Source organism: Candidatus Njordibacter sp. Uisw_056 (assembly GCF_047730085.1).
In the GTDB taxonomy this organism is placed as follows: domain Bacteria; phylum Pseudomonadota; class Gammaproteobacteria; order Pseudomonadales; family Balneatricaceae; genus Njordibacter.
The window spans coordinates 772,429-887,771 of record NZ_CP159830.1 but is presented as its reverse complement, the minus strand read 5'-3'; the positions used below and the strand labels follow the sequence as shown (position 1 = coordinate 887,771).

Annotated in this window: 119 protein-coding genes and 1 other RNA gene (2 of these 120 only partly in view); 34 read left to right on the top strand and 86 right to left on the bottom strand. The window is 45.3% G+C overall.

Translation table 11 applies throughout. The features are described 5' to 3' along the window. From ABXT60_RS04410 to grxD, 11 genes are all read right to left on the bottom strand, one after another. Positions 1–1,047, bottom strand: the 5' portion of a protein-coding gene (locus tag ABXT60_RS04410) for a DNA polymerase II (protein ID WP_443631541.1). The gene continues 1,365 nt to the left of window position 1, outside the view; 1,047 of the gene's 2,412 nt are visible here — the first part of the coding sequence; its start codon is at positions 1,045–1,047; the stop codon falls past the left edge of the window. A 298-nt stretch (positions 1,048–1,345) separates the two neighbouring features. After that, positions 1,346–2,488, bottom strand: a complete 1,143-nt coding sequence (locus tag ABXT60_RS04405; protein WP_443631540.1) for a glycine cleavage T C-terminal barrel domain-containing protein — start codon at positions 2,486–2,488, stop codon at positions 1,346–1,348. A 141-nt stretch (positions 2,489–2,629) separates the two neighbouring features. Beyond that, on the bottom strand, positions 2,630–3,112 hold the full coding sequence (locus ABXT60_RS04400) for an Lrp/AsnC family transcriptional regulator (RefSeq protein WP_443631539.1): 483 nt from the start codon (positions 3,110–3,112) through the stop codon (positions 2,630–2,632). A gap of 107 nt (positions 3,113–3,219) precedes the next feature. Further along, complete coding sequence (gene mvaD, locus ABXT60_RS04395; RefSeq protein ID WP_443631538.1) at positions 3,220–4,236, bottom strand: diphosphomevalonate decarboxylase; 1,017 nt, start codon at positions 4,234–4,236, stop codon at positions 3,220–3,222. Further along, a complete protein-coding gene (locus tag ABXT60_RS04390) occupies positions 4,233–5,231 on the bottom strand; it encodes a mevalonate kinase family protein (RefSeq protein ID WP_443631537.1) in 999 nt (332 codons plus the stop codon). The genes mvaD and ABXT60_RS04390 overlap by 4 nt, the downstream gene beginning before the upstream one ends. Beyond that, positions 5,224–6,300 (bottom strand): mevalonate kinase family protein, encoded by a 1,077-nt coding sequence (locus ABXT60_RS04385; protein ID WP_443631536.1) that lies wholly within the window; start codon positions 6,298–6,300, stop codon positions 5,224–5,226. Before ABXT60_RS04385 ends, ABXT60_RS04390 begins: the two co-directional genes overlap by 8 nt. After that, positions 6,297–7,478, bottom strand: coding sequence for a hydroxymethylglutaryl-CoA synthase (locus ABXT60_RS04380; RefSeq protein ID WP_443631535.1), 1,182 nt, complete (start codon positions 7,476–7,478; stop codon positions 6,297–6,299). Before ABXT60_RS04380 ends, ABXT60_RS04385 begins: the two co-directional genes overlap by 4 nt. A gap of 53 nt (positions 7,479–7,531) precedes the next feature. Next, entirely contained in the window at positions 7,532–8,560 is a 1,029-nt protein-coding gene (gene fni / locus ABXT60_RS04375; protein WP_443631534.1) for a type 2 isopentenyl-diphosphate Delta-isomerase, read from the bottom strand. Beyond that, a complete protein-coding gene (locus ABXT60_RS04370; RefSeq protein WP_443631533.1) occupies positions 8,561–9,631 on the bottom strand; it encodes a hydroxymethylglutaryl-CoA reductase in 1,071 nt (356 codons plus the stop codon). A gap of 203 nt (positions 9,632–9,834) precedes the next feature. Further along, entirely contained in the window at positions 9,835–10,440 is a 606-nt protein-coding gene (locus ABXT60_RS04365) for a peroxiredoxin (RefSeq protein WP_443631532.1), read from the bottom strand. Positions 10,441–10,478: 38 nt separating this feature from the next. Next, complete coding sequence (gene grxD, locus ABXT60_RS04360; RefSeq protein WP_443631531.1) at positions 10,479–10,811, bottom strand: Grx4 family monothiol glutaredoxin; 333 nt, start codon at positions 10,809–10,811, stop codon at positions 10,479–10,481. A gap of 191 nt (positions 10,812–11,002) precedes the next feature. Between grxD and argF the strand changes: the two genes are divergently transcribed. From argF to ABXT60_RS04345, 3 genes are all read left to right on the top strand, one after another. Beyond that, positions 11,003–11,926 carry an ornithine carbamoyltransferase gene (argF, locus tag ABXT60_RS04355; RefSeq protein ID WP_443631530.1) on the top strand — a complete coding sequence of 308 codons (924 nt, stop codon included), beginning with the start codon at positions 11,003–11,005 and terminating at the stop codon, positions 11,924–11,926. A 9-nt stretch (positions 11,927–11,935) separates the two neighbouring features. Further along, the gene (locus ABXT60_RS04350) at positions 11,936–12,892 is read left to right on the top strand and encodes a LysR family transcriptional regulator (protein WP_443631529.1); all 957 of its coding nucleotides are present in this window, start codon (positions 11,936–11,938) and stop codon (positions 12,890–12,892) included. Positions 12,893–13,041: 149 nt separating this feature from the next. Further along, positions 13,042–14,397, top strand: coding sequence for a class II 3-deoxy-7-phosphoheptulonate synthase (locus ABXT60_RS04345; protein ID WP_443631528.1), 1,356 nt, complete (start codon positions 13,042–13,044; stop codon positions 14,395–14,397). Between the two features lie 15 nt (positions 14,398–14,412). Here ABXT60_RS04345 and yfaE read toward each other — a convergent pair whose 3' ends face one another. The 3 genes from yfaE to nrdA are packed head-to-tail and all read right to left on the bottom strand — an operon-like array spanning position 14,413 to position 18,142. Next, a complete protein-coding gene (yfaE, locus tag ABXT60_RS04340; protein ID WP_443631527.1) occupies positions 14,413–14,664 on the bottom strand; it encodes a class I ribonucleotide reductase maintenance protein YfaE in 252 nt (83 codons plus the stop codon). A 35-nt stretch (positions 14,665–14,699) separates the two neighbouring features. Further along, the gene (nrdB, locus tag ABXT60_RS04335; protein ID WP_443631526.1) at positions 14,700–15,830 is read right to left on the bottom strand and encodes a class Ia ribonucleoside-diphosphate reductase subunit beta; all 1,131 of its coding nucleotides are present in this window, start codon (positions 15,828–15,830) and stop codon (positions 14,700–14,702) included. Between the two features lie 53 nt (positions 15,831–15,883). Continuing rightward, positions 15,884–18,142 (bottom strand): class 1a ribonucleoside-diphosphate reductase subunit alpha, encoded by a 2,259-nt coding sequence (gene nrdA / locus ABXT60_RS04330; RefSeq protein WP_443631525.1) that lies wholly within the window; start codon positions 18,140–18,142, stop codon positions 15,884–15,886. A gap of 375 nt (positions 18,143–18,517) precedes the next feature. Here nrdA and kdsA point away from each other — a divergent pair, with 375 nt between their 5' ends. Continuing rightward, entirely contained in the window at positions 18,518–19,366 is an 849-nt protein-coding gene (gene kdsA / locus ABXT60_RS04325; protein ID WP_443631524.1) for a 3-deoxy-8-phosphooctulonate synthase, read from the top strand. Between the two features lie 4 nt (positions 19,367–19,370). Here the strand turns inward: kdsA and ABXT60_RS04320 are convergent, their stop codons facing one another. After that, complete coding sequence (locus ABXT60_RS04320) at positions 19,371–19,967, bottom strand: uridine kinase family protein (protein ID WP_443631523.1); 597 nt, start codon at positions 19,965–19,967, stop codon at positions 19,371–19,373. 206 nt (positions 19,968–20,173) lie between these two features. On the opposite strand from ABXT60_RS04320, the gene yaaA reads away from it, so the two are divergent. Further along, positions 20,174–20,947, top strand: coding sequence for a peroxide stress protein YaaA (gene yaaA / locus ABXT60_RS04315; RefSeq protein ID WP_443631522.1), 774 nt, complete (start codon positions 20,174–20,176; stop codon positions 20,945–20,947). A 6-nt stretch (positions 20,948–20,953) separates the two neighbouring features. On the opposite strand, the gene ABXT60_RS04310 is transcribed toward yaaA, so the two are convergent. From ABXT60_RS04310 to ABXT60_RS04295, 4 genes are all read right to left on the bottom strand, one after another. Then, the gene (locus ABXT60_RS04310; RefSeq protein WP_443631521.1) at positions 20,954–21,400 is read right to left on the bottom strand and encodes a YqaA family protein; all 447 of its coding nucleotides are present in this window, start codon (positions 21,398–21,400) and stop codon (positions 20,954–20,956) included. A 4-nt stretch (positions 21,401–21,404) separates the two neighbouring features. Next, the gene (gene sbcB, locus ABXT60_RS04305; protein ID WP_443631520.1) at positions 21,405–22,859 is read right to left on the bottom strand and encodes an exodeoxyribonuclease I; all 1,455 of its coding nucleotides are present in this window, start codon (positions 22,857–22,859) and stop codon (positions 21,405–21,407) included. 30 nt (positions 22,860–22,889) lie between these two features. Then, positions 22,890–24,011, bottom strand: coding sequence for a glycine cleavage system aminomethyltransferase GcvT (gene gcvT / locus ABXT60_RS04300; RefSeq protein WP_443631519.1), 1,122 nt, complete (start codon positions 24,009–24,011; stop codon positions 22,890–22,892). Between the two features lie 103 nt (positions 24,012–24,114). Continuing rightward, entirely contained in the window at positions 24,115–24,738 is a 624-nt protein-coding gene (locus ABXT60_RS04295; protein ID WP_046482176.1) for a helix-turn-helix domain-containing protein, read from the bottom strand. A gap of 231 nt (positions 24,739–24,969) precedes the next feature. Here ABXT60_RS04295 and gcvH point away from each other — a divergent pair, with 231 nt between their 5' ends. From gcvH to ABXT60_RS04280, 3 genes are all read left to right on the top strand, one after another. Then, positions 24,970–25,362 (top strand): glycine cleavage system protein GcvH, encoded by a 393-nt coding sequence (gcvH, locus tag ABXT60_RS04290; RefSeq protein ID WP_443631518.1) that lies wholly within the window; start codon positions 24,970–24,972, stop codon positions 25,360–25,362. A gap of 76 nt (positions 25,363–25,438) precedes the next feature. Continuing rightward, positions 25,439–28,345: an aminomethyl-transferring glycine dehydrogenase gene (gene gcvP, locus ABXT60_RS04285; RefSeq protein WP_443631517.1), complete on the top strand. Its 2,907-nt coding sequence runs from the start codon at positions 25,439–25,441 to the stop codon at positions 28,343–28,345. A 217-nt stretch (positions 28,346–28,562) separates the two neighbouring features. Beyond that, on the top strand, positions 28,563–30,701 hold the full coding sequence (locus ABXT60_RS04280) for an MFS transporter (protein WP_443631516.1): 2,139 nt from the start codon (positions 28,563–28,565) through the stop codon (positions 30,699–30,701). Here ABXT60_RS04280 and mutT read toward each other — a convergent pair. From mutT to ABXT60_RS04170, 22 genes are all read right to left on the bottom strand, one after another. Next, a complete protein-coding gene (gene mutT / locus ABXT60_RS04275) occupies positions 30,694–31,107 on the bottom strand; it encodes an 8-oxo-dGTP diphosphatase MutT (RefSeq protein ID WP_443631515.1) in 414 nt (137 codons plus the stop codon). The two genes, ABXT60_RS04280 and mutT, sit on opposite strands and share 8 nt — an antisense overlap. A gap of 8 nt (positions 31,108–31,115) precedes the next feature. Further along, positions 31,116–32,330, bottom strand: coding sequence for a bifunctional glutamate N-acetyltransferase/amino-acid acetyltransferase ArgJ (gene argJ / locus ABXT60_RS04270; protein ID WP_443631514.1), 1,215 nt, complete (start codon positions 32,328–32,330; stop codon positions 31,116–31,118). Between the two features lie 27 nt (positions 32,331–32,357). Next, positions 32,358–35,078, bottom strand: coding sequence for a preprotein translocase subunit SecA (secA, locus tag ABXT60_RS04265; protein WP_443632068.1), 2,721 nt, complete (start codon positions 35,076–35,078; stop codon positions 32,358–32,360). Positions 35,079–35,232: 154 nt separating this feature from the next. Further along, positions 35,233–36,147, bottom strand: a complete 915-nt coding sequence (gene lpxC / locus ABXT60_RS04260; RefSeq protein WP_046482184.1) for a UDP-3-O-acyl-N-acetylglucosamine deacetylase — start codon at positions 36,145–36,147, stop codon at positions 35,233–35,235. Between the two features lie 117 nt (positions 36,148–36,264). After that, positions 36,265–37,431 carry a cell division protein FtsZ gene (gene ftsZ / locus ABXT60_RS04255; RefSeq protein WP_046482186.1) on the bottom strand — a complete coding sequence of 389 codons (1,167 nt, stop codon included), beginning with the start codon at positions 37,429–37,431 and terminating at the stop codon, positions 36,265–36,267. A 93-nt stretch (positions 37,432–37,524) separates the two neighbouring features. Next, positions 37,525–38,748, bottom strand: coding sequence for a cell division protein FtsA (gene ftsA / locus ABXT60_RS04250; RefSeq protein ID WP_443632067.1), 1,224 nt, complete (start codon positions 38,746–38,748; stop codon positions 37,525–37,527). 164 nt (positions 38,749–38,912) lie between these two features. Continuing rightward, the gene (locus tag ABXT60_RS04245) at positions 38,913–39,635 is read right to left on the bottom strand and encodes a cell division protein FtsQ/DivIB (RefSeq protein WP_443631513.1); all 723 of its coding nucleotides are present in this window, start codon (positions 39,633–39,635) and stop codon (positions 38,913–38,915) included. A 5-nt stretch (positions 39,636–39,640) separates the two neighbouring features. Further along, positions 39,641–40,615 carry a D-alanine--D-alanine ligase gene (locus ABXT60_RS04240; RefSeq protein WP_443631512.1) on the bottom strand — a complete coding sequence of 325 codons (975 nt, stop codon included), beginning with the start codon at positions 40,613–40,615 and terminating at the stop codon, positions 39,641–39,643. Beyond that, positions 40,616–42,010 carry a UDP-N-acetylmuramate--L-alanine ligase gene (murC, locus tag ABXT60_RS04235; protein ID WP_443632066.1) on the bottom strand — a complete coding sequence of 465 codons (1,395 nt, stop codon included), beginning with the start codon at positions 42,008–42,010 and terminating at the stop codon, positions 40,616–40,618. A 34-nt stretch (positions 42,011–42,044) separates the two neighbouring features. Further along, the gene (gene murG / locus ABXT60_RS04230) at positions 42,045–43,124 is read right to left on the bottom strand and encodes an undecaprenyldiphospho-muramoylpentapeptide beta-N-acetylglucosaminyltransferase (RefSeq protein WP_443631511.1); all 1,080 of its coding nucleotides are present in this window, start codon (positions 43,122–43,124) and stop codon (positions 42,045–42,047) included. Then, positions 43,117–44,409: a putative lipid II flippase FtsW gene (ftsW, locus tag ABXT60_RS04225; RefSeq protein WP_443631510.1), complete on the bottom strand. Its 1,293-nt coding sequence runs from the start codon at positions 44,407–44,409 to the stop codon at positions 43,117–43,119. The genes murG and ftsW overlap by 8 nt, the downstream gene beginning before the upstream one ends. After that, positions 44,406–45,761 (bottom strand): UDP-N-acetylmuramoyl-L-alanine--D-glutamate ligase, encoded by a 1,356-nt coding sequence (murD, locus tag ABXT60_RS04220; RefSeq protein ID WP_443631509.1) that lies wholly within the window; start codon positions 45,759–45,761, stop codon positions 44,406–44,408. The genes ftsW and murD overlap by 4 nt, the downstream gene beginning before the upstream one ends. 33 nt (positions 45,762–45,794) lie before the next feature. Beyond that, positions 45,795–46,877 (bottom strand): phospho-N-acetylmuramoyl-pentapeptide-transferase, encoded by a 1,083-nt coding sequence (gene mraY, locus ABXT60_RS04215; RefSeq protein ID WP_443631508.1) that lies wholly within the window; start codon positions 46,875–46,877, stop codon positions 45,795–45,797. 3 nt (positions 46,878–46,880) lie between these two features. Beyond that, on the bottom strand, positions 46,881–48,245 hold the full coding sequence (locus ABXT60_RS04210) for a UDP-N-acetylmuramoyl-tripeptide--D-alanyl-D-alanine ligase (protein WP_443631507.1): 1,365 nt from the start codon (positions 48,243–48,245) through the stop codon (positions 46,881–46,883). Continuing rightward, positions 48,245–49,750, bottom strand: coding sequence for a UDP-N-acetylmuramoyl-L-alanyl-D-glutamate--2,6-diaminopimelate ligase (locus ABXT60_RS04205; protein ID WP_443631506.1), 1,506 nt, complete (start codon positions 49,748–49,750; stop codon positions 48,245–48,247). Before ABXT60_RS04205 ends, ABXT60_RS04210 begins: the two co-directional genes overlap by 1 nt. Positions 49,751–49,764: 14 nt before the next feature. Beyond that, on the bottom strand, positions 49,765–51,432 hold the full coding sequence (locus ABXT60_RS04200) for a peptidoglycan D,D-transpeptidase FtsI family protein (protein ID WP_443632065.1): 1,668 nt from the start codon (positions 51,430–51,432) through the stop codon (positions 49,765–49,767). Between the two features lie 5 nt (positions 51,433–51,437). Beyond that, positions 51,438–51,758, bottom strand: coding sequence for a cell division protein FtsL (ftsL, locus tag ABXT60_RS04195; protein ID WP_443631505.1), 321 nt, complete (start codon positions 51,756–51,758; stop codon positions 51,438–51,440). A 5-nt stretch (positions 51,759–51,763) separates the two neighbouring features. Beyond that, the gene (gene rsmH, locus ABXT60_RS04190; protein ID WP_443631504.1) at positions 51,764–52,702 is read right to left on the bottom strand and encodes a 16S rRNA (cytosine(1402)-N(4))-methyltransferase RsmH; all 939 of its coding nucleotides are present in this window, start codon (positions 52,700–52,702) and stop codon (positions 51,764–51,766) included. Positions 52,703–52,736: 34 nt separating this feature from the next. Then, positions 52,737–53,204, bottom strand: coding sequence for a division/cell wall cluster transcriptional repressor MraZ (gene mraZ, locus ABXT60_RS04185; protein WP_046482197.1), 468 nt, complete (start codon positions 53,202–53,204; stop codon positions 52,737–52,739). A gap of 149 nt (positions 53,205–53,353) precedes the next feature. Continuing rightward, positions 53,354–54,010, bottom strand: a complete 657-nt coding sequence (csiR, locus tag ABXT60_RS04180) for a DNA-binding transcriptional regulator CsiR (RefSeq protein ID WP_443631503.1) — start codon at positions 54,008–54,010, stop codon at positions 53,354–53,356. Positions 54,011–54,069: 59 nt separating this feature from the next. Beyond that, on the bottom strand, positions 54,070–54,750 hold the full coding sequence (locus tag ABXT60_RS04175; protein ID WP_443631502.1) for a M48 family metallopeptidase: 681 nt from the start codon (positions 54,748–54,750) through the stop codon (positions 54,070–54,072). 36 nt (positions 54,751–54,786) lie between these two features. Next, positions 54,787–55,242, bottom strand: a complete 456-nt coding sequence (locus tag ABXT60_RS04170; RefSeq protein ID WP_443631501.1) for an NUDIX domain-containing protein — start codon at positions 55,240–55,242, stop codon at positions 54,787–54,789. A 331-nt stretch (positions 55,243–55,573) separates the two neighbouring features. Between ABXT60_RS04170 and ABXT60_RS04165 the strand changes: the two genes are divergently transcribed. After that, the gene (locus tag ABXT60_RS04165; RefSeq protein WP_443631500.1) at positions 55,574–55,954 is read left to right on the top strand and encodes a DCC1-like thiol-disulfide oxidoreductase family protein; all 381 of its coding nucleotides are present in this window, start codon (positions 55,574–55,576) and stop codon (positions 55,952–55,954) included. Here the strand turns inward: ABXT60_RS04165 and ABXT60_RS04160 are convergent. Next, complete coding sequence (locus tag ABXT60_RS04160) at positions 55,947–56,354, bottom strand: GNAT family acetyltransferase (RefSeq protein ID WP_443631499.1); 408 nt, start codon at positions 56,352–56,354, stop codon at positions 55,947–55,949. The genes ABXT60_RS04165 and ABXT60_RS04160 overlap by 8 nt on opposite strands. 294 nt (positions 56,355–56,648) lie before the next feature. Here ABXT60_RS04160 and ABXT60_RS04155 point away from each other — a divergent pair, with 294 nt between their 5' ends. Next, positions 56,649–56,945, top strand: a complete 297-nt coding sequence (locus ABXT60_RS04155; protein WP_443631498.1) for a hypothetical protein — start codon at positions 56,649–56,651, stop codon at positions 56,943–56,945. 228 nt (positions 56,946–57,173) lie between these two features. Here the strand turns inward: ABXT60_RS04155 and ABXT60_RS04150 are convergent, their stop codons facing one another. Next, positions 57,174–57,872: a tetratricopeptide repeat protein gene (locus ABXT60_RS04150; RefSeq protein WP_443631497.1), complete on the bottom strand. Its 699-nt coding sequence runs from the start codon at positions 57,870–57,872 to the stop codon at positions 57,174–57,176. Positions 57,873–58,042: 170 nt separating this feature from the next. Between ABXT60_RS04150 and ABXT60_RS04145 the strand changes: the two genes are divergently transcribed. Then, positions 58,043–58,381, top strand: a complete 339-nt coding sequence (locus tag ABXT60_RS04145; RefSeq protein ID WP_443631496.1) for a hypothetical protein — start codon at positions 58,043–58,045, stop codon at positions 58,379–58,381. Positions 58,382–58,795: 414 nt separating this feature from the next. Here ABXT60_RS04145 and rnpB read toward each other — a convergent pair. Together rnpB and rsmI are read right to left on the bottom strand one after the other, a co-directional pair. After that, an RNA gene (rnpB, locus tag ABXT60_RS04140) (RNase P RNA component class A) lies at positions 58,796–59,161 on the bottom strand. A 62-nt stretch (positions 59,162–59,223) separates the two neighbouring features. Then, the gene (rsmI, locus tag ABXT60_RS04135) at positions 59,224–60,066 is read right to left on the bottom strand and encodes a 16S rRNA (cytidine(1402)-2'-O)-methyltransferase (protein WP_443631495.1); all 843 of its coding nucleotides are present in this window, start codon (positions 60,064–60,066) and stop codon (positions 59,224–59,226) included. Between the two features lie 130 nt (positions 60,067–60,196). On the opposite strand from rsmI, the gene ABXT60_RS04130 reads away from it, so the two are divergent. The 4 genes from ABXT60_RS04130 to ABXT60_RS04115 are packed head-to-tail and all read left to right on the top strand — an operon-like array spanning position 60,197 to position 63,477. Beyond that, positions 60,197–61,918, top strand: coding sequence for a penicillin-binding protein activator (locus ABXT60_RS04130; protein WP_443631494.1), 1,722 nt, complete (start codon positions 60,197–60,199; stop codon positions 61,916–61,918). Further along, entirely contained in the window at positions 61,918–62,298 is a 381-nt protein-coding gene (locus tag ABXT60_RS04125; protein WP_443631493.1) for a YraN family protein, read from the top strand. Before ABXT60_RS04130 ends, ABXT60_RS04125 begins: the two co-directional genes overlap by 1 nt. Before the next feature lie 15 nt (positions 62,299–62,313). Then, positions 62,314–62,907 carry an SIS domain-containing protein gene (locus ABXT60_RS04120; protein WP_046482210.1) on the top strand — a complete coding sequence of 198 codons (594 nt, stop codon included), beginning with the start codon at positions 62,314–62,316 and terminating at the stop codon, positions 62,905–62,907. Beyond that, positions 62,908–63,477: a BON domain-containing protein gene (locus ABXT60_RS04115; RefSeq protein WP_443631492.1), complete on the top strand. Its 570-nt coding sequence runs from the start codon at positions 62,908–62,910 to the stop codon at positions 63,475–63,477. Positions 63,478–63,542: 65 nt separating this feature from the next. Here ABXT60_RS04115 and ABXT60_RS04110 read toward each other — a convergent pair whose 3' ends face one another. The 8 genes from ABXT60_RS04110 to zapE form a co-directional block, all read right to left on the bottom strand. Further along, complete coding sequence (locus ABXT60_RS04110) at positions 63,543–63,980, bottom strand: ClpXP protease specificity-enhancing factor (RefSeq protein ID WP_443631491.1); 438 nt, start codon at positions 63,978–63,980, stop codon at positions 63,543–63,545. A gap of 14 nt (positions 63,981–63,994) precedes the next feature. Continuing rightward, positions 63,995–64,624: a glutathione S-transferase N-terminal domain-containing protein gene (locus ABXT60_RS04105; protein ID WP_046482214.1), complete on the bottom strand. Its 630-nt coding sequence runs from the start codon at positions 64,622–64,624 to the stop codon at positions 63,995–63,997. Between the two features lie 136 nt (positions 64,625–64,760). Further along, positions 64,761–65,552 carry a cytochrome c1 gene (locus tag ABXT60_RS04100; protein ID WP_443631490.1) on the bottom strand — a complete coding sequence of 264 codons (792 nt, stop codon included), beginning with the start codon at positions 65,550–65,552 and terminating at the stop codon, positions 64,761–64,763. After that, a complete protein-coding gene (locus ABXT60_RS04095; RefSeq protein ID WP_443631489.1) occupies positions 65,549–66,811 on the bottom strand; it encodes a cytochrome b in 1,263 nt (420 codons plus the stop codon). Before ABXT60_RS04095 ends, ABXT60_RS04100 begins: the two co-directional genes overlap by 4 nt. Next, complete coding sequence (gene petA / locus ABXT60_RS04090) at positions 66,811–67,407, bottom strand: ubiquinol-cytochrome c reductase iron-sulfur subunit (RefSeq protein WP_443631488.1); 597 nt, start codon at positions 67,405–67,407, stop codon at positions 66,811–66,813. The genes ABXT60_RS04095 and petA overlap by 1 nt, the downstream gene beginning before the upstream one ends. 202 nt (positions 67,408–67,609) lie before the next feature. Further along, positions 67,610–68,002 (bottom strand): 30S ribosomal protein S9, encoded by a 393-nt coding sequence (rpsI, locus tag ABXT60_RS04085; RefSeq protein WP_046486229.1) that lies wholly within the window; start codon positions 68,000–68,002, stop codon positions 67,610–67,612. Between the two features lie 10 nt (positions 68,003–68,012). Beyond that, on the bottom strand, positions 68,013–68,441 hold the full coding sequence (rplM, locus tag ABXT60_RS04080) for a 50S ribosomal protein L13 (protein WP_046486228.1): 429 nt from the start codon (positions 68,439–68,441) through the stop codon (positions 68,013–68,015). Positions 68,442–68,711: 270 nt separating this feature from the next. Further along, entirely contained in the window at positions 68,712–69,866 is a 1,155-nt protein-coding gene (zapE, locus tag ABXT60_RS04075; protein ID WP_443631487.1) for a cell division protein ZapE, read from the bottom strand. Positions 69,867–69,990: 124 nt separating this feature from the next. Here zapE and ABXT60_RS04070 point away from each other — a divergent pair, with 124 nt between their 5' ends. Further along, positions 69,991–70,491: a YhcB family protein gene (locus ABXT60_RS04070; RefSeq protein ID WP_443631486.1), complete on the top strand. Its 501-nt coding sequence runs from the start codon at positions 69,991–69,993 to the stop codon at positions 70,489–70,491. 15 nt (positions 70,492–70,506) lie between these two features. Here the strand turns inward: ABXT60_RS04070 and ABXT60_RS04065 are convergent, their stop codons facing one another. After that, positions 70,507–71,268, bottom strand: a complete 762-nt coding sequence (locus ABXT60_RS04065; protein WP_443631485.1) for a Nif3-like dinuclear metal center hexameric protein — start codon at positions 71,266–71,268, stop codon at positions 70,507–70,509. Positions 71,269–71,382: 114 nt separating this feature from the next. Here ABXT60_RS04065 and ABXT60_RS04060 point away from each other — a divergent pair, with 114 nt between their 5' ends. Genes ABXT60_RS04060 through cmoB form a run of 3 tightly spaced genes read left to right on the top strand, consistent with a single transcriptional unit; the run spans position 71,383 to position 74,294 of the window. Further along, a complete protein-coding gene (locus ABXT60_RS04060; RefSeq protein WP_443631484.1) occupies positions 71,383–72,528 on the top strand; it encodes a S1C family serine protease in 1,146 nt (381 codons plus the stop codon). A 10-nt stretch (positions 72,529–72,538) separates the two neighbouring features. Then, positions 72,539–73,279: a carboxy-S-adenosyl-L-methionine synthase CmoA gene (gene cmoA / locus ABXT60_RS04055; RefSeq protein ID WP_443631483.1), complete on the top strand. Its 741-nt coding sequence runs from the start codon at positions 72,539–72,541 to the stop codon at positions 73,277–73,279. 43 nt (positions 73,280–73,322) lie between these two features. Then, on the top strand, positions 73,323–74,294 hold the full coding sequence (gene cmoB, locus ABXT60_RS04050) for a tRNA 5-methoxyuridine(34)/uridine 5-oxyacetic acid(34) synthase CmoB (protein WP_443631482.1): 972 nt from the start codon (positions 73,323–73,325) through the stop codon (positions 74,292–74,294). Positions 74,295–74,309: 15 nt separating this feature from the next. Here cmoB and hisD read toward each other — a convergent pair whose 3' ends face one another. From hisD to ABXT60_RS04010, 8 genes are all read right to left on the bottom strand, one after another. Then, on the bottom strand, positions 74,310–75,617 hold the full coding sequence (hisD, locus tag ABXT60_RS04045; RefSeq protein WP_443631481.1) for a histidinol dehydrogenase: 1,308 nt from the start codon (positions 75,615–75,617) through the stop codon (positions 74,310–74,312). A 1-nt stretch (position 75,618) separates the two neighbouring features. Further along, entirely contained in the window at positions 75,619–76,263 is a 645-nt protein-coding gene (gene hisG / locus ABXT60_RS04040; RefSeq protein WP_443631480.1) for an ATP phosphoribosyltransferase, read from the bottom strand. A 15-nt stretch (positions 76,264–76,278) separates the two neighbouring features. Beyond that, positions 76,279–77,535 carry a UDP-N-acetylglucosamine 1-carboxyvinyltransferase gene (murA, locus tag ABXT60_RS04035; RefSeq protein ID WP_443631479.1) on the bottom strand — a complete coding sequence of 419 codons (1,257 nt, stop codon included), beginning with the start codon at positions 77,533–77,535 and terminating at the stop codon, positions 76,279–76,281. Positions 77,536–77,596: 61 nt separating this feature from the next. Continuing rightward, positions 77,597–77,839: a BolA family protein gene (locus ABXT60_RS04030; protein ID WP_443631478.1), complete on the bottom strand. Its 243-nt coding sequence runs from the start codon at positions 77,837–77,839 to the stop codon at positions 77,597–77,599. A gap of 129 nt (positions 77,840–77,968) precedes the next feature. After that, positions 77,969–78,619, bottom strand: a complete 651-nt coding sequence (locus ABXT60_RS04025; RefSeq protein WP_443631477.1) for an MlaC/ttg2D family ABC transporter substrate-binding protein — start codon at positions 78,617–78,619, stop codon at positions 77,969–77,971. 12 nt (positions 78,620–78,631) lie between these two features. Further along, a complete protein-coding gene (gene mlaD, locus ABXT60_RS04020; RefSeq protein ID WP_443631476.1) occupies positions 78,632–79,093 on the bottom strand; it encodes an outer membrane lipid asymmetry maintenance protein MlaD in 462 nt (153 codons plus the stop codon). Continuing rightward, entirely contained in the window at positions 79,090–79,872 is a 783-nt protein-coding gene (gene mlaE, locus ABXT60_RS04015; protein WP_443631475.1) for a lipid asymmetry maintenance ABC transporter permease subunit MlaE, read from the bottom strand. The genes mlaD and mlaE overlap by 4 nt, the downstream gene beginning before the upstream one ends. Next, positions 79,869–80,675, bottom strand: a complete 807-nt coding sequence (locus ABXT60_RS04010; protein ID WP_443631474.1) for an ABC transporter ATP-binding protein — start codon at positions 80,673–80,675, stop codon at positions 79,869–79,871. The genes mlaE and ABXT60_RS04010 overlap by 4 nt, the downstream gene beginning before the upstream one ends. A 177-nt stretch (positions 80,676–80,852) precedes the next feature. Between ABXT60_RS04010 and ABXT60_RS04005 the strand changes: the two genes are divergently transcribed. From ABXT60_RS04005 to yjgA, 11 genes are all read left to right on the top strand, one after another. Continuing rightward, positions 80,853–81,797, top strand: coding sequence for a calcium/sodium antiporter (locus ABXT60_RS04005; RefSeq protein ID WP_443631473.1), 945 nt, complete (start codon positions 80,853–80,855; stop codon positions 81,795–81,797). Between the two features lie 26 nt (positions 81,798–81,823). After that, the gene (locus ABXT60_RS04000) at positions 81,824–82,828 is read left to right on the top strand and encodes a KpsF/GutQ family sugar-phosphate isomerase (protein WP_443631472.1); all 1,005 of its coding nucleotides are present in this window, start codon (positions 81,824–81,826) and stop codon (positions 82,826–82,828) included. A 1-nt stretch (position 82,829) separates the two neighbouring features. After that, positions 82,830–83,396, top strand: a complete 567-nt coding sequence (locus ABXT60_RS03995) for a KdsC family phosphatase (RefSeq protein WP_443631471.1) — start codon at positions 82,830–82,832, stop codon at positions 83,394–83,396. Beyond that, entirely contained in the window at positions 83,396–83,971 is a 576-nt protein-coding gene (lptC, locus tag ABXT60_RS03990) for an LPS export ABC transporter periplasmic protein LptC (RefSeq protein WP_443631470.1), read from the top strand. The genes ABXT60_RS03995 and lptC overlap by 1 nt, the downstream gene beginning before the upstream one ends. Before the next feature lie 2 nt (positions 83,972–83,973). Then, positions 83,974–84,537 (top strand): lipopolysaccharide transport periplasmic protein LptA, encoded by a 564-nt coding sequence (gene lptA, locus ABXT60_RS03985; protein WP_443631469.1) that lies wholly within the window; start codon positions 83,974–83,976, stop codon positions 84,535–84,537. A gap of 27 nt (positions 84,538–84,564) precedes the next feature. Further along, complete coding sequence (gene lptB / locus ABXT60_RS03980) at positions 84,565–85,311, top strand: LPS export ABC transporter ATP-binding protein (RefSeq protein WP_443631468.1); 747 nt, start codon at positions 84,565–84,567, stop codon at positions 85,309–85,311. A 64-nt stretch (positions 85,312–85,375) separates the two neighbouring features. Next, positions 85,376–86,863 carry an RNA polymerase factor sigma-54 gene (locus tag ABXT60_RS03975; protein WP_443631467.1) on the top strand — a complete coding sequence of 496 codons (1,488 nt, stop codon included), beginning with the start codon at positions 85,376–85,378 and terminating at the stop codon, positions 86,861–86,863. A gap of 32 nt (positions 86,864–86,895) precedes the next feature. Next, the gene (gene ptsN / locus ABXT60_RS03970) at positions 86,896–87,342 is read left to right on the top strand and encodes a PTS IIA-like nitrogen regulatory protein PtsN (protein ID WP_443631466.1); all 447 of its coding nucleotides are present in this window, start codon (positions 86,896–86,898) and stop codon (positions 87,340–87,342) included. Between the two features lie 106 nt (positions 87,343–87,448). After that, positions 87,449–87,718, top strand: coding sequence for an HPr family phosphocarrier protein (locus ABXT60_RS03965; protein ID WP_443631465.1), 270 nt, complete (start codon positions 87,449–87,451; stop codon positions 87,716–87,718). 13 nt (positions 87,719–87,731) lie between these two features. Further along, a complete protein-coding gene (mgtE, locus tag ABXT60_RS03960; RefSeq protein WP_443631464.1) occupies positions 87,732–89,066 on the top strand; it encodes a magnesium transporter in 1,335 nt (444 codons plus the stop codon). A gap of 10 nt (positions 89,067–89,076) precedes the next feature. Next, entirely contained in the window at positions 89,077–89,622 is a 546-nt protein-coding gene (gene yjgA / locus ABXT60_RS03955; RefSeq protein WP_443631463.1) for a ribosome biogenesis factor YjgA, read from the top strand. A gap of 5 nt (positions 89,623–89,627) precedes the next feature. Here the strand turns inward: yjgA and ABXT60_RS03950 are convergent, their stop codons facing one another. From ABXT60_RS03950 to flhA, 4 genes are read right to left on the bottom strand one after another with little or no spacing between them, the layout of a single operon-like run. Next, positions 89,628–90,335: an RNA polymerase sigma factor FliA gene (locus tag ABXT60_RS03950; RefSeq protein WP_443631462.1), complete on the bottom strand. Its 708-nt coding sequence runs from the start codon at positions 90,333–90,335 to the stop codon at positions 89,628–89,630. A gap of 17 nt (positions 90,336–90,352) precedes the next feature. Beyond that, complete coding sequence (locus ABXT60_RS03945; RefSeq protein WP_443631461.1) at positions 90,353–91,168, bottom strand: MinD/ParA family protein; 816 nt, start codon at positions 91,166–91,168, stop codon at positions 90,353–90,355. Between the two features lies 1 nt (position 91,169). Beyond that, a complete protein-coding gene (flhF, locus tag ABXT60_RS03940) occupies positions 91,170–92,591 on the bottom strand; it encodes a flagellar biosynthesis protein FlhF (RefSeq protein ID WP_443631460.1) in 1,422 nt (473 codons plus the stop codon). Positions 92,592–92,633: 42 nt separating this feature from the next. Further along, positions 92,634–94,739, bottom strand: coding sequence for a flagellar biosynthesis protein FlhA (flhA, locus tag ABXT60_RS03935; protein WP_443631459.1), 2,106 nt, complete (start codon positions 94,737–94,739; stop codon positions 92,634–92,636). A 232-nt stretch (positions 94,740–94,971) separates the two neighbouring features. On the opposite strand from flhA, the gene ABXT60_RS03930 reads away from it, so the two are divergent. From ABXT60_RS03930 to ABXT60_RS03920, 3 genes are read left to right on the top strand one after another with little or no spacing between them, the layout of a single operon-like run. Continuing rightward, complete coding sequence (locus tag ABXT60_RS03930) at positions 94,972–95,436, top strand: LPP20 family lipoprotein (protein WP_443631458.1); 465 nt, start codon at positions 94,972–94,974, stop codon at positions 95,434–95,436. Positions 95,437–95,454: 18 nt separating this feature from the next. Continuing rightward, positions 95,455–96,612 (top strand): hypothetical protein, encoded by a 1,158-nt coding sequence (locus tag ABXT60_RS03925; RefSeq protein WP_443631457.1) that lies wholly within the window; start codon positions 95,455–95,457, stop codon positions 96,610–96,612. Between the two features lie 33 nt (positions 96,613–96,645). After that, positions 96,646–97,086, top strand: coding sequence for a type IV pilus assembly protein FimV (locus tag ABXT60_RS03920; RefSeq protein ID WP_443631456.1), 441 nt, complete (start codon positions 96,646–96,648; stop codon positions 97,084–97,086). 58 nt (positions 97,087–97,144) lie between these two features. Here the strand turns inward: ABXT60_RS03920 and ABXT60_RS03915 are convergent, their stop codons facing one another. Next, positions 97,145–97,951 carry a replication protein P gene (locus ABXT60_RS03915; protein ID WP_443631455.1) on the bottom strand — a complete coding sequence of 269 codons (807 nt, stop codon included), beginning with the start codon at positions 97,949–97,951 and terminating at the stop codon, positions 97,145–97,147. After that, positions 97,869–98,651, bottom strand: coding sequence for a DnaT-like ssDNA-binding domain-containing protein (locus ABXT60_RS03910; RefSeq protein WP_443631454.1), 783 nt, complete (start codon positions 98,649–98,651; stop codon positions 97,869–97,871). Before ABXT60_RS03910 ends, ABXT60_RS03915 begins: the two co-directional genes overlap by 83 nt. A 96-nt stretch (positions 98,652–98,747) precedes the next feature. On the opposite strand from ABXT60_RS03910, the gene nfsA reads away from it, so the two are divergent. After that, a complete protein-coding gene (nfsA, locus tag ABXT60_RS03905) occupies positions 98,748–99,488 on the top strand; it encodes an oxygen-insensitive NADPH nitroreductase (protein ID WP_443631453.1) in 741 nt (246 codons plus the stop codon). Positions 99,489–99,497: 9 nt separating this feature from the next. Here nfsA and ABXT60_RS03900 read toward each other — a convergent pair whose 3' ends face one another. The 18 genes from ABXT60_RS03900 to ABXT60_RS03815 form a co-directional block, all read right to left on the bottom strand. Further along, positions 99,498–101,009, bottom strand: a complete 1,512-nt coding sequence (locus ABXT60_RS03900) for a fumarate hydratase (protein ID WP_443631452.1) — start codon at positions 101,007–101,009, stop codon at positions 99,498–99,500. 116 nt (positions 101,010–101,125) lie between these two features. After that, on the bottom strand, positions 101,126–101,992 hold the full coding sequence (locus tag ABXT60_RS03895) for a hypothetical protein (RefSeq protein ID WP_443631451.1): 867 nt from the start codon (positions 101,990–101,992) through the stop codon (positions 101,126–101,128). A gap of 186 nt (positions 101,993–102,178) precedes the next feature. Continuing rightward, positions 102,179–103,321, bottom strand: a complete 1,143-nt coding sequence (gene flhB, locus ABXT60_RS03890) for a flagellar biosynthesis protein FlhB (RefSeq protein ID WP_443631450.1) — start codon at positions 103,319–103,321, stop codon at positions 102,179–102,181. Positions 103,322–103,323: 2 nt separating this feature from the next. Next, positions 103,324–104,097 (bottom strand): flagellar biosynthetic protein FliR, encoded by a 774-nt coding sequence (gene fliR, locus ABXT60_RS03885; RefSeq protein ID WP_443631449.1) that lies wholly within the window; start codon positions 104,095–104,097, stop codon positions 103,324–103,326. Between the two features lie 2 nt (positions 104,098–104,099). Then, positions 104,100–104,372 (bottom strand): flagellar biosynthesis protein FliQ, encoded by a 273-nt coding sequence (gene fliQ / locus ABXT60_RS03880; protein WP_443631448.1) that lies wholly within the window; start codon positions 104,370–104,372, stop codon positions 104,100–104,102. An 11-nt stretch (positions 104,373–104,383) separates the two neighbouring features. Then, complete coding sequence (fliP, locus tag ABXT60_RS03875) at positions 104,384–105,142, bottom strand: flagellar type III secretion system pore protein FliP (protein ID WP_443631447.1); 759 nt, start codon at positions 105,140–105,142, stop codon at positions 104,384–104,386. Between the two features lie 2 nt (positions 105,143–105,144). Next, positions 105,145–105,528, bottom strand: coding sequence for a flagellar biosynthetic protein FliO (gene fliO, locus ABXT60_RS03870; protein WP_443631446.1), 384 nt, complete (start codon positions 105,526–105,528; stop codon positions 105,145–105,147). 7 nt (positions 105,529–105,535) lie between these two features. Next, positions 105,536–105,841 carry a flagellar motor switch protein FliN gene (gene fliN, locus ABXT60_RS03865; protein WP_443631445.1) on the bottom strand — a complete coding sequence of 102 codons (306 nt, stop codon included), beginning with the start codon at positions 105,839–105,841 and terminating at the stop codon, positions 105,536–105,538. 42 nt (positions 105,842–105,883) lie between these two features. Then, positions 105,884–106,873 carry a flagellar motor switch protein FliM gene (fliM, locus tag ABXT60_RS03860; protein WP_443631444.1) on the bottom strand — a complete coding sequence of 330 codons (990 nt, stop codon included), beginning with the start codon at positions 106,871–106,873 and terminating at the stop codon, positions 105,884–105,886. A gap of 18 nt (positions 106,874–106,891) precedes the next feature. Further along, on the bottom strand, positions 106,892–107,431 hold the full coding sequence (locus ABXT60_RS03855; protein ID WP_443631443.1) for a flagellar basal body-associated FliL family protein: 540 nt from the start codon (positions 107,429–107,431) through the stop codon (positions 106,892–106,894). 61 nt (positions 107,432–107,492) lie between these two features. Then, entirely contained in the window at positions 107,493–108,833 is a 1,341-nt protein-coding gene (locus ABXT60_RS03850) for a flagellar hook-length control protein FliK (RefSeq protein WP_443631442.1), read from the bottom strand. A 106-nt stretch (positions 108,834–108,939) separates the two neighbouring features. Further along, positions 108,940–109,383, bottom strand: coding sequence for a hypothetical protein (locus tag ABXT60_RS03845; protein WP_443631441.1), 444 nt, complete (start codon positions 109,381–109,383; stop codon positions 108,940–108,942). A 44-nt stretch (positions 109,384–109,427) separates the two neighbouring features. Beyond that, positions 109,428–110,798, bottom strand: a complete 1,371-nt coding sequence (locus ABXT60_RS03840) for a FliI/YscN family ATPase (protein ID WP_443631440.1) — start codon at positions 110,796–110,798, stop codon at positions 109,428–109,430. Beyond that, positions 110,791–111,852 (bottom strand): FliH/SctL family protein, encoded by a 1,062-nt coding sequence (locus tag ABXT60_RS03835; RefSeq protein WP_443631439.1) that lies wholly within the window; start codon positions 111,850–111,852, stop codon positions 110,791–110,793. Before ABXT60_RS03835 ends, ABXT60_RS03840 begins: the two co-directional genes overlap by 8 nt. After that, entirely contained in the window at positions 111,845–112,906 is a 1,062-nt protein-coding gene (gene fliG / locus ABXT60_RS03830; RefSeq protein WP_443631438.1) for a flagellar motor switch protein FliG, read from the bottom strand. Before fliG ends, ABXT60_RS03835 begins: the two co-directional genes overlap by 8 nt. 48 nt (positions 112,907–112,954) lie before the next feature. Then, positions 112,955–114,721, bottom strand: coding sequence for a flagellar basal-body MS-ring/collar protein FliF (fliF, locus tag ABXT60_RS03825; protein ID WP_443631437.1), 1,767 nt, complete (start codon positions 114,719–114,721; stop codon positions 112,955–112,957). Between the two features lie 49 nt (positions 114,722–114,770). Further along, positions 114,771–115,106 carry a flagellar hook-basal body complex protein FliE gene (fliE, locus tag ABXT60_RS03820; protein ID WP_443631436.1) on the bottom strand — a complete coding sequence of 112 codons (336 nt, stop codon included), beginning with the start codon at positions 115,104–115,106 and terminating at the stop codon, positions 114,771–114,773. 12 nt (positions 115,107–115,118) lie between these two features. Continuing rightward, positions 115,119–115,343, bottom strand: the end of a protein-coding gene (locus tag ABXT60_RS03815; protein WP_443631435.1) for a sigma 54-interacting transcriptional regulator. It continues 1,233 nt past the right edge of the window; the window shows 225 of its 1,458 coding nt (coding positions 1,234–1,458); its start codon lies beyond the right edge, outside the window — the gene reads right to left on this strand; its stop codon occupies positions 115,119–115,121.

Here is a 115,343-nt window from a genome sequence, read left to right as displayed (position 1 = left end):
GCAATCCTCTAAGTTATAGCTCACCAATGAGCTTGGATCTTCACGATACATACGTTGAATTTCTTCGCCACGGTCTTGCGGCTTGGTTATGTCCTTACCACGTCCCAGTAATTGCCTTGCTACATTTTCTAACGAAAACGATTCAAACTGCCATGTTGCAGAACGCATTACTTCAATGCCATCTAAAGCCACACGGCCCGGCATATAGAGCTTTGCTGGGCGATTACCCTGCCCTGCACGCCAGCGTATTTCCTCACCACCTCGGCCCAACCGCAAACGCACACCTAACTCTCGCGCCCGAGCACACAGTATTTGAAAATCAAACTGCACTAGGGCCCAACCAATAATTGCATCTGGGTTATAGTCCAGTAACCACTGACTAAATTGCTTTAACAATTGCCTTTCGTTGGCACACACTTGGGTATACTGGGGTAGGTCTTTAATGTTTTCCTTAGGCATACTAGCAGGCCAATGCAACCAAACCACCTGCACAGGCGACTGATTCTCTATGCCTTGGTTTTCAGTGCTATAGACGGCAATGCTATGGATTGTTTTACCATCCATAGTGGTTTCAATGTCTAGCGACACTGTCTTAATAGCGGGAGTGTATTCACAGCTTTTAACTCTAGCATCCGCTAAAACACCGTTAATAGGTGGTGCGTCAGACACTAGGCTGGCACTAATAAAGCGCTCCATAAGATAACGTTCTTGGGGCTGAATGTCTTGTTCCATAAGGCTAATATTCGCCTCACTTAGCAAGCCACACACCTGCTGAAAAAATTTATGGTTAGACATATAAAGAGCCACGGCAGGCTCGTGCTGAAAGGTCTTAAGCCCTAAGGATTGAAACCGCCACATGGTGTCTGGTAATGCCATAGACTGCATTAATTTTTGCGCCTGGCCTTGCTGAGACAAAGGCAAGAAACAAACTGCCTCTTGCTGGGTTTGCCGCAGGCACACTGGGCCATTTTCAGTAGCTAGCCAATAGTTAAGGTTGATCCCTTTATCGGTATCTTGGCTATGGCGGGAAAGCACAAACCCTTTCATTTTTGCTTTGGCCTATTTAGTTTATTGGGTGGGTGCAGTAAACGCTCACTTTGCTAGCAAACAATTAGTGCATTGAGGTTGAGCTACTGTGCAATGCGGCTAAGCAAGTGGCCTTTGATGCTGGTGACGTTTTCTTATTTCTATGATACCAGAAATGATTTGACCCGTTAAAAAAAATCGCTTTAAGCTACCAGCATGACAAGGGTCACATCATTGCTGTATCAAGGGTTATCACCACGAGGTTTTCTACTATTTATTAACCCCTCTTTGGCTAAAGTATCACTTTATTTGGCACATATTAGGTAGCAGCTAATTTCTTTTTAGGGTCAAAAAACGGTTTCTCCACTACTGTTGCAGTGGCATTACCGAAAGGCTTTATGACTACAAACTCTGTGCTCAATGCTGCACATTGCACATCAACCATCGCCAATGCTATGTTTTTCTGCAGCCTAGGGGAATATACCGCAGACGTTACCTTACCGACTAGCTGGCCGTCTTTTTCCAAGCTCCAAAAGCTAGTATTAGAGCCTTCAATTGCAGGGCCACTAATAACCAAACCCACATGCTTGCGTGATACACCTTGATGGCGAATCTTTTGCAACGCCGCTTTACCAATAAAATCAAAATCGGCATCAATATCGATCAAACGATCCAAACCTAGTTCATAGGGGTTGGTATTGATGTCCATGTCTGCATGGTAGGACAGCATACCACCCTCTATGCGCCTAATAGTGGACGTGTGGCCAGGCTTAATGCCAAAAGGCTTTCCTGCTGCCATTATTTTTTCCCAGAGCAAGTCCCCTTTAGACCCATCGCATAGGTATAGCTCATAACCCAACTCACTTGACCAACCAGTGCGGGAAATAATTAATGGAATACCATCTAGCTCATATTCGCGCAGCCAATAATATTTGAGATCAAGAATGCTCTCTCCAAACAAAGCCTGCATCACCTCACCAGACTTTGGGCCCTGCAGCTGAAGGGGAGACGCATCTGGTTCACAAATAGTTACATTCAGCCCAGAGTTTACCGCTACTCCCTGTGCCCAAAGTAAAATATCACTATCCGCCAAAGAGATCCAAAAGTGATTTTCAGCTAAACGAAGCATGATTGGATCATTCAAAATACCACCCGCTGCGTTAGTCACCAGCACATATTTACACTGGCCTACAGCACATCTTGAAAGGTCACGACAGATAAGGCTCTGCACCAACTTTGCAGCATCTGGGCCAGTAATTTCTACCTGACGTTCAACGGCAACATCGCACAGGATGACGCTATTGACCAAGTTCCAAAAATTCTTTTGTGGGTCACCAAAGTCTCTAGGGATGTACATATGGTTATAGACGGAAAAGTCTTTGGCACCCCAGCGTATGGTTGCATCAAAGTAGGGAGATTTACGAATCTGTGTACCAAAACCAAAGTCTTTAGGCGTTGCCAAGGGGTCGTCCTCACATAGTCATTCAGTCGTATTAGCAGGGTCTTTTAAAAGCTAAACGTTAAACAAAACTATAGGTGAAATTGGCGCCTAAAATGGACTAAATAAATATAGCTGCCAGCCTGTTTAGGCTTATTATTGAAGCTACTCAGACAGAAGTGTTACTAAATTTAAAGGCGTTTTTTTAACCTGCTTAGTGACAATATAAATGACATAACGGTCAATACCAATTTCTTCTTTGAGCAACTGCTCAACTAAACACTGAAAATCGCTAAGATTTCTAGAAACGATGGTCATGACATAATCAGTGCCACCGCCTGTGGCATAGCATTCAACGATTTCATCGATGTCACCGATATAAGATTCAAAACGCTCAAAGTCAGATTTTTTATGGGTTTTCAGTGACACTGTGACGATTACCTTGGTTAAATCAATCAGTCGATCAATGTCGATGTCAGCTTGGTAACCCAAAATTATGCCTGATTTTTTAAGTTTATCTAGCCTCACTCGACACGGTGTTGGTGATAGATTAACCAGCTCTGCGAGTTTAAATTTACTAATTTTTCCATGGTGTTGAACCGCACACAAAATACGTATATCGATTGCATCTAAGGCAAGTTTTTTCATGTTTGCGCTCTCTTTTATGGAACCCTTAGTAAGGCTATTTATCAGGTAGCTCGCCCCTAACCAAAGAGCACAAGGATACAAGACCTTAGGGTATATTTAAAGATCACTTACCCAAACGGGATAATGACTTGAACTTCGGGGAAAGCCGCTTCTACATCAGACTGATGCTTAGCTTCAAAAAGGAGCTTAAGGTTAGGACCAGCATCCATGGTGAGGTAAAGGGGCAAACCTTGTTCGCGTAACTGCCAAACTTTGTGCATTTGAGTCAAAGAGTCAGGTTGCCAATAGACCAGTGGTGGCCAGGCTGCAGCCATAGTAGCGTGCATGCTCATCGCATTATTTTCGGCTGTCACGGCCATGGTTTTAAAATCACCTGCTTCAATAGCAGTTTCAATGGTAGTTAAATCAGAATTAGCTTGCTGTGGCCACTGTTTGTATAATGCTGAGGTGGCCATGGTTCTTGCCATGCCCTCTCGTGAAGACACTGCTTTTTTTTGGCTTGAAACCGTTAATAGGCCCACCCTAAGTTGTGGCCACTGGTGCTTCAGTAAAAAAGCTACACTATCACTGCCATTAGGCTGCTCTCCAGCCTGCCATTTAACAAAGCCGTGCCATAAAGAACGGCTGGCACTGCCACTACCTAGGCGTGCTAATGCCGAAAGCTGCTGTTCAGGCAGTTGCCAGCCCATAAGGCAATTTGTGGCTAAGGTTAGCGCTGCAAAACCACTGGCAGATGAGGCCAATCCTGCTGCCGTAGGCACGGTATTGTAGGTGTCTACCCGCAGCTTTAGATTGTTAGGCAACACTCGGTCTAACCACTGGCTAAGCTTGATGGCAAAACTCTGGGAGGCATCAACCTCTTCACTATTGAGTGTAATGTGGTGTTGTGGGGCATCTATAACTGAGAGACCCGTTTTAGTGCCATGTTCAGCCAAAGAGATAGACACAGAACCTGTTACTGGCAAGTTAAAATTGACCTCACGCTTACCCCAGTATTTGCTTAAGGCAATGTTACTGGGGGCATAGGCACTTGCGTGTGCTGCTGGGGAGTTAAATTTAGCGTTACCTAAAACGTCATCCACCCACTGACCAACAGAAAGGATACTTGTCGGCGTTTGGCTCATAGCAATTTCTCTTTATGTGTTTCACTGGGAAGACGTGCTTCTTGGCGCACACCTTGGGGATCTATTTGCACTGATATCTGAGTATGGGGCCAATCCAGCCGATCACTGCCAAGTAACAACACACAATCTCCTAGCCCAGAGCCAGAAATTTTAGCGCCAAAAAGCTCACCATTTTTTACCTGTTTTTTAGCCAATTGAATGATTATTTCAATGGTCTCGTCGCTCACTCCTAAGTACCGCATTAGGCGTTGGTATTGATCCATAGATTGCGCAAAAGTGAACCAATTTGCAGCACTTAAGGCATCTACACCGGTTTCAACACAAGCACCCATTTGCTCATAAAGTTGTTTAAAGCGCTGGGGGTTATGAATCGCAGCTTGTCGCACTTGCTCAATGACGATAGGGGTAGACGTTTTGTAACCACAATAAATTAAGCGCAATTTAGGCATACCCCGCCATGCTTCATGAGGAATATTAACCTTATTAGCACTCAATGGTTTAGCTTGAAACTTAACAATTCCGCCTAGTGCACTCGCAGCAACATCGGCACCAGAGCCCCTACCCTGAACTTTACGGATGGACTCTATGCCTAAGCACAGTATCGCCTGAGCATCTAATTGGCCCTTAGTGAGTAAGTCAATGGCTCCAAGGGTTGCCACAGTGACTGCGGCTGATGACCCTAGCCCCAAAGTATGCTCAAAGTCTGACTCAATCGTTATATCTACTCCACCTGTCAAATTACAAAGGGCCAGTGCCTGCAACACAAAACTGAGGCCTTGGCTTTGACCTAAATGTGATTCTAAGTCGGCTTGTTGGCATTTAAACTGGCCTAAACCAGATGCAATCACTATTTGTCCATCTACACGATTACTGGCCCTCACATAGATGCGTTGAGTTAAGGCACAAACAACCGCACTGTGGCCATATAATACAGCGTGTTCACCCATGAGCATGGTATTAGCTGGCGCAGACGCTATGGCGCTTAACCTACTCAAAGTAAACCACTCCCTGTAAGTCTGGACACATAGCCTGAACACCGTAACCATAGCTTAAACAGAGTTGCTCAATAAGCGCTTGGTTTAACCCAACTACAAAAACCAAACCTCCAAGGTCACCCACCACACTACCTGCACCACATATTTTTGCTGCGCCGCCCTGAGCTTCTATGTTATCGATAAATTCACACACTAGGGTGGGAACAACGCCTATTTTTTTCAAGAGTTGGTGATTAGCCTTAACTGCATTGCACATTTTCATGCTTTGGTTAAGCTGCAGCGCTGTTCGCATGTTCTCTTGAACAATGCTGAACTCTTGCCAAAGGGTGTTTGGGAAACCTTGCTGTTTAACTGCGTCAACACACTCCCCTGTAGAACTTTTCGGCTTCCCTGTGGTGACCAAAAAGTAGTGCGCGAGCTGTTTTATAACGTGCCGCTCACCATAACCCTTATGATATTGCTGTAAACCACCCATCACACATACGTACGGGTCTACGCCGCTAGACCTACCATGCTGCCAATGCTCACTTTGAGTGGTTTTTAACACTAATTCAGCAGAGGTTAAAGGCTCACCCACGTGTTGAAATGACGCAGCCAACATAGCGGCCACTAAAGCCGCTGATGACCCCATGCCGCCACCAGCAATCAAATCCAAAGAGAGTTCAATTACTAAGCCATGTTGATCAGATAAGAGAGTCACTAAACCACTAGCACCTAGGGCAGCTGCAAAAAATTCTGTGGGATTTAACACAACACTGGAAAGAAGGCCTGAGGCAGTGAGGTATTGCCTATGTCGGGACTGAGTCTGCTGGGCTAACTGAAAAAGTTGCAACAAACTAAAGGATTGGTCAATACCAAATTCGGGTACTTTAAGACGAACACCTAAGGCACTGCTAGTGGTAACTGCTGCAAAGGCATATATTTGAATAGCACAGGCTAGTGCTGGCGCACCATAAATAACAGCATGTTCACCACTGAGAATGACTTTACCCGGCACTCTCACGCGCGTAGAGTGTCTATTAGAGCTAGTTGGCCCAGCTGCAGGGGCCACTATGTCAGATGCGGTCATCGCACCTGATAAAGGCGTTTGTGTTGGCTGATACCTGTTAAGCGAAATTTACCATTAGTTTGCTGCTCAAACTCATGATCACCGCCGTCTGTAGGTACTTCAAAAGCGTACATTTTTTGATAGTCCGCATAATTTAGTGGCTGACGTGACTCCAACATCGTCTGATGACTCTGCTTATGCAGCATGTCTTGGTAACCTTCTACAAGAGTTCCCGTAAAGAATTCCCCTACACTGCCAGAGCCATAGCTAAAGAAGCCAATGCGTTTGCCTGCCAAATTTGTAGCTGTATTGTCTAGCAAAGAGATAAAACCAATATACATTGCAGCCGTGTAGCTATTACCAGTAATGCGGTTATAAATAAGGCTAGCAGAAATTTGGTTTTCTAAAGTTTCGGCGCTAAGCTCGTGAGCATTACCATTGGCTAGGTGGTTGTGAGCTTTTTGAGCCATACGGCTAAACGGGAGGTGATAGCAGAAGTAATCAAAGTCTGAAAAGTTCAGCTCACTTTGTTGCCGGAAATCTTGCCATGCCGAACGCACACAACGCAAATAAACCTTGGTAGAGTATTTACCGTCAACTATTGCTGTAGAGCGATAGTTAGGGCGCCAAAAATCCATTACATCTTCTGTATGAATCCCTGTCTCTGGGTCTAGCTCAACGAGCCTTGGGTTCGTACTAACTATCATGGCTACGGCACCACAACCTTGGGTAGCTTCACCTGGTGATTGGCGGTCGTAACGAGCGATATCAGATGCAATTACCAATACTTTTTCTTTAGGCTTACGGGCAACCCAAGCAGTGGCTAGCTGCAATGCCGCAGTGGCGCTGTAACAGGCTTGCTTGAGTTCGACCACACGACATCTAGGGCTGAGCTTTAACAGCGTGTGCAAATACACACCCGCAGCTTTGGATTGGTCGATGCCCGTTTCTGTTGCAAACAAAATAGTGGTAATAGCGTTTGGGTCTTCGTCCCGCTGCGCCATACCTTCTAACAAGGGTAAGCAGGCATTAGCCGCCATGGTCACTACGTCTTCGTCAGCACCGGGCACACTCATGCGCTCTTGGCCTATACCAACAGTATATTTGGCGGCATTGGAGCCGTTGTTGTCCGCTAACTCTTGCAGGTCTAAGCTAAAGTTAGTGGTGTAAAAACTTATATCATCAATACCAACGGGCATATAACTTCTCAATCTTCCCTACTACAAACTTAATAAAGTATAAATGTCTCAAATTAACCTTCACTAAGCACTAGTGCATCGTTTAAATGCAAATCATCTACAGTACTTGCAGATAATAAGAACATGGCGGTGACAAACTCTTTTTTCAAGGCCTCTATGACATCAACCACAGCAGAAGTTGATTCCATAGCAGGAACCAAAAGAGGTTTTGCGATACCACCCAAACAGCCGCCCATTATAACACTCTTTACCAAGTCTAGCCCATCTCGAAGGCCTCCACTGGCAATGAAATTTGCTTGCTGCATATATGGGCGAGCGTTTTTCATGGCTAAAGGCGTAGGTATACCCCAATCTTGCAACGTGAACCCTAGAGTATGCGAGTCTTCACGGCGCTGTTGTTCAATACGCGCCCATGAAGTACCGCCGCGTCCTGCAACGTCAAACCATCTAATACCGTGTCGTAAGCCTAATTCAATATCTGCCACACTAAGACCCGCGCCAACTTCCTTGAGTACCACCGGCACATTAAGCTGCGATTGCGCATGGCCAATGGCCTGCGCTAAATTAGCAAAGTTGGTATCACCCTCTGGTTGCACAGCCTCTTGTAGTGGGTTTAGGTGAAGAAAAATAGCATCTGCAGATAACACATCAATGGCTTGCTGTAATTGGGCTGACCCCATACCGTTGTTAAGTTGAATGGCTCCCATATTGGCAAATAAGAGGGCATCTGGTGCGTAGCGACGCAAATCAAAACTAGCCTGAGCGCCTGTATCTTCTAACATGACCCGCTGTGAACCTACCCCCATTGCCACGCCAGTAATTTGCGCGGCTTCAGCCAAATGTTGATTAACCTTAGCCACCAAAACATCATCACCACCGGTCATGGATGAAATTAATAAGGGAAAGCTCAAGCGCTTGCCCATAACCTCTATGCTGGGATCGACGTCATTCAAATTGATTTCTGGCATAGCCCGATGTTGTAACTGTATCGCATCGAAAAAACGGCCGTTGCGTTCTACGCCTTCATCGCGACCAATAACTTCGATGTGTTGCCGTTTACGGCGATTAGTTTGATCGTTCATTTATCGCTCTAACTTTAAGTGGGCTTGCATGAGTTCACCCGGATTAGTTTGCGCCGCAAGCAAAGACAACTCACCACATAAAACTGTGGCCGCACAAATTTGTGCTAAACGCCTAGCATTGGCTCCTGCTTCAACATCTTCAGAACAGCCCAGTTTAGCCAAATTTTCTGTGACAAAATCTAACCCCTTACCGTTGCCAACAGTGCCCACAATAATGTTCGGTAAGGTGCAAGAAAAGTATAAATCTCCTTCTCTTACTTCCGCGTGCACCATCCCTTGTGACCCTTCAATAATATTAGCGGCATCTTGGCCAGTGGCCAAATAAAACCCTAGCAACATATTGGCAAAATGAGCGTTAGCACTGCGCAAGCCACCCGCCATTAACGTACCTAGTAGATTTTTCTTAATGTTAAGATCAACCACTTTTTCAGGTGTTGTAAGCAGCTTGCGTTCACATAAATCCCGTGGCACCGTTAGCTCGGCTACAACGTATTTACCACGGCCTAAAATGCCATTCACAGCGGTGGCTTTTTTATCACTACAATAATTACCAGAGATAGAACTGTAGTTGAGTTGGGGGTATTCATCTAATACCCACCGCATAAGACTATCAGCAGCTTGGGTGACCATATTATGGCCAGAGGCATCTCCTGTTTTAAACTCTAACCGTAGATACAACAAATTGGCCACAATTTGCATGTTCATATCAATTAACTTAGCAAAGCGGCTCGTTTTACTAACAATAGCCTGCATTTCTTCTTGTCGGGTTTGAATAGATCGCCATGCCTGTAAAACCTGGCTTGCATCATTGGCTTCTAGCAAAATAGAACGTGTCATGCGCTCATCCACTAAGGTGGTTTTAATACCTTCTTTACATAAACTAGACACCCTTGCACCTCGGCCTACTGAATGCCACAAGGGCGTTTCGTAGGTGGCTAGTGGCACAGAAACCTTATCTTGCCATGCTGCGTCTAAACTAGCTTGAGCACTTATTTTTATGGGTCCAACAAAACGCATAGGAACCGGTGCTTGAGTCACTTTTGGGCTCATTTTAGCTGCAATAGGGGCCATTCAAGATGCCTTATAAATAATAGATACAACAGTCACAATTAGGGTCTAATTTTAACTAGCCCAATACGGTTATGCAATGACGATCAGCACAGTTATTGACGCTACTGCCATTAAACTTTGATGTCGCAATACAATACTGGGTATCGTGTACACAAAAAAGCCCCGATAACTCAAGGTTAACGGGGCTTTTTATAAGACAATACTTATAACTTGTCTGCGTTCTCAGCAAGGTAGGAAGCTACACCTGCAGGTGAGCCATTCATGCCCGAGTCGCCTTTAGTCCAGCCAGCTGGGCAAACATCACCATGCTCTTCATGGAACTGCAGAGCATCAACCAAACGGAGCAATTCATCCATGTTGCGGCCTAGAGGCAAATCGTTAACCATTTGTGAACGGACCTGGCCTTCACGGTCAATGATGAATGCGCCACGGTAGGCCTTACTGCCATCAGCTAATTCAACATCATAAGCACGACAAATATCATGCGCCATGTCTGCAGCTAAAGTGTATTTAACTGGGCCAATACCACCATCGTTTATAGCTGTGTTGCGCCATGCGTTGTGAGTAAAGTGTGAATCAATAGAAACACCAATAACCTCTACACCACGGGCCTTAAAATCATCCATACGGTGGTCTAAGGCAATGAGCTCAGAAGGACACACAAAGGTGAAGTCTAATGGATAGAAAAACACCAAACCGTACTTGCCCTTAATGGCCTCAAAAAGATTAAAATCATCAACGATAGTGCCATCGCCTAATACCGCTGGTACTGTAAAATCTGGGGCTTGCTTGCCGACTAATACGCTCATAGCTGTTCCTTTATACTCGTTAGTTTGTGTTATTTAAATTACTCGGGGTCTGTTTCTGCAGGTGCCGCAGCGCTAATCATTTCAGCTAGTTCACCCGAGTCTGCTAAATCTGTGATGATATCGCAACCACCAACAAGTTCACCTTTAATCCACAACTGTGGAAACGTTGGCCAGTTGGCATACTTAGGCAATTCGGCACGAATGTCTGGATGTTCTAAAATATTAACGAATGCAAAGCGCTCGCCACAGTTCATTAGGTTTTGCACAGTTTTTGAAGAAAACCCACACTGAGGGAATTTAGGCGTGCCTTTCATGTAAAGTAAAATGGCATTGCTTTCGATTTGTTCTTTAATAGTGGTTATCGTGTCCATAATTATCAGCTCTCTCATTTATGGTTGCATAATTCAATTGCTGCAATTATAAACATATCCTACCAATTTAGTCAGTTATTATTTGGTCAAAAAAATACCATAATCTACATTATTTATGGCCCTTATTAGCTTAGTTATTTGCAAGCAAGAGCTATTACCCCTATCATTCTCGTTTTACGCGGCCATTTTCCATGACCAACTCTTCTCCACGTCACTTTTTAACCTTGCTTGATCTATCCCCTAATGAGCTAAACTGGGTCATTCAGCGCGCCATAGAACTCAAAAAAATTCGCAATTCAAACACCCCTTACGAGCCTTTTCGCAGCAAGGTGTTAGGCATGATTTTTGAAAAATCATCAACGCGCACACGCGTTTCATTTGAAGCGGGTATGGCACAGCAGGGAGGGCATGCTATTTTCCTTTCTTCAAGGGATACCCAACTAGGCCGCGGAGAGCCTATTGAAGATAGTGCCAAAGTTATCTCAAGCATGGTAGACATGGTGATGATTCGCACGTTTTCCCACGACGAAGTTGTAGAGTTTGCAGCGCATTCCAAAGTTCCTGTTATTAATGCCCTTACTGACGACTACCACCCATGCCAGTTATTAGCTGATATACAAACCTTTGTTGAACACCGCGGCAGTATCAAAGGCAAAACAGTCACTTGGGTTGGGGATGGCAATAACATGTGCCATTCATTTATTAATGCCGCTAAACAGTTTGACTTTAAACTTAACATAGCATGCCCTGACGGCTATCTACCAAATGCACAGATGATGGCCAACAATGCTGAACGCGTACACCTGATACAAGACCCCAAAAGAGCTGTTATTGGTAGCCATTTAGTAGTGACAGATACATGGGCTTCTATGGGCCAAGAAGACGAAAAGAAAGCCCGGGAAGCTGCTTTTGAAAACTATCAAGTTAATCCTGCGCTTATGGACTTGGCAGAGCCAAACGCTCTTTTCATGCATTGTTTGCCAGCCTACCGTGGTTTAGAAATCAGCCACAACATGTTTAGTGATCCACGCAGCGTGGTTTTTGATGAGGCTGAGAACCGGTTACATGCTCAAAAAGCATTGATGGAATTTTTATTATTACAACCACAGACTTAAGCAGGCCCTATGATTGAGTTAAGACACCTGCGCACGCTATCTGCCCTTAGAGAAACGGGAAGTCTGGTGGAAGCAGCAGAGAAAGTATTTCTTACCCAGTCGGCCTTGTCCCATCAAATTAAAGACCTTGAACACAAACTGGGCTTAGACCTATTTATAAGAAAGACTAAGCCAGTAGAATTTACTACCGCTGGACAGCGGTTATTGCTTCTTGCAGATGACCTGCTGCCACAGATTCGAAATACAGAGCGCGAAATTATCCGTTTAGCAGCAGGTGCTGTAGGCCGCCTTAACATTGCCATCGAGTGCCACAGCTGTTTTCAGTGGCTAATGCCAAGCTTAGATCGTTACCGTGCTGACTGGCCAGAAGTAGAACTTGATTTAGCCAGTGGCTTCAACTTTGCACCGCTGCCTGCGCTGCGAAGTGGCGAGCTTGACCTTGTGATAACGGCGAACCCAAAGGATTTACCTGGCATAAGCTATGTTCCCCTGTTTAGCTACGAATCTGTGCTTGCAGTTAGTAACCATCACTCTTTAGCCAAGAAAAAATTTATAGACGCAGAAGATATCGCCGACCAGACACTGATTTGTTATCCTGTTGAGCGTGATATGTTAGATGTATTTGTGCAATTTTTAGATCCAGCGGGTGTTGAACCTGAAGCTATACGGCACGCTGAGCTTACCGTGATGATGATGCAACTGGTGGCGAGTGGCCGGGGGGTGTGCGCTTTACCAAACTGGGCATTAGACGAATACAGTAGCCGCGGTTATGTGACCGCTGTGCCTATGTCTGAAACTGGCATCTGGTGCACGCTTTATGCTGCAGTGCGCAGCGATCAAGCTGATAGCAAATACATGATGGATTTTCTTGTTACCGCACGCGAAACATCTGCCGCTACTTTGGTGGGTGTTAAACAGAAAAACCAGCAAGGCCAGCCCTTGAGACCGCCTGAAGACTCCCTTTAGATTACCACAAAGCCACTGTTCCTATCGCTCTAATGGCAACAAATACCGCACAGGCAGATTGTACCTAACGGGTAGGCATGATATAAAATAGAGCTAATTTCGTGCATTGCCAGCGGCATTGCTCAACCTACCTTTTTTTGGCCCTCCTAATGAAACCATGGTCTCCAACCAGTTGGCGTGAATTCCCGATATTACAACAACCTAACTACCCTAATTCAGATGCAGTTACTCGCGTTGAGCAACAACTTGCACAAGTGCCTCCACTAGTGTTTGCCGGCGAAGCTCGAGCATTAAAAAAACAGTTAGCCCAAGTGACTGAGGGTAAGGCCTTTTTATTGCAAGGTGGTGATTGTGCAGAAAGCTTTGCTGAATTTGGCGCGTCAAATATTCGCGACACGTTTAAGGTTATGTTACAAATGGCGGTGGTACTAACCTTTGCAGGTAGTTGCCCTGTTGTTAAAGTAGGCCGCATGGCAGGACAGTTTGCTAAACCACGATCTTCTGATAATGAAACTTTTGATGGTATTGAGCTTCCCAGTTATCGGGGAGATATTATCAACAGTACAGAGTTTACCTCTGCTGCTCGCGTACCTGACCCAGAACGGCTAGTGCAAGCCTACAATCAATCGGCTGCTACTTTAAACTTACTGCGAGCCTTCGCCGAAGGTGGTTTTGCAGATTTAAATAAAGTTCATCAATGGAACCAAGACTTCGTGCGCACCAGCCCTCTTGGCACTCGGTATGAGGATCTGGCAGACCAGATTGACCGCTCTTTAAGCTTCATGAATGCCTGTGGTCTGAACGCTGAAAATGCACCACAACTGCACAAAACTAGCCTTTACACCTCTCACGAGGCTTTGCTGCTAAACTATGAACAAGCGTTAACCCGCGAAGATAGCTTAACTAATGACTGGTACGATTGCTCTGCTCATATGCTTTGGATTGGTGACCGCACCCGTCAAGTGGACGGTGCTCATGTGGAATTCTTACGCGGTGTCAAAAACCCATTAGGCTTTAAAGCTGGGCCTACGATGAAGGCTGATGACATGCTGCGCCTACTGGATACGTTAAACCCAGATAACGAAGCCGGTCGCATTAATATTATAGCTAGAATGGGTGCGGACAAAGTAGAGACCTACTTGCCAGACCTAATTAGAGCTGTTGAAAAGGAAGGCCACAAGGTGCTGTGGAGTAGTGATCCCATGCACGGCAATACCATCAAAACCCACACTGGCTACAAGACTCGCCAAGTAAAAGATGTATTACGAGAAGTGAAGAGCTTTTTTGATGTGCATGCTGCAGAAGGCACTTACGCGGGTGGTGTTCACTTTGAAATGACTGGGCAGAATGTGACTGAGTGCATGGGTGGTGCTCATGATATCACTGCCGAAGGATTAGCTGACCGCTACCACACAGCATGTGATCCAAGGCTGAATGCAGACCAAGCACTAGAATTGGCATTCTTAATTGCAGACACCCTTAAGCATGCGCGAAGCAACAGATAGTGCAAACCCTTGTGGCTAGATGGTCAAACTAATTGAACCATCTGGCACACAACAACAGACTAGAATTTCGCCGGGTTCCAACGAGACTAAACTGTCCTGCACCCAGTTAACCTTACCCGAGGTCAACTTCACTTTGCAGCTTCCGCAATAACCCCCACGGCAGTTATAACTCACCGAAATTTGGTGTTCTTCCATACTATCCAGCAAAGAAAATTCTTCGCCGTAACAGAAGGTCTGCATGTCATTAACAGTGACTGTAGAACTCATAGATTGTAGCACCAGCGTTTACAGGGTCTGGACCGTTAGAGGTCAAAATCGTCAAAGTCTGCGTCGTCCATGTTACTGTCGATGGCACCTACAAGGTATGAACTAATCTCAGCCTCTTGAGGAGCAACCTGCACGTTATCACTCACTAACCACGCATTCATCCAAGGCAACGGATTGCTGCGGATGTCAAATATTTCATCAAAACCTAAACCACGCAAACGCACGTTCGTTATATAATCAACATAATCGCTGAGAATTTCAGCATTTAATCCAATCATTGAGCCATCTTTAAACAGATATTTAGCCCATTCACGCTCTTGCTCCGCCGCTTCGCGGAAGATCTCTACCACCTCATCTTTACATGATTCAGCAATGGCGACCATATCTGGGTCGTCTTGACCATTACCCATTAAGTTGAGCATGTGTTGAGTTCCAGCTAAATGCAGGGCTTCATCACGGGCAATCAGCTTAATAACCTTGGCATTACCCTCCATAATTGCTCGTTCAGCAAAGGCAAAGCTACAGGCAAAGCTAACATAAAAGCGCACTGCTTCCAGTACATTTACAGAAGCAACTGTGAGGTACAGTTGACGCTTTAGGGCACTTAAGCTAACCACAATCTCTTTACCATCAACTTGGTGAGCGCCCTCTCCAAGCAAACTATATTGGCCACACATCTCTATAAATAAATCATAGTAGCGGGTCACTGATTCCGCACGTTTTACAATCTCTGGGTTATCAACAATATCATCAAATATAATGCTTGGGTCATCCACTACATTACGAATTATATGGGTGTAACTGCGGCTATGAACAGTTTCGCTAAACGACCAGGTTTCGAGCCATGTTTCAAGTTCTGGTAGAGACACTACAGGCAAGAATGCAATATTAGGAGACCGACCCTGAACACTATCAAGCAGCGTTTGGTATTTTAGGTTACTCAAAAATATATGCCGTTCGTGCTCTGCCATGGCCATAAAATCTTTACGGTCAGTAGATAAATCAACTTCTTCTGGGCGCCAAAAGAAGGACAATTGTTTTTCAATCAACTTTTCAAAAATAGGGTGGCGCTGCTGGTCGTAACGGGCAACATTGACATTTTGACCAAAGAACATAGGCTCTTTTAGCGCGTCATTTTTAACCTTATTAAAGGTGGAATAGGCCATGAGTATCTCGTAGGTGTACAGTTATGTCTAAAGGTTTTCTAGGGCGCTGCTCACTAAAGTTTGCAAGCACCACTTTCACAGTCATCATCTTGATCATCATTAGCACCATCGCGGGTGTTATGGTAATACAAGGTCTTAACACCATACTTATAAGCGGTAAGTAGGTCTTTTAGTAAGAGTTTCATGGGCACTTTTTCATTATCAAAGCGAGCGGGGTCATAATTGGTATTAGCAGAAATAGACTGATCAACAAATTTTTGCATAATACCAACAAGCTGCAAGTAACCTTCGTTACTTGGGATGCTCCAAAGTAACTCATAAGAATTACGTAAGCGTTTAAATTCAGGCACTACTTGCTTAAGAATTCCGTCCTTACTGGCTTTCACACTCACATAGCCCCTAGGAGGTTCAATGCCATTAGTGCTGTTGGTAATTTGGCTAGAAGTCTCGCAGGGCATCAGCGCTGTTAGAGTACTATTACGCAAGCCATGGTCTTTGATCTGCTGGCGTAAAGCGTCCCAATCTAGCAACAATTCCTGAGCACAAAACTTGTTAATATCTTTCTTGTAGCTGTCAATTGGCATAATGCCTTGGGCGTAGAACGTGTCACCATAGGCAGGACATGCGCCCTGCTCTTGTGCTAAACGGCTAGAGGCTTGTAACAGGTAATACTGTACTGCTTCGAATGTACGATGGGTGAGCGCATTGCCTGAACCGTCAGAATACTTAGCACCATTTTTAGCCAAATAATAAGCAAAGTTAGTTACACCAACACCTAATGTGCGGCGCTTCATACTGGCTTCATAGGCCGCTGGTACCGGGTATTCTTGATAATCGAGTAGGTTATCTAAGGCACGAACAATCAGGTCGGACAAATTTTCTAATTCACTCAGATTATCCAATGCACCTAGGTTAAAGGCTGATAGAGTGCACAAAGCGATTTCACCGCTTGCGTCACCAATACTATCTAACGGCGCCGTTGGCAAAGTAATCTCTAGACACAGGTTACTCATACGTACCGGTGCTTTTTTAGGGTCAAAAGCACTACGGGTATTACAGTGATCTACGTTTTGCAGGTAAATACGGCCTGTTTGAGCGCGTTCTTGGGCAAACTTACTAAATAGGTCAACCGCTTTAACTGTGCGCTTACGGATCGTATCGTCGGCCTCATAAATATCGTACAGTCGTTCAAATTCATCTTGATCAGCAAAGAAGGCATCGTATAAGCCAGGCACATCAGAGGGACTGAATAAGGTAATATTGCCACTCTTAATCAAGCGTGTGTACATTAACCGATTAAATTGAACTCCGTAATCCATATGGCGGGCACGGTTTTCTTCTACGCCGCGATTGTTTTTTAACACCAACAAAGACTCTACTTCTAAGTGCCAAATAGGGTAAAAAAGAGTGGCTGCACCGCCGCGAACACCGCCTTGTGAACAGCTCTTAACCGCTGTTTGAAAGTGCTTAATGAATGGGATCATCCCTGTATGGAAGGCTTCTCCTCCTCGAATAGGGCTGCCTAGGGCACGCAAACGACCCGCATTAATACCAATGCCTGCACGCTGGCTAACATACTTAATAATAGCGGAAGATGTCGCGTTGATAGAGTCTAATGAATCGCCACACTCAATCAGTACGCACGAGCTAAACTGGCGCGTAGGGGTGCGAACACCTGCCATGATCGGCGTAGGCAAAGAAATTTTAAACAAAGACACCGCATTATAAAATCGCTGCACATAATCTAAGCGTGTTGCTTTGGGGTAATTAGAAAATAAACAGGCCCCCACCAACATATACAAAATCTGGGGGCTTTCGTGAATTTGCCCAGTTACTCGGTTTTGTACCAAGTACTTGCCTTCCATTTGTTTAACTGCAGCGTAGCTGAAGTTCATATCACGAGAGTGGTCTAAACACTCATTCAAATGGTCAAACTCAGCCTCTGTATAATCTTTCAACAGGGCGTTGTCATAACGCTCCAGGGCCACCATTTTTTTCACGTGCTCACCCAAATGAGGTGGTTCAAAATTACCGAAGGCACGTTTACGTAGGTGGAATATGGCTAATCGGGCCGCCATGTATTGATAATCTGGGGTTTCTTCGGAGATTAAATCGGCAGCAGACTTAATGATAGTTTCGTGAATGTCTGCAGTGCGTATCCCATTAAAAAATTGAATCTGTGCTTTCAGCTCCACTTGAGATACCGACACATTTTCTAAACCTTCAGCGGCCCAATCTATGACACGGTGAATCTTTTCGAGGTCGATTTTTTCTTCTCGCCCGTTACGCTTTGTGACCATCAAATCTTGCATTGATTTGCCTATGTATTATGTTGACTTTTGTTCTTTTTCAGCCTTAAAACTGAACACCTTAAATGTATTTAGTGGTTTCGGAAGAAAGTGACAGAAAAACCCTCAATCACTAGATATTGTGCCTCGAAACAGAATACAGCACCAAATATAGACATTTGCCTAGATAAAATCAAGCTCAAAAACCCCAAAAAAGTAAACTATCTCTATTGACAAAGTGCCAGGCCAGACAAGCCGCGCGTCTCCAACCAGGCAGGCTTTTATTATTTTTTTGTAACCAATAAATACTCGCCTTGATTGATAAAATATGGGATTGCAGCTGGCCGGCTGATACAATAGAATCTTTTCAACAAATGGCAGTTAAAGGACCTTTGGCTCATGTCTCAAGTAACAGTAGCAGTTGGCGAACTCTCCGTAAGCAACACTCTACCATTCACTCTATTTGGTGGGATGAATGTACTAGAGTCAAAGGATCTTGCTTTAGAAATTGCTGATCATTATGTCAGCACTGCACGAAAGCTCAATATTCCCTACGTATTTAAAGCATCTTTTGATAAAGCCAACAGGTCATCAGTAAATTCGTTTCGAGGCCCAGGCCTAGCTAAAGGGTTAGAAATACTAGCGGCCGTAAAAGCAGCTTATAATGTTCCTATTATTACCGACGTACATGAGCCACACCAAGCTGCAGCGGCTGCCGAAGTAGCTGACGTTATTCAGCTACCCGCATTTCTATCGCGCCAAACGGATCTTGTGGTTGCCATGGCAAAAACTCAGGCCGTCATTAATATTAAAAAAGCTCAATTTTTAACGCCAAATGAAATGGCACATATTATTATTAAGTTTAAAGAAGCTGGCAATGACAGGTTAATGCTATGCGAACGGGGCAGCAGTTTTGGCTACAATAACTTGGTTGTCGACATGCTGGGCTTTGGCATTATGAAAGAGTTTGGCCACCCTTTATTATTTGACGTAACCCATGCGTTACAAATACCCGGTGGGCAGGAAAATGCCGCTGGCGGCAGGCGCTCTCAAGTCACACAGCTTGCCCTAGCAGGCATGTCTCAGGGGATTGCTGGCTTATTTCTTGAAGCCCACCCAGACCCAACAAAAGCTAGATGCGATGGCCCCTGTGCATTGCCTCTGGCGCAGCTAGAGGCTTTTTTGAGTCAAGTAAAAGCTGTGGATGATTTAGTGAAGTCATTACCTGCTCTTAACACACAGGGTTAATGAATTAACCGTCAGTTCCTGAAACCATAAACTCTGTAGCCGTTGACGTAAGCTCCTGCTGATGATGCCAAGACTCTGTACTTTGCCAGTGATTCACCCACTCAATGTCTAACTGTGGCCGTTCTATCAGCCGCTGTTTGCGCAACTGTAAAGGTGTATCCACAAAAAGTGACAGCCCCACCATTTCACGCAAGGGCTTACTAAAAGAAAACACCCCATCAAGCAGTAAGACTCCGCTGGGAGCTAATTTAATAACCTGATCACTTTCGCCTTCTAACCAATGGAACGGCTTATAGCCTGCGATGAGGCCTTTACATAATGGACTAAGAATATTTTTTTTGAATTCAGCAGCATTGAAATATGCTTCACGAGCCTTAGCGTGCTGCAACTGCGCTCTTTGCGTAGCGCTAAGCGGGTGATAGAAATTATCTAATTGAAGCAACTGGGTGGGGGCCCAAGGCTCTATTTCTGCTGCTAACGCCCGGCATAAGGTGGATTTTCCAGCACCACCACAACCATCTACAGCGATCACTAACAGCTGGCCCTGTTGGTACCTAACTTGGGCCAATTTAGCGATACGCTGGATTTGCTCTAACCACATTTTCCCTCCATGGAAAATAGTTATTCATATTGTAAAAATAAGCTAAATAATATGCCTTGCAGACTATCATATACTTTTAACAGGGTCATCTTTGTAGCGGCTATACCTCAAGATTGAGGAAACTTTACGGCTAACACTTGCGCCAGACGGATTTGTTACCTAGTATCGTACTCATTAATAGATTTTCACTTTTAACATTATTGCTTATGCTTCTAGTTATCTCGCCAGCCAAAACCTTAGATTTTGAAACGCCTAGTCACACCCAGTTGTTTAGCCAGGGGGACTACCTGACTGAATCTCAAGGTTTGATCGACATGCTATCGCCCATGGCCCCACAAGACATTGCCCACTTAATGAAGCTGAGTGATAAGTTAGCAGCTCTTAATACTGCGCGCTTTGGCAGTTGGAATACTCCCTTTACAGTCGATAACGCAAAGCAAGCCGTCTTAGCCTTTAAAGGCGATGTATACACTGGGCTAGAAGCAGCCACTTTAACGGATGCTCAGCTCGCTTTTAGCCAAACTCACTTACGCATTTTGTCGGGTCTCTACGGCTTATTGAGACCGCTAGATTTAATGCAGGCGTATCGCTTGGAAATGGGCACTAAATTAACCAATCCTAGAGGTAAGGACCTCTACGACTATTGGGGCAATACCCTTACTGACGGATTGAACACGCTGTTGGCTGAAGACACAAACCCCATATTGGTTAACCTTGCCTCCAACGAATACTTTAAAGCGATAAAAGCTAAACAACTGAATGGGCGGCTAGTCACCCCTGTATTTAAAGATCGTAAGAATGGCAATTACAAGATCATTAGTTTCTTTGCAAAAAAAGCCCGAGGCATGATGGCCCGATATATCATTGAGAACCAACTCAAAGACGTTGAAGGTATAAAACATTTTGACAAGTCTGGGTACTATTATAGTGCTGAGCAAAGCACTAAAGACCAATGGGTATTTTTGCGGGAAGAGGTTTAAATTAAGCTAGGCTAACCATAGCAATAAAACGCCATAACGGGCCGCTTTGCCAGTGACAATAAGGCTCAAACAGAGTTTCTTTGGCCAGCCTAAGTATCCTGCGGCCAAGCAAAAGCCATCGCCTATAATGGGCACCCAACTCAGTAACAATAACCAAGCCCCGTGGCTGTGCAGCTGATCGACACGCTTGGCTGGCAATGTGAACATCTGTTCTAAACGGTATCTGATGGTTTGCTTGGGAGCCGTTTCAGTTTGCCTAAGTCTACGGGCTAATAGCCCACCCATAAAAAAGGTGACGTAGCCGCCTAAACTGTTACCCAAAGTTGCGATGAGCCACAACCAAAATGCGTGCTCTGGTTGCTCCATTAACAGGCTTGCAAACAATATTTCGGAGCCGCCTGGTAACAGAGTTGCAGCTAAACCACTATAAACAAACAGAGCAAACCAAGACACGCTATTAACTCATTGGGTAAATAGATTCTGCGTACATATGCAGTTCTTCGAGAATGGCAATTTCACCAGCATCCTTAGTTTTTTGACCCAGTTCATTAAGTTCTTTGGCAAAATGTTCAAAGGTGCGAGCGCCAGAAGCAGAAGCATCCAGTAAACGCTCACTTCGAAACGCCTCCCATGCTTGCATTTCGTCACCACTTAAAAGGTGTGGATAGTTACGACCTTTCAGACGCAACAACATTGCCTCCAAACGGCTGTCGGTAAAAGCAAAGCCACCTTCACTCCACGTTTCTGGTGTTTGTTGATGTACTTGCTGCATGAGTTTACGATCATTATTGCTAAAGAAGCCACCCCCATAAAGTCCTGCATCTGGATCTACAGCAGGGAATTCGGGCCGATTAGAAAAAGCATCAACCAATGCCAAACATAACTCTGAGTCTTGCCGCAAATATTGCAGGTGCAGCTGGCATTGAGCTTTATCAATACCAAACTTATCTGCGTGTTCATCCGCTAAAGTTTGCAACGGAGCCACCACAGGGCATTTGTTAACATGTATTTCTTTTACCGCTGGGCGAGCAACATCCGCTGGAAGCTGGTCTTTACGACTAAACAATAGTTCTTGCAACTGCGCTGAGCTGAACCCTTGCCACATGCGCGGATCTTGACGTAAATCAAACACCAGCGCACCATTACTATTAATAGGATGTTTTGCAAAAGCACCCACTAACGACAAATAACCATTATCGCGCCCATACATAGAAGAAACGTGGAGGATAGGTTTACGCATTTGCAGATCTAACTGCCCCCATACTTGGGTTTTGTGTTTAAGCTGAAACACGTAGTTATAGAGTCGAGGCTGGGCTTTTTTAAGTAAACGGGCTAATTCAATAGTGGCTCGCACGTCGGCTAAAGCATCATGAGCATTAGCATGCTCGATACCATTGGCGGGCGCCAACCGGTCTAACTTAAGTACTAACTCACCCGCATCATTTTGCGGCCAATTAATGCCATCTGGGCGAATGGCCGAAGCAGTTCGAACTAGGTCGATTAAGTCCCACCGACTATTACCGTCTTGCCATTCACGGGCATAGGCATCAAAAAAGTTACGATACAGGCCAAATCGAGTAAATTCGTCATCAAAGCGCAAACTGTTATAGCCCAAGCTACAGGTACCCGGCACACTCATTTGCTCGTTAATAAGCGCCATAAATTCTACTTCCGGCACCCCTTCTTGTAAGCACTTTTGTGGCGTAACTCCTGTGACCAAACAGGCACTTGGTGATGGGAGATAGTCATCTGCGGGGCGGCAAAACCACATCATGGGTTCACCAATGGGATTAAACTCTAGATCAGTGCGAATGGCCGCAAATTGTGAAGGGCGGTCCCAACGTGGATCCAGTCCAAAGGTTTCATAATCATGCCAAAGTAATGTTTTGGTTTGGTCCGCTTGATAAGCCACGCCGGAGCTCCTTAAGGGCTGTGCCGATATTTACCGGCGATAGGTTTGTTCCACAAATGGCATTTTACACACTCTGCAAGGCAATTGCTTGCCACGAACAAGAGCAAACACCTGTGTATCAATGGCGGCGTAGGTAAGGTCAACGTAGCCCATGGCTAAAGGTGCACCTAAGCTTGGGCCAAATCCTCCAGAGGTGACTACGCCAATGACGTCACCTTGAGCAGTCACCAACTCAACGGCTTCACGCACAGGGGCCTTACCTTCTGGTAGCAAACCAACACGACGGCGCTTGGGGCCATTAGCCATTTCACCAAGAACAACATCTGCACCAGGGAATCCTCCTTCGCGGTCTCCTCCAGCACGGCGACTTTTCTGAATACCCCACGCTAAATTAGCTGAAATTGGAGTCGTATCTGGCTTTAGATCATGACCGTACAAACATAATCCAGCCTCTAGGCGCAAAGAATCACGTGCGCCTAAACCGATCCATTCTACTTCGTCAAAGGCAAGCAAACTTGCTGCTAGTGCCTCTGCACGATCATTGGCTACAGAAATTTCGAACCCATCTTCGCCGGTGTAACCTGCGCGACCAATAAAACAATCGTGCCCTAAGATAGACACAGCTCGAGCATCCATAAACCTCATATCTGCAACTTCTGGCGCCAAACGGGCTAAAACTTCACTAGCCATTGGGCCTTGCAGGGCTAACAAAGACCGTGTATCGAGAACTTCTAGTTTTATGTCACTAGCGAAATGAGCGCGCATATGTACAATGTCTTGCTCTTTGCAGCCCGCGTTAACAACCAAAAAGAAATGGTCTCCAGCATTGGTAACCATTAAGTCATCCATTATGCCACCGACAGAATTAGTAAAAAAACCGTACCGCTGACGCCCTTCGGCAAGGGCTACATAATCTGCTGGAATTAAACTTTCTAAAGCCAGAGCGACAGTTTCCATCGACGGACCTGTAAGGCGAACTTGACCCATATGAGAAACGTCAAACAGACCAGCTTGGGCACGACACTGCAAATGCTCTTGCTTTACACCCATGGCGTATTGCACAGGCATGTCATAACCAGCGAAAGGAACCATTTTGGCTCCTGCTTGAATATGCATGGCATGAAAAGGAGTGGTTAACAAAGGATTAGGCATCGGATTCTCGCGGCTTTAATTGAAATAAAGTGATATTAACAATTATAGCAAGTTTCCTATAGGAAACAAAATTTCTTTAGATGATTGCTACGGCATAATGGATTTACCGAGCAACAACCCATAATACTAGTGCGTCCTTCTCACTTAAACTCACTAGCGCATGGCCCATATTGGCATCGTAATACATACTGTCACCAGCCACCATTGCTACCGGCTCATAAAACTCAGTATACAGCGCAAGCTCACCTTCCAAGACTAATAAAAACTCCTCTCCCTCGTGGCGAACCCAATCACCAAAGTCATCAAAACTACGGGCTCGTACACGCGTCTTGAAGGGCACCATCTTCTTTCGCGCAAGGTCTGTAGATAGTAGTTCATGCTCATAAGTGCTCGTTGGGTGCGGTGTGCCCTGGCCCGACTTTGTTAGCACTCGGCGCCCAGAAGCCATAGTGCTGCGGGGCTTAGCGAAAAGTTGAGGGATATCAATCTGCAGTCCATTGGCTAATTTCTGTACTGCTGTAAAGGTAGGAGAAATCTGTTCATTTTCAATTTTAGAAAGGGTTGAACGCGCCAAGCCAGTTTTTTTGCCAGCTTCTTCTAAGGTTAAACCCAAACTTTGTCGAATTTCCCTTAAACGCTTACCTAGCTGCAGTGGCTCTACATTAGCTTGCAAACCAGAACCTGACTCAATCTTTAACTCTGGCATATCGGGTTGTTCTGCTGACATGTTATAGCTCGTTGGTTTTACAGGATAAACCCTATGCTACCACGGCGCCTGTCTGGCGTCATGCCATGACAATCTGCAGGCTGTCTAGCAGAAAAATAAAGGGGAAATATTTCCTATATGCTAATTTATTGATTGAAAGGAATCAAAATGATATGCTTAACGAAGATTACATGGGCCGGTTTATTGTAGGTCCTTTAGCACTTTAATAATTAATATCTGGAACCCAAAATCATGAGCAATATTCCTGCTGAATTGCTTTATACCAGCTCCCACGAATGGCTAGCCGACAATGGCGATGGTACAGTGACTGTTGGCATTACCGATCACGCCCAAGAATTATTGGGAGACATCGTATTTGTAGAGGCTCCAGATGTTGGCCGTAGCCTTGATGCTGGCGAAGAATATACCGTCATTGAGTCAGTGAAAGCGGCGTCAGACTCCTATGCTCCTGTATCAGGAGAAATAATTGCGTTTAACGATTCTCTGGAAGATTCTCCTGAAACCGTTAACGAAGATCCTTATGTAGAGGGTTGGATTATGAAAGTTAAATTGGCAGACGACGCTGACTTAAGCACACTTCTTAGTGCCGATGCCTATCGCGACATTGTTGCCAGTGAAGACTAAGCCACAACGTTTATCGCCCAAAGCCATTAATGAATGGGCTTTGGGTGTTGTTAATTGCATCAAGTAAGGATTCTCCATGTCTGCACCGACTCTTGCCCAAACACCTATTACACAATTGCTTCAAACCAACGCCTTTATTGACCGTCACATTGGCCCTAGTGCAAGTGACAATGAAGTTATGCTGCGTCATCTTGACGTGACCAGCATGGATGAATTGTTAGACCAAACTGTGCCAGACAGCATACGCTTAGACCAACCTTTAGATTTGCCAGCATCACAGTCTGAAGTAGCCACCCTAGCCCAACTTAAAGAGATGGCCAGTAAAAACATAGTTAATGTGTCTTGTATTGGTATGGGCTACAGCAACACCTTAGTGCCCAACGTTATTTTGCGAAATGTGATGGAAAATCCTGCGTGGTATACCGCTTACACACCGTATCAGCCAGAAATTGCCCAAGGCCGTTTGGAATCTTTGCTTAACTACCAGCAGATGATTATGGACCTTACAGGGATGGAACTTTCTAATGCATCTTTATTAGATGAAGCTACTGCAGCTGCAGAAGCGATGGCCTTGTGTAAACGTGCTAACAAGAAGAAAAGTGTAACCTTTTTTGTAGACGAGAATACCCACCCACAAAACCTTTCTGTAATGCGCACGCGGGCAGAATACTTTGGGTTTGAAATTGTTACGGGCGATCCAGCAAAAGATCTAGCCCAACACGATGTATTTGGCGTGATGGTGCAATACCCTGGCAGTGATGGCTCCATTTGTGACTTAAAGAGCATCATTGATGCAGCCCACGAACAAAAAGCCCTCGTGGCTGTTGGCGCCGACATAATGAGCTTAGTATTACTGCAATCACCAGGCCAGTTGGGCGCTGATGTGGTATTTGGCTCCAGCCAACGCTTCGGCGTACCTTTAGGTTTCGGTGGCCCCCATGCTGCGTTTTTCGCCAGCAAAGATAAATATAAACGATCTATTCCGGGGCGCATTATTGGTGTTTCAATCGACACCAAAGGCAAGCCTGCGTTGCGTATGGCTATGCAAACCCGTGAACAACATATTCGCCGAGAGAAGGCCAACTCCAACATCTGTACAGCCCAAGCTTTGTTAGCCAACATGTCATCTTTTTACGCGGTGTACCATGGCCCAGTTGGCTTGCGCACTATTGCTACACGCATTCAACGCTTGACAGCTATTTTGGCAGCACAATTGGATACTTTAGGTTTTCCAGCCAACAACCTAACTTTTTTTGATACGTTAACCTTAAACGCCAATGGCCAGCAGGAAGTAATTTACCAGCGTGCGCTGGATGCGGGTTATAACTTGCGTAAGGTCGACACAGATAGTTTAGGCATTAGCCTTGACGAAACTACCCAAACTGCTCATATACAAGACCTATTAAACATCTTTGCCGGCGCCCAGGTCGAGTTTGACCTGGCCACAACAGATATTCTTTGCAGCAGCATTAGCATGGGCATGCCTAATGAGTTAATGCGTGAAGACGCCATACTAGAGCACCCCGTTTTCAACAGCCACCACAGCGAAACAGATATGTTGCGCTATATGAAGAAGTTAGAAAACAAAGACTTCTCTTTGGTTCATGGCATGATTCCACTGGGGTCTTGCACCATGAAGCTAAACGCTACAGCACAAATGGCAGCAGTGACTTGGCCTGAATTTGCCAACATGCACCCGTTTGCTCCTACGGATCAAACCCAAGGTTACATGGAGTTAATTCGATCCTTAGAAGCGCAGCTAGTAGAAATCACTGGTTACGACCATGTGTCTATGCAGCCTAACTCTGGCGCCCAAGGCGAGTACGCTGGGCTGGTGGCTATTCGAAAGTATCAAGCCAGTATCGGTGAAGGCCATCGTAACGTTTGTATTATTCCTAGTTCATCACATGGTACTAACCCTGCCAGTGCGTCTATGGTAGACATGACTGTGGTTGTCGTTGGTTGTGACAGCCTTGGCAACGTTGATGTGGCAGAGCTTAAGGCTAAGTCAGAGCAATACGCAGAGCAATTAGCGTGTTTAATGATTACCTATCCATCGACCCATGGTGTTTATGAAGAAAGCATCGTAGAAATTTGCCAAATCATTCATGACAATGGTGGTCAAGTTTATATGGACGGTGCCAACATGAATGCTCAGGTTGGCGTCAGCAAGCCTGGCATCATGGGGTCTGATGTATCACATCTAAACTTACACAAAACGTTTGCCATTCCCCATGGTGGTGGTGGCCCGGGCATGGGTCCTATTGGCGTAAAAGCTCACCTTGCGCCCTTCTTACCAAACCATCCTGTAGTGCCAGTTCATGGCAAAGACAATGGTAACGGTGCTGTTTCTGCCGCACCTTATGGTAGCGGTTCAATTTTGCCTATCTCGTGGGCTTACATTAATTTGTTGGGCTCAGAAGGCTTAGAGCAGTCTACTGCCCAAGCAATTTTGAGCGCCAACTACATGGCTTCGCGTTTGAGTGAACACTTCCCAATCTTGTATCAAGGCCGCAATAACCGTGTAGCTCACGAGTGTATTATCGATATTCGTCCATTAAAAGAGACCACTGGTATCAGTGAAGAAGATATTGCTAAACGTTTAATGGACTATGGCTTCCATGCACCTACGATGTCTTTCCCTGTGGCAGGTACCTTAATGATTGAGCCTACAGAATCTGAGCCAAAGCGCGAAATTGATCGCTTTTGTGATGCTATGGCTAGTATTCGTGGCGAAATCGCCAAAATAGAGTCAGGCGAATGGAGCCCTAAACATAACCCACTAAAGATGGCACCGCATACCCAAGCAGATTTAGCCAGCCACGGCTGGAACCGTGGCTATTCGCGTACCGTTGCAGCTTTTCCATCTGTAGCAACTTTGGATACTAAGTTTTGGCCCACAGTTAACCGTATAGACAATGTTTATGGTGACCGTAATCTTATTTGCTCCTGCCCTCCAATGGATGTCTACGAAGACGAGTAGTTAACGCAATACCTAACCAAAGCACCCAGCGTCAGCAAAGAGGCCTTATTAGCTTTGTTGGTCTGGGTGTTTTACTTTACCTAAAACTTATCATACGTTCGGCACATCAGTTGCTTATCAATTCTTAACAGCCCAATTTAGCCATTGACCCACGTCTTAATTTACTATATTTTGCGATTAAATTAGCGTCTTAATCTAAACCATTTATAGGAGACTCGTGAAAGCGCTGAATCAACTTTTACCTTTGTACTTAAGCTGCACGCTTTTACTTATGGGCAATGGTTTGCTGTTTATCATTATTCCTATGAGCATGCGCTTAGATGGCCAAGATACGGACGCCATTGGCTTGGTAATGTCACTGTATTTTGTAGGCATGTTGCTAGGTTCTTTATATGGTAGACACCTAATAAGCCGCGTAGGTCATATTCGCATTTTTGCTGCCTGTGCCTCTGTGGCTACCCTGTGTGCGTTATTACATAGCATTTGGTCTGTACCATTGGTGTGGGGCGTATTACGAGTATTAATTGGGTTTACTAACGCCACTTTTTTTATGACTATGGAAACATGGTTAAATGAAAGCTCCACTAGTGAAAACCGTGCCACAGTATTTGGCAGCTATCAATTCGTTACTTACTTTGGCCTAGCACTGGGTCAGTTAATGCTTAACTTTGCTGAACCACAAGACCCTATTCTGTATATCTATGTTGCTATGCTTTTTTGTCTATGCATGATTCCAGTACTAATGAGCCGTTCGGGTGGACCAAGAATTAATGAACCCGAATCAATGCCTTTAAAAACCCTTTATCGGACGTCACCCCTGGGTGTCGTGGGCATCATGATTTCTGGTATTTGTTTAGGTGCTTTTTACAATATGAGCAGTGTGTACGGTGCTGATGTAGGCATGACCAAAAGTCAAATTGCTACCTTTATGAGTGCCACCATGGTGGGTGGCTTCTTATTGCAGTTCCCTGTCGGCAAACTCGCCGACATCTTTGACCGACGAACAGTATTGGTGATGACACTGCTCGTAGCATGTTTGGCCGCTATGGTATTACCCATTATGGCAGCCCAAGGCGAAATGATCATTACCATAGCCTGCGCTGTAATTCTCAGTGGGGCGTTAGCCTGCGTCTATCCCATCGCGTTAGCTGATGCCTTTGACCGACTGAAACCCTCTGAGATGGTAGCGGCTAGTGGCAAACTAATTTTGGCCTATGCGACAGGTGGAGCCATAGGCCCCTATACCTCTTCCATAGTGATGAAGCAGATGGGCGCTGACGCTCTATTTGGTTATTTAATTATTGCTAGCTTAATCTTAGTAGCCTTCGTCATGTACCGCATGAGTATTCGTTCAGCCGTACCCGACGCATTACAAGAATCGTTTGTGGTACAAGGTATGACGCCCATGGCCACAGAACTGGACCCACGTACAGAATACAACAGCTTAGATGAAACGAGTGTGGCTGCAGAGACAGTGCTTTTACTAGCAGAAGAAAACCCGAACGATGTGGTTGAAATTGCGGTAAGCATCGCTCTTAACCAACCAGAAGAAGCAGTGAACATTGCCCAAGTAACCGCATACCACTACCCTAATGAGGCAGTACCTTTAGCGACTACTTTGGCTAATGAGCTACCTCATTTGAAGCTAGATATTATCACCAATGTTGCCGGTTCTGCGCCTCAATCTGGCGCAGCATTAGCACGCTATATGTGTGGCTTAATCAAACAACAAAAGCTAGACCCCCAAGCTAGTTTTGATGCATTGAGCCGCCTTACTCTTAAGCTTTTAGAGGAGGCCCCACAGCAAGCAGCAGAAATTGCTGGCATTGTAAGCCACGAAATTGCTGATGACATGCCAGAATTAGTCGCTAAAATTGCTGTACTCGCAGCACAAGCTGCACCAGATCAACGAGTAGAAGTCGCCACTGCTGTTACCCAAGAAGTACCCGAGGCCAGCGTAGAAGTAGCGACCGGTGTTGCAGAAACAATAGCTGCAAGCCCTGATGAAGAGTTGCATATCTTTTTAGCTTCAGAAGAAGATGAAGACTATTTAGGGGAAGGTACAGAACTTGCTATTGCTCTAGGGCAAGAGGCACCTGAGCAAGCCTTTGATATTGCCACGGCAGTAGCCGAGGTATTGCCAGAAGATGCCGCTCAAGTTGCTGAATCTATTGCTCAAACAGATCCTCAGCATGCCTCTGATTTAGTGGGAAGCATTAGTGAGGTAGCACCAGAAATGGCTGATGACGTAATGTATGCTGTTGCAAGTTCACTGCCAGAACAGGCAGAAGAGTTACTTCAAGAAGTACTACTGGAGGCTGAAAATAACTTTGAGTCAACTAGGCAGCCTAGCTAGTGGGCCAGTTTTGAAGCAGTGCATCAGCAATACCTTTGTTCGCATCAGGAATGGTCATTTGTGGCAAGGTCTGCGCATCTACCCAGAGCACAGGCTGCCCTTCTAAGCCTTTGGCAATGCCTGAAAAACCCTTAACTAGATAAAAATACAACGATACCTGTTTATCAGCGTAGTCATGATGCACAGCCTTAAACAGTTCACAAGCGTGCTGGTTAATCTGCAAGCCAACCTCTTCTTGAAGCTCACGAGCTAACGCTTGTAAGTGACTTTCGTGACTTTCTATCTTACCGCCAGGGAACTCCCACTTACCACCTTGGTGCTGCCAATCAGCCCGCTGAGCCATAAGAACACGTTGTTTAGAATCAACGACAATTGCAGCAACTACTTCCACACGTTGAGTGATCACTGTTAACTTTAACTCCGGTAATCAGCGTTAATTTTAACGTAATCGTAAGACAAGTCTGTGGTCCACACAGTTTCTTTTACATCACCCCGTTTTAAGTTAACTCTAATGGTAATTTCATCTTGGTCCATAACCTTTTGGCCTTCAGTCTCTGTGTAACTGCTGGCACATCCACCGTGGTCAACTAAAAGTAAATCACCTAAGTGAATGGTCAGGGTTTTAACGTTAAGATTAGGCACCCCAGAATAGCCCACCGCGTTCAATATACGACCCCAGTTTGGGTCACTAGCAAACATTGCTGTTTTTATAAGTGGCGAGTGGGCAATCGCATAGGCCACTTGCAAACATTCTTCACTATTAGCACCGCCTTCCACTTCTACACTAATAAACTTAGTGGCACCTTCGCCATCTCGAACAATAGCGTGGGCTAGTTGCTGCATGATGTCAGTTAAGGCTTTACTAAACTTAGCCACCAGCTCACTGTCTTCATCCAAACACAAGTGACTAGCGCCTGTGGCAATGAGCATACATGAATCGTTGGTAGACATATCACCATCGACAGTAATACGATTAAAACTTTGGTCAACAGCTTGGTCTAGTAGGTCTTGGGTCAAGGTAGGCGAACACTGAACATCAGTTGCGACAAACGCTAACATGGTGGCCATATTAGGCCGTATCATGCCCGACCCTTTAGAAATACCCGTGAGGCTAATAGTTTGGCCAAAGTGTTCAATCTGAACACTAGCACCTTTGGTGCGAGTATCCGTGGTTAGTATTCCCCATGCGGCATCTTGCCAGCCGTTAATGTCTAACTGACTAATCGCTTTGGGCAAACTAGTTACAATTTTTTCTATAGGAAGTTTTTCACCGATCACGCCAGTAGAAAATGGCAGTACTTGAGTCGTATTAAGGCTCAGAGCTTTGGCCACCTCACAGCAGGCTGCAAGGGCATCAGCATCACCAGCTGCGCCAGTACCCGCATTAGCATTACCTGTATTAATCACTAAAGCCAATGGGCTATCATCCTGTAAATGGCGCCTACACAGCTGAACTGGGGCCGCACAAAACGCATTGGTTGTGAACACCCCAGCCATACTCGAACCAGCTTGGGCTTGCATCACCACCAAATCTCTACGCCCTGGGGTTTTGATACCCGCATCTGTAGTGCCTAAATGAAACCCTACTATGGGATGATAGATCACCTCAGCTAACAGTCCAACAGCCATAATTTGTTCCCAGTTTACTATCTGTAATTAACTAAGCTTACCGCAACACTGCTTGTATTTTTTACCCGAACCACAAGGACAGGCTTCATTTCTACCTATCTTTGCTGGAGGTATGCCTCGTTTTTTTGCAGCCACTGCAGCTCTTTGCTGCTGAGCGTCTGTCTGAGCTTGCGCTTGTTCGTGGCGGAATTGCATCGCCGCTTGGGCCTGTTCACGTTTTTTACGCTCTTCTGCTTCTACATCTTCTGGAGACCTAACTTGCACGTTACTTAAGATCCGAATAACGTCTTCTTTTATAGCAAAAAGTAGCTGCTGGAACAAATCAAACGATTCTCTTTTGTACTCTTGCTTAGGGTTCTTTTGTGCATAACCACGCAAATGGATACCTTGACGTAGCATGTCCATAGTGGCTAAATGTTCTTTCCAACGGGAATCAATCACCTGAAGCATTACCTGCTTCTCAAAGCCACGGATTGCTTCTGCTCCAACCACTTCAGTTTTCGACTGATAACTCTCACTCAATAACGTTTGAATTTTTTCACGCAAGCCTTGCTCTTCTAGTCGGTCATCACTATCAAGCCACTCTTGAACAGGTAATGCCATACCAAATTGCTTTTCAAGCTCTGCTTCTAGGCCATTAACATCCCACTGCTCTGCAAGGCTTTGCGGTGCAATGAAACGGTCAATAGCACTATCTAATACTTCAGCACGTACATTGGTAATCACGTCTGCGATGTCATCTGTAGACATTAACTCATTGCGTTGATCATACACTACCGTGCGCTGATCGTTAGCTACGTCATCGTATTCAAGTAGTTGTTTACGCATGTCAAAATTGCGCCCTTCAACCTTACGCTGTGATTTTTCAATAGCGTTGGATACCATGCGATGCTCAATGGCTTCGCCTTTCTCCATACCTAGCTTTTGCATTAAGCCTTTAATACGCTCTGGCGCAAAAATTCGTAATAAATTATCTTCTAGCGATAAGAAGAAACGTGAAGAACCTGGATCACCTTGACGACCTGCTCGGCCACGAAGCTGGTTATCAATACGACGAGACTCGTGGCGCTCTGTGCCAATGATGTGAAGTCCACCCGCAGCTAGGACTAAATCATGGCGTATTTGCCAGTCTGCCTTGGCTTCCTGTTTTTCTGCCTCAGTAACATTGTCACCTAAGGCTTCCAACTCAACTTCTAACTTACCACCCAAGCCAATGTCAGTGCCACGGCCAGCCATGTTAGTGGCAATAGTCACTGCGCCAGGGCGACCAGCTTCGGCAATAATAGTGGCTTCACGCTCGTGTTGCTTGGCGTTAAGTACATTATGTGGAACATCCGCTGCAGTAAGCGCTTGAGACACCATTTCTGACATTTCAATTGACGCAGTACCGACCAAGACCGGGCGTTGCTCTTTTACACACACCCGGATATCTTCAATAATAGCCTCAAACTTCTCTGTCATTGTTAAATACACTAGGTCATTCATATCCTTACGTTTAACATCAACGTTAGTGGGAATAACTAGTACATCTAAGTCATAAATTTGATGTAATTCAAAGGCTTCAGTATCTGCAGTACCGGTCATGCCGGCAAGCTTGTCGTACAAGCGGAAGTAGTTTTGGAAGGTGGTTGAAGCCATGGTTTGACTTTCTTTTTGTATGGTCACACCTTCTTTAGCTTCTATAGCTTGGTGAATTCCTTCTGACCAACGGCGACCAGGCATAGTGCGGCCTGTGTGTTCATCAACGATGACAATTTCATCATCTTGAACGATGTAATCCACATTACGAGAGAATATAACTAAGGCTTTGAGCCCAGCATGCACATGGTGAAGTAGTGTTAGATTAGCCGCAGCATAAAGGCTTTCGCCCTCTGCCAGCAGCCCTGCACCAACCAGTAACTCTTCAACAAATTGATGACCTGCTTCTGTAAGCTCTATGGTCTTGTGGGACTCATCGAAGGTATAGTGTCCGGTCGGTTCTTCATCACCTTCTACTTTGGGCTGAATTTCCAGATGAGGCACCAACCCATTAATGGTGATGTACATTTGGGTATTATCTTCAACGGGCCCAGAAATAATTAAAGGTGTGCGTGCTTCGTCGATCAGTATGGAGTCAACTTCGTCAACAATGGCGAAGTTAAGTGGTCTTTGAACCTTATCTACAGCACTAAAGGCCATGTTGTCACGGAGATAATCAAAACCAAACTCGTTATTTGTTCCATAGGTAACATCGCAGGCATAGGCGTCACGTTTGATGCCACTATCTTGTCCAGATAAGATGATACCAACAGACAAACCAAGGCCTTCATACAAAGGTCGCATCCATTCAGCATCGCGCTGGGCGAGGTAGTCGTTCACTGTGACTACATGAACGCCATTACCTGGAATAGCATTGAGGTAAACTGCTAGCGTAGCCACTAGGGTTTTACCCTCACCTGTTCGCATTTCAGACACTTTGCCTTGGTGTAAGGCAATACCACCAATCATTTGGACGTCAAAGTGACGTAATTCCATAAGTCGGATTGACACCTCTCTGCAGACTGCAAAGGCTTCAGGTAATAATTGATCTAACGTTTCGCCAGCATCAAACCGTAGGTTAAATGCTGCACGTTTAGCAGCAAGATCATCATCAGACAAGGGCTGAACACTTTCTTCTAACTGATTTATCTTACCTACAGTTTTATTAAATCGTTTCACTTCACGATCATTTTTGCTGCCAAAAAGTGATTTAAATATTTGAACCATTATCTTGTCTTTTTATATGCGCTAGCACGCTTGTTAGGGATAAATGAGACGTTTATGATCTCTACTATTACTATGGGGTCTTTGGCTTATTTTCAAAGGCCTAAAACGTAAAAAAGCCGGGGCTCTTTAGGAACACCAGCGTTTTTATCATTGTTTATTAGACTGCAGCGACAGCCTGACTCATATAGGCTATGGGAGAGTCTGCTTCATCATCAAATGTAACTACTTCCCAGGCATCTTGTTGCGCTAGTAGTTCTCGCAACAACATATGATTTAAACCATGTCCAGATTTGTGCCCTTCAAACTTGCCGATCAGGCTGCGTCCCAAAAGATACAAATCTCCTACCGCATCTAATACCTTGTGCTTAACAAATTCATCTTGATAACGCAGGCCGTCTTCGTTAAGCACGCGGTAATCATCTACTGCAATAGCGTTATCTAAACTGCCACCTAACGCTAAATTTTTGGAGCGAAGGTATTCGAAGTCTTTCATAAAACCAAACGTACGTGCACGACTCACTTCTTTGACGTAAGACGTGCTCGAAAAATCCAACTGAGTAGTACAGTTTTTACTTTCAAAAAGTGGGTGATCAAAGTCTATAGTAAAGCCCACATGAAAGCCGTTAAAGGGCTCTAATGAAGCCGTTTTATCATCCTGACTAACACGAACAGCTTTTTTAATACGGATGAATTTTTTTGGAGCATCTTGTTCTTCAACACCAGCAGATTGCAACAAGAAGATAAACGGTGCCGCACTACCATCCATAATGGGCACTTCTTCGCTACTTAACTCTACGTATGCATTATCAATGCCAAGCCCAGCGAACGCTGATAGAAGATGCTCTACCGTACAAACGCGCACACCGTTTTGCACTAAGTTTGTAGATAGTGTTGTGTCACCCACATTATCTGCAATAGCAGGGATGGACACCACTGGATCGAGGTCTGTTCGGCAAAAAACAATACCGACATTGGCCAAAGCAGGTTTTAATGTTAGGTAAACTTTTTTACCCGTGTGGATACCAATACCGGTGGCTCTAATAATATTTTTTAATGTACGCTGTTTGACCATTATGTCCTAGACCCTACACTCGGGGATAGCCGAGAATTGTAGCACAATAAATCTGTCTCTGAGGGGGAATAGACCCCCCATGACAGGTAAAAAGCGCCAGCACCTAAGACCTAAATCTTAATCAGCTTGACGCCGCAAAAACGCGGGGATATCTAAATAGTCAATATCACCTTCTGAACTGCTAGCAGTATCCATGTCCAAACTACTCAAACGTGCATCACCTGTTAACGCATCTTTAACAGTAGGTAATTCCATTTGATCGACTGTTGGCCGCCTCATGTTATTATTGACCACAGCTTTCACTGTTGGTTCAATCTGTTGTGCATAACCATGACCTAAACCCGTAGCAACAACTGTTACTTTTAGCTCATCTGACATTTCAGGGTCAATCACCGTACCAATAACCACCGTAGCATTGTCTGATGCGAATTCTTCAATCGTATTACCTACCTCTGAGAACTCTCCCAAGTTCATGTCTAGTCCAGCAGTAATATTGACTAAAATACCCTTGGCACCTCGCAAATCAACATCCTCTAGCAGAGGGCTGCGAACTGCTGCTTCTGCTGCTTCACGGGCCCGATCTTCGCCTCGAGCAACACCAGTTCCCATCATTGCCATGCCCATTTCAGACATCACAGTGCGCACGTCTGCAAAATCAACATTGATCATACCCGGCCGAGTAATAAGGTCAGCAATGCCTTGCACAGCCCCTAAAAGTACATCGTTTGCAGTACTAAAAGCTGTCAGCAAGCTGCAGTTCTTACCTAACACAGGCAGTAGTTTCTCATTTGGAATGGTAATGAGGGAATCGACATGCTCCGCCAATTCCTTGAGACCTTGCTCAGCGATAGCCATACGTTTACGTCCCTCAAAAGGGAATGGCTTAGTCACAACAGCCACCGTCAGAATACCCATTTCACGAGCCACTTCGGCCACAATAGGTGCGGCACCAGTACCTGTGCCGCCGCCCATACCTGCGGTAATAAAGACCATGTCGGCACCTTGCAGAATACTTTCAATCTGCGCCCGGTCTTCAATGGCGGCTTCACGGCCAACATTAGGATTAGCGCCAGCGCCAAGGCCTTTAGTAATTTGTGCGCCTAATTGGATCACCGAACGAGCTTCCATACCCCTAAGGGCTTGAGCATCGGTGTTGGCACACACAAATTCTACGCCGTCTATTTCGCTAGACAACATATGGCTTACAGCATTACCGCCGCCGCCGCCTATGCCAATCACTTTAATGACTGCATTTTGCGGCACGTTATCAACTAATTCGTACATCGCCTTGCTCCTAGTCTAATTTATTATTTTTCTGATCACGAATCCTATCGTATATCAGACTTCCCTTTTGACATTCACCTGAGTGAATTATCGTTAAAAATTTGACTTTACCCAAGCTTTGAACTTGAGTAGCCATTGGCTTGTATCAAAACCAAGGCTCAATCTGCTAGAGGTCACCACCTGAGCAGAAGGCCCTGCCTGTTGGGCGTAATTTAGCAGCCCCACACAGGTAGAATAGGTTGGATTATCCAACAACCCACCAGGCCCCTGGGCCTTGTGCGGTTTAGCTAATCGAACTGGCATATGAAAGATCTCTTCTGCCAACTCTACCGCCCCCTCCATCTGCGCTGTGCCACCCGTTAACACCATGCCAGCTGCGATTAAGTCTTCGTATCCACTGCGCCTTAATTCAGACTGAACTAGGGTGTATAACTCTTCATAACGCGGCTCTACAACCTCAGCTAAAGCTTGGCGAGACAGGTCTCTGGCAGGTCGATCACCTACACTGGGCACTTTAATACTTTCCGATAAATCAGTTAACTGTGCCAATGCACAGGCATACCTTACTTTTACATCTTCGGCATGAACCGTAGGCGTGCGCAATGCCATGGCAATATCGTTAGTCACTTGATCACCAGCGACAGGTATCACCGCTGTGTGTCGAATAGCACCTGCAGTGAATACAGCCACATCAATCGTGCCACCACCCATATCAACTAAGCACACACCCAATTCTTTTTCATCATCTGTAAGCACCGCATAGCTTGATGCCAGAGCATTAAGGACAATGTCATCTAGTGCTAGGCCACACCGGCTTACACACTTTTCAATATTTTGTGCCACGTTCAGCGCACAGGTCACAATATGTACTTTTGCTTCTAGCCGCACACCTGCCATGCCTAACGGATCTTGAATGCCTTCTTGGCCATCGATAACGTATTCTTGTGGCAAAATATGTAAAATCTTTTGGTCCGACGGAATGGCAACCGCTCTAGCTGCTTCAATAACCCGCTCCAAATCAAGTTCAGACACTTCACCAGCCTGTATAGCCACAATACCGTGGGAGTTCATACTGCTAATGTGGTTACCGCCAATTCCTACAGCCACCGTATTAATTTTACAGTCAGCCATAAGCTCAGCTTCTTCAATAGCTCGCTTTACCGACAACACGGTAGATTCGATGTTGGCAACAATACCTCGCTTTAAACCACGAGACTCTTGAGCACCGATACCCACAACTTGGAGTTGACCATCGTCACCCAGCTCAGCCACCATAGCGACCACTTTAGAGGTACCGATATCCAACCCAACTACCATGGGTTTTATTGCCGTGTCTGCCACCCAAACCTTCCCTTATTTATGCGTTTTTCAAGCGGCCTAAAAAGGCCATTTATATGTTCCTTAATTATCCCACACTTTAGCTCCTAAGTGGTGGATTAATCGAGCAAATTAGTGCCAATATGGCGGCTCAATAATGCGTTTTAACTCGCCTCTTTCCATGCCACAGATACACCGTGTGCGTAACGGCCATCTATGCGTTTAATAGTGCTGGCTTTAGTGAGAAAATGGCTATGGTAGACCTTCATTAAACGTCGCAATCTAGGCAACACTTCATCTCGCCCAAGCACCAAGATAATGCCGTTATCCAGACGTAGTTCAACTGCTCCACGGCCAGCCATAGAGAGCTGATCAATACTCAGATCATCTCGGCCCACCATCCAAGTCATTTGCCGAAACAATTGGCTCATTGCCCACGCGCTCCCTGCAGGACCGGCCAGTATAGGCAATTGATCAAGACCTTTTACCTTACTAGGTGAAACTAACACGAGCTCACCTTCATGGTTAATAAAACCACCATCGTGCCAACGGGCTATGAAAATCTGTTGCGACGCCTCTACCATTAAACGATTGGGCCACACACGGCTCACCTTGGCGTCACTTACCCAGGAGTGGCTTTCTACCTCCTCACGAATCTCTTGTAAGTTTGCTCTAAAAAAAGAATCTGATAAGTGGCCATTGAGCTGTACTTGTAAAGCTATTTTTTCTGTAGCAGGTATATCTGTTTGTAAAATAATTTGGTGCAACGGCCGCTGCAGCCATGGCTGGATAGACTGCCACGCCAGTACGCCTGCCGTAAGCAATACAAGCACCAGAAGCAACTTAGCACCCCAGCTCCAGCGGGCTGTCTGAGCTTTATTAGCCATAGTTATTACCCATCCTTAAAGCGAGCTAACGCTAAGTTCAAAATAACTAACGTTAATTGCGCAAAACTTAGCCCGGCAGCTTCGGCAGCCATAGGCACTAAGCTGTGGCTGGTCATGCCAGGCGCTGTATTGACTTCTAATAACCAATTTTCCCCGTGTTTATCACGCATCACATCGATGCGCCCCCAATCTCGGCAACCTAATACCTGAAATGCATAGCGGCACTCATCCTGCATACCCTGCTGTTGCGTTTTAGTCATAGGGTTATCAAATAAATATCGCGTCTTCTCAGAGTAATACTTGGCTTGTAGGTCATAAAAAATATTGTCAGTTTCCAACCGAATAGCGGGCAATGAAAGGTCGTTGAGTATAGGCACGGTGTACTCATCACCGTCAATAAATTGCTCCGCCATGACGTCACGATCGTATTCTGCTGCATCTCGGTAAGCTCGTTCTAAGGTTGCAGCAGAATCAACAATATTGATGCCTAAACTAGACCCTTCGTGAACTGGCTTTACCACCAACGGTAACCCAAGGCGCTTAGCAACCTCAGCCCAATTGCTAGAATCATTTAAAACTTCATACGCCGGTGTTCTTACCCCTTGAGCCAGCCACACCAGTTTAGTCATTAGTTTGTTCATGCCCAAGCTAGAGGCCAAAACACCACAACCGGTGTAGGGCACAGCCATGAATTCAAGCACGCCCTGAAGCGTTCCATCTTCACCGCCACGGCCATGCAGGATAATAAACGCAGCATCCATATTGACCTGCTGCAGCTGAGTCACCTGATCTTGACCATCAGCTCCTAGGTCTAGACCAAAGGCATTCACACCTGCACTTTGCAAGTGGGCCAGTACTTGCTTACCACTCATCAGGGAAATTTCACGTTCTGCTGAAGTGCCACCATAAATAACTGCAATGCGTTCTTTAGGCACTGTGAGCAGATGCGCCCAATTCTGAGACAGATTCATATTCTTCATCTAGGATTCTTCTTGATGCATAGTTTCAAGTAGCGCTCGGGAAATTTGCCCAATGTCACCCGCCCCTTGAGTTAGCAAGAGATCACCAGCCAGTAAAATATTTTCCAGAACTGGAGCAACAGCAGCGCCGCGCTCCACAAAAATTGGGTCCACCTGACCCCTCGAACGAATACTGCGACATAAACTACGCCCATCAGCACCATTAATAGGTTCTTCGCCAGCAGGGTAAATGTCTAATAAAATGAGTACATCTACACGAGACAACACATCTACAAAATCTTCATATAAGTCTCTTGTGCGGGAGTATCTGTGAGGCTGATAGACCATTACTAAACGGCGGCCTGGCCAGCCAGCACGAATGGCATCAATGGTCGCAGAAACTTCTCTTGGATGGTGACCATAATCGTCCACCAAGGTGGCCATGCCTTGCTGTGCCGGATAATCACCCAGCACCTGAAAACGTCGCCCAACTCCTGAAAATTCATTTAAACCAGACACAATATGTTCATCTGCCACTTCTAGATCTGTCGCAACGGCAATAGCTGCTAAGGCGTTTTGCACATTGTGTTTACCTGGCATGGTAAGGGCAATATCTAGGTCTTCATGACCTTTTCTACACACTGCAAATGAAGTAACCATTCCTTTTTGGACAAGATTGATGGCCTTTACATCTGCACTTTCGTCAAAGCCATAAGTCATTAGTGGCCGGCTTACCTGAGGTAATATTTCCCACACCACTGGATCATCTACACACACAATAGCCAAGCCATAAAATGGCAGGTTGTGGAGGAATTCAACAAAGGTTTTCTTTAATCGGTTAAAGTCTCCTTCATAGGTAGACATATGATCTGCGTCAATATTGGTTACGATAGACGTTAAGGGCTGCAAATGTAAAAAGGATGCATCACTTTCATCTGCTTCAGCGACTAAGTAGGCGCTAGCTCCTAGCTTGGCATTAGTTCCAGAACTTGTCAGTTTACCGCCAATAACAAAGGTTGGATCTAGTCCTCCAGCAGCCAAAACTGAGGCAACCAATGAAGTAGTAGTGGTTTTCCCATGAGTTCCTGCGACGGCAATACCATGGCGATAACGCATTAGTTCGGCTAACATTTGGGCCCGTTGCACAACCGGAATACGATGAGCGCGTGCAGCCATTAGTTCTGAGTTCTCTTCAGTTACAGCTGTAGATACCACCACAACATGAGCTCCACGGACGTTGGCTTCTTGATGTCCAATAAAAATCTGTGCTCCATGACTAGCCAAACGCTGAGTCACTGGGCTTACTTTGATGTCTGAGCCACTAATCTCATATCCTTGGTTGAGCAACACCTCAGCAATGCCACACATTCCAACACCGCCAATACCTACAAAATGAATACGCTTTATACGTCTCATTTCTGGAATTGTATATTGATTTGGTGGGACAATTTTAACCACGGGCAATCTCCATGCAGTGCTTTGCTACAGTATAAGCGGCCTTTGGTGCGGCATAGGTTAACGCTGCGGTGGCCATAGTGTTTAGGGTTATTGGGTGGCTTTGTAAAGCCCTAATATTTTCACTTAAGGTATCAGGTGAAAGCTGTGTTTGTGGTAATAAAATGGCTGCACCAGCGCTAACCAGAACCGCTGCATTAGCAGTTTGATGATCGTCTACAGCGTGGGGATACGGCACCAATATTGAAGCCACTCCAGCACCGGCTAATTCGCTTACCGTTAGGGCTCCCGAACGACAGATAACTAAATCAGCCCAAGCATAAGCTAGCCCCATATCATCGATATAGGCTTCCACCTTGGCAACAACTTTAGCCTTATCGTACCCAGCTTGAGTCTCTTGGTGATGTTTCGGCCCTGTTTGATGCCATATTTGAGGCCTTTCATCAGCCGCTAATAACGCCATTGCTTTAGGTACCCGCTGGTTAAGAACCATCGCACCAAGGCTGCCACCTACAATCAGCACTCGAAGCCCATCATGTGCTGATTTATTTGGCGTAATATTAGATCGTAATGGGTTACCTACAGTGATCGCTTTTCCATCAGAAAAGCTACCAGAAAAGGCTTGCAAGGTTCTCTTAGCAAAGGGGCGTAATAGGCGATTGGTAAGGCCAGGAATTGCATTTTGTTCATGTAAAATGAGCGGCACGCCTAACAACTTGGTCGCCAAACCACCCGGCCCTGCGACAAAGCCACCCATGCCCAAAACACAGTGGGGCTTAAATCGATAGACAATTTTAATCGACTGTAGCAAAGATTTACATAAACGCCAGGGTGCAAGCAATAACGACAAAAAACCTTTACCACGCAATCCCACAACATCAATACAGTTTAATTTAAATCCTGCTTCTGGCACCAAGCGGGCTTCTATGCCTCTGCCAGTACCCAACCATTCTACTTCCCAATCTTCCTTCTTTAAGATCGCAGCCGTTGCTAAAGCTGGATAAACATGGCCGCCGGTGCCTGCTGCCATGATGAGCACACGCTTGATATGAGTTGTATTATTGGGCCTATTCATAAAGCTGGCCCGGCTTTTTATTTTCAGTATCAAACCATTGGTCCACATCTTCAAGCCCCGGGGTTGGTTTTGCACCTAGCCCACTTGCAGGCGCTGATGCGCGCTGAGAAGCCTCGCCATGGATCGAATATGCACTTGACGATCCCACAGATTCTGTATTATTTTCTAATGATATGCGCAACAAAATACCCAAACTACTGGCACATGCCAACATGCTGCTGCCACCGTAGCTAACAAACGGAAGAGTTAAACCTTTGGTCGGCAAGAGCCCCAGGTTTACGCCAATATTAATCATCGCTTGAGCGGTAATTAATAATACCAAACCATACGCTAAGTAGGCAGAAAAATGGCGGCCCAAACGTTCAGCTTTTTGGCCCACGTGCAGGCCGCGAACGATGAGCACACCGTACAAAGCCACAACAATTAAAGCACCAAAGGCTCCCCACTCTTCGGCCAATACTGAATACACAAAGTCTGTATGAGCTTCAGGCAAATAAAATAGCTTTTGCATGCTTTGACCTAAGCCTTCACCGAACCAGCCACCTCTACCAAACGCAATTTGGGCCTGAGTTAATTGGTAGCCGCTACCAAAAGGATCACCCCAAGGGTCTAGGTAGGTCATTAGGCGTTTCACTCGGTACTCAGCAGCAAAAATAGTGATTGCACCCAGGGCTGCAGCAGCCACAAGTACGATAGAAATATGACGTTTACGCATACCCCCTAAAAAAAACATGCCTAATACGGCGCACATCATCACCACTACCGCACCAAAATCTGGCTCTAACAAAAGTAGTACTATAAACGCACCTAGGACCACTAGCGACTTTGAGAACCCAGAAAAGTGATTTCGAATCTCATGCTGCTGACGCACCAAGTAACCAGCCATAAATGCTACCACTGCTATTTTGGCAAACTCCGAAGGTTGCAAGCTTAGTGAACCTATAGGGATCCATCGCGTACTTCCGTTCACACTTCGCCCTAATCCGGGAACCAATACGGCAACCAACAACACTAGTGCAAGCAACAACAAGTATGGGCTTTGTTTTTGCCATACCTGCACCGGCGTAAGTAGGCACACCATCAGACTGAGGCTACCTAAAATGATGAATAATAGCTGGCGCTTACTTTGGTAAAAAGGATCGTTAAACTTAATCGCCACCACATCCATGGACGCTGATGTGATCATGATGTAACCAATAAGTGATAAGGCTAAGGCGGGCAAAAGCAAGGCTAAATCTAACCTTTTACTGACTACCGTTCGCCACTGTTCAGAGAACGAAATCATACCAAAGTCCTCACCAATTCTGCGAAGTGATCGCCTCTTGCTTCAAATCCTGTGTAGGCATCAAAGCTAGCACACGCTGGAGATAACAGCACCAAATCACCACTAACAGCCAGCCCGTGGGCCATAGTGAGGGCCTCTTGCATGCCTATTGCATGGCTAAATGTCACTTTATCAGCTAATGCCTGTGCGATATGTTGCGCGTCCTCACCGACTAATAAAGTGTGCTTGCCATATCGTGACAATGGCCCAACCAGGTCAGAAAAATCTGCTCCCTTACCGACACCTCCAGCAATGAGAATAATTTTACCAGCAACATCTGGACCCAAACCTTCCAACGCCGCTACAGTTGCGCCTACATTAGTGCCTTTTGAATCATTGATATAATCAACTCCCCCAATGTTAGCCACTGGCTCACATCGATGGGGCAAACCTGTAAACCGCATTAGAGTGTCAATCATTGCTTTCATTGGCAAACCAACCGCCTGACCTAGGGCCATTGCAGCCAAGGCATTAGCAACGTTATGTCGACCAGACATTGCCATTTCCTTTACCGCAATGATGGGTAGCAACCCCTTAACCAACCATTCCTTATCGCCCTCCTTACGCACACCAAACTGGCCAACATCAGGATCACCTAAACTAAATCGTGTTTGAGTAACAGACCCTGGCACTAAAGGGTTAGTCAGCGCGTCATCACCATTAATAACTGCAGCTTTACATGCTTGAAAAACGCGGTGTTTTGCTTGGTGGTATGCCATGAGGTTGTCATATCTATCCATGTGATCAGGGCTCACATTGAGCACACATGCCACAGTTGCCCCTAAACCTGTAGTGCATTCTAACTGGAAGCTAGACAATTCCAGAACGTATAAATCTATGCCGTTAGCTAATAAAGATACTGACGGTTCGCCAAGATTACCGCCAACTGCAACGTTCAAACCAGCTGCTTTAGCCATTTCCCCTACTAAACTAGTCACTGTACTTTTAGCGTTAGACCCAGTAATTGCCACTATAGGCACACCAGCTAAGCGCGCTGCCTGAGCAAAGATGTCTACGTCACTGCGTATAGGAACGCCTGCTTTAGCCGCTGCAACTAAAGCAGGTTCTTGCATAGAAACACCTGGGCTTAATATGATTTGGCTAGCACTAAGGCACAAATCATGTGCGAAATCGCCTAAATGTATTGGTGTCTCTGGTTGTTCTGATATGAGCTGATCTAAAAACGGTGGGTACTCTCTAGAATCAGCCACCTGAAACCGCTCACCTTGATGCGCTAAATACTGAGCACATGCTAGCCCAGTTTTACCTAAACCAATTATAAGACTGTAACGATCACTCACTATCAACGACATTGGCGATTAGGTCTCTTTAAAGTTGAACTTAACTTAGCGTAATTTAAGGGTTGCCAGACCGATCAATACTAATATCACGGTAATAATCCAAAAGCGTACAATAATTCTTGGTTCTGGCCAGCCTTTAAGCTCAAAGTGATGGTGTATCGGCGCCATGCGAAAAATACGCTTACCTGTTAATTTAAATGAAGCCACCTGCAAGATAACTGAGACAGTTTCCATTACAAATACGCCCCCCATAATTAACAATACTAATTCTTGTCTCACGATAACCGCCACAACGCCCAGGGCAGCACCTAAAGCCAATGCGCCAACGTCGCCCATAAACACTTGGGCAGGATAGGTGTTAAACCATAAAAAACCCATGCCAGCACCCACGATGGCTGCACAAAATACTACCAATTCTCCTGCACCCCTAATGTATGGGATATTCAGGTATTCAGAAAATACTGAGTGCCCAGTCAAATAGGCAAATACGGCTAATGCGCCAGCGATCAATACCGTAGGTAATATCGCCAAACCATCTAAGCCGTCAGTAAGGTTGACCGCGTTTGACGTGCCCACAATGACAAAATAAGTGAGTAGGATGTAAAACACACCAATGTTAATGCCAACAGTTTTAAAAAATGGCACGATAAGTTCTAATTCTTGCGGAGTTTGCGCACTATAGTATAAGAATAAAGCAGCCCCTAGCCCTCCTACTGATTGCCAAAAATACTTCCACCTTGCAATGAGTCCACGGGAGTTTTTTTCCACCACTTTACGGTAATCATCTACCCAACCTACCGCACCAAACACTGCAGTTACGGCAATGGTGACCCAAATATAACGATTGGTTAAGTCTCCCCATAACAAAGCGCTGATGAGAATAGCCACTAATATCAGAGCGCCTCCCATGGTTGGGGTGCCTGCTTTAACCAAGTGGCTTTGCGGGCCATCTTCACGAATAGATTGGCCAATTTGTTTAGCCTTTAATTGCTCAATCATATACGGGCCAATAGCCATCGCAATAAATAACGCTGTGAGCACCCCCATAATGCCGCGCATAGTGAGGTACTGAAAAACACCAAAGGCACTATAATACTGGGATAAGTAATCTGCTAACCATAACAACATGGACTAGTTTCCAAGGTTAATTAATGTTTCTACAACTTGCTCCATTTGGCTGGATCGAGACCCTTTTACCAAACAACTTAAGTCACTTTTTGGAAGCTGTTGAAAACAGCTGGATAAATCTTTTTTATCAACACAAGCCCTACCATAGGAGCCCCCTTGTTGCAGATAACTTTCCACAGCAACCGCAGCTAACGGGCCAAAACCATAAAACTGTTCAATACCTGCTGCGGCAACTTGAAAACCAATACGTTGATGAAGCTGCCGAGCTTGTTGGCCTAATTCACCTAAATCGCCCAGCATAAAACACCGCTTTCCATGGCACTGCTCTAGTACATCAATGGCCGCTTTTACTGATCCTGGGTTGGCATTATAAGTATCGTCGATAACACAGCGGTTATTGCTTAATGTATGACTTTCCAGACGCCCGTGGTAAGGCCTAACCTGGCCTAAACCTAGGGCAATTTGATCTAATGATAATCCCAGAGCTAATGCGCCAGCAGCCGCAGCTAGGGCATTGGCAACGTTGTGCTGCCCTAGTAAAAGCAAGTCTACATGCCTATGCTGCTGACCTAGGTGCAAAACAAAACGGCTACCCTTAGCTGTGCGCTGTATATCACTGGCATACACACTGGCTTCTTTATTGCTTAAACTGAAGCTCCACACACGGCGTGGTTGGGCTAAGATTTGCCATTCATGAACATGGGGGTCATCTAAGTTAAGTACGACTTGACCTTGCTCAGACAACCCCGAAATTATTTCACCTTTAGCTTTAACTACCCCTGCCAAACCACCAAAACCCGATAGATGGGCTTCTTGGGCATTATTTAATATAGCAACATCTGCTTGGGCAATACGGCTGGTATAAGCAATCTCTCCAATATGATTAGCCCCCAGCTCTAACACACGATAATCGACGTCGTCGTGCATACCCCAGAGGGTTAATGGCACACCAATATCATTATTGAAGTTGCCATGTGTTACCTCTACTTGGCCCGCCTGAAATAACACCTTTTGTAACATTTCTTTAACTGTAGTTTTTCCACTACTTCCAGTCACCGCTACAAACTGGCCATTAAGTGTTTGACGCTTAAGCACTGCTAACTGCCCTAATGCAATACGAGTATCTGGCACAACTAACAGGGGCAAGTCTGTATCTATTTCAGTACTAACTAGCGCAGCACATGCACCTTGGTTTTGCGCTTGAGCAATAAATTCGTGACCATCAAAATTAGGCCCCACTAAAGCAACAAACAGGTCCCCCGCTACCAAATGACGAGTATCTGTGGACAATTCACTAAAAGCGGCTTCGCCAATAACATGACTGCCAGGTACCTTTTTACAAAGTTCAGCTAAGCTAAAAGACTTCATTAGCCTACCCCCCCTGAAAGTGCCATTAATACTTGTTCCTGATCGCTAAAGTGATGCTTGTGGCCCTGAATATCTTGATAGGTTTCATGGCCTTTACCAGCAATAAGTACAATATCACCCGGTTTAGCGCGACCCATCGTTAAGGCAATGGCTAAACTTCGATCACCTTCGACGAAAACTTTTTCTCGGCGTTTAAAGCCCTTCACAATGTCTGCTAAAATTTTCTCACTAGATTCTGTTCGAGGATTATCGTCTGTCACCACCACATGATCAGCCCATTCTTCTGCAATGCTTGCCATCTTTGGACGTTTACCTGCATCGCGACCACCACCACAGCCAAACACCACCCATAACTGGCCACGGTTAACATGCTCTTTAGCCGCTATTAAGGCTTGTTCTAAAGCATCTGGGGTATGGGCGTAATCAACAATAGCCTGCGGCTTATTTTTTGAATCTTGTTTACCACTAACTAACTGCATCCGGCCACATACCGTAGTGAGTTTGTTCATTACAAAAATTGCAGAGGATAGTTCAACCTTGTGTAACAAGAGCACCGCCAAGGTGGCCAATAAGTTGCTCAAGTTAAATCGGCCAATGAGCCCCACTTGCAACAACACTTGGCCTTTAGGTGTATTCACCATAGCTTCTATGCCATGTTCATGTTGGGTAATAGAGGACACCCCTAAGTCCACATAATCTAGTTCAGACACTTGGGCACTGTAGGTGTAGGTTTTTACTGAAGGTGCTATTTCATTAAGTAAGCCACGACCAAAATCATCATCAAAGTTAATGACTGCATGCCGTAAGCTTGGCCAGTTAAATAACTTAGCCTTCACTTCGCCATATGCTTGCATAGTGCCATGATAGTCAAGGTGGTCTTGTGTAAGGTTGGTGAATACCGCAGTTTCAAACCGGCAGCCATTTAGCCGCCCCTGGTCCAAACCATGGGATGAAACTTCTATGGCACATGCATCAGCCCCTGCATCTACCATTGCACCTAGCTGCCCCTGCATGGTGACTTCATCTGGCGTAGTGTTGGGCCCTTGTTCTAGCGCATTAAGCAAACCGTACCCCAATGTACCCATCACACCGCAGGTTTGGCCAAGATCTAAAAAGCACTGAGCAATAAAATGGCTACAGCTGGTTTTACCATTGGTACCAGTAATACCGATCAGTGACATGTGTTGACTGGGCTCATTATTTATACGAGCAGCAATTAGACCTTGCATAGCTGCTAGATTGGCTACACCAATAATGGGAACAGTGAGGTTAGACACGTCCATTTTTAATGCCTGTTGCGCATCAATAGCTACCGCCGCGGCTCCACTTGCCTGCGCTTGCTCTATATAGCTGCGCTGCCGCTTTGGCTCCCCTAAACAGGTTATAAACAAGTCACCTTGTTTTACCTGCCGGCTATCTGATGACACCCCATACACACAAACATCTGCCCATTGTTGGGCTTGCCCTGGCAGGGGCATCAGTTCATGTAAGCGTTTGGTATCCACATCCAACCTCACTGTTAACCTTGTACTGGCATCAGATTATCTGGTGCCACATTTAAAAGCCGTAAACTCTCAGTCATAATCCGAGAAAATACAGGAGCAGCAACTTCGCCACCATAATATTGTTCACCCTTGGGGTTATCAATAATCACTACACACACTAAGCGCGGTTTAGATGCTGGGGCCATACCAGCAAATACTGCAGCGTAGACGTCGTCATCATAACCACCATCTTTGGATGGCTTATGCACGGTGCCTGTTTTACCCGCCACTCGATAAGACGGCACCCTAGCGCGAGTGCCTGTGCCACCTTTTTGAGTCACCGTTTCTAACATGGCAATCACTTGTTTAGCCACATGTTCAGGCATCACTCTCTGAGCTTCTGGCACTTTGTCTTGCTTCAATATAGACACAGGACGCTTGAGCCCATAACTGGCAAATACGCCATAAGCCTGTGCCAATTGCACTGGTGTTACAGAAATACCATAGCCATAAGCCATGGTCGCAAGATTAATTGGGTTCCATTTGGTGTAACTAGGCAGCACACCTGTGCTCTCGCCAGGAAAACCACTGGCAGTTGCCTGACCCAAACCAAAACTATGAAAGGTTTCTCTTACACTATTTTCTGGTAATGATAGGGCCAATTTAGTGACACCAACATTGCTTGATTTAGTAATAATTCCAGTAATATCTAGCACGCCATAGTTACGGTGATCACGGATGGTCTTACGCTTAACCTTTATAAAACCAGGGCTGGTATCAATCTCACTGTCTGGGTTGTATTGCCCACTCATCAGCGCTGCCGCAATGGTAAGAGGCTTCATCGTTGAACCAGGCTCTAACACATCAGTTAAGGCTCGATTACGTAGGCTGTCTATACTCATGACTGCACGGTTATTTGGGTTGTATGCTGGCTGATTAACCATGGCCAAGATTTCGCCTGTCTGCGCGTCTAACACCACGGCCGATCCCGAAGACGCTTTATGTTGCTGTACTACGGCCTTAAGCTCACGGTAAGCCACATACTGCATGCGTAAATCAATGCTTAAATGTAGATCTTTGCCAGGATGGGCGTTAGATAATAATTGGAGGTCTTTAACAGTTCGACCAGTACGGTCTTTTTGTACTACTTTTTTACCAGAAGTACCCTGCAGCCAAGACTCATAGGCCAGCTCCATACCTTCTTGGCCTTGGTCATCAATATTATTAAATCCCACCAAATGAGTGGTGACTTCTGCTGCAGGATAATAGCGCTGAAACTCCTGCACACCATGTACACCATTCCACTTGTTACCCAATACCGCTTCTGCCTCAACTGGATTAACACTGCGCTTAAGGTACATAAACTCTTTGTTTTTCAGCCGCACTAAACGCTCTAAAAACTCAACCTCAGGTAAACCCAGACTCTTTGCAACTTTTTTAGCATGCACTAGGTCCTCACCCAATACTTGGGGATTAGCCCACAAACTAACCACTGGGGCACTAACAGCTAAAGGCTCTCCCCTGCGATCTAAAATCATTCCTCTATGAGCAGGAATAGGCACTTCACGCACCATTCGCGCATCACCTTGGCGCATTAAAAAAGAACGTTCAGTAACATTAAGGTGCACTAGGCGCCAGACCACAACCGATGCCGCTACTAATAAAATGAACCATAGCCAGCGTATACGCCACGGGTATTCCATGGCATTCACGGCTGGCGCACCAAAATGATTTTCTTAGCAGAGGGTACCGCCATATTTAACTGCTCAGTTACCATCGATTCAACACGGCTATGAGAGGCCCAGGCGCTTTGCTCTAGTAGCAGCTGACCCCACTCCACTTGCATGGCGTTGCGATCTCTTTCTAGTTGGTGCAAGTGGTTGATATGACCCCTTGCTTCAAACGAACTATAAATAACAAATTGAGCGCTAATTACTAATGATAACAGCAGCAAAAACCCCAACAACATAGCGTAACGTTCGGCCTGCAGGCTCGCACGCTTTAACCATACGTTGAGGTTTTGGCTCATATCTTTCATTCTATTTTCTCTGCCACACGCATTACTGCGCTGCGAGACCGAGGATTTATATCAACTTCATAAGGAGTAGGCTTACGTGCTTTACCCATTAGTGTTAACCGCCTATTAAGCTGATCTTCAGTGACAGGTAAGCCGCGGGGAATATGGGAATCACCCTTAGCGTGTTCACGCATAAACCGCTTCACAATACGGTCTTCCAAGGAGTGAAAGCTTATTACCACTAAACGGCCACCGGGGGCCAATGTTTCAAGGGCTACTTGCAAGCCCACTTCTAAATCTTTTAGTTCTTGGTTAATGTGTATCCGTATACCCTGAAACGCTCGAGTTGCAGGATTTTTACCCTTTTCCCACTTAGGATTAGCTACAGCAATAATGTTGGCTAATTGTTTCGTGGTGGTAATGGGTTGCAGCTTGCGATGCTCAACGATAGCCCGCGACATTCTTCTAGAAAAACGTTCTTCGCCGTAATGGTAAAGTACATCAGCTATCTCTTCCGCCCCTGCCCGGGCTAGCCACTGCGCAGCAGATTCACCCTCATCAGGGTTCATGCGCATGTCTAAAGGCCCGTCATGCTGAAAGCTAAAGCCCCGGCTAGCATCATCTATCTGTGGAGATGAAACGCCTAAATCCAACAAAATACCATGCACTTTACCAAAGCAGTCATTTTGCTCAGCAATCTGGCCTAGGTTAGCAAATGAGGTTTGGAATATAGATAAACGGGGGTCTTCAGCAATCATCAGCTGGGCCTCGGCAATGGCCAAGGGGTCTTTGTCAAAAGCCTGGAGTTTTCCGTTTGGGCTCAGGTGTTGCAGAATAAGGCCACTGTGTCCTCCCCGACCAAAGGTTCCATCCATATACACGCCATCAGTATCATGTACCAATAACTCTACAGCTTCATCAAGCAGGACAGACTTGTGGTTAAATTCTTGGGTCATTTCAGTTCCATTAATTAGGCCAGTCATTTACTGACTACAAGGACAACTGATGTAAGAGTTCCGGCAGCTCTTCAGTGTTGCTGTTGGCCTGCAAATACGTTTCTCGGCGCGCATTCCATAAAGGCTCGCTCCACAGTTCAATTTTTTTTCCTTGGCCTAAAAGAATGACTTTTTTATCTAATTGGGCATATTCTCTGAGCAGAGCCGGTAACAAAATACGTCCGTTAGCATCCAGCTCAAGGTCTGTAGCATGGCCAATTAATAGCCGCTGAATACGTCTGGCGGTAGGATTAAAGCTAGGGAGTTGTTCTAACTTTTTTTGAATTAGATCCCATTCTAATAATGGGTAGATCAACAGACAAGGTTCTTCGGTATCGATGGTGACTACAAGCTGAGGATTAATGCTAGGGTCTACTTCGCCAATAAATAGGTCACGAAAACGTACAGGCATAGCCATACGTCCCTTGACATCTATATTGATTGTTGCAGCACCACGAAACATCATTTATTCCCTGAAATTCATTCCATTTCGGGAGAAAATACCACTTTTCCCCACCTTTACCCACATTACAAGTGTAGGTAGATCATGGTTATATTGCAAGTGAAAAGATAAAGTTACTTGAAGCTGCCAAATTAGAAAAATAACAGGCTTTATAAAAGGCCTTGTAACACTTGACTAGGCACAATAATATGCTTGAATATCAGTTTTTTTGCTGACTCAAGGTCGCGGGCCAAAACGGCTGTGACCAGCTGTTCATGTTCCATTTGATTCACATCAAAAGCACCATGGCCAGCATTATGCTTTAACCATAAGTTGCGATAGCGCGATGCCTTTTCATAAAGGTCTAAACGCACCCTGAGCAACTCCTCAGAACCACAACCTTTTACAATGGCATAATGAAAGCCTTGATGTAATTTTTCCCAAGCTTGCAGGTCGCCATCTGCCTTTAGCAGATCAGCGTTGGATTGGAGCCGATAAGCTGCAGCAACAATATTAGCCTCCCAGGCTTCATCACCCCGCTCAATAGCAAGCCCCACACATAAAGACTCAATATGTGCCCGCGTGTCATAAATATCTACCAGCTCTGTCTGTGATACAGGGCATACTCGATAACCACGCTGGTCGTGTACTTGCACCAATTGCATTACCACAAGCTGCGATAGCGCTTCACGTAATGGGTTCACACCCACTTGGTAACGTTCTTTTAATGCACTCATTTTTAACTTGTGGCCTGCAACAAAGAACCCAGTCAAAATATCTTGTTTTAAATGGAACAATACCTTGGCAGCTGAATTTTCTTGTGGCATGAGATAAAGTGACCTTGTTAGGTTAATATCGACATTTTAATCCTTAAGGGCTCTTAATATCAATCAAACCCCAGACTATGGCCTTCATCTTTTAGCCACTGCTTTGCATCTTTATAATTGGGCAATACCCGCTTTACTTGAGCCCAAAAATCTGGCCCATGGTGCATATGCAACAAATGGCACAGTTCATGAACCACAACACTGTCAACCACTGCAGTTGGAGCCATTATGATTTTCCAATTAAATTGCAACTCACCACTACTGTTACAACTTCCCCATCGCGCACGATAGGTTTTAATTTCAATTGACTTAGGCCAAGCGCCAACCAAGGGCGAAAAATAACTAACTCGCTGTTCTATATGCACCTGAGCTTGCAGCTTATACCAACGTACAAGCGCGTTGCGTACCCAGTCAGGCTTGGCCTCTGGCATACTCACCACCAGCTCAGCAGCACCATTCAGCCTAGCACCAAAGGCACCCTGACAGACCTTTAGCACTAGCTCTTGATCCAAAAAAGCAAAGGGCTCACCGGACCTATAGTACCGCTTAACCTGCGATGTCAATTGATCTCGCGCCTCTAACTTCGCCAATATCCAAGCACTTTTAGACTCTAACAGAAGCCGAAGTTCTGCGATTGAAATAGCACTTGGCGCCAGCACAACAAGCAGTCCTGATGATAGCCTAAAACCCACGCTACCCTTCCGACGGGTGCGCTTAATAGTGGCCACAAAACCATTCATGGCTATTGTTTCTTTAGCTTTACAGGTCATCTAATTTTACGAATAGCCCAAATGTACGATGGATAAGTCATTCTGGTCCAACTTATGCCACAAAAGATCTTTTAACTGCGGCGGGTAAACCTTTACTTCTGCAAGTTCCTGTTTAGTCAGCCAGCGAACTTCTGTAATAGACCTCCCTTGTTCACTTAAGGGTTCAAGGTTCTTCAACGAAATTTCACCCTGCCACTGATCTATGATATAAAACTGTTCAAGATGATAAATATCCCTAGAGGCTTCACAAAACTCACGCACAAAAAGCAGCTCACCCACGACCACAGATAAACCTGACTCCTCCCACACTTCACGCTTCACCGTGTTGCGTGTATTACCATCTTTTGCCTCAAAACCACCACCAGGGGGTACCCAATAAGATTGGCCACCGTCACTTTCGTGGACCATTAAAATACGGTCTTGCTCAACCAAGAGACCGGCTGCTCGAATACGGTGCCGCATAGATTTCCTCTTTACTTGATAAAATAAGGTAATACAGACCTATGACTTCAAATGTCACGCCAGTATAAGCAGGAAAGATGCTTTTACAACCTAAACTGCTTCATAATACGAGTTATTGTTATGTGAAAATAAAATCAATAAATTGTAAAAAATATCAGCTTAAATAGCCCACACGTTACCAGGCAAATAATCTGCAGAAAAACATTAGAGACCCACAATTAAATAATCTAATCGCGAAGAACTCGTTAAGTCTACCTAGGTGAAAACTATACCTTGGCTTAGGCATAGGTCATTTAAAATTACATAGGCGATAGCAACGAAGTTAATAGTTATGACTAAACCAATAGACAATTGGATTATCTATGATGGCGAATGCCCTTTCTGTTCGCACTATGTAAAACTAATCCACCTAAAAAAGACAGTGGGTCATATACGAATAATTGATGCGAGAACAAATCCACCTGAGCTCGACATCCTAAAAGAAAAAAATCTTAATATAAATCGGGGCATGGCCATTTTTCTCAACAGCCAACTCTATTTTGGTGCAGATTGCATTAATAGATTAGCGCTCTTATCGTCACCCATTGGCTTGTTCAATAAACTTAATTACTACGTTTTCAAAATACCACAAATATCACGCATCCTTTACCCCATATTACGAGTAGGTAGAAATGTAGTTATTCACTTGCTTGGCAAAGGGTTTATTAAATAAACCGCCCCATACTCAGTCGATCCTCAACGCTGAACCCTAACGCTTGATAGAATGCTGCAACTTCCGCATTGGTTGAGCGAATTTGAAGATTAACCTTAATACAACCGATGGTTTTTAGTGTTTGGATGGCATATTTTACAAGCGCTGCACCACTGCCACTTCGACGATGCTCTTTAAGTACGGCAACTGAATATAGCCATCCGCGATGCCCGTCATAGCCAGCCATGCACGCACCAATTAGTTGACCACCCTGCTCTGCTACGAAGATAAGGTCGTCCACAGCAAGTTTAGCTGAAACAACAGTTGATGGCTTGTTGTGAAGGGGGTCGCTGGGGAAAACTACAGTCCATAGCTCAATCAAACTAATACGGTCTGATTCTTGAAATTTTCGGATCTTCATGATTTTCTCATAATAAAAGTCAGTCCATTTATGCTGCCACTAAGGTGCTAATGCAGATTACTCTTCGCGCCTAGATTCTGTCCAGTGCAGTTTTTTAGTCATCTACTTTCTCAGCTTTAAGTCTCCTTGCAAAAACAACAGCAGCGACTTACTGGCCAATTAAGTTGCTAAAAAAATGTTTATAAATTGACACCCTTAATAGAAGCAACAATGAATTGTGGCGCATGTGGTAGAGTGTTTAAGTTATTGTCACATTTACCCAAAGCAAACGCATCAAATAAATAAGGAAATGAGATGACCGATACGAAGCCAAACATAATTGAGGGGCCTACAGATGATGGTTTTGATTCAGTATTGTCTCAATCCCTGTCTGACGACCTACATAGAGATATCCTCACATTGACAAGCAGGCTCATCAGCAACACTGCTCACACCAATGACCTCCATATCGTTGACCGAGGTATATATAGTTTGATGGAATCTCTAGTAGTGATCGCTAAAACATACTCAGAGTCAGAAGAGGAACTCGACGAGATGATAGGCAGCTATATGGACCTAATGAATCAGATTGTCGATAAAAGTAACGCATAGAAAAGGCTGGGTATACGCAGGCAGACTAAAGCGCCTTTTTAGCCATAGCTTACCATCTCTAACGGGGATGAAATAGTTAGCAAATAAAGGGGAGACTCACCCACATCTAACGACAGTGGACTGAACCAGAAGGGCAACCTTGACTAGTTACAATGGCTAAAATAGCCACGATTAAACCAGCACCCTTTGACCAGTTTTATCTACACATCCCTGTGCAGATGATTATTTTTAACAGTCTTTATAACCACTTGCTAAACAATTATTAGACAGTTCTTGTAACCTAGTTCTTTTCGCACTGTTCATTTTCTTATCAAGTGCTTGTTTATTTCTAGCACCAAAATCACTGCCACCATAGGCCCCAATGTTAAACCACATATAGGCTCGGTCAATGTCTTTTGGAATACCATTTCCATGTTGATACATAACACCAAGATTAGCTTGTGCCTCAGCAAGCCCTTGCTGAGCTGCTAGGGTATACCATTTTACGGCTGTTTCATCATTCTCTAAAACACCTTGACCTTGATGGTACATAACCCCAAGATTAAATTGAGCATCCGCATCCCCCTGTTCCGCTGCCAAGGCATACCACTTTAATGCTGTCTGTTTATTCACTGGCACACCTTCACCATTGGCGTACATAGTTCCCAAACCATACTGGCCAGCTGCATCACCTTGCTCAGCTGCTAAGCTGTACCACTTCACAGCAGTTTTAGCGTTCTGCGTCACACCCAACCCAAACTTGTAAAGAGCTCCAAGGCTATTTTGAGCAACAACATCCCCTTGCTCAGCCAAAGGCACCCACTCTGCTAGAGCAGCTTTGTATTCGCCTATTTGAAAAAACTTAAACCCCGTATCGTAATCAGCTGCAACTGCAACGCCATTGCCAAGTAGCATTGAAAAGCCTACTGCAACTATAAACTTGTACATACGCATCCACTTAGTCTCACATTAGTTATAATCTTCAGTCACCAGTATACCTATTTGTTATCAATAAATGTTCTAATATGTTGCCATTAATTACTCAGATACACACAGTCAAGGGCACATTAAAGTATAAAATGCCCAGCGTTCTTAACCATCGAGGATAAAGAAATAAAATGCCCGACCCAACACAAGAGCGGATGTACAAGAAAGGTCAGTCAGAACAATCTATAGAGCAACATAAGCTCGATTTGATTGCGTGGGAGCTCATGGCGGTAGGCGAGCACTTGCTCGACCCAGATGGACTGGACAAAGGACATATTCAGGAGTGTCTCGATTACTGCTACAACGTTAATTCGCTAACAGATGAACAGTTTATTAAGGCGTTTGTAATAGATGGAAAGGTAGAGATGTATAAGTGGGAATACACAGAAGACCCCAGCATTCATGACCTACTGTTTGGTCACAGTGCAGTGTCAACTTTAGTCGCAGAAGAAGAGAATGAAGAAGATTGATAAGTCAGCCATGGTTGCTCACTTTTTAGCTAATATGAATCGCATAAATGAGGCTGAACCAGATGCGTTTAAGAGCCTGAAGAAGATGAGCTTTATAGCCAATTGTGCCAGTCACTATCAGAGGATCTCCATCGAGACATACAGTCCATCATCCTCAGAATGTCAAGCAACACAGCCCTAGCAACGGATTTAAAGAGAGTTGATCGAGGTATCTACAGCCTAATGGAGTCTTTAGTCGTTATTGCCCAGACCTACTCAGAGACTGACGAGGAACTAGAAGAGATGTAAGCTCTCTACTCAGACCTAATGCATCAGATATCAAACAAGAAAAACGGCTAAACGCAGGCAAGGAAGGCTATTTAGTATCTAAACCTTGCCTAACCCGTCAAAAAAGGCTTGGAAACTGGGGTGAGGTGAGAAAGTTCGCCACATAAGCCGGGTTCTGTCGTGGACAGTCATTCATCTAGGGTCTGCGTCGCCACAGGCCTCTTGCGACCTACCCGAACCCAGTGCGGGCAGCACCTAATGGGTTCCTATTTGGTCTTGCTCCAAGTGGGGTTTACCATGCCGTAACGTGTTACCACGCACGCGGTGCGCTCTTACCGCACCCTTTCACCCTTACCGCCCGATAAATCGGGGTTGGCGGTCTACTCTCTGCTGCACTAGCCGTCGGCTCACGCCGCCCAGGCGTTACCTGGCACTTTGCCCTATGGAGCCCGGACTTTCCTCCCCTACCCAAACACCTAAGTGCAGAATAGCAGCGACTGTCTGGCGAACTTTCTCGCGCGCAGGATACCGAGTTTAGCTAGCGCTGGCAAGGCCAAATACAGACTAAGCTGCAGTTACTTACCCTGCAGCTCTAGGGCTCTGTCATACAATGCCTTTTTTTTATGCCCCGTAATAGCCGCAGTAATAGCTGCTGCCTTTTTTATAGGCAACTCCGCTAATAATAAAGTGAGCATACGTTCCTCTTCTGGGCCAATATCCTGCAACTGTTCTGGCTCTGCGCCCTCAATGAGCACCACAAACTCGCCTTTTTGCTGGTTGTGATCAGCCGACAACCAGGCTTGTACTTTACTTGCAGGGGCACCGTAAACAGTTTCAAAGGTTTTGGTAAGTTCTCGAGCCAAGACTAATTGCCTGTCTGGGCCTATGACTGACACAATGTCGTCAACCATGGCAACAATACGATGCGGGGACTCATAGAATACTTGGGTATGAGTCACTTTAGCTAGCAGCGCCAGATGTTGCCTACGACCGCTGCTTTTAGCGGGTAAAAAACCATAAAAGCTAAATCGATCAGTGGACAACCCCGACACACTGAGTCCTGCAATTAATGCACAGGGGCCCACTATGGGAACGACCCTGTACCCTGCATCGCGAACTGCACTCACAAGGTGATACCCTGGATCTGAAATAAGTGGTGTCCCAGCATCTGAAATTAAGGCAATAGATTGGCCCGCTGCCAATTTTTGCACCAGTGCCTGGGCCCTTTGTCGCTCATTATGATCGTGTACCGCTAACATTGGCGTAGATATAGAAAAGTGTTGCATTAACCGGCCACTGTGGCGTGTATCTTCAGCGGCGATGAGGTCTACTTTTTTTAGAGTGTCTACAGCCCTTGGGCTTAGATCTTCTAAGTTACCAATAGGAGTTGAAACTACATAAAGAATTGCTGTTGTCATGCCTTTGGGCCTTTTGGACTTGTTTGACCGAGCTTTTATGCTAGGCTTACTTAACTCAGATAAAAGCAGAGGTCTGAGCTAAGGGTATTGTAACCTAAACCGCCTAAACCATACCTGCTAAGAATGCTTTATGACCTTAATCCGACACTATTGCTTACGCTTCACAAGCCTCACATGGTGCTTAGTATTTCTCAGTGCTTGTCAGCAGCAAAATGTGCTTCCAACATCCCCAGCACCCAAACCTGTGATGACACCAGCCCAAGCAAAGGTAGCCACTAAAAAAGTTGCAGATACGATTGTTATTAATTTGGATTTGACTCAAAAAAAAGCACCAAAGCCAAACACACAACCAAAAATAATACCTATACCAAAGGCAGCACTAACACTAGCACCAACACTGACGTCAATACAAAAACCAGAACCAGCGCCAGCACTGATAACAATAACTAAGCCTTCCAAAGCAATAGCAGTAGCTCAAGCGTTAATACCCGTTCAAAAAAGCATTGTCTCCAAGGACAAGATAGCCGCTAGCTTAGTGATACCTGACAATGCGGTTACTGAAACCCAACAGCGTCCAACCACTTCTGTGAACAGTGAGAAGTACCAAGACTTAATCATCCAGCTTGATGCAAAACCGGAGGGTGTTGCCAATACACTCCCAGGGCCCGCTGTTAAGGACATCATCGAAGAAACGGGGATAGACCAAGCGCCTCTAATAATACTTAAAACAGCCCCCAAGGCACCTGCTCAGCGCATAATTAATGTGGCTGCCAACGCACCTAAACGTATTGCCTTAGCCATGCCCTTGAACGGTAAACTGGGTAAAGCAGGGCAAGCTGTGGTGGACGGTTTTATGGCTGCTCGGTTTGAATCCAAAGCAGGCTCTGACGCTATTGCCTATATCAAAGTTTATGACACCACACAACTAAGCAGCCTTGATGCACTTTATTTTCAGGCTTCAGCTGATAGGATGGAAATAGTCATCGGCCCTCTCGACAAAAAGAGGGTGATTGAGCTTAGTCAAAAAGATGCGCTACCTATCCCTACACTGGCCCTTAATTACATCCCCATAGGCAGTAATAATAATAGTACCACCAGCAACTTAATTCAGTTTGGCTTAGCCGTAGAAGACGAAGCCTTACAATTAGCTCAACGTAGTTTAACAGCGGGCCATAAGCGAATTATTATTTTGCACCAAGACCAGCCATGGGCTATTAGAGCAGCACAACATTTTGAGTCCTCTTGGGTTGAATTAGGTGGTGAAATTGCAGATCAGGTAAGCTTTTCTGGCGCTGGTGACCATTCCGAGACGATTACCCAAGCCTTACTCATCAACCAGAGTCATGAACGTGCAAAAATGCTCAAAACACACCTAGCAGGCAGTGGCAACGCTGTTAAGTTTGAGCCTCGACGACGCAAGGATGTTGATGCAATTGTGCTATTTTCATTACCCACAGATGGGCGTCAAATTATCCCAACATTAGCCTTCCACTATGCTGCTGACCTTCCCGTTTATGCAAGCCACCACATATACCAAGGCCCTACTGATACGAGCCGTGATCGAGATTTAGAAGGCGTCATTTTTACAGAACTACCTTGGCTCATAGAGCAGCCTAGCGTGCAACAAAAAATAAGCCAAAAATGGCCTAATAGAGAGAGATACTCACGCCTTTTTGCTATTGGCGTTGATGCATACCAGCTATTTCCAAGGCTTGAAGAGTTACAAAACCTTACCAATAGCAGCGTAGATGGCGTAACCGGCATTTTGCAAATGAATAGCCTTGGCAGGATAGTAACCCAGAGTTCATGGGGGCAATTCAAGTCTGGCAAAGTGCTTGTGGACCCAAAATAATGGTGATGAATTCCACTCAAGTGGGGGCATGGGCCGAAGACATCGCCTGGCAACATATACAGCAACGGGGCTGGAGTTTAATTGCGCGTAATTTTTTTTGCAAAGGTGGTGAGCTTGACATCATAGTTCAAAAAGGTGATGTGCTGGCATTTGTTGAAGTAAAGTACCGTAAAAATCACACGATGGGTGGCGCCATAGCCAGCCTTAGTCATGCCAAACAACGTCACTTAATTCATAGCGCTAAGGTGTTTTTGCAACGCTATCCATTACTCAGCAAGTTGAACTGTCGCTTTGATCTTATTGCCATTAGTGGTTCCGATGGCCCCCATAGCCAAGTTCAGATACAATGGTTGGATAATGCATTTATCACTTCAGGCTAAGGCTAGAGCTCATTAATGGAACTGCAAGAAAGGGTTATTAATCAATTCCATGAGCACATGGGCTGCGCAGCATACAGTGCAGAGCATCTACCTCAAGATATTGCTATAGCAGCACAGATGCTGCATCAATGTTTTATCCAGGAAGGTAAAGTTCTCATTTGTGGCAATGGTGCCAACGCGGCCAATGGCCACCATTTTAGTGCCGCTTTGTTAAGCCGTTTCAGGCAAGAACGCCCAAGCTTACCCGCTTTTAATTTGGCCGCTGACAGTACAACGATGAGTGCAGTTATTCGTGACTCTAGTTTTCAAGATGTGTTTGCCAAGCAGATTACAGCGCTGGGGCAGCAAGGTGACATCGTTATTGTTATGTCAGAACAAGGTAATTGTGGTAATTTAATTCAGGCAATACAAGCTGCCCATAATCGTAACTTACAAGTTATTTCAATTACTGGTCAAAGCGGTGGCGATATGGCCACAATTTTGGATCCAGACGATGTTGCTATTCGCATTCCTAGTGATAACAGCGTGAACATATTACAACTGCAGCTGGTAACCATTCACTGTCTTTGTGATTTAATCGATTTTCAATTATTTGGGAGCAATGAATAAATGCTAAAAAGAGGTATTCAACTCATCACTTTAGCTAGCTGCATCAGTTTTGTGAGCGCTTGTACACCGCTGCTTAACAGTGCGCCAATCACTGACAACAAAGGTTCTCGCTCCTTAGGCACCTTGTACAATGACCAGCTCATAGAGACGTCTGCAGTAGACGCTATTCTACGTGCTTCACCTTTGCTAGCAAACGCTAATGTTGGTGCTGTCAGCGTGAACGGGATTGTGTTACTCATTGGCCAAGTGCCCAGTGAAGACACTAAGATTATCGCAGGTGCAAAAGCCCGTGGTATAAGCAATGCCCGCAAAGTACATAATGAACTTTTAGTTAGCGGGCCGGCGTCATATATTGTTAGAACCAATGACACCCTCATCACGACCAAGGTAAAGGCACGCATGGTGGGTGAAACTGCTTTTCCAGTGAGTCGGATTAAAGTCATCACTGAGAATGGAGTCGTTTATCTGATGGGGCTTGTCACCCATGCGGAGGCAGATTGGGCTGTAAGAATTGTTTCTAGTGCTAGCGGCATACAACGCATTGTTAAGGTATTTGAATATATCGATTAGCCTGAAGATGGTTTCTACAAGACAATAAAAAAGGGCCTAATGGCCCTTTTTTATTGTCTTGTAGATTACTTAACCACCTTAAGGGTAGGCCGCTTAGATCGGCTAGCGATCGATGATACAGTTCCCGATGTTTTAGGCTTGTCTACCAAACCAGTAGGCACGCTTTGTGGGCCATCTGGGTCCGGTATACCGGGCTCAAAGCCAAAACCCATACCTTCGCCACTTTCTTTAGCATAAATCGCCATGACAGCCAGAATTGGCACATAAACGTGCATAGGCACGCCACCAAAACGAGCATTAAACTCTATTGCATCATTGCTTAGGTTTAAACCTTCAACAGATCCAGGAGAAATATTAAGGACTATCTGCCCATCACTAATGAAGTGCTCTGGCACCATAACATCGTTGATTGTTGCATCAACAACTATATGGGGTGTGGAGTCATTATCTAAAATCCACTCATGAAGCGCGCGCAACAAATAAGACCGGCTTGGAGTCATCATCTTAATGACCTCAATTAAAGCCGGATTTCATGCTCAAGCTCAGACAAACTTTCCTGAAAGCCTTCACGGGCAAAAATGCGCTCCATATATTCAAGCATAGGCGCAGCTTGTAGTTCTGGAAGGTCGATACCCAACTGCGGCAAACGCCACAGAATAGGAGCAATGCAACAATCTACCAAAGTAAACTCTTCACTCATGAAGAAGTCTTTTTCAGTAAATATAGGTGCTGTTGAAATTAGACTCTCACGTAACTCTTTTTGCGCTTCTACAATTTCCACTTCGTCATCCGAGGTCATAATGACATCAGCAAGACGGCACCAATCACGCTCAATACGGTACATGTACAAACGACTTTCCGCGCGAGCAACTGGGTATACTGGCAATAAAGGTGGATGCGGAAAACGCTCGTCTAAATATTCCATCATCACGTTGGCTTCGTAAAGCACTAGATCACGGTCTACCAGAGTTGGTAAGCTGTTGTACGGGTTCAGATCTGCCAGGTCTTCTGGCTTATGCTCGGCATCAACATCAATAATGTCAACAGTAACACCTTTTTCTGCCAAAACAATACGCACACGGTGGCTATAATGATTTGAACCATCAGAAAAAAACGTCATGGAAGAGCGTTTAGCGACTACACCCATGGAGATACACCTCAATAATAAACGATAGCGCTAAGCGCCGAAAACCAAGCTGCGATCTAAGGTGTTCACCATAGGTGGATGCCTTAGACCGCACTTAAATAGATTAAAGCGAGGTATTATACCTCAAAGTTGGCTGCTAATGGACGTCGCGCCAGTATTCCTTCTTCAGGAAGTAGAACAAGATAGTCATCATTATACAAAACAAAACAGCCCACAGGCCAATACGCTGACTATCACTTTTATACGGCTTAGCCATATAAGCCATAAAGTTAGTTAAGTCATATATAGTGGCGTCAAACTCAGCTGGGGTCATAGACCCAGTGCCTTCTGCTATAGAAAATATTTCACAACTCTGCTCAGTCATGGGTGCACCTGTTTGGGCATCCATAACTGCAGCACCGTGGAGGTCAACTATAGCCACATCACCGCATGTTTTAGACTGTACACCTTGCAACTCTGCCAACACGTTTGGCATACCCACAGCTGGGTATACCACGTTATTGACACCGTATGGCCGGCTTTCATCAACATAGAAAGTACGCAAATAAGTGTAGACCCAGTCGGCGCCCCTTAAGTTAACCTCGTTGGTTAAATCTGGGGGCGTAGCACCAAACCACTTAGCAGCAAGCTTAGGGTCCATTGCACTGGTCATCTGTTCACCAATTTTCTGGTCACCAAAAATTAAATGTTCAGTCATCAGGTCTTCTGGAATGTCTAAGTCTTCTGCAGCACGGATGTAACGCTGATACTTGGCAGTATGGCAACCTAGGCAGTAGTTTACATAGGTTTGCATACCACGCTGCAGCGACGCTTTGTCTGTGGCGTCTGCTTGCATTGAGTCTAGCTGGATAGCTGGGCCAGCGCTGGCTTGTGCAAATACTGGCAGCAGCATCACTAAAGTTAACAAAAATAACTTTTTCATCATCATACCACCCTTGCTGGAACAGGCTTCGTCACTTCCATGCGCGTATAAAACGGCATCAGTATGAAGTAAAGAAAATACAAAGCAGTGCACAACTGAGCCACTATTGTGCGGCCTTCAGTTGTAGCCAGAGTACCTAGGTAACCCAAGATAACAAAACTAACCACAAAAATACCTAACCAGAGTCGACTCATCCAGCCTTTGTAGCGCATAGATTTAACAGGGCTACGGTCTAACCAAGGCATCACAAACAAGATGGCAATTGCTCCACCCATAGTGATTACACCCAAGAATTTAGCGTCTAAACCAAACAGTGGGAAGGTGATCGCACGCAACATAGAGTAGTAAGGCGTGAAGTACCATACTGGGGCAATATGTTCTGGCGTCTTCAGTGAGTTAGCAGGTTCGTAGTTAGGCTTCTCAATAAAGTAACCACCCCCTTCTGGAAAGAAGAAGATTACCAAACAGAACACCGTCAAGAACACCCCCACTGCAACTAAGTCTTTAATCACATGGTATGGCCAAAAAGCAACACCATCGACAGGCACTCCATTTTCATCTTTGTTTTGGTCAATCTCGATGCCATCTGGGTTGTTAGAGCCCACATCGTGTAACGCCAAAATATGCAACACTACCAAACCAATAATAACCATCGGCAAGGCGATAACATGCAATGAGAAGAATCGGTTTAAGGTGATGCCCGAAATTAAGTAGTCGCCCCTGATCCACTGCACTAAATCTTCACCAACCACTGGAATCGCTCCAGCAAGAGATAAGATGACCTGCGCACCCCAGTAGGACATTTGGCCCCAAGGCAGCAAGTAACCAAAGAATCCTTCAGCCATTAGCGCCAGATAGATGGCCATACCAAATAACCAAATGAGCTCACGTGGTTTTTGGTAAGAACCGTACATTAAGCCCCTAAACATGTGTAGGTACACCACAATGAAGAAGGCTGATGCGCCAGAGGAATGCATGTAGCGGATAATCCAACCCATTTCTACATCACGCATAATATATTCGACAGAAGCAAACGCCCCTTCAGCTGAAGGCTCATACGACATGGTCAGCCAAATACCTGTAAGTATTTGATTGACGAGTACCAGTAGAGCTAGCACACCAAAAACATACCAGAAGTTTAGGGTTCTAGACGCATAATACTTGGACATGTGGTCTTGCCACATCTGGGTTAGAGGAAAACGATCATCGATCCATCGAACAATACCACTTTTCGCTTTAGCGCGGTTAGGATTACCTACACCCATTATGCATTTCCTCCGTCTTCGCCAATAAGAATAATAGTGTCACTTTCATAAAAATGTGGCGGAATTTCTAAATTTGTAGGGGCTGGCTTACCTTTGTATACTCGGCCCGACAGGTCGAAGGTAGAACCGTGGCACGGGCAGTAAAAACCACCTTGCCAATTCGCGTCAAAGTCGGTTGGCACTACTTCAGGGCGGTAGGTTGGCGAGCAGCCTAGGTGTGTACAAAGGCCAATCATCACCACCACTTCATCACGTAACGCACGAGCTGCATTGCCAGGCACATACTTTGGCTGCTTCGATTTAGCAGAATCAGGATCTGCTAAATTAGCATCCAGCACTGCCAAATTTGCCAAGGCTTCTGCACTGCGGCGAACAATCCATACTGGTTTTCCACGCCATGCAACAATCACCTGCCCACCTGGCTCTAACTTACTGATATCTGCCTTTACTGGAGCACCCGCCGCCCTGGCTTTTGCACTTGGGTTCCAAGAGGCTACAAAAGGGGTTAGTGCGCTTACACCACCAACACCACCCACAACTAGGGATGCACCGACTAATACGCGACGTCGAGTCGGATTTGCGACTTCATTACTCATTCAATTGGACTCCAGCTAGGCTGTAAAATTTCTGTTCGCATTTTAAAGGAAAGGCACTAAATAGACAAGGTTAAAAGGCGCTAAATAGGCAAGGTTAATACCTCAAAACGACTCCAAATAAAGCCATCTCTTTTAGACAAGACAAAAAAAACCCAGCAACATGGCTGGGCTCTTTTGAATGCACCAAAATGATGCAATAAGCTTAACGCTTAGAGAACTGAGGACGCTTACGCGCTTTGCGTAAACCAACCTTTTTACGCTCAACTTCACGGGCATCGCGGGTAACAAAACCAGCAGCACGCAAGCTAGGACGTAAAGTTTCGTCAAAGTTCATCAGTGCACGAGTAATGCCGTGGCGAATTGCCCCAGCCTGACCAAAACCACCACCGCCTTCTACGGTAATTTTTAGGTCGAACTTTTCAACTGTTTCTGTCAACTCTAGCGGCTGACGAACAATCATGCGAGCTGTCTCACGACCAAAGTAAACATCCAACTCGCGGCTGTTTACAGTGATGGCACCAGTGCCAGGAGTCATGAACACACGAGCGGTAGAGGTCTTACGACGACCAGTACCATAATATTGAGTAACTGCCATGATCGTCTCCTTACAGGGTCAATGCTTGTGGTTGTTGCGCTTGATGTGGATGCTCAGTACCGGCATACACTTTAAGCTTGGTGTACATAGCTCGGCCCAAAGGACCTTTTGGCAACATACCTTTAACAGCGAATTCAACGGTGCGCTCTGGAGCGTGATCAACCATTTTTTCAAAAGACATAGAACGCAAACCGCCTGGATAACCAGTGTGACGGTAATACATTTTATCTTTTGCTTTATTGCCAGTTACACGGACTTTCTCAGCGTTAACAACGATGATGTAATCACCTGTGTCTACGTGAGGCGTATATTCTGGCTTATGCTTGCCACGCAGGCGGCGAGCGATTTCAGTTGCCATACGACCCAAAGTTTTACCTTCAGCATCGACAACGTACCAGTCACGGGTGACGTCAGCTGGTTTAGTACTTACGGTTTTCATGTGAATAACCTATTTAATGGCCCAGTTTATTAGACCTACCTATAATTATTGAGTTATTGCGCCCCAGTGCATAGAAAATGTATCGAATAATATACAAAGACTCACACCTACTGCCAATAACGTGCCTAGCAGCCCATGCCCCTAACAGCCTTAAATGTAAACACCCAAAGCCAACACAGAAACTGCGAGGCGAGATTATACAGGACAAACAAGCCCTTTGTTAAGCCTTAAAGCGAATGTTTTTAAGTCTTTTTGCATCTATTGTGCTGCCTAGCCCACCACATGACCTCGAGCCAAGTATTCATAGGATTGCATTTCCTGTAAACGACTGAGCGTGCGCCGAAATACAAAATCCAATTGCCCGCCAGAATATAACTCCAACAAGGGCACCTCAGCAGAAATAATCACCTTTAAGTTGGCGTCGTAACAGACATCAACCAGATTCACAAACCGCCGTGCCTGATCTTCCATCCCCGCCCTTAGGCAGGGTACATTACTAATAATTAGTCCATGAAACTCACACGCCAGTTCTAGATAGTCATTCTGCGAACGGGGCTTTACACATAGCTGGTCAAAGGTGAACCAAATAATGCCATCACTTTGTCGGATAAAAGTGAAATCCCGCCCATTGATATTCACGATGCCATTTTCGTTGCCACTATCTGTCGATCGGGGCTCTCCTAAAACAGGCATTAACATGGGCACCAAGGCAGCAAAGCTTGAGGCCAAACTTACGTCAGCAGCCTCATCTAAGGGCCAGTGGTACAACTCAGCCTGAGAAAGTGTCCGCAGACGATAATCAACACCTCCATCTACGTTAACAACTTCGGTGTACTGCTCCAGCAAGGCGATAGCGGGTAAAAATCGCTGCCTTTGTAAGCCATTTTCATACAAACCCTTAGGCTCTATATTAGAAGTGGCTACCAAAACCACCCCTAATCCGAAAAAACTGTCCAACAACTGCGCCAAAATCATGGCATCAGTAATGTCTGTAACAAAGAACTCGTCAAAACAAATAATTCGAGATTCTTTTGCCAGCTCCTGGGCCACCAACTGTAAGGGGTTTTTAGCTCCCGTATGCACTGCCAAGCGACCATGAACATGGCGCATAAAACGGTGGAAGTGGGTGCGCTGCTTGTTTTCAAAGGGCAGGCACTGGTAAAACACATCCATAAGGTAGGTTTTCCCCCGGCCTACCCCACCCCAAAAGTACAAACCTTTAATAGTTGCCTGTTGTTTAGATTTCACCCCCATCCACCCAGATAATCGCTGAGACCACTGAGTTGAGCTAAGTTTTAATGTCTCATTAGCACACAGATCTTCATAAAGTCGCTGTAAATGCTCAATGGCATTGGCTTGAGCGATGTCTGCAGAAAACCCAAGTTGCTGCTGGTCGTTATGATACTGCTCTATTGGTGAAGGCATATATATGAGTCAAAAAGTAGATATGGTCAATTAATGAACGTGTTAGGTAATATCTGAGATGAACTAAAGAACTAATTCCATTACAATACTATCTTCTGGGACACTTTATTGAAAGGAGCTGCTGGTGGATTTACTCAGCAACGATTGGTTTTTTTGGTTAGTACTGTTACTGCTCGGTATAGGTATAGGGTTTTTATTAGGTCGCAACAACAATAGCGACCTCATACGACAAAACCAGCTCAGCAAGCAACTGCAAGATGCCCATACCGAAATGGCGGAATACAAAGAACAGGTTAACCTGCACTTTGCAGATACTGCTGCCGCTGTAAATCAACTCACCGACAGCTACCGCAACGTGCACGAGCATCTGGCAAAAGGTGCTCAAAGCTTATGCGATGACCCAGATACCGCCAGTAGCTTAGAAACCATCTCTGGGTCTGCAGAAAGCGCCTTAGAGCACCAAGCAGAACCTGCGCCTACAATCCGCCCACCTATGGACTACGCACCGAGCAGCGCAACTAAAGAACATGGCACCCTAGACGAGCGCTACGGCCTTAGGCCTAAACCAGAGCCCCAAGCACCTTCGGCTTATGATATCCCAGTAACGCCCTCATCTAATCAATAGATTACTTAATCGCCATCACGCGGGGTTAGGCAGGTCTACAAACTCACAATCTAACCCAAGCTCTTGCTGTAAATAAGCAGCAAGCGCCTTTGCGCCATAGCGCTCAGTAGCATGATGCCCTGCGGCGAAATAATGCACTCCATTTTCACGTGCGACATGCACTGTGGACTCAGATATTTCACCTGACACGTATGCATCTAACCCTAAGGCTACCGCTTGGTCTATCATGCCTTGCGCACCGCCTGTGCACCAACCAATGCGTTTAATAGGTTTAGATGGGGCATCAATGTGCAATGCTTCGCGCCCCAAAACCCTCGACAAATGTTGCTGCACCTCTATGCCAGTGCAGGCTAATGGTAAGGTGGCACAAAGGCCAAGCCCTGTTACCCCGCTAGACTGCATATGTGCATCAGCAACCCAACCCATCAACCGACCTAACTGCGCATTGTTACCTAGCTCAGGATGACAGTCCAAGGGCAAGTGGTAAGCAATTAAGTTAATATCGTGATCCATTAACGCCTTAATACGACGTTTTTTGATGCCCGTTAGCGCGCTAGCTTCGTTGCGCCAAAAATACCCATGGTGCACCAACAAAACATCTGCTTCGCGCGTTATCGCCTGGTCGATCAAAGCTTGGCTGGCAGTGACCCCAGTGACCACTCGCTGAATGGTCTGCACACCTTCAACCTGCAGACCGTTGGGTGCATAGTCGTTGAATTGATCAGGCTGTAACAACCGATCCAAATAAGTAATTAATTCCTGACGCTCAATTGTCATGCAAATATCTCAAGTGTTTTTTTGCCTTTAACTGCACCAAAGTTTACACTATAGCTAGGCGGTACAGACACACAACTGCCAACCTTTTTATGCCATCAGCGACGCTTTCATGACATGACCCGTTCATTTATCAAGTATTTATTACGCTTTGCCCTTTTAGGCATAGTGCTGGCGATCGCTCTTATGTTCGCTGCACCGCAGTGGTTGTCACAAAAATCAATTACTCTTTGGTCCCACAGCACCCCACAAGCCCCCATTAATAACCCGCACAGCTACGCGGATCTACTCAAGGGATCTATGGACTCTGTGGTGCGAATATATAGCCAGAGTGCAACACCTGCAGCCAGTATCGCACTGTTGCAAGACCCCCACTATGCCAGCTTATTGGAAGGACTATTAATTAACGCCAGTACTAATAGCGTGCATTTAGGATCTGGTGTTATTGCCAGCTCTGAAGGTCATATACTCACTAATAATCACGTTATTGAGAATGCTGAGCGCATTCAAGTGGGTTTAGCAGATGGCCGGTCGGCACCCGCTTCATTAGTAGGTACCGACGCTGCTACCGATCTAGCGGTTATCAAAATTGAACTCAATAACCTAACCCCCGCCAAAGTACCTGCCAACCTGGACTCACGCGTAGGTGACATCGTTTTTGCCATTGGTAATCCACATGGGTTGGGTCAATCAGTCTCTATGGGGATTATTAGTGGCAAAGAACGTAATCGTTTAGGCCTCAACACCTTTGAAAGTTTCATTCAAACTGATGCCGCTATTAATGCAGGCAACTCAGGTGGTGCGTTGATCAATACGAAAGGAGAACTAGTAGGCATCAATACAGCCCATTTTTACAGCTCGCCTACCAGCGCTAGAAGCCAGGGTATAGGCCTAGCGATACCGATTAATATTGCTTCTGATGTATTACACAGCCTTGTGTCTCAAGGACAAGTAATACGCGGATGGCTAGGCATCGATTTCAACGTCTTTAAACGCCAATATAGTCAAAACGCATTTGCCTCAAAGCAAGACAGTGGCATCATGTTATCTGGCGTTTACGCCAGCAGCCCAGCCGATATTGCGGGGTTGAAGCCTGGGGATTTAATCACTCACTTTGATGGCAACCTCATTGAAGATTGGAATGAGTCTTTAAGCTATGTCACTGACCTAACCCCCGGGAGTGAACTGAGTATCACTTATCGCCGAAGTGGCACTACGAGCATTGTAACTGCCATACTTGGCACTCGGCCAACTGCTCAGTAAGCGGCTCTCTATGACTGACAATACCAAACCACCCGTACACGACACTATCTTTGCTCAACCCCTTGAGACGGCACCGTTTGAGTTCAACGCCCAAGTAGCTGACGTATTTGAAAATATGATTCAGCGCTCTGTGCCAGGTTATCATTTTTTGCTAGATGTCATAGGCCTTCTTGCTGCTCGATATGGCCAGCCCCATAGCCACTGCTACGACTTAGGTTGCTCCCTTGGCACTATGACCTTGCGCTTGCGTCAAAATCTTCCCGCCCTAGCCCACGTTATTGGAGTAGATAACTCTGCTGCTATGGTAAGCCGGTGCCTGCACAATATGAGCCGCGACCACAGCCAAGCCAGCTATGAAATTCGTCATCAAAACCTACAAGACACCGCCATAGAAAATGCCTCCATGGTTATACTTAACTTCACTTTGCAGTTTATTGCTGACATTGAACGACCGAGCATTCTAAAAAATATCGCAGAAGGTATGCGCCCAGGTGGCGTATTACTGTTAGCAGAAAAAGTGTGCTTTGACGACCCTCAACAGCAAGACTTGCAAGTTGATTTATATCACGACTTCAAACGTTACCAAGGTTATAGCGACTTGGAAATTGCTCAAAAACGTGCCGCTTTAGAGAATGTGTTAGTGCCAAATACCTTAGAGCAGCATCGCCAACGCTTGCTTGATGCTGGCTTTAGCCGTGTTGAAACCTGTATGCAATGTTTCAATTTTTGTGCCCTGCTGGCTTTTAAGTAATACGCTGCAACCTCATTTAACTTACACCACTTGCGAGACCATTATGGGCATAGATTTAGAGGCCTTTTTTGAGCACACCAAAAATACAGAGTTAGAGCAGTTCCACCCACAGCTCAGGCAAGCCCTTCAGCAACACTTCGAGCAAAAAAGCCATGGGCGCAGTGGCGAGTGGGACACAGCCCTTAATAGTATGCCTAAGCTAGACACTGCCAGTTTTAGCTTTAACGATCCCAGCGTGACCATTTTAAAACCTGATACGCTAAAATTAGATCAATGGTCTTATGCTCAGCAACTTAAAGCGTTTATGCCTTGGCGCAAAGGGCCCTGGAACTTGCTGGGGGTAGAGATAGAAACAGAGTGGCACTCAGACTGGAAGTGGCAACGAATCATCCCCCACATTAGCTCTTTGGAAGGCAGACAAGTGCTCGACATTGGCACCGGCAACGGCTACTACTTATACCGTATGCTAGGAGCTGGTGCCAGCCTTGCATTAGGCATAGACCCGACACGTATTTTTCTTTACCAGTTTCACGCAGCACAGCGCTTATTGCCCCCTAACGCGGCCTATTTGTTACCCCTTCGCAGCGAGCACCTACCTGCCTTTGGACATTTTGATACGGTATTTTGTTTAGGTGTTTTGTACCACAGACGCTCACCCATTGACCACATTCAAGAGCTTATGTCTTATCTGCGTCCAGGCGGTGAATTGGTATTGGAAACTTTAGTGGTACCAGGCGACATAGACACCATCATGGTGCCACCAGGGCGTTATGCAAAAATGTCTAACGTTTGGTTTTTACCCAGCACCAAGGCTTTAGAGAATATGCTGCGAAAACTTGGCTTAAAAGACGTACATACAGTAGACATTAACCAAACCACTACAAAAGAACAACGAGCCACAGACTGGATGACGTTTCATTCGCTAGCTGATTTTCTAGATCCAAATAACTCCAGCCTTTCGGCAGAGGGTCATCCAGCCCCCTTGCGGGCCACCATCGTGGCGACCAAGGTTTAGGCTAATTATTCTAGGTCAGTCTAAGATGCGATATTCAGCAGAACGCGCATGAGCAGTTAAGCTTTCACCTCGGGCCAACACTGAGGCCACTTTACCCATGTCACTCGCACCTTGCTCAGAAAACATAATCAAAGACGAGCGCTTTTGGAAGTCATACACACCCAGAGGTGATGAGAAGCGTGCAGTGCCAGAAGTAGGCAGCACATGGTTCGGCCCAGCGCAGTAATCACCCAAGGCTTCTGCTGTATGACGCCCCATAAAAATAGCTCCAGCATGACGTATCTTAGGCAACATGGCTTCAGGGTCTGCGACAGATAGCTCTAGGTGTTCTGGGCCAATACGGTTGGAGATATCTACAGCTTCTTGCATGTTTGCCACCTGAATAAGAGCGCCACGGTTCTCAATGGAGGTTTTAATAATACTACTACGTTCCAGTGTAGGAAGCAGGGCTTTAAAGCTGGCCTCCACCTGATCCAAATAATCTTTATCTGGACACAACAAAATAGATTGGGCTTGCTCATCATGCTCTGCTTGAGAAAACAAATCCATGGCTACCCAGTCTGGATTAGTTAGACCATCACAAATGACCAAAATTTCTGATGGCCCAGCAATCATGTCAATGCCGCAGGTACCAAACACTGCTCGCTTTGCTGTGGCAACATAGATGTTACCTGGGCCAACAATCTTGTCTACTTTTGGCACCATAGATGTGCCGTGGGCCAGGGCTGCAATAGCCTGAGCCCCACCAATAGCAAATACACGGTCTACACCTGCAATGGCAGCAGCAGCCAGCACTAGGGGGTTAACCTTGCCATTGGGCAACGGCACGGTCATAACAATTTCTTTCACTCCAGCAACTTTGGCTGGTATCGCATTCATTAGTACCGAGGAGGGGTAACTTGCTTTGCCCCCTGGCACATAAATACCCACCCGATCCATGGCCGTAATTTGCTGCCCAAGCAGCGTGCCATCGGCTTCTACATAGCGCCATGAATCTTGTTTTTGGTGCTGGTGGTAGGTGCGAATCCGTTCAGCTGCAATTTGCAGGGCCTCTCGCTCTTCGTCTGTAATCTGAGCAAGGGCTTGTTCGAGCTTGTGCTGAGGTATTTCAAGTTCTGAAGCCGTTTTAAACGGCGTGCGGTCCAGCTGGTTAGTTAACTGCAATAAGGCAGTGTCGCCCTGCAGCCTCACACGTTCAATAATGTCTGCAACAGTTTTCTGTACCCGCTGATCAGACACGCTTTCCCAGCCCAGCAAGTCATTAAGCTTAGCCTCGAAATTAGCTTGTTGAGTATCTAGTCGATTAACTTTCAACCACTGCATGTTAGTGCCCCTGAATGGCGTTGACCGCCGCAGAAAGCTGTTCAATAAGTGGGGCTATGCGGCCATGTTTAAGCTTCATAGCAGCTTCACCAACCACTAACCGACTACTTATAGTTGCAATTTCTTCCAGCGGCTCTAAGCCATTGGCCCTAAGGGTATTGCCTGTATCAACAATATCTACAATTTGATCAGCCAACCCTAGTATGGGGGCCAACTCCATAGCACCATACAGCTTAATGATATCTACTTGCTGACCTTGCTCGGCAAAATAGCTTTTAGTAATATTTACAAATTTGGAAGCCACTCGTAAACGCCTGCCTGCCGGCGCAGCACCAATAGGCGCACACGTCATCAACCGGCACTTAGAGATTTGTAAATCTAAAGGCTCATACAAACCGCTACCCCCATGTTCTAACAATACATCTTTACCGGCCACACCCATATCTGCGGCACCATAAGACACATAAGTGGGGACATCTGTCGCCCTAATCACTAAAAACCTCACGCCAGGTTGGCTCGTTTCAAACACGAGCTTTCTGCTGGTAAAGATATCTTCTAAAGGCTCTATTCCGGCACTGGCAAAAAGGGGCAAGGTCTCTTTTAAAATACGGCCTTTAGACAATGCAATAGTTAGGCTATTGGGCATGGTGTAATTTCTCAGTTAAGCAATGCGCTTGATAGTAGCGCCTAGAGCGCCCATTTTTTCTTCAATACAGTCATACCCGCGGTCGATATGATAAATCCGGTCAATCACAGTTTCACCATCAGCCACTAACGCCGCAATGACTAGGCTCGCAGAGGCCCTAAGGTCCGTTGCCATCACCGGTGCCGCTTTAAGTCGTTCAATGCCTTGTTGAATTACAGTATTGCCCTCTACAGCCACTTGAGCTCCCATGCGCGCCATTTCATCAATATGCATGAAGCGATTTTCAAAAATGGTTTCAGTAATCCTGCCACTCCCTAGGGCAATGGCATTAAGAGCCGAGAACTGAGCTTGCATGTCTGTCGGAAACCCAGGATAAGGTGCTGTTTTTAGGTTAACCGCCTTAGGCCGTTTACCATGCATGTCTAGCGTAATCCAATCTTCACCCGTTACAATTTCTGCACCTGCTTCTTCTAGCTTAGCAAGCACGGCTTCCATAGTATCCGGGCGAGTATCTTTTACTTTAATACGCCCCCCAGTCACCGCTGCTGCCACTAAATAAGTGCCTGTTTCTATGCGGTCTGGGAGTACATCATAATGGCAACCATGAAGCCGTTCTACCCCTTGTATGCGGATGGTACTCGTACCATGCCCTGTAATATCTGCACCCATGGCAATTAAACATTCTGCCAAATCAACCACTTCTGGTTCTCTTGCAGCATTGTCTAGTACAGTCTCACCGTCAGCTAAAGTGGCTGCCATAAGAATATTTTCAGTACCTGTTACCGTCACCGTATCAAAGAAAATATGTGCCCCCTTAAGGCGATCTGCCTTGGCACGAATATAACCATCTTCCACTGTAATAGTGGCTCCCATGGCTTCCAAACCCCTAATGTGGAGATCTACCGGCCGACTACCAATAGCACAACCACCAGGCAAAGACACTTCTGCTTCACCAAACCGCGCAACCAAAGGGCCTAATACAAGAATAGACGCTCGCATGGTTTTTACCAAATCATAAGGCGCAATACAGTGGTCTAAGGTAGTCGCATCTATTTCTACACTCAGCTTATCTCCCACCAGCAAGGAAACGCCCATACGGCCCAATAACTCAATCATTGTTGTTACATCATGGAGGTGAGGCAAATTACGAATAGTGACCGGCTCTTGCGCTAGCAGGGTTGCCGCTAAGATGGGCAGCGCTGCATTCTTTGCACCCGCTATACGAATCTCGCCATCTAGACGCTTGCCACCAGTAATGCTTAATTTATCCATACTATTGCTCACCAAATGTTTATTTTTCTGGGGGTCTTAGTTTTGCGGTGCACGCGCTTAATTAAGCGTTTACACGCTGCCACTGGTCTGCCGTATAGGCTTTAATACCTAGGGCATGAATAGACCCATCTGCAATCTGATCTGTAAGGCAACCATAAACCAGCTGTTGTTTTTTAACGGGTGATAAGCCTAAAAACAGGTCTCCAATCACAGTGACTTGAAAGCTACAACCTTCGCCGCTTGGGATCACTTGCGTGCCAGAAAGTTGCTGCTCAATAATTTGTTTAACTTGTTCTGCGTCCACGATAGTCTCCATGGGCTAATAAAATACGGGCGTACATCGTTTAAGTGTACATAAAGGGGATGTAACAGGGCCGAGATTGTAGCAAAATACTGCCTGTTATCGCTAGCACCGATTAATAATTCAACAGGCTCAAGACGGGTCATTCCAAAATGCAATGACGTCATCCATATTGCCTTTATTTTTCGCCATAGCACTGGCGAATTGTTGCCTAAAGGCCAACCCTAAATTAATACCATCCAGAGTCACGTTAGTTACCATCCAACCTTGTTGCCGCTTTTTCATAGCATAATTAATGTCATAAGAGGCCCCATTTGCATAGACCTTTACCCAGATTTTTTGCCGTCCAGCTTTACTACTTTTGTTAGAACTAGATTGGATTTCAAAGTCATTAATTTTAAAAGAAACCACTGCGCGGGAATAGGTATTCAATAATGAGTATTTAAAGGCAACGCGAAAGTCTTTGACTTGTTTTGCTGATGCCTTGCGATAAAACTTAGCCATTACCCCTTTAGCAATAGTATCAAAATCGATCACAGGAACTAGAATGACTTCCATCCCTAAAAACAACTTTGGCTCATCAAAGGCTACCACTTCACCCTCAGCCTCACTACTACGAATGGCTTCTAATCGCCCCTCTTCAAGCAAACCAATCATGGCTTGAGTGCTTTTTTCAACCACTAGGCTCGCTTCTTTCCATTCATCTGCGTTTACTGTAGCGGCACATAAGACAAGCAAAATACTAATCCCTACTATTTTGCTGCAACTCTGAAAACTAACCATACTCACTTTTCCTTATTTATTATCGCCGAAGTTAAGTAAGAATTGGCCAATCAGTTCTTCTAACACCAGCGCCGATTGGGTGTCTTCAATCACATCACCATCCACTAGCACTTCTTCTTCCGCCCCTACGGTAAGGCCTACATATTTCTCTCCCAACAAACCTGCTGTGAGAATACTGGCACTTGAATCAATGGATAAATAGTCCACCTGTCCGTAAATCTCCATATTCACTTTAGCCATTAATGCATTGGGGTCTATAACAACTGAAACGACCTCTCCCACTGTAACACCAGCCATAGTCACCTTAGCTTTAGGGCCTAGGCCTGCAGCGTTTTCAAACAAGGCACTAATTGCATAACTTTGGGCATTGCGAGACATATTGCCCCCACTTACCTGTAAAGCCAAAGCCACTAATGCAGCTACCCCAGCAACCATCATTAAACCGACACTCAGCTCTAACCATTTCTTGTTCATACTGTGCCTCCAAACATTAGCGCTGTTAAAATAAAGTCAAACCCTAAAATAGCCAAGGAACTATAGACCACAGTGCGGGTTGTGGCAGCACTGATACCTTGGGACGTTGGCACACAGGTATATCCCTGATACACAGCCGTCCAGCTAATCAAAAAAGCAAACACTAAAGCTTTAACCATGCCATTGAGCACATCTCCATTAAAATCTACCGCCTGCTGCATATTTCCCCAGTAAGACCCACTGTAAACACCAAGCCAATCTACAGCAACCAAGTGCCCACCATAGATGCCTACCAAGCTAAAGATGGCAACCAACAATGGTAAAGAAATGATACCTGCCCAAAAACGTGGCGCCACGATGCGGTGTAGAGGATCTACGCCAAACATCTCTAAACTTGCCAATTGCTCTGTGGCCTTCATTAAGCCAATTTCCGCGGTCAACGCGGAACCTGCACGGCCAGCAAATAATAATGCAGCGACAACTGGGGAAAGCTCCCTTACTAAAGTTAAAGCAACCATTTGACCCACTGCCTGCTCGGTGCCATAGGCTGCCAGCAAAGTATAACCCTGCAACCCCAAAACCATACCAATGAATAAGGCAGACACTAGTATAATAATAAGTGACTGAACACCTACGACGTAGAGCTGCTGAATTAGCCTAGACAAACTGGACGCCTTAGGCTGCACAATAATGGCCTGCATTAACATCAGCCATGCCTGCCCTATGCGCACCAACTTACCTAAAAAGCCTGAACCTAAATCAGCAATAAGGCCTATCATTCTGATTTACCCCTTAGTTCTTGTTGCAGCGGAGGTGCAAAAAAGTGGAATGGAATCACACCATCAGCCTCACCATGGATAAATTGCTTTACTGCAGGATCATTACTGGCCTGCAAAGCAGCAGGAGTGCCCTGCACTAGCACTCGGCCCTCACCTAATAAAATGACTTGATCAGCAATGGCACAAGCTTCTGCAATATCATGGGATACCAGCACGCTGGTTAAATGCATGGCACAATTAAGGTCTTTAATTAACCTCTGTAGAACTGCCATAGCTATGGGATCTTGGCCGGCAAAGGGTTCATCATAAAGAATTAGCTCTGGCTCCATGGCCACAGCCCGAGCTAGGGCAACCCGCCTTGCCATGCCACCGGATAGTTGCGATGGCATGAGGTCTCTAGCACCACGCAAACCCACTGCTTCCAGCTTTAACAACACCTTGTTATACAATTCATCTACCGATAAGTGCAGATGTTCTCTCAACGCAAAGGCCACATTTTCAAACACTGATAAATCGGTAAATAAAGCACCACTTTGAAACAATACACCCATACGTGTACGAATTTGGGTTAACTGCCTACGATTAAGTGCAGCAATGTCCTGACCAAACAGCCGTATTTGCCCCTCATGTGGCTGCAACTGACCACTAATTAAGCGCAAGAGTGTGGTTTTACCAGACCCACTAGGGCCCATAATGGCAGTGATTTTCCCAGCCGATATAACGCAGTTAAGGTTTTTAAAAATGGCCCGATCACCACGGTAAAAGCTAACATTTTGTATGTTAATGATGTCGTCTGTGGCCATAGATGAAGTTCCGGTGAGGCGCTAAAGTAATCTAGGTCCAAGTTTAACATTGACGCGCTTAAGTGCAAAGAAACTTGCAAAAAGGGCCCACTCTTGGTTTCATTGCCGGTGTTCGTTTCGCCTCGCTTAATTTAGGGCGTCCATTAACTGTGATTACCACTCTAATTAGACCTTTATATGTTTATTGCAATTGCCGCCGTTTTAGTTGGCTTAGGCTTACTTATTTGGAGTGCCGAGCGTTTTGTCGACGGTGCTTCTGCCACCGCTGGCCACTTAGGCATGTCGCCTATGCTTATTGGCCTAACCGTCGTAGCCTTTGGCACCTCAGCCCCAGAAATGTTGGTGTCCACCATGGCTGCACTTGACGGTGCCCCAGGCCTTGCTATTGGCAACGCCATTGGCTCCAATATCGCCAATATAGCTCTCGTACTGGGTGCCACAGCCCTTGTTTCTCCTATACCCATTAAAGGTAACTTGGTGCGCGTGGAGTTGCCTATATTAACCATCGCCACCATCGGCGCAGGTATTTTATTGTTAGATTACTACCTTGATGCCATAGACAGTGTGTGGTTGTTATTGGGTTTAGTGGTGTGTTTATATCTGTTTAATCGTTACCAACAGGACCATCCAGAAGATAAGCTTACGCCTTTAGCCAACATGAGCTTAAAGGCAGGTATTATTTGGCTTATAGTGGGTTTAATTGCATTGGCATTGGGCTCACGGATTTTAGTGGGTGGTGCTGTATATATTGCTACATCCCTTGGTGTTAGCGAAATGATTATTGGCCTCACTATTATTGCCATCGGCACCAGCCTACCAGAACTTGCGGCGTCTATTATGAGCGCTCGCAAAGGCCAGCATGGCATTGCTTTAGGCAACGTTATTGGTTCTAACATCTTTAATTTATTAGGCGTTATGGCTATTCCAGCCCTTATCAGCCCAGTTGTTATAGAAGCCAACGCTTTATGGCGCGACTATGGGCTCATGCTTTTGTTAACCCTATTTATGTTTGCTCTAGGGTTTAAGGCCCGCCACGGTGGCGCCATTAGCCGGGTAGTGGGCAGCTTACTGCTGTTGACCTATGTTATGTATATGCTTTTACTTTATACTAACGCTAGATAATTTGATAATAAGCCTCAGGAGATGTGTTGAGCCATAACAGCACTTTAAAACCCAGCCAAACTCTAGCGACGCCCTTTGCTGAATCTGCCTTGCGCACTATTAGGTTAGAACAGGCTGCTATCGGTGAACTGACCACCCGTATCGATGCTGCCTTCGACCAAGCCTGCCAGTTGTTGATGGATTGCTCAGCACGAGTGGTGCTTTTAGGCATGGGGAAATCGGGCCATATTGCTAATAAAATAGCCGCCACCCTAGCCAGCACAGGCACTCCCTCCTTTTTCGTTCATCCAGGTGAAGCCAGTCATGGCGACATGGGTATGATCACTGCCAAAGACGTTGTACTTGCGTTATCTTATTCAGGCACCACCAGTGAAATTGTCACCTTATTACCAATGCTAAAACGCTTAGGCACCCCCCTGATTGCCATGACAGGTGCAGCAGATTCCACTATTGCCAAAGCGGCAGATGTGCACCTTAATGTGCAGGTTAATACTGAAGCTTGCCCTTTAAATCTGGCACCAACATCCAGTACCACTGCCAGCTTAGTGATGGGGGATGCACTTGCCATCGCATTATTAGAAGCCAAAGGTTTTAGTGCCAACGATTTCGCTTTTTCTCATCCCGGTGGCGCGTTAGGTCGCAAGTTATTATTAAAGGTAAGTGACATAATGCACGCTGGTGACGCCCTACCTATAGTTTCTCAAAGTACTCGGTTTGCCGATGCTTTAATGGAGATGACCCAAAAAGGTATGGGTATGACTGCCGTGGTTAATCATCAAGGTGAGCTAGCAGGTATCTACACGGATGGCGACTTGCGCCGAAGTTTAGACCACAGTCAAGATCTGCGTGAATGCCACATTAGTGAGCTAATGACCCTTGACCCTGTGCAAGCCCAAGCCGATATGCTGGCCGCTCAAGCGTTGCAATTAATGGAACAACATAAAATTAATGCGCTCATTGTTTGTGATGAATATCACCAACCAGTAGGCGCTCTAAATATGCATGATTTGTTAAAAGCAGGGGTCATATAGAATGGATTCTGCACTGCTCAGTGAGGCTCAGATTGTCAAACATGCCAGCCGGGTGCGCATACTCGCATTAGATGTAGATGGTGTGCTAAGCGATGGCCAGCTTTACTTTGGCAACCAAGGCGAAGAAATTAAGGCCTTTAGTAGTTTAGATGGCCACGGCATTAAAATGCTCCAATCTACTGGTGTAAAAGTTGCTATTGTCACTGGCAGAACATCCAATATTGTTGCTCAAAGAGCCAAACAACTGGGTATTGAATTAATATTACAAGGCAGAGAAGATAAACTCACTGCCCTTCACGAACTCACCCAAAATCTGCAATTAGACTGGCCCCAGATGGCCTACATGGGAGATGACTTGCCAGATCTTGCAGCTATTATTAAAGTGGGTTTAGGCATCACCCTACCTAATGCAGCTAGTAGTATGGCATGTCACAGCCAATACGTTACCCAGCGCCATGGTGGCCAAGGTGCAGTAAGGGAAGTGTGTGAGTTAATCATGCAAGCACAAGGCACGTGGGAGGCTGCGCTAGCCCATTATACTAATACTAAGCTCCGGGCAGGCCTGTGATGATGGCATTATTTCGCAGTCGCTGGCTGCCTATAAACATTGTTGCTGCAGGCTTAGTTTTGTTGCTATTTTGGTGGTTACAACAAATAGAGCAGCAAGACGCAGAGTCAAAAGTTAACTGGATTCCAGACTATTACCTTACGAATGCGACTATTAGCCAATACGATAAACAAGGTTCACTATCCTCCAACATAAGCGCTAAACAATTTACTCACATTCAAGAACTCGGCACCACCGATATGCTACAGCCCAGGTTTAACATTTATTTATCCAGCAATGGCACTGCTTGGTTTGGTAAAGCGGATGAGGGCCTTATATTAGATTCCGGGGCACAAATTAACCTTACAGGCAATGCACTAGTTACCAACGGTCCAGATATTCACCGACCGCTTAGCCTTAGCAGTGAAAGCTTAAGGTTATTTCCCCAACGAAACTATGCCCAATCTGACAAGCAAGTGACCTTAGTGGCCAAGTATAGCCACTTGACGGGCACCGGAATGCAGCTCACACTCGACACCCAACGTTTACTATTTTTGCACCAGGTCAAGGGCACTCACTCTGTGCCAAGGAATTAACCATGTTACAGCCCCTCCAAAACACCCACAGCGTCCCTAGCCTGAACCACATACAACGTTTTTCTATCTGTTTGCTTGCTGGCGCAGCATGGTTTCTCAGCCCATTAACATGGGCACTTGATAGCGACCGTAAGCAGCCCATTGAGATCACCGCTGATAGCGTAGAGCTTAATGAAGGGGAGGGTTTTTCCACCTACTCCGGCAGTGTTATTATTGTCCAAGGTAGTATGACAATTGAAGCAAATACGGTAAAAGTGACCTTTAACGACGACGGGATAGAAACCATGGTAGCCACAGAGGGCAATAATGATGGTTTAGCTTACATGCAGCAGGAATCAGAGCCCGTTGGAGATGGCAAAGGCGATATAATGCAAGCCTGGGGTAAGCGCATTGACTATCAACTGAACACCGAGTTCTTAACCTTACTCGGTGGTGCCAAGCTGATTCAAAAAGGTAACCTGTTCAGTGGTCATCAAATACTCTTCAACATGTCTACAGAAAATGTGAAAGCCACTGGCGGCAAAGATAAGCAAGTAAAAATGATTTTCTTACCTAACTCAAATTAATGATCACCTGAAACAAGTTTGACATCCATGCACAATGAGACTGCCACCATAGCCACCTTAGAAGCCAGAAACCTTGCTAAATCTTACAGCAAGCGGGCTATCGTCAAAGACGTTAATATTCGTATTGAAGCTGGCCAAGTAGTTGGTCTGCTGGGGCCTAATGGTGCTGGAAAAACGACCTGCTTTTATATGATTGTGGGTTTAGTGCAGGCAGATCGTGGCCAAATATTTATCAATCAAGAAGACATTTCGAGTGAGCCTATGCATGGCCGAGCGCGCAAGGGTATCGGTTATCTGCCACAAGAAGCATCAGTATTTCGTAAGCTTACAGTGGCACAAAACATTTTAGCTATATTGGAAACTCAAAAAAACCTGACTAAAATTGAGCGATTAAAAAGGCTAGAAAACCTGCTCCTAGAGTTTAATATCGATCACATACGTAACAGCCTAGGTATGAGCTTATCAGGTGGTGAACGCCGTCGCGTAGAGATTGCTCGTGCATTGGCAAGTGAACCACAGTTTATTCTGCTGGACGAACCCTTTGCTGGCGTAGACCCCATTTCTGTCAAGGACATTAAACAAATTATTCAACAGTTACGTGACAAGGGTATTGGCGTATTAATTACCGACCATAATGTGCGCGAAACCCTAGATATTTGTGATTTGGCCTATATTGTTAGTGAAGGTTATATTTTAGCTCATGGAACCAGCAGTGATATCTTAGCGAACCAGCAAGTAAAAGAGGTATACTTAGGTGATGATTTCACTTTATAACTAAGTAAAAAGCCAAGTAAAAACCTAAGTAAAAATACCTCAGAAACAACAAGTTAGCACTACTATGAAAGCATCCCTGCAACTCAAAATGAATCAGCAACTGGCCATGACGCCACAGTTGCAACAGGCGATTCGTTTGCTCCAGCTTTCAACCTTAGACCTGCAGCAAGAAATTCAACAGGCCCTAGATTCTAACCCTTTACTAGAGCTAGAAGATGAACTTGACCAGCCAGACGTTAATACCCAGCAAACAGACAACAACGACACCCAGATTGATGACCAGCCAAGTGACCACCTTGCTGAAGAGCAACAAGCGGACAGTGACTGGAGCGAAGAAATACCTGTAGAACTTGCCACTGACAGCTCCTGGGATGATGTTTACCAAAGCTCCACCACACCGGCAACTGGCCCAGGGGACGAGTTCGATTTCGACGCTCACAATAGTCACGAACCGAGTCTGCAAGAACACCTTGAATGGCAACTTAACGTGAGTCGTTTAAGCCACCTCGACCAGTTTATTGGCGCCAGCATTATTGATGCCGTAGACGAACGGGGTTACCTTAGCCAAACTCTTAGTGAAATTACTGAAGGGATCAACGGTAACTTAGCTCAACAAGAGCAAGAAGCCGTTGAAGAAGATGAAACTCAAGCAGTATTAACCTTAATCCAACAATTTGACCCCATTGGGGTTGCCGCACAGGACCTGAGGGAGTGTCTGCTTATACAGCTAAGGTACTTACCCGCTGACACACCTTGGCGACAAGGCGCGATAACAGTTGTGGATAAATACCTAGACCTGCTTGGAAGTCACGACTACAATTCCTTAAGGCGACGCTCTGGCTACAAAGAAAATGACTTGCTACATATTTTTGAGCTGATCACTAAGCTGCAACCAGAACCTGGCGTGACCATTGCCTCAAGCCAAGCTGAGTATGTTATTCCCGACGTGATGGTGCGTAAAGTAAACAATGTATGGCGGGTTGAACTCAATCCAGACTCAGCGCCAAAGATCAGAATTAATCAGCAATATGCAAACTTTGCTGGCAGTGGCAATACCGCTGACAACAACTACATTAAAAGCCACTTACAAGAGGCTCGCTGGTTTCTTAAAAGCCTTGAAAGTCGTAATGAAACCTTGTTAAAAGTGTCAGGTCGTATCTGTGAGATACAAAAAGGCTTTTTAGATCATGGCGAAGAGGCGATGAAACCACTGGTGCTAGCTGAAGTAGCAGACCATGTGGAGATGCACGAATCTACTATTTCACGGGTGACTACCCAAAAATACATGCACACACCTAGAGGTATTTTTGAGCTAAAATATTTCTTTTCTAGTCATGTAGCTACAGCTAATGGTGGAGAATGCTCTTCTACTGCAATAAGAGCACTCATTAAAAAGCTCATTGCAGCAGAGCTAACGCGCAAGCCCCTAAGCGACGCAAAGCTTACAGATATGCTTGAGTTGCAAGGTATTAAAGTAGCACGTAGAACCATTGCTAAATACCGAGAAAGCATGAACATTCCACCCTCTAACGAACGCAAACGGCTCAACTGAGCCCATAGAACCCATAGGGTTATTGACGACATATGAATATTAGTGACATCCTTACGCCAGAGCGCACTTTGGCCGATCTCAAGTGTGGCAGCAAAAAACGCACCCTCGAATCTATTAGTCAATTACTGGGCAAGCAAATGACAGAGTTTGATGACAAAGAACTCTTTAATGCATTAATCACCCGAGAAAAATTAGGCAGCACGGGGTTTGGCGATGGCATCGCTATTCCCCATTGTCGCTTAGCCAGTTGCACACATGTAACTGGTGCCCTAGTGCGATTAGCCAAAGCAGTAGATTTTGATGCGATAGATCAACTTCCTGTGGATTTATTGTTTGTGCTTTTGGTGCCCCTGCAGGCCACAGACGAACACTTACAAATACTAGCCACTCTTGCAGGTAAATTTGGCCAATCTGAGTTTCGTGAACGTATGCGCAAGGCCACTGATGCGGATGCCATGTACAAAATCGCTGTCGCATAAATGCTCTAAAAAGGGTATGCTATAAGGCTATTTTTGGTAATCTAGCGCTGGGCTTACCAAAAGCTGTTTCATTACTTTATAGAGCCATGTCTGCAAGGTTTTCTGCATGATCAACCAAAAAATCACTATCATCAACAAACTTGGTTTGCACGCTCGCGCTGCTGCTAAGCTTGTGGGTGTTACGGGTAAACATGGTTGCAGTATCGAAATTGGCAGCTCAGGAAAAATGGTAGACGCAAAAAGCATTATGTCGGTTATGTTGTTAGCTGCGTCACAGGGCACTGTGTTAGACCTAAAAGTAAGTGGCGAAGGTGCCCAGCAGGCTTTTGATGAAGTGTCTCAACTGGTTAATAATTATTTCGACGAAGGCGAATAAGGCTAGCAGTCACATGAAATCCCGCCTTAAAGAACTCAATGACGCCCTAGACAGCGGTGCTTTTATTCAAGCCCGCCATATGCTCAATCACACCTTAAAACCCGCTGATACTGCGCACCTTTTGGAATCTTCACCACCAAGAGAACGAGAAGTGCTGTGGAATTTAGTGAATCCAGAGTTAGAAGGCGAAGTACTGCACCATTTAAGTGACGAAATTCAAGCTGAATTCGTTAATCAAATGAATACCGAAGAGCTACTTCAAGCCACTGAAAACCTCGACACTGACCACTTTGCCGACATCTTGCAGCAGCTGCCAAAAACGGTAATGCAAGAAGTGCTCAATAGTTTAGGGCAACAGGACCGAGAACGAGTAGAACAGGTACTGTCTTACCCTGAAGACACCGCTGGCGGCCTTATGAATACTGACGTTGTTAGCATCCGCCCTGACATTACCATAGACGCCGTACTGCGTTATTTACGGCGCCATGATGCCATGCCAGACATGACCGACAACCTGTTCGTAGTCACCCGAAAAGACCGTTACATGGGCTTATTGCCACTCACTAGTTTGCTAGTGAGTGACCCCAATACCCTAATTTCAGACATCATGGACACCGAGCGTGCAGCGATCCCTGCTGATTTAGATGAAACTGATGTCGCTAACCTATTTGAACGTAACGATTGGGTGTCTGCACCGGTAATAAACCAAGAGGGTCGATTGGTTGGTCGTATCACTATCGATGACGTGGTCGATGTGATTAGAGAAGAGGCTGACCACTCCCTCATGCGCATGGCTGGTTTAGATGAGGACGAAGACACTTTTGCGCCAGTCGTTAAAACCACTAGGCGCCGCGCAGTATGGTTGGGGATTAACTTATTAACTGCTCTTTTTGCCTCTATGATGATCGGCCTGTTTCAAGACACTATAGAGCAGGTAGTCGCCCTTGCTATCCTTATGCCTATTGTAGCAAGCATGGGTGGCGTTGCGGGGAGCCAAGCGTTAACCTTAGTCATCCGTGGCCAAGCTTTAGGCCACGTTGAAGCCAGTAACATTGGTTACCTGCTCAACAGAGAAATTATCGTTGGTGCTCTTAACGGCTTACTCTGGGCCACTGTAGTCGCTAGCATTGCCAGTTGGTGGTTTTCGGACTTAACCATTGGCTTTATCATTGCTATCGCGATGATCATCAATTTAATCGTGGCTGCTATTTTTGGCACCTCTCTTCCCGTCATCCTTAAAGCAATGAACATAGATCCTGCTTTAGCTGGAGGCGTTATTTTAACAACCATTACTGATGTGGTCGGATTTTGTGCCTTTTTAGGCCTCGCCACATTATTTTACGCTTAAGGAATTTAATATGGGCAAAGTTAAGGCCCGCAAGGCCGCAGCAGAGCTAGAAGCACTGCAACAAAATCTGCCTGCTGAGGAAGAGCTTAGTCGCACCCAAATTAAGCGAGCGATGGAAGCTCTGCAACACTTAGGTGGCAAGTTGCTAGATCTTAAACCATCAGAACTAGCGCGCATCCCCATGAGTGAAACGCTGAAAACTGCGATAGATGAATCACGCCGTATCGAACAAAATGAAGCTAAACGCCGGCATTTGCAGTACATTGGCAAGGTCATGCGTGATGAGGATTCAGAAGCCATTGCTAAGGCTCTATCGGTCCACGATTCGGGCTCTGATGAACACCGCCGGGTATTTCATCAATTAGAAACTTGGCGTGATGGCTTAATTGGCAATAACCCAAACACTCTTAACGAAATTATAGAGTTACACAAGGGAGCTGATCGGCAGCACATCACTCACCTTGTAAAGCAGGCACAAAGCTTGAATCAAGAAGCTAAAGCGAAATCTGCGGCCAAAAAATTGTTTAAATACTTGCGCCTATTGGCTGACATCTAGGGGCGTTAAATCCAATCTGCTAATTTTTTGCGGAGTTTCTTAACAGAGCCGCTTTGAATCTGGCTGATGCGTGATTCAGACACTTCCAGTACTGCTGCAATCTCTTTTAGGTTGAATTCTTCGTCGTAATATAGGGCAAAGATTAATTGCTCACGTTCTGGCAGCTCCCCAATAGCGATGGTTAAAGCTTTTTGAAATGCAGCTTCATCCACTTCTTTTGCAGGTATTAAAGCCGAAAATGGCGTTTCTTCACCTTCAGGCAGGTCTTCTATTTGCACTGTTTGATAGTTATAGTTTCGCCCTTTTTGCAGCTGTAAATCTTCTAGGGTCATACCCATGGCATGGGCCAACTCAGTATCTTTAACTGTGCGCCCCATTGCTTGCTCTAATGCAGCGGTCGCCTGGTTAATTTCCCGGATACTCGTCATTACAGAACGCGGCAAGGTACTAAATCGCCGAACTTCATCTAGCATAGCGCCACGCACCCTTAACTTAGCAAAGGTAGTAAATTGAGCACCCTTAGTGGCATCAAAATTTTGCAGTGCTTCCAACAAGCCCAACATGCCAACTTGAATAAGGTCATCTATATCAACACTGGCAGGTAAACGCGCGCTCAAGTGCAATGCAACCTTTTTCACCAAGGGCATATGTTGCACTAGTGGGTCTGTTGCAGAGCCAGGTGCTAGGGATTGATAAAGTGACAAATCATGCATCAAGGAGTCATTTCCAATTAAGCTTTATGTTGCAATAGTCGGTCGACAAAAAACTCCACCTGCCCACTCAAGCCAGTCGGAGCTTCCCAACGCTCTATTATCGCAGCCATCTGCATATAGGCTCGAGATGACTTTGCCATAGGAGCTGCTTGAACAACTGCCTTTTGTTGTTTGTTGGCTATACGTAGCTGATCATCATGTGCCGTAGTGCCCAAATATAGTATGGTTGCATCTAAGTAATGGTCAACTACCCGTTCAATTTTGGTATATAAGGCTCGACCTTCTTTCTCATTTTTCACCATACTGGCAAGGAAGTGAAACCGAGTCGCTCCATAGCGCTGGCTCATCACCTTAATTAGTGCATAAGCATCAGTGATAGAGGAGGGCTCATCACAAGCGATTACAATCACTTGATGAGCAGCATTTAAAAAAGCTAATACATTGTCAGAAATACCAGCTGCGGTATCTATAATAAGGTAATCTAGTTTTCCATTATATTCACTGAATGCTTGAATTAGATGTTGCAGTTGTTCATTTTGCAACCCCGCCATTTCATAAATACCCGAGGCCGCAGGCACAACTTGCATATCAAAAGGGCCAGTTAAAACAATTTCACTTAGCGTTTTTTCACCACTCATCACGTGAGCCATATTAAATGAACATTGCAGCCCCAAGTTAACATCAACATTTGCCAAACCTAAGTCTGCATCCATCAACATGACCTTATGGCCTTGCTTGGCTAAGCTAGCCGCAATATTAATTGAGGCGTTAGTTTTACCAACACCCCCTTTACCGCTGGTTACAGCAATAACTTGTACCCCGATTGAACTCATATTAGTGACTCCTGTAGGACGATAGTCCCATGGCAGCAACAGGTGTAACTTGTAAGCTGCCAGCTTTCGAATTTTGGCTGGTTATATATTGCTTTGAAGACTTATATGTCGGCTCCAAAGGTTTATCTGGCGCTGAGTGTAGCAAGTTTGACAAGGCTACGATACTGCTGGACTCCTCGGTTAACTGGGCCTTTAGCGCTTTTTTAACCAGCTGCTGAGCACTAGGATAACTCAAGTCTAATGGAATACGCTGGCCATCAGTAATCATGGCTAGTGGCTGTTGTGACTCAATCAGTGCTGATAACAGACCACCTAACGGTAAACACTCATCTAACTTAGTCGCAACAACACCTTTCACTTGGCCAAAGTAGTGTTTCATGAGGTAATGTAATGAATGGGACTGACTATTTGCAGCCAAGGTGAGGTAGGTATTAATTTGATGAGGAACACCTAGCAAGCCGTCAACTAGGTTCTGCATATGTGAGTCAAAGGGGTTACCTCCTGAAGTATCCACCAATACATAATCTTTGTGAGCCATTTGGTTTAAAGTTGTGGTTAACTCAGTAAAACCAGCCACGTGATGCACGTCTATACCCAGCATGGTGCCAAACACCCGTAATTGATCTCGGGCCCCAATACGCTGTTGATCCATAGAAATTAACGCCACCTTATGCTTACCATATTTCATAGCGAGTTGAGCGCCCAGTTTACCGATAGCTGTCGTCTTGCCAACTCCTGTAGGGCCAACTAGAGCATAAATGCCAGCTTTGTGAACCAAACCTTGTGGGCTAATTGCTAACTTATCTTGCAGCCATTGTTGGGTATTATCCCACAACTGATCGGCACCATTGTCAGCAGGTAGTTGTAATAAAACAGTGTCTATTAGGCGCTTTTCGAAACCCATAAGTTCAAGTTTTCGAGCCACCTTAAGGGCCGCAGCGCTAATAAAGGTGTTAACTTGACTGTTACTTTGGCTCTGTTTCATTTGCTGCTCTACCAATAAGCGCAGCAGAGTAAGCTCCTTTTCCATTCGGGCCATATTGTCATTTGCCAGGGTTAGGTCGGTCGTGTTTGCTGGCCCAATAGTAGCAGCTTGTTTTCGTGAGCTGCCAAGGTCATTAAATTGATGCGCCTGAGAAGTCGCATTAGAAGGCACAATTGGACGATTAGCCCTATTTTCGTCAGCTTTAATAAGATTTAAGCTCGCACTAAGCCGGTCAGAAAAAATAGGGCCAGATTTAGAGTTAGCTTTAGCTTTAGCTTTAGCTTTTTCACGATTTTCGTCAAAGTCTATCGCTGCAACTATTTCAACTTCTCCAGCAATTTTATTGTTCGACAAAATAACCGCATCGTCGCCCAAACTCGCCTTAATCATGGCAAGTGCAGTACGTGTATCTTTGGCTAAAACGCGCTTCAGTTTCATCTTCAATAAACCCTAATACTTTTGGTTTTAATCTCTGGGTGCTTAAGCATCCACTAGAGGTTGCTGTTCTATGGTCGACACAACTTGAATGCCTTGTTCGTCTGGTATTTCGTTGTAACCCAGTATCACTAAACCTGGAATACGGTTTTTAACCATCTTAGCAAGCCAAGGGCGAATGCCTGGAGAGACCACCAATACTGGAGGAATACCCTGTTGAGCAAGCTGTTCACTAGTGCCTTGCAGGTTACCTAACAATTGTTCAGCAAGGTTGGGCTCCATGGCTAACCCGTGTTCTTTACTTTGCTGTAATATGTTATGCAATTGTTGTTCCAATCCTGCATCTAATGTCATAACTGACAGGTCAGCCCCTACCGTAGTAAGTTTTTGCATCATCATGCGGCCCAATGCAGGACGTACAGCTGCGGTCAAAACGTCAGGATCCTGACTCCTAGGTGCTTGCTCAGCCAGTATTTCGACAATTGTGCGAATATCTCTTACCGCCACCCCTTCAGCCAGTAGATTTTGTAATACTTTAGCCACCACACCGACAGACAGTTGACTAGGAACTACGGCCTCAACTAATTTAGGTGCAGCTTGAGACAATTGGTCCATGAGCTGCTGGGCTTCATCATGTCCCAACAAATCGTGGGCATTTTCTTGTAATACTTTATTTAAATGAGTGGCTAGTGCGGTAGCGCCATCGACTACTGTGTAGCCCATCGACTGGGCATATTCTCTTTGGGAGGTATCAATCCACATAGCATCAAGCCCAAAGGCTGGGTCCTGCGTTGGAATACCTTCTAGGATCCCATGAGTAGTGCCTGGGTTAATAGCCAAGTCTCTGCCCATCATCAACTCTCCTTGACCACGGGTGACACCATTAATATTGATCTGATATTGGTTAGGTGCTAGATCTAAATTGTCTCTAATATGGACCGACTGCACCAAGAATCCAAGTTCGTGGGAAAGTTTTTTGCGGACGCCTTTTATTCTCTGCATCAACACACCACCTTGGTTCTTATTAACCAAAGGGATTAGTGCATAGCCTACTTCTAGGCCAATCATATCCAGCTGTGGAATATCTTCCCAGGACAGATCTTTTGATTCTTGTTCTTGGTTCTGCTGCACTAAATCTATCTCTTCAGGTAAGCCATTTTGCTTAGCACGCTTCACAGCAACATAGGCAAGGCCGCCAGTTGCTGCAGCTAATAGCAAAAATACAAAATGTGGCATGCCAGGTATCACTCCTAACAAAGCCATAATACCCGTGACTACGATAAGAGCCTGAGGGCTGCCAAGCTGCCCCACCACCTGGCTTGACATATCTGTGGTAGATGACACCCGCGTAACAATGATGGCTGTTGCCGTAGCCAGTAATAACGAGGGTATTTGAGCGACCAAACCGTCACCAATAGTCAATAATACGTAGGTTTCGGTAGCTTCATTAAAGCTTAAACCATGGGTGCCCATACCAATAGCAAGACCACCGATAATATTAATCAACAGGATAAGAAAACCCGCGATCGCATCCCCTTTTACAAATTTACTAGCACCGTCCATAGAACCATAAAAGTCGGCTTCTGCCGTAACGTCAGCACGGCGTTCACGAGCCTCATCCTGGGTTAAAACGCCAGCATTTAGGTCAGCATCGATGGCCATCTGTTTTCCAGGCATAGCGTCCAAGGTAAACCGCGCACTCACCTCTGATACCCGGCCCGCACCTTTTGTCACTACAAGGAAGTTAATGATCATGAGGATGGAGAATACAATAATACCCACCACATAATCACCACCAATTACAAAATCACCAAATGACTGAATTACCTGTCCTGCAGCATCTGTGCCGGTATGGCCCTCTACCAAAACAATGCGGGTAGATGCCACATTAAGGGCTAAGCGCAACAAAGTGGCAAATAATAATACCGTAGGAAAAGACGAGAAATCTAACGGCCTCATGGTGTTTATAGAAATCATCACGATGATCAGTGCAAGGGCAATATTAAGAGTGAAGAATAGGTCCAACAAGAAGGCTGGTAGGGGCACTACCATCATTAAAATGATTAGCAGGATTAAAAGGGGTATGAGTAAGCCTGTCAAATGTTTGACGTTGATTTGACTCTTCAAGGCTAACGCTTGTGAAAAATTCATAAGGACTAAAGCTCTAAGGAAAAATAAAAAACTAACCTACTGTTTTTAATAGTTTTTTATATTTTATTGGTACCCATTAATAAATGGCGCTGGTAGTTAAAACATTACCCTAAGCGTTTAATAGCAATAACGGTGCCAATATTTACTCACATTAGGTATTTATTTTAATTTAACGGCTAAAGTCCCTGCGTAGGAGGTCGATACTCTATGTATAGCAAAAGAGGACTTATTCATGACCGTTAAAACCACCCATAAACTCAGCCTTTGGATTATAGGGATTGTTGCTTTCACTATAGGAGGTTGCAGTATGTCTTTGACAGGAAATCAGCCTGCTGCACCTGTAGAAAACACCCCTATGTATAAGAAGGAAGTTATCATTTCCACAGGCTATGCCAATATCAGTACTCAAAAAAGTAAAAACCCAGCCCAGCGACGATTAATGGCTATTCGGGCATCAAAGTTAGATGCCTACCGCAGCCTTGCGGAGCAGGTCTATGGTCAGCAAATTAATGCATCGACTACCGTAGAAGACATGATCATTGCTAATGACACCATGCGAGCCCATGTGGCAGGAGTCGTTTATGGTGCTAAGGTTGTCAGCATAAACCCTATAGGCGATGACAGTTATGAAACTAAGTTAGAACTAGAAAAAGACACTATGCTTGAGCTTAGGCGCGTTTTTTTAGTCGCCAGATAACGCTGACATAACAAGTTAATGAAATATTTAGCCCCCATAAAGCGTATCAACACACTTTTTTGCACAGCGTTGCTAGGGCTAGTGATCTCTAGTCCTAGTGCAGCCCAACAAGCTACGGGCACTGCGTTGGTCGTTTCTGGTCAAGCTTTGGTGACTAAAGGAGATAATGACACCGCTTTAATGATGGCTATTCTTGATGCACTGCGCACAGCAGCGACACAGCGTAAAGGTCAAATCATCAGCCATAGTATGGTAAACGCTGAGGGACAGCTTACTGAGAACATAAGCCTTAAATCCGACCTAAAAATTCACCACATGGACCTACTTGAGCAAAATACAGAACAGGGTATTGCGACAGTTAAGCTAGCGTTAAACCTAGACGATAATGAAAAAGACTGCCCATTACCACAATTAACTCAAATACTGACAACAGATTTAGCCTCACCACCAGGCAACAACAATTATTATCAAGTAGACGTTAATCAAGTGCTTTTGGATGCTGAAGCACAGTTTTCTAATTTAGCAAAAAGAGACAATTTCGCTACTCACCGAGTTAATCCGGCACTCAATGCTTACCAAACAGCTTGGCTCGCCTCAGAGGCCTATAACCAGGCTGATTACCATTTGGCTATTGGTGCTCAATGGCTAGAAAAAACTATCGATACGCCAAAGCTCAACCCACTCGGCACCCTATCCAGCTTTTTTGATAATCAAAACAGCACTAGATTACTAATAACAGCAAATTTTTCAAGCCCATATTCGCCTCATATAAACCTAAATTACCAGCACCAGTTGCCTCTTCCAGCCAGCCAGTCCATTGCAACATCTAGTAACCCTATCCCCCCAGAGCTCAGCAAAAATGTGGCAATGTGGGTACAAAAAACATGGCGCAACCTAGTTCAAAATGTAAAATGTGAAGCTAGCTATATCAAACTCACTAAAATCGTCGATCAACCGCTATGGCGCATTAACAAAGGCCAAAAATTGGGCTTAGAGCAAGGGCAACAATTGCTATTACTCCCTCAAAATTACCAGAATGGGATTCTTAATCCCAATGCCACAAGCGCGCCACAGGTGTTCAGAGTAACACAAGTGCATCCTCACAACGCCATACTAGAGCATATGGCAGGCCCCACTAATATAGGCCCTACAACCGCCCAGTTGATTGTGTTTTGAAGCCATACAAAACTAAGTTACCGGAGTTAGATTATGAAGAATAGTATGGTGTGCATCATGCTCGCTGTTAGTCTCTTGGGAAGCCCTATTTACGCAAACCAAGAGCAATTGCAAGCGCAGCTAAAGGTACTTCTTGGGGACCTTAAGCACTTGGAACAACAGGTAGATAGTAAAAAAAGAGTTGATAAGGGCATAGTGCCTGGGTCTAAATACCGCATCAAAACGGGGGATTCATTAGATAAAATTGCTCAACGAGCCTACGGTGGAACTAACTTAAGGTTAGATTTAGTGAAGCAGCTCATTGTCAGCAATAATCCAAAAGCGTTCTTCCGCAACAACGCTAATTTTATTTATGCCGATAAGATAATTGCTATTCCAAGTGTGGACGACTTTAGACAAATGCTGTTTACCAGTGATATAGATAGCTCATTGGATGGCCATTCTGACGATAATCAGTGGATCCGTTTTCCTTAACATATTTTAGAAGAATCTTAATGTACACATAGCCAACTCACTAGGACAAGAAAAGCCTTTATATAATCTGACTGCGTAATTCGTCGATAGAACTTGGGATACTAAGCGCCAAGTAAACAGCTTTACTGCGCAGATGTAATTGTTGCCGCAATGGGCTTTGGTGCGGTAAATGCAAAAAATACAAAGCACTTTGAGCAAGCTCCGGAAGTATATCTAGCTGTTTAGCCCACTGATCTATTAAGGCAAATAAGTCATCATTATTAGGTGCCGGTAAGCCTGCCGTTTGCACTTGATCTAAGTTTTCTCCTGCTAAAACCCGCTGGCATAAGACCTTGTAATGCTGGTTAAATCGTCCCTGTGTGGCCTGACGCGGAAGACTTTTTAGTTCAAACCACCCGGTTGCTCGGCCAGCGTGGTAAACCGCTGCATGGCTCCATGGATGGTGGCTGGGTGCAGTTGCATGGCGGCACGCTTCTGCGTATGCCTGTTCAGCAGGAGCCAGACCAAAGCTTTGCTGGCACTGATCCATCAATTGTAAAAATTCTGCAATTGAAGGCATCCAACTATACTGACGTTTGGTTTGTTCAATAGCTAACACCAGCACATCTTCTTCGTAACCAGCCAAACTTAACGCCCACTCTCGCTTTGCAATAATAATTTCTTTGTCGTCATCAAAGGCACTTTTAAACTTATGGCCATAAATAGTCATAAATCGGGCGAAAAGCATGTTAACCAATGTTTTTATTTTTTGGTCAATGGGGGGGTGTGCAGCAACAGCCGTTTTACCAGTCGGTATTATTGATGTCGAGGACGTTTGCTGTAATGTTTCGTCGGCGCTGTTTAGCAGCGAATCTAGCTTCTTCATTGGATGAATTAGTCTGTTGTTGGGTTTGTCTTTGGGCACGGGCCTGAGCTGTTTGCTGATGAACCTGTTCTTTTTTAACCCATTTTAAAAACTTTTGATCCCAGCCACCTGGGGTTTCTCGACGGCCTTTGTCCATATAATAAACTACAAACTCATCTTTAATGCCAAGAGCAAAGGCTTCACTTATCTGGTGTTGTTGGGCTAAAACTTTCACAATATTTGCCGAAAGCTTCCATTCCAAATCCATCTGGCACAAGTGTTGGTGCTGAGCTTCCTTGGCGGCAAAGAGCCGGCTTAGTTCATCACCTTCGCCCACATCTCGTCGCCAGCCACCAAAACCAGCCATCGTTGCCTTGGTATTAGCCACTGGATTGAGTGCAGGCTGCAAGTCTGCCTCATCATTAACCTCAGTCACCGGCAACGGGAAGTCTGGCATAAGTTGTAGTTCGATACGCACCATACCACTTCCTGCAGGGGCTACTTGCAATAACCCTAGAGAGGACAGCTGGGATAACAATTGACCTTGATGCTGCCTTGTCAAACAAAGAGCCCGGCCATAAAGCCGCTGTTCCTCAACGACCACTTGGCCGTTCCAAGCACCTACCAATTCTGTTACCACAGCAAGCATCAAAGCTTGTTCTAGGCCATACCGCTGAGCTAGATGAGGGGCAATAGGTAAATTTAGGGACGACAATGGCATAACTGAGGTCAACTTTAAACGAATGCGTTAGCCCATTCTACCCTAACTAGTCCTGTGCTAACATCTGCAATGTTCGCCAATTACTAATAAATGACTATGACTCAAAAAAGCCTTATAAAACAGATGATGGATCATCAATCTATCCGTAAATTCACCAGCCAAAGCATCCCTCAAGAACTAGTTAACACCTGTATTACTGCAGGTCAGGCTGCAGCTAGCTCCAGTTTTGTGCAAGTCACAAGTGTTATTCAAGTTAATTCTAAAGACACACGTGCCGCCCTAGCACTGGCTGCTGGAGGTCAATCATACGTAGAAAGCGCCGCAACATTTTTAGTTTTTTGTGCTGATTTACAGCGTAATCAGCAGATATGCCTACGCCAAGAGCAACACATGCCCACAGGATTTACCGAACAAACCCTCATTGCCAGTATAGATACTGCGTTATTTGCACAAAATGTTTTACTTGCGGCCCAGAGTCTTGGCCTAGGCGGAGTTTTTATTGGTGGCTTACGTAATCAGCCAGAAGTAGTGACTAAATTATTAAACTTGCCCCAACATGTGTTTCCTATATTTGGCTTATGTCTTGGGTACCCTGATCAAAATCCTGGCCAAAAACCTCGTCTGCCTTTATCTATGGTGTTACATCAAGACCGTTATTCCAACGACGGTTTATCTAATTTGCCAAGCTACGACAGCCAGGTGAGCAATTACTACCATCAACGTAGCCAAGGAAAATTGCATCTAAGCTTTAGCCAGCACATCATCAAAACCCTCGTTAAAGAGGCGCGACCCCATATGCTGCCTTATCTGCAAAGTCAGGGGTTTAGCACCCGTTAGTGGCTAAAACTAATTGATTTTTCGAGCTTGGATAATATCGTACCATTGGGCTGGCCCCGTTTGATGCACCGAAGTACCTCCAGCATCCACTGCTACAGTAACGGGCATGTCTTCAACGTCAAATTCATAGATGGCTTCCATCCCCAGTTCTGCAAAAGCAATCACTTCAGCACTTTTAATGGCTTTGGAGACTAGGTAGGCAGCGCCTCCCACAGCCATTAAGTAAACGGCTTTATGCGTTTTAATGGCATCAATAGCGTCTTGTCCGCGCTCAGCCTTGCCAATCATGCCCAGCAATCCAGTTTTTTCAAGCATAGTGTCGGTAAATTTATCCATACGGGTAGCGGTGGTCGGCCCTGCAGGGCCTACTGCTTCGTCTCTCACAGGGTCAACTGGACCCACGTAATAAATAAACCGGCCTTTTAGATCCACAGGTAATGGCTCACCATTAGCCATCATGTCTACCATTTTTTTATGCGCAGCATCACGCCCTGTAAGCATTTTACCCGACAACAATAAAGTTTCCCCAGACTGCCAAGTCAATACGTCTGCTGGTGTCACCGTATCTAAATTAACTTTTCTAGTACCTGCGTCTGAATCCCATGCAATGTCTGGATAATCATCTAAACTTGGGGGTGTTTGCAAACTTGGCCCACTGCCATCCAGCATAAAATGTGCATGGCGCGTCGCAGCGCAGTTCGGAATCATGCATACAGGTAAAGAGGCCGCGTGGGTAGGGTAGTCCATCACCTTAATGTCTAGCACCGTGGTTAAGCCACCCAGGCCCTGAGCACCAATACCTAGGTTATTCACTGCTTCAAACAGCTCTAAGCGCAGCTTTTCAGCAGTATTACTTGCTCCACGTGCTTGTAGCTCGTGAATGTCCACAGAACCCATTAAAGATTTTTTAGCCAGCAATGCCGCTTTTTCAGCGGTGCCACCTATGCCTATGCCCAACATACCAGGAGGACACCAGCCAGCTCCCATAGTAGGCACTGTCTTTAACACCCAATCTACAATGCTATCAGATGGGTTTAACATAACCATTTTACTTTTATTCTCTGAACCACCACCTTTAGCAGCTAACTGAATATCAACTCGGTCACCCTTAACAATAGAGGTATGGATCACCGCTGGTGTGTTGTCTTTGGTATTGGTTCGACTGCCTGCAGGGTCAGACAGGATAGAGGCGCGCAATTTATTATCTGGGTGCAAGTAGGCACGCCTTACGCCTTCGTTAATCATGTCCTCTAAACTCAGCTCTGCGTCCCATTGCACGTCCATGCCTACTTCTACAAACACAGTAACAATACCTGTATCCTGGCATAAGGGGCGCTTACCTTCTGCACACAATCGCGAATTAATTAAGATCTGCGCCATGGCGTCCTTGGCCGCTTTAGATTCTTCCCGCAGGTAAGCTTCATGAACAGCGTGTATAAAGTCTAGTGGGTGATAATAGGAAATAAACTGTAAAGCGTCTGCCACGCTATCAATCAAATCATGTTGGCGAATGATACTCATAGTAGGGTCCTAATTTGGCCTAAGTAGTTAACCTCATTATAACCCCTTATCTGCTTTAACTCAGCTTTTAGACCACATAATCCGCTATTGCACCAAAATGATGTAGGCTAAACATATTATTTGGGCTCTGCGCCAAAGGTGATGTAGTTACCTTCAACTGGAGAGGCTTCTGATTTTTTCTTGGCCTCAAATTGAGCGGTCTCTAGATCTAATTTAGCTTTTTCCAGTTCGAAATAACGTTCTTGTTCAAGGGCGATTAGGGCTTTCATTTTGCCCACCAGGTCTTGATTTTCCACCTTATTCATTTGTAATTGCACACCATCAATACGTTTTTTCAACTGAGTTAACACACCCTGCTGGGCTTTGGTGGTAATTTTTAAGGCATCAAAACTCGTTAAAATTTTATCATTAACACTACCCAACATCAGCTTATTTTCTATGCCTTGTTGTGACGCGGCTTGCAACGCATCAGTGCCAACCTGTTTCAGGTAGTGCATTAACATGTCTGTGCCCTGAGCCTGTTGCTGGCTAACTATCAACAAATCATCAAGCGGGCCTTTAAGTTGGTCAACTCGATTCATTTGCACTTCAAATTGCATCAACCTAGAGCCCATTGCGATGCTTATTGCTGAAGCCTGTTTTATGGCGCTTTGTAAAACGTATAACATCACAACACCACTCAAGAGGCCCACAAAACCCAAAGAAATGATAAAACCAACCATATATCTCTGAGTTTTGAACCCCTTAGCATTCTGCTCAGCTGCCTGCTTAATTGTCGTTACACTGGCTAACAAAGCCTTCGTAACCATAGCGTTAGACTCTTGCATAGCATCGCTGCCACTAATGGGTGGTTCACTGCTACTAGTTTCTAAGGCGTCCTCTTGAGGCGAAGTAATCTCACTTGCCCCAGGCGCTATAGTAATATTCTCAGGCGGCTCGGCCTTAACATTGTCTTGCGTTTTGTCTTTATCTTGTTCGCTCATAGGGTTCAAATCTCGGTCAATCTAAAGTCTACACAGGTATTAGAAGCTGGCGCTCTTCTCTTCACCTTAATAGTTTTTGTTACTTTAGATTTATCGGCAGATTAAGTGAAAATATTAGGAATTTTTTGATAATCCACCATATAATCTAAATTGCTCACGATATATGTACTTCAAAGCGTGGTAACGCTAAACAGTTTGACCATCTTCGTTATAGCGGAAGTTGGCAGGCACCTCTGGATTAGGCTGTTGTGGCTGTGGGATGCCCGGAGTGACCACATTAAGCTGATAGACGTATGCCAATACTTGAGCCACCGCAACAAACAAACCCTCTGGGATCTCTTCATTAATTTCGCTAGTAAAGTAAAGTGCCCTAGCTAACAGTGGCATACGTAACATTTGTACACTTTCTGTTTGTGCTAATTCGCGTATACGCGCCGCTATTTCACCTTGTCCCTTGGCTAAAACAATGGGGGCGCCAGAACCTGTTTGGTCATACACCAAGGCCACGGAAAAATGCTGTGGATTAGTAATCACCACGTCGGCGTTGGTAACCTCATCTAACATTCTACCCATAGCCATTTCGCGCTGTCGCTGGCGCACCTGAGCCTTTACTTCCGGACGACCTTCCATCTCTTTCATTTCATCTTTAATGTCTTGCATCGACATTTTTAATTTCTCAGTATGACTGTATATCTGATAAGGCACATCAATCGCAGCAATGATCATCAACGACAAACAAATATAAAAAAAGGCCCATAGTAATATCGTTCCTCCTTCTTGCATTGCCAACTCCAAAGGCATCTGGCCCAAGGCTAGGAGATGATCAATTTGCGAAACAACGACTAGATAGCCTATTCCCGCTACCAAAATAAACTTAACTAATGCCTTTACTAGTTCCATGAGGGCCTGGGTGCCAAGCATACGCTTTAGCCCTGTCAGCGGGTTGAGCTTATTAGCTTTAAAACCAAGTGCTTTGGTAGAAAAAAGCCAACCACCGATCAGTGCAGGGGTGATGAGCGCCAATACTAGGGTGAGCAACAAAAAAGGCATAACCGATAAAATGCCTGTCACTAAGGTAGATAACAACACACTGGGTAAATACTGGGTGTCCATCAACAATTCTCGTTCAATGGTCAAAGAAGATTTCAGCATAAGCAAAATGTCAGCCACAATGGTACCCCCTGTCATCAGCAGAAAGGCCGAGCCAAGCACCATCATAATAGCCATGGACAACTCCTTTGAGCGCGGTACCTGACCATCTTCGCGGGATTTCTCAAGTTTTTTGGCCGTAGGTTGTTCTGTCTTTTCCTGGGAACTGTCTTCAGACATGACTAAGCCACACCCAATAACAGCCGTATTTGCTGAAACGCTTCAAACCACAGGTTTTGGACATTACCCATAAAACTGGGTAACAAAACGATCAAAACTACGATACCCATTAATAAGGTTAGAGGGAAACCAACAGCAAATACATTTAAGCTAGGTGCAGCCCTAGAAACTACACCCATGGCACTGTTGGTAAGCAATAAAACAACCATTGCTGGCAGCGCAATCATAGCTGCACCAGTAAACAGTAATGCAGACCACTGCAATAGATCCCATACCATTGCCATTTCTAATTGAGGCTCGCCAATGGGCCACAAGCGAAAACTATCCAGCAATAGCTCTAAAAGAATGAGGTGCCCACCAATAGAGACAAAAACTAAGGTGGCTAGAACGACTAAAAACTGAGATATAACAGGGGTTTGCACACCACTATTGGGATCTACCATCATGGCAAAGCCCAAACCCATAGATAACGAAATAAACTCACCAGCAGCGCTCACTGCAGCAAATACAATTTGCAATATCAGCCCCATCATGACACCAATGACGACCTGCTCTAAAAACAACACAAGGCCTGCACCCGATAGAACATCTACGATAGGCCAATCATGTAATGGATAGATAAGAATAGTAAGCACCATGGCCAAGCTTACACGCAACCTTGTGTTTACACTCATAGATGAAAATATAGGCGTAGCAATAAGGCACGCGCTTATGCGTGTCATGGGCCACAGAAAAGTGTAGAGCAACACAAGTACATCATCCCAAACAGCAAACATAACTAACCAATAATTCCAGGAATACGTTCAATCAAACGTGATGCAAAGTCAGTCAGCACTGTAATCTGCCATGATCCAAACAGATACAACACTAACACTAGGGCTACCAGCTTAGGAATGAAGCTTAAGGTCATTTCGTTAATCGATGTTGCTGCTTGCACAATACCAATAAGCAAGCCGACTACTAGTGCCACTAACAACATAGGGCCTGCAATAGTTGCAGTAACCAACAACGCCTCTCGGCCAATATCTAATACCGTACCTTGGTTCATCATTACCCTCCATGTCAGGTATAAAAACTACCCGCTAAGGTACCTAATACTAAAGCCCAGCCGTCTATCAGAACAAACATCATAATTTTAAACGGTAATGAAATCATCATTGGCGATAACATCATCATACCCATAGACATCAGCACACTCGCAACTACTAGGTCGATCACCACAAACGGTACAAACAGTAAAAACCCAATCTGAAATGCAGTTTTTAATTCACTGGTTAAGAACGCCGGTATCAACAATTGCATAGGCACACTTTCTGGACCATCAAGTTCTTGCTCGCCTGAGATTTGAGCAAAAAGCTCAATATCAGATTCACGAGTTTGTTTCAGCATAAACGCTCTTAAGGGCTGCTGAGCAACTTCAAAAGCCTGTGTGAAATCAGCTTGGTCATTGAGGTAAGGTTGAATCGCTTGATCATTTATTTGGGTAAATACAGGGGCCATAATAAACAGTGTCAAAAATAACGCCAAGCCCAACAAAACTTGGTTAGGTGGGGTTTGGTTAGTACCTATAGCCTGACGCAATATCGACAAAACAATAATAATGCGGGCAAACGACGTCATCATCAATAATAGCGCTGGCAGCATCGTTAATAACGACATCAAGGCTAAAATTTGCAGTGTTAGGCTATATTCTTGCTGACCGTCTGCATTGGTTTCAACAACCACACCTGTTAAAAAGTTATCAGCGGCACCGGCCACAGGTGCATTAGCCATTAATAACATCATACTTACTAATGGCAGCCAACTTATTGCACGTGCCATTCTCATAGCGTGTCCTTATTTTGTTCAACACGAGCATACCGGCCTAGTAGTTGAGAAAACTGTTTCGATAGCCCTGGCTGCGCAGCAACTGCAGAAGTCTCTTTTTGGCCTACTGGAGCAGGTGGCAAGTCTTGAGCATCTAGCTCTGTCAACAACCGAATATTGTGCGCAGTAACACCTAAAAGAAGGCACTTACCATCAATTTCTACAAGGAGTAATTTATCTCGGCTACCTAACGCCATGGCTTCTAAAAACCGCAGTCTGCGGCCCCCTTGAGGTCGTCGCTGCATAAACCATCGCGCAGCAAACACCATGGTCAGCAAAATAACTAATACTAGTAATAAGCTACCAATAGACTGCAACAATAATTGGGTATCACCTAACATAAAAACCTTAAATTTTGCGAATACGATTAGCGGCGTCAAGTACTTGGGTCAGGCGTATGCCATAATGCTCATTCACCACAACCACTTCACCTTTGGCAATCACCACGTCATTCACACACACATCAATAGATTCCCCAGCTAAGCGATCAAACTCAACCACACTCCCCTTACTTAGACGTAATAAATCTTTAATTTTTAGTGAGCACCTACCCACTTCTGCAGACAACACAATGGGTATATCTTGTAATATATCTAGATCTAATTCGTCCTCAAAAGTGGACAAGGCTACTGGGGTTAACTCTTCTTCGCTCACAGGAATTTCCTTTGTTGTTCTAGTGTTAGAGACAGCATAGCCTCAACCCTCTTGTTCATAATTATCTATCACTTCTTTACTCATAATCTTCACTGAGGCATGGTTATTAGCGCTTCCGTATATACCACTAAACAGGGAAATACCTTGAGATTTAACCTCAACAGTTTCTGGCATTTTAATTGGAATAACGTCACCTACTTGTAGGTTTTTCAGCTCTAACAGGCTAACTTTAGGGTTAGCAAGATCAGATTTTATATCTAAATAAACGTCTTCTATAGCGAGCTTTAGGGCGTTATTCCAAACTCGCTCAGCAGCAATATCACTGTGACCAACCACCTGATTACGCAACTGTTCACGGATAGGTTTCATGGATGCAAAGGGGTAGACTATTTGTAACGTTCCAACAACACCATGGGTCATGGTAATGGTTATTTTTTTGATAATAACCAAGTCATTATCGTCCACAATGCTAACAAATTGCGGATTAACTTCTGAGTTAAGAAATTTAAAAGATACCGGAAAAACGGGCTCCCAAGCAGTCCTCATGTCTTCAAGCACGGAGTCTAGAATCCTTTCGACCACACGGAGCTCTGTAGGTGTGAAATCCCGAATGCCTGGTTCACTTGGTTGAGAACCAGAACCACCAAAAAAACCATCCAGTGAGTTAAAGACCAATGGTGGATCAATAATAACTAACACTGACCCACGTAGAGGGGTCATTTTGACAACATTTAACGAAATGGGCGCTTTAAGCCCTGACATATAGGAGGAAAACTGCTCTGCAACAACGGTTTGCGATTCAACTTTAGGCTGGTAACGTAGCAATGTTTTTAAGCTAACACGAAACAAGCGCCCGAACCGCTCACTGATCATGTTCAGAGCCCCTAAGTGCGATGCCAAGGGGCTATCTTCGCCGGCAATGTCATAGTTTTCGGCTACAACGTCTAAGTTATAGGCTTCGCTCTCATTGCTTTTATCCCTTTTAACTAAAGCAAGAATCTCTTCTTCTGAGAGTAGTTCTTTGTCACTCATACTACCCAAACTCCTAGTTTACTGAATTAAAAACTCAGTAAAGAATACTTCTTCAATACCAGCAGTGTTTTCAGTATCGATTAACACTTGGTTCATACGGACTTTAATCATGTCAGCAACTTTTTGCTTATCAGCGGCAGTTGCTAACTGATCTTTGGAATACGTTGACACTTCCAAAATAATCGCCGAGCGAATTGCAAGCTCATGGATGTATACGTTAGTGACAGTATCTGGGTCATTGTTTGTCATAAAACCCACACTAAACTGAAAAAACTGCCTACTACCCGTTAAATTAACCGTAAACTTGCGCTCCATTTCACTATATATCTGGCTAATATCAGCTTCGTTCTCAACGTTTTCGTCTTCAACTTCTAGCGCAATCACGTTACCATTTTCGTCGAATTGCACCGGCCTTTCATCAAAAAAACCCGTTAAAAATAACGTCCCACCTATACTAATGGTAATAACCAAGATGCCGATTAAGGCCAACAACAAAATTTTAACTAAACCACCTTTCTTTTTTTCATCATCTGCGTCTACTTCTTCTTCATTGGCCATGCGTGGCACTCCTTGTTAATTTTTTAGATTTCAAACTTTTGACATATCCAATTTTTTCTACCTAAGCAAAGGTATCTACATCACCATCATGGCCACTGTTATTACCCAACCTTGTGCTTGGTATTTCTTCTGTAGGGGTATTTCTCAATGTTTCGCTCAATTGCCAATCTGGCTTCTCACCATGGGTTTGTTGCTGGCCTTGGCCATCGTGACCTACAGATACACCAGCTAATTGTAAGCCACTGGTTTCAAGTTGTTCTCTAAGTCGGGGCAAGCTTGATTCAAGTAATTCACGTACTCCAGCATTACCGCTAAGAAGTTGCGTTTGTAACACCCCATCTTCCATTATTAAATTAATACTCACCTGTCCCAAGCGTGCTGGGTTAAGAGATAAGTTTGCCTGCCAGCGGCCTTCTTTAACCATCCGTTGTAGCTGCTGGCCCAATTGGTCTTGCACTAGGCGGGCCGCCGCTTGAGCTGGTCCATCACCTTGCATAAGGCTGGTAAAGCGCTGACTTAAGTCCATGCCAGAGGCGTCTGAACTGGTTGCTGCACCCAGGCTAGATGGACCGTGAGTCAATGATGCTGCCGCCTTAAAGTTAGCCCCTGTGTAACTAACTAGAGCCGGCGCTTCCAAAAAATTTGCAGTGCTACTGGCTGCTAAAGAGACGCCTGTAAACTGATCTAATTTTTGGACTAATAGGGGCGTAAGGGTAATCCCTGTTAATGTTGCGGCAGCATTAGAAGCAGCCGCTGAAGCTGCGTTTAACTGGCTCGTCGGCACTCCGGATGCCTGGGCCTTAGTGAGCATAATATTAAGGGTATTCGCTAACGCCATTTTCTTATCAGCCATTTGGTTAACAGCACGTGCTTCACGCTGTTGCAAAAATGACTGTGTGGCCATTTGCTGGCCACGCACCATAAGGACATCTGCATCAGTGAGCGCTCCTGATTCTGTGCCCCGGATAACTAACTTTGCTACAGCTGGGTCTATGCCCAACTGAACAGCTAACCCCTGCAACTGTTGGTCAGAAAAATTCATCTTGTTGTTCGTATAGTGAGTCGGAGCAACCGCAATGGAGCTCTGAGCCATGTCTACCAGGGGTTGTAATTGAGTAATAAAGCTCAGGTCATCTATTTGCGAGTGCTGCTGTAATGAAAGCGTGGCCAGTAATTGTTGAGAAGACTGCGCCTGTTGTCGCATAGAGATGGCATCAGTCGGCAAATTATTGCCACTTGACTGGCCATTGCCACCTAATTCTTTCACATGACCAGTGCTCACTTGATCACTCAAAACCTGATCAAACACGCCTTGGGTAGCAGAAGACTTAGGGGCTGAGTTAATCCCTGACCCCGCTTTATTAGCCACTTTTAGTAAATTTAGCGTATCTATTTGAACCATAATAACCAGTCTAACTAGTGTCAGTTAATCGTCAGAATAGACATCATCAGCTATTCTTTATCTTCTTGACATAACTCTATGCAAGAATCACTCCAATACAACTAAGTTAACGACGAGTATATATTTGTGTAGCGACAGCATCCATTTGCTTAGCATCTAGCGCGTTTATTGCAGCTGATTTTGCTATTTTTGCTTGTTCTGTCAGCATTTCGCTCATTCGAGACTTTTGCAATTTTAGTAGCGTTTGGGCCTGGGCTTGCTGCAGTTTGTCCTGTAACCCTTGACGCTGCGCCAATTGATCCACTTCCATTTGCATTAATTGCTGTAAAAACTGACGGGTTCGTACCAACTTTTCAGTACTACTGGCACCTTGCTGCAGGCTGACCAAGTCGTGTTGATAGTCTTGTTGATATTGACGTACTTTCAGTACTGAAGCGTCAATAGTGTCAATACTTTGCCTAACTTGCTGCTCTCTTTTGAGAGCGAGTTGGTATTGTTGATGTTGTATTTTACCCAAGCTGGTAAATCGATCCATTTTGCTGATAGCCATAGTGCTAGTCCACTTTTAGTTGTCGACTCGGCATTAACATGTCGTTAAGGCAGGGCCTGCAGGGTTTCCGTTTTTTGGAATTCATGCTTTGGTGGCTGGGCAAGGAGCTGTAAATGATCCAAGCTTGTGGCCATATCACATGAGTCATGCATTCCTTGTTGCAAGAATCGATCCATATCTAACTTTTTATCTAAAGCGTGGTCTAGAAGGATATTTTTTCCAGCCTGGTAAGCACCCACAGTAATTAAATCTTTATTATCAGCGTAGCTACTCAACCACTGCCGTAACTGTTTACCTTCATTTTTTTGACTTAGGCTTTGAAGTGCAGGAGCCAACCGACTAATAGACTGATTAATATCGATAGCGGGGTAATGACCAGTGCCTGCTAGCTCTCGGCTCAGAACAATATGCCCGTCTAATACAGATCGAGCAGCATCTACTACAGGGTCTAGTTGATCATCCCCTTCTGCCAAGACTGTATAAAAAGCCGTAATAGACCCTTGGCTATCTTCGTGCCCATTACCTGCGCGCTCCATAAGATTTGGAATTAAAGTAAACACGGAGGGTGGATAACCTTTGCTGGTGGGCGGTTCACCAATCGCCAATCCAATTTCACGCTGTGCTTGAGCCACACGGGAAATAGAATCCATCAGTAGCAGAACAGATTTACCTTGATCTCTAAAAAATTCTGCAATGGTGGTGGCTAGCCTGGCTGCATGCAACCGCGTTACTGGAGACGTATCGCCAGGGGCTGCTACAACCACGGAACGTGCCAGCCCCTCTTCGCCCAAGGAATCAAGCACAAACTCTTGAACTTCTCGCCCACGCTCGCCTATCAGGCCTATGATAATAACTTCGGCTTGAGTAAAGCGTGTCATCATGCCCATAAGCACACTTTTACCCACACCTGACCCTGCCATCAAACCTAATCTTTGGCCACAGCCCACAGTGAGAAGAGCATTAATACTTCGCACACCAACATCTAAAGCTTGGTCAATAGGCCGGCGCTTCAACGGGTTAATAGATTGGCCAAGAATACTACGGTATTCTTCAGCCAAGATGGCTGGACCACCATCTAGTGGCTGGCCCATGCCATCTAACACCCGGCCTAGCATAGACCGGCTCATGGGGGTGTTTTGTGACTTTAATTGAGGTTTAACTTTAAACCCTGCGGCAATCCCCTGCAGCCTTCCAAAGGGCATTAACAACAGCTTCCCGTCGCCAAAACCAACCACTTCTGCCATTAGTATGGCACCGTCAGGGCTTATAATGTCGCAATAGGACCCTATCGGTGCATTAACGCCGCTGGCCTCCAAAGTTAACCCAAGCACACGCGTCAATTTCCCGTGTGGTTGCGCTTGCTGAAGCTTCACTTGCCCAAGGCTTTGAACTAACTTATCAGATAAACTAGTCATCTTCAGCGGCTTTTTTTTGCTGTTCAGGGGCTTGGGCCTGTTGCTGTTCGTTTAAGGACTGCGCCACAGGGCTGTGAGGGTCTTGCAACTGAGGCTCTGGATTTTGCGCTGGCTCAATCATTTGCATGGGGTCAATAAAATGATCATCTACAAAGCCAAACACTTGTTGGGATATCTGCGCTAACCGGTCTTCTATTAGGTCTTCTACCCAACTCCCCGCATGCTCTATTTTAATACTTCCCAAAGAAATATCATCGCTTGGCTTTAATACCACCTGATCTGGTAACCCATGGTGGTGCTGCAAACGCTCAAAATCCAGCGAACTCACTTGAACTTGAACCACAGACCGAGTGGTTTGAAGCTGTTGCATGCTCAGCATAATTAAACGTTCAATAGTACTTGAGGATAAACTTAGCTCCCCGCGCACGAGTTCCTTAGCTAAGTGCACAGCCAACGTTTGCATGGGTTGCAGCAACTCATCAGACAATGTGTCGGCCACCTGATTTAGATGGCTTACAGCCTTTTTTATATCTTGGTTACGTTGTTCGTCTAAAGCCTGAACCTGTTGTTGCCCCGCTTCAATGCCTTTAACTTCACCTTCAGACTGCCCCAAAGTAAAGCCTTGGTCATAACCTTGCTGATAACTGGCTTCATGAGCTTGCGTTTGGCTGGTGCTAATCTCTGGTGACGCCATAACTTCATCAGCTCCATCTTCATCAGTTCCATCTTCATTAGCTCCACCTGCATCAGCTACAAGTTTATCAGTAGTACCTTGATCCTTATGGTCCTTATTCACACTACTCTCTTCAGCAGCAACAGCAACAGCAACATCATCCTCATTTTGGGGGATACTAAAGGCCTGCCAATCTTCATTTTTTACCTGAGTTTGCCTCACAATAGCCATTTTATCCGGATAAAAATCAACTTTTGATTCAGCTTTAGTGTCCGACAGAACAGAAATAAAAGGTTTAAAACAAGCACCATCATCGGCTATGGGTGCCGTCCAGGTTTGGTAATTACCAGCAAGTGCGTGTTTAACTACCTTGTCAGACAAAATCAGCTCCATTGCCTAACATCACTTCTCCAGCATCTGACAACCGTCGCGCGATAAGAAGAATCTCTTTTTGGGCTTCTTCCACGTCACTAATGCGCACTGGGCCGCTAGCTTCCATATCGTCTAAGAAGAGTTCTCCACCCCGGGCGGACATGTTCTCCACAAACGCATTTTTAACAGCGTCATCTGTCCCTTTCAAAGCGATCATCAGCTTTTCTGTTTCTATATTACGAATAAGGGTTTGAAGGCTGCGCGCATCCAAGCTTTGTAGGTTAGCAAAGATAAACATATTATCTTTTATACGGCCTGTGAGGGCTTCATCCGCATCCATAAGGCTATTCATGATCTGGCTTTCCATTTCAGCCTTGGCAAAGTTCATAATTTTAGCCGCTCGGGTGACTCCGCCTACATCCGTAGATTTTAGTGCAGAGTTGTCGGCGAATTGCTTCTTCATAATAACCTCAAGCTCTTCTAGCGCTTCTGGTTGGATGATTTCTAAGTTGGCTATTCGCATAATAACGTCTGGGCGTAATTCTTTTGGAAAATGACGCAATACATCGGCAGCTAACTCATGCTCTAAAAGGGATACAGTGATAGCAATTATTTGTGGGTGCTCACTCCGAATCATCTCAGCAATAGACCGAGCATCCATCCAATTAAGCATATCTAACCCACGGCCTGCCCGAGATGGAATGATACGATTAAGCACACTAGATGCCTTGCCATCACCTAAGGCTTTTGTAAGCACCCGTTGGACATAATCACTGGTACCCATAGACAAGTTGGTTTGTTGTTTCATAATCACAACAAATTCATCCAGCACCATATCTACAGTAGTTTGTGAAACGTTACTCACAGACACCATCGCCGCTCCTAATTGTTGAACCTCACGTGGTGGCATGTGTGCAATCACATCTGCAGCCTCTTCCTCCCCCAGAACCATCATGAAAATGGCTGTTTTTTGGGCATTGTTTAAAGCCTTAAACTCGCTGCTGTCTGCTACGCTAATAGTGGGTTCTTTAGGTGCTGTTGGTGTGTTTTCTTCAGCCGGCATATTGCTTTCTCGATTCTAAAATATCTATTCCAATGATTGGGTCTAAACTCACGCCTCTGCTTTAACCCAATTTAAAATAACCCCAGCCACACGCTTCGAATCTTCTTTAACTAACATTCTCATTAGCGCTGCTTTATCGTCATAACTATTGGCCATATCCAACATTTCTGGAGATACAGCAGATTTGGCAGAGTTCTGCAATTTGGCTTTAATCAACTCTATACCTTCTTCTTCTTCAGGCTCTTCGGTCTTTTGTAGAGTACTCAAGCCTTTGCCCCGCCCTGAACTGGCAACAACAGCGGTTGAGGCAGCCAGTTCACCCACTGCTTTAGTCCCTACTAGGTTTTTAATTGCCGGCCTAAGAACGAGTAAGATAAACACTAAAGCCAGTAGTGCTAATAAAATTTTACCCACCAAATTTTGCAACCAAACTTGCTCCCATATTGGCGCTGCTGGAACTTGCTCTTCCACCTGAAAAGCCATTCCCAGTACCGTAACATTGTCTCCTCGCAAGGTGTCAAAACCCACTGCAGTTTTAACCAAATTTTCCAAGCGCTGAATCTGATCTTCTGTTATTGGCTGACGTTCCTGTTCACCTTGATCGTTTATGGTGAAGGGTTCATCAATGACTACGGATATGCTTAAACGCTTTAACTCTCCAGCAGCAAGCTTAGTATGCTGGATAGTGCGATCAATTTCGTAATTACGCGTACGGTTCAGGTCTCCTGAAGGCCCAGCAACATTTAAACCGCTTTGAGTCACTAGCATTGGCTGGTTTTGGTTTTGGTTTTGGTTTTCTTTCATTACTGGGTCTGCTGGCCGTTCGTTAGATAAACTTCCAGGCACACCCAGCCCTGAGACACCAACCTTTTGACTTCCACCTTGAGAGAGCTGTTCACTGCGTATGGCTATCGTGTCAGGGTTAAAGTTTTCTTGGGTTATTTCCTGCACCGTAAAGTCCATGTCGGCATTCACTTCTGCCCGCAACTTATTGACACCGACCAAGGGGGTTAACAATGATTGAATACGCTGTTGGTACATTTTTTCTAGCTTATTACGGTAACTTAACTGCTTATCACTCATGCCCAAACCACTTGAGTCTTCATCATTTGCCAATAAATTACCAAATTGATCCACTACAGAGACATTTCTAGCTTCTAAATAGGGCACACTGGAGGCCACCATATGCACCACAGCCTGCGCCTGCGCATCGGATAAACGGCGCCCTTGAGACAGCGTTAAAATCACCGATGCTGTGGGTTCAACACGGTTACGCACAAACACAGACTGCTTAGGCACTGCTAGATGCACTCTGGCTGCCTGCACCGCTTGAATACTGCTAATTGAATGTGCTAATTCCTCTTCAATGGCTAATTGATAGCGCTTTTGTTCAATAAACTGACTAGTTCCCATGGATTGCTGGTCGCGGATCATGGCAAATCCGTCTGTCGACGTTGCGGGAATACCTTGGCTAGCTAGCACCATTTTAGCCTGATGATACATGTCATTAGGCACACTCACAGAGCCAGTTGCAGCATCAATTTCTACTGGCATGCCAGATTTTTGCAGGCTTTCAAAAGCAGCAGCCTGATCTACGCCACTCATACCAGGAAATAATGGCCGATAACTGGCTTTATTTAATGCCATATACACCATTACCATGACTAACAAAGCAAATACCGTAACCGCTAATGGTAAGGTACGTCGCACAGCTGGTTGTGCCAAAAACTCCGCCCACATACCTTGGGGCACAGATTGCTGGGGGCTAACTTCACCTTGTGGTAATGCAGTTTGAGTCATTGTCGTCTCTGCCATGGGGTAATCCTAAACCTTTTCGGAATCATTTTTTTGTGTGTAAGGGAGCCTAAACCGGCATTTTCATAATGTCTTGATAAGCAGACAGCACTTTGTTTCTCACCTGCAGCGTGGCTTGATAAGCCATAGACGATTTTTGCATACTCAACATAACGTCTGCTAAAGGAATATCTGCTCCACGGTCATAAGCTTCGGCCATATGCTTTGCTGTCATTTGAGTTTCATTGACAGACTTAAGGCTAGAAGAGAGTGCATCACCAAAACTAGAAGCCCCTTCAGCTTGGTTTACGCCACCACTACTGGGTAACTGAGCCTGAGATTGGCTGGCCATGATGCGCATCTGGTTAATCATACCCTGCATTGCGTTCGTGCTATTTATTGTCATGTTTTTTAGTCTCTAACCAGGTATGGCGATGCCAAGATCTTTCATCTTAGCTAGCCTATAACGTAAAGTTCGCGGGCTAATACCCAATTCAAGAGCAGCCTCTTTGCGGCTGCCATTAAGGCGGCCTAACGTTGTTACAATCATTTTTTGTTCACTGTCACGTGCGACTTCAGACAAACCGCGATGTTGCGAATCTGGCCCAACATAGCCACCATCCGTGCCCGTTGCTTGGTAAGC

What these genes read in the sequence shown, in the direction of transcription:
- lptB (WP_443631468.1), top strand. Translation starts at nt 84,565, where the DNA reads ATGCACAATGAGACTGCCACCATAGCCACCTTAGAAGCCAGAAACCTT.
- ABXT60_RS04100 (WP_443631490.1), bottom strand. Translation starts at nt 65,552, where the DNA reads ATGATGATGAAAAAGTTATTTTTGTTAACTTTAGTGATGCTGCTGCCA.
- ABXT60_RS03840 (WP_443631440.1), bottom strand. Translation starts at nt 110,798, where the DNA reads ATGACTAGTTTATCTGATAAGTTAGTTCAAAGCCTTGGGCAAGTGAAG.
- ABXT60_RS04350 (WP_443631529.1), top strand. Translation starts at nt 11,936, where the DNA reads ATGATTGAGTTAAGACACCTGCGCACGCTATCTGCCCTTAGAGAAACG.
- fliQ (WP_443631448.1), bottom strand. Translation starts at nt 104,372, where the DNA reads ATGATGAACCAAGGTACGGTATTAGATATTGGCCGAGAGGCGTTGTTG.
- murD (WP_443631509.1), bottom strand. Translation starts at nt 45,761, where the DNA reads ATGTCGTTGATAGTGAGTGATCGTTACAGTCTTATAATTGGTTTAGGT.
- ABXT60_RS04400 (WP_443631539.1), bottom strand. Translation starts at nt 3,112, where the DNA reads ATGAAAAAACTTGCCTTAGATGCAATCGATATACGTATTTTGTGTGCG.
- mraZ (WP_046482197.1), bottom strand. Translation starts at nt 53,204, where the DNA reads ATGTTTCGTGGTGCTGCAACAATCAATATAGATGTCAAGGGACGTATG.
- ABXT60_RS04150 (WP_443631497.1), bottom strand. Translation starts at nt 57,872, where the DNA reads ATGTACAAGTTTATAGTTGCAGTAGGCTTTTCAATGCTACTTGGCAAT.
- hisG (WP_443631480.1), bottom strand. Translation starts at nt 76,263, where the DNA reads ATGCCCAATAGCCTAACTATTGCATTGTCTAAAGGCCGTATTTTAAAA.
- rplM (WP_046486228.1), bottom strand. Translation starts at nt 68,441, where the DNA reads ATGAAAACCGTAAGTACTAAACCAGCTGACGTCACCCGTGACTGGTAC.
- fliO (WP_443631446.1), bottom strand. Translation starts at nt 105,528, where the DNA reads ATGTTAGGTGATACCCAATTATTGTTGCAGTCTATTGGTAGCTTATTA.
- yaaA (WP_443631522.1), top strand. Translation starts at nt 20,174, where the DNA reads ATGCTTCTAGTTATCTCGCCAGCCAAAACCTTAGATTTTGAAACGCCT.
- lptC (WP_443631470.1), top strand. Translation starts at nt 83,396, where the DNA reads ATGATGGCATTATTTCGCAGTCGCTGGCTGCCTATAAACATTGTTGCT.
- ABXT60_RS04105 (WP_046482214.1), bottom strand. Translation starts at nt 64,624, where the DNA reads ATGGGTGTAGTCGCTAAACGCTCTTCCATGACGTTTTTTTCTGATGGT.
- fliE (WP_443631436.1), bottom strand. Translation starts at nt 115,106, where the DNA reads ATGACAATAAATAGCACGAACGCAATGCAGGGTATGATTAACCAGATG.
- ABXT60_RS04295 (WP_046482176.1), bottom strand. Translation starts at nt 24,738, where the DNA reads ATGTCAGCAGAACAACCCGATATGCCAGAGTTAAAGATTGAGTCAGGT.
- nfsA (WP_443631453.1), top strand. Translation starts at nt 98,748, where the DNA reads ATGACTCAAAAAAGCCTTATAAAACAGATGATGGATCATCAATCTATC.
- lpxC (WP_046482184.1), bottom strand. Translation starts at nt 36,147, where the DNA reads ATGGTCAAACAGCGTACATTAAAAAATATTATTAGAGCCACCGGTATT.
- fni (WP_443631534.1), bottom strand. Translation starts at nt 8,560, where the DNA reads ATGAACGATCAAACTAATCGCCGTAAACGGCAACACATCGAAGTTATT.
- nrdB (WP_443631526.1), bottom strand. Translation starts at nt 15,830, where the DNA reads ATGGCCTATTCCACCTTTAATAAGGTTAAAAATGACGCGCTAAAAGAG.
- gcvT (WP_443631519.1), bottom strand. Translation starts at nt 24,011, where the DNA reads ATGCCTAATCCTTTGTTAACCACTCCTTTTCATGCCATGCATATTCAA.
- ABXT60_RS03950 (WP_443631462.1), bottom strand. Translation starts at nt 90,335, where the DNA reads ATGCATGATTTGTCACTTTATCAATCCCTAGCACCTGGCTCTGCAACA.
- ABXT60_RS04385 (WP_443631536.1), bottom strand. Translation starts at nt 6,300, where the DNA reads ATGACCGCATCTGACATAGTGGCCCCTGCAGCTGGGCCAACTAGCTCT.
- ABXT60_RS03920 (WP_443631456.1), top strand. Translation starts at nt 96,646, where the DNA reads ATGAAGAATAGTATGGTGTGCATCATGCTCGCTGTTAGTCTCTTGGGA.
- ABXT60_RS04370 (WP_443631533.1), bottom strand. Translation starts at nt 9,631, where the DNA reads ATGGCCCCTATTGCAGCTAAAATGAGCCCAAAAGTGACTCAAGCACCG.
- ABXT60_RS03895 (WP_443631451.1), bottom strand. Translation starts at nt 101,992, where the DNA reads ATGAGCGAACAAGATAAAGACAAAACGCAAGACAATGTTAAGGCCGAG.
- cmoB (WP_443631482.1), top strand. Translation starts at nt 73,323, where the DNA reads ATGGGCATAGATTTAGAGGCCTTTTTTGAGCACACCAAAAATACAGAG.
- murG (WP_443631511.1), bottom strand. Translation starts at nt 43,124, where the DNA reads ATGAATAGGCCCAATAATACAACTCATATCAAGCGTGTGCTCATCATG.
- flhF (WP_443631460.1), bottom strand. Translation starts at nt 92,591, where the DNA reads ATGAAACTGAAGCGCGTTTTAGCCAAAGATACACGTACTGCACTTGCC.
- mvaD (WP_443631538.1), bottom strand. Translation starts at nt 4,236, where the DNA reads ATGAGCCAAACGCCGACAAGTATCCTTTCTGTTGGTCAGTGGGTGGAT.
- ABXT60_RS03900 (WP_443631452.1), bottom strand. Translation starts at nt 101,009, where the DNA reads ATGAGTATCATTCGCCAACATGATTTGATTGATAGCGTGGCAGACGCT.
- ABXT60_RS03945 (WP_443631461.1), bottom strand. Translation starts at nt 91,168, where the DNA reads ATGAGTTCAATCGGGGTACAAGTTATTGCTGTAACCAGCGGTAAAGGG.
- gcvH (WP_443631518.1), top strand. Translation starts at nt 24,970, where the DNA reads ATGAGCAATATTCCTGCTGAATTGCTTTATACCAGCTCCCACGAATGG.
- csiR (WP_443631503.1), bottom strand. Translation starts at nt 54,010, where the DNA reads ATGCCACAAGAAAATTCAGCTGCCAAGGTATTGTTCCATTTAAAACAA.
- zapE (WP_443631487.1), bottom strand. Translation starts at nt 69,866, where the DNA reads ATGCCTTCACCAATAGAGCAGTATCATAACGACCAGCAGCAACTTGGG.
- flhA (WP_443631459.1), bottom strand. Translation starts at nt 94,739, where the DNA reads ATGAATTTTTCACAAGCGTTAGCCTTGAAGAGTCAAATCAACGTCAAA.
- mraY (WP_443631508.1), bottom strand. Translation starts at nt 46,877, where the DNA reads ATGTTGTTATGGTTAGCAGATTACTTATCCCAGTATTATAGTGCCTTT.
- ABXT60_RS04320 (WP_443631523.1), bottom strand. Translation starts at nt 19,967, where the DNA reads ATGTGGTTAGAGCAAATCCAGCGTATCGCTAAATTGGCCCAAGTTAGG.
- cmoA (WP_443631483.1), top strand. Translation starts at nt 72,539, where the DNA reads ATGACTGACAATACCAAACCACCCGTACACGACACTATCTTTGCTCAA.
- fliP (WP_443631447.1), bottom strand. Translation starts at nt 105,142, where the DNA reads ATGGCACGTGCAATAAGTTGGCTGCCATTAGTAAGTATGATGTTATTA.
- yfaE (WP_443631527.1), bottom strand. Translation starts at nt 14,664, where the DNA reads ATGAGTTCTACAGTCACTGTTAATGACATGCAGACCTTCTGTTACGGC.
- ABXT60_RS04380 (WP_443631535.1), bottom strand. Translation starts at nt 7,478, where the DNA reads ATGCCCGTTGGTATTGATGATATAAGTTTTTACACCACTAACTTTAGC.
- ABXT60_RS04060 (WP_443631484.1), top strand. Translation starts at nt 71,383, where the DNA reads ATGACCCGTTCATTTATCAAGTATTTATTACGCTTTGCCCTTTTAGGC.
- ABXT60_RS04245 (WP_443631513.1), bottom strand. Translation starts at nt 39,635, where the DNA reads ATGGCTAATAAAGCTCAGACAGCCCGCTGGAGCTGGGGTGCTAAGTTG.
- ABXT60_RS04200 (WP_443632065.1), bottom strand. Translation starts at nt 51,432, where the DNA reads ATGGAATACCCGTGGCGTATACGCTGGCTATGGTTCATTTTATTAGTA.
- murC (WP_443632066.1), bottom strand. Translation starts at nt 42,010, where the DNA reads ATGAGACGTATAAAGCGTATTCATTTTGTAGGTATTGGCGGTGTTGGA.
- ABXT60_RS04160 (WP_443631499.1), bottom strand. Translation starts at nt 56,354, where the DNA reads ATGAAGATCCGAAAATTTCAAGAATCAGACCGTATTAGTTTGATTGAG.
- ABXT60_RS03855 (WP_443631443.1), bottom strand. Translation starts at nt 107,431, where the DNA reads ATGGCCAATGAAGAAGAAGTAGACGCAGATGATGAAAAAAAGAAAGGT.
- rsmH (WP_443631504.1), bottom strand. Translation starts at nt 52,702, where the DNA reads ATGACCCAAGAATTTAACCACAAGTCTGTCCTGCTTGATGAAGCTGTA.
- ABXT60_RS04175 (WP_443631502.1), bottom strand. Translation starts at nt 54,750, where the DNA reads ATGAATGGTTTTGTGGCCACTATTAAGCGCACCCGTCGGAAGGGTAGC.
- ABXT60_RS04010 (WP_443631474.1), bottom strand. Translation starts at nt 80,675, where the DNA reads ATGGCCACAGACGACATCATTAACATACAAAATGTTAGCTTTTACCGT.
- ABXT60_RS03910 (WP_443631454.1), bottom strand. Translation starts at nt 98,651, where the DNA reads ATGCCATTGTCGTCCCTAAATTTACCTATTGCCCCTCATCTAGCTCAG.
- petA (WP_443631488.1), bottom strand. Translation starts at nt 67,407, where the DNA reads ATGAGTAATGAAGTCGCAAATCCGACTCGACGTCGCGTATTAGTCGGT.
- ABXT60_RS03965 (WP_443631465.1), top strand. Translation starts at nt 87,449, where the DNA reads ATGATCAACCAAAAAATCACTATCATCAACAAACTTGGTTTGCACGCT.
- gcvP (WP_443631517.1), top strand. Translation starts at nt 25,439, where the DNA reads ATGTCTGCACCGACTCTTGCCCAAACACCTATTACACAATTGCTTCAA.
- mlaD (WP_443631476.1), bottom strand. Translation starts at nt 79,093, where the DNA reads ATGAACAAGAAATGGTTAGAGCTGAGTGTCGGTTTAATGATGGTTGCT.
- yjgA (WP_443631463.1), top strand. Translation starts at nt 89,077, where the DNA reads ATGGGCAAAGTTAAGGCCCGCAAGGCCGCAGCAGAGCTAGAAGCACTG.
- ABXT60_RS04145 (WP_443631496.1), top strand. Translation starts at nt 58,043, where the DNA reads ATGCCCGACCCAACACAAGAGCGGATGTACAAGAAAGGTCAGTCAGAA.
- ABXT60_RS03850 (WP_443631442.1), bottom strand. Translation starts at nt 108,833, where the DNA reads ATGGTTCAAATAGATACGCTAAATTTACTAAAAGTGGCTAATAAAGCG.
- ftsW (WP_443631510.1), bottom strand. Translation starts at nt 44,409, where the DNA reads ATGATTTCGTTCTCTGAACAGTGGCGAACGGTAGTCAGTAAAAGGTTA.
- ABXT60_RS04165 (WP_443631500.1), top strand. Translation starts at nt 55,574, where the DNA reads ATGACTAAACCAATAGACAATTGGATTATCTATGATGGCGAATGCCCT.
- fliF (WP_443631437.1), bottom strand. Translation starts at nt 114,721, where the DNA reads ATGGCAGAGACGACAATGACTCAAACTGCATTACCACAAGGTGAAGTT.
- ABXT60_RS04025 (WP_443631477.1), bottom strand. Translation starts at nt 78,619, where the DNA reads ATGGTTAGTTTTCAGAGTTGCAGCAAAATAGTAGGGATTAGTATTTTG.
- ABXT60_RS03930 (WP_443631458.1), top strand. Translation starts at nt 94,972, where the DNA reads ATGACCGTTAAAACCACCCATAAACTCAGCCTTTGGATTATAGGGATT.
- ABXT60_RS04130 (WP_443631494.1), top strand. Translation starts at nt 60,197, where the DNA reads ATGACCTTAATCCGACACTATTGCTTACGCTTCACAAGCCTCACATGG.
- ABXT60_RS04155 (WP_443631498.1), top strand. Translation starts at nt 56,649, where the DNA reads ATGACCGATACGAAGCCAAACATAATTGAGGGGCCTACAGATGATGGT.
- ABXT60_RS04210 (WP_443631507.1), bottom strand. Translation starts at nt 48,245, where the DNA reads ATGAAGTCTTTTAGCTTAGCTGAACTTTGTAAAAAGGTACCTGGCAGT.
- ABXT60_RS04240 (WP_443631512.1), bottom strand. Translation starts at nt 40,615, where the DNA reads ATGAAGAATATGAATCTGTCTCAGAATTGGGCGCATCTGCTCACAGTG.
- argJ (WP_443631514.1), bottom strand. Translation starts at nt 32,330, where the DNA reads ATGGCTGTTGGACTGTTAGCTGAGGTGATCTATCATCCCATAGTAGGG.
- kdsA (WP_443631524.1), top strand. Translation starts at nt 18,518, where the DNA reads ATGTCTCAAGTAACAGTAGCAGTTGGCGAACTCTCCGTAAGCAACACT.
- ABXT60_RS03995 (WP_443631471.1), top strand. Translation starts at nt 82,830, where the DNA reads ATGGATTCTGCACTGCTCAGTGAGGCTCAGATTGTCAAACATGCCAGC.
- ABXT60_RS04065 (WP_443631485.1), bottom strand. Translation starts at nt 71,268, where the DNA reads ATGACAATTGAGCGTCAGGAATTAATTACTTATTTGGATCGGTTGTTA.
- rpsI (WP_046486229.1), bottom strand. Translation starts at nt 68,002, where the DNA reads ATGGCAGTTACTCAATATTATGGTACTGGTCGTCGTAAGACCTCTACC.
- ABXT60_RS04345 (WP_443631528.1), top strand. Translation starts at nt 13,042, where the DNA reads ATGAAACCATGGTCTCCAACCAGTTGGCGTGAATTCCCGATATTACAA.
- ABXT60_RS04110 (WP_443631491.1), bottom strand. Translation starts at nt 63,980, where the DNA reads ATGATGACTCCAAGCCGGTCTTATTTGTTGCGCGCGCTTCATGAGTGG.
- hisD (WP_443631481.1), bottom strand. Translation starts at nt 75,617, where the DNA reads ATGCAGTGGTTGAAAGTTAATCGACTAGATACTCAACAAGCTAATTTC.
- ABXT60_RS03915 (WP_443631455.1), bottom strand. Translation starts at nt 97,951, where the DNA reads ATGAAGAAGCTAGATTCGCTGCTAAACAGCGCCGACGAAACATTACAG.
- ABXT60_RS03845 (WP_443631441.1), bottom strand. Translation starts at nt 109,383, where the DNA reads ATGGCTATCAGCAAAATGGATCGATTTACCAGCTTGGGTAAAATACAA.
- ABXT60_RS03975 (WP_443631467.1), top strand. Translation starts at nt 85,376, where the DNA reads ATGAAAGCATCCCTGCAACTCAAAATGAATCAGCAACTGGCCATGACG.
- nrdA (WP_443631525.1), bottom strand. Translation starts at nt 18,142, where the DNA reads ATGCAAGATTTGATGGTCACAAAGCGTAACGGGCGAGAAGAAAAAATC.
- fliR (WP_443631449.1), bottom strand. Translation starts at nt 104,097, where the DNA reads ATGTTTGCTGTTTGGGATGATGTACTTGTGTTGCTCTACACTTTTCTG.
- ABXT60_RS03925 (WP_443631457.1), top strand. Translation starts at nt 95,455, where the DNA reads ATGAAATATTTAGCCCCCATAAAGCGTATCAACACACTTTTTTGCACA.
- grxD (WP_443631531.1), bottom strand. Translation starts at nt 10,811, where the DNA reads ATGGACACGATAACCACTATTAAAGAACAAATCGAAAGCAATGCCATT.
- ABXT60_RS04115 (WP_443631492.1), top strand. Translation starts at nt 62,908, where the DNA reads ATGCTAAAAAGAGGTATTCAACTCATCACTTTAGCTAGCTGCATCAGT.
- mlaE (WP_443631475.1), bottom strand. Translation starts at nt 79,872, where the DNA reads ATGATAGGCCTTATTGCTGATTTAGGTTCAGGCTTTTTAGGTAAGTTG.
- flhB (WP_443631450.1), bottom strand. Translation starts at nt 103,321, where the DNA reads ATGTCTGAAGACAGTTCCCAGGAAAAGACAGAACAACCTACGGCCAAA.
- argF (WP_443631530.1), top strand. Translation starts at nt 11,003, where the DNA reads ATGACCAACTCTTCTCCACGTCACTTTTTAACCTTGCTTGATCTATCC.
- ftsL (WP_443631505.1), bottom strand. Translation starts at nt 51,758, where the DNA reads ATGAGCCAAAACCTCAACGTATGGTTAAAGCGTGCGAGCCTGCAGGCC.
- fliM (WP_443631444.1), bottom strand. Translation starts at nt 106,873, where the DNA reads ATGAGTGACAAAGAACTACTCTCAGAAGAAGAGATTCTTGCTTTAGTT.
- ftsZ (WP_046482186.1), bottom strand. Translation starts at nt 37,431, where the DNA reads ATGTACGAATTAGTTGATAACGTGCCGCAAAATGCAGTCATTAAAGTG.
- fliG (WP_443631438.1), bottom strand. Translation starts at nt 112,906, where the DNA reads ATGCCGGCTGAAGAAAACACACCAACAGCACCTAAAGAACCCACTATT.
- ABXT60_RS04120 (WP_046482210.1), top strand. Translation starts at nt 62,314, where the DNA reads ATGGAACTGCAAGAAAGGGTTATTAATCAATTCCATGAGCACATGGGC.
- ABXT60_RS04005 (WP_443631473.1), top strand. Translation starts at nt 80,853, where the DNA reads ATGTTTATTGCAATTGCCGCCGTTTTAGTTGGCTTAGGCTTACTTATT.
- lptA (WP_443631469.1), top strand. Translation starts at nt 83,974, where the DNA reads ATGTTACAGCCCCTCCAAAACACCCACAGCGTCCCTAGCCTGAACCAC.
- ptsN (WP_443631466.1), top strand. Translation starts at nt 86,896, where the DNA reads ATGAATATTAGTGACATCCTTACGCCAGAGCGCACTTTGGCCGATCTC.
- mgtE (WP_443631464.1), top strand. Translation starts at nt 87,732, where the DNA reads ATGAAATCCCGCCTTAAAGAACTCAATGACGCCCTAGACAGCGGTGCT.
- ABXT60_RS04170 (WP_443631501.1), bottom strand. Translation starts at nt 55,242, where the DNA reads ATGCGGCACCGTATTCGAGCAGCCGGTCTCTTGGTTGAGCAAGACCGT.
- ftsA (WP_443632067.1), bottom strand. Translation starts at nt 38,748, where the DNA reads ATGGTAGTTGGGTTGGATATCGGTACCTCTAAAGTGGTCGCTATGGTG.
- ABXT60_RS04365 (WP_443631532.1), bottom strand. Translation starts at nt 10,440, where the DNA reads ATGAGCGTATTAGTCGGCAAGCAAGCCCCAGATTTTACAGTACCAGCG.
- murA (WP_443631479.1), bottom strand. Translation starts at nt 77,535, where the DNA reads ATGGATAAATTAAGCATTACTGGTGGCAAGCGTCTAGATGGCGAGATT.
- rsmI (WP_443631495.1), bottom strand. Translation starts at nt 60,066, where the DNA reads ATGACAACAGCAATTCTTTATGTAGTTTCAACTCCTATTGGTAACTTA.
- ABXT60_RS04095 (WP_443631489.1), bottom strand. Translation starts at nt 66,811, where the DNA reads ATGGGTGTAGGTAATCCTAACCGCGCTAAAGCGAAAAGTGGTATTGTT.
- ABXT60_RS04125 (WP_443631493.1), top strand. Translation starts at nt 61,918, where the DNA reads ATGGTGATGAATTCCACTCAAGTGGGGGCATGGGCCGAAGACATCGCC.